The sequence below is a fragment of the Hirschia baltica ATCC 49814 genome (assembly GCF_000023785.1).
Lineage (GTDB): Bacteria > Pseudomonadota > Alphaproteobacteria > Caulobacterales > Hyphomonadaceae > Hirschia > Hirschia baltica.
In genome coordinates this window covers 1,785,858-1,901,200 of sequence record NC_012982.1, presented here as the reverse complement: position 1 = coordinate 1,901,200, position 115,343 = coordinate 1,785,858, and the positions used below count along the sequence as shown (strand labels likewise).

The following is a 115,343-nucleotide window of genomic DNA, read 5'->3' as shown; positions in this document are numbered from 1 at the left end:
GCAAATTCTGGATGATCGGTGACATTCGTTGTTGTGCTTATCTCGTTTTCGTGGCGTGCGATTAAAACACCATCTTTTGTCATAACTAGATCGGGTTCGATAAAGTCTGCCCCCATTTCAATAGCCAATTTATAAGATTCTAGGGTGTGCTCGGGGCGATATCCGCTAGCGCCTCTATGGGCTATGATGATTGGAAGGGGCTTTGCTTCAGATGATGCCATATCGCTTCGGTGCCTAGAAATTGTGTATTTATTGTCGATGCCGTACAGTGTTGGTGGTGTTTGCGTGTCTGATTGATGAGGGCTTTTTGTGTGCTGGCTGTCAATCTTTTGTGGACCTGATCTCAGCTAGATAAAATTGAGTGTTTTTCTGTCACGAGTTTTACCAGAAACTCGCTTACTGCCTGAATACGCGCAAGCGAATGTGCATCCTGATGTGTCGTGAGCCAGAATGATCGCGTAATGTTGATTTCATTTGGAAGGATACGGACAAGGTCTGGATGCTTCTCTGCCATGAAACGAGGGAGGATGGAAATTCCGGCACCGGAGCGCGTCATTTGTAATTGGGCGACAATGCTGGGACTGCAAAGACTGGGTTTTAAGTCTGGAAAAATTTCTTGATAATAATTCAACTCGTCTGAGTATAATAACTCATCCATATATCCGATAAGTGTGTGACCGCTGAGATCAGATTTAGATTTTATGTTGGAAAATTCATCCAGATATTTTTGTGTTGAGTACAGGGCCAGTTGATAATCGGTGAGCTTTCTGACTTTAAGTCGTCCTTTTTGGGGGCGTGTTAAAACGATAGCTAAATCAGCTTCCCTTTTGGATATGTTTGCATATCCAGGGATAGCGATAAGATCGAGCGCAATATTTGGATGTAGTTGTGTGAAGTTGGCGATTTCGGGTGCAATGAAATAAGTGCCTAAGCCCTCAGTGGTTGCTAATCGCACATGACCAGCAATTTGTTGCTCTGTCTGAGCGTAGGTCGCTATGCTTAAAATGGATTGTTCCATTGCTTCGGCTTGAGCCGCTATTTCCAGAGCTTCGGGGGTGAGAATATGACCTCGTCTTGTGCGTTCAAATAAAGTCAGACCAATTTCAGTTTCAAGCTTTTTAAGACGTCGACTAATGGTAGTGGCGTCTTGTCCGAGTTTTTGACTTGCCTCGGTTAGAATGGGGTATCTGCTAACAAGAAGTAAGAGCTTTAAATCATCCCAATTCATCAAAACTTCCTCACCTGCAAAAATGCAGGTTAAGTTGGTGTGTTTTGGGATTTATTGTCAATGGTCTTATGCGATGAGACTGGTGTCCCTATTTTACCGAAGAAAGCTTCTGATAGTCACCAGTCAAACGGCTGATCAACCGCGCAGAGAAATAACCCAAAGTGATTGGCATGGGTAAGATGAGCCAAATGCCGCTTAGGTTTAGAAATGAAAAGGAGGCTATCCATAATCCAAGCGTTGCCAATACAAAGATCCAATAAATGCGTTCGCTTCCTTTGGGCATTCTGGTTGCCAAATACCCACCCAATGCTCCCAGTGCAGCAAAAATAAATATTCCTAACATTGTTTCTTGAAGGATAACGCTGAAAAGCAAACCTATTATTGAGGCAGCGATGATGGGCAAATGCTTTGTCACTGGAATATCCTTTTATTCTTGTGCTTGCTTGGGAGTTTCAAGATAGGTGGAAATATCATTTGCGTTTTCAATTGGGCAGGGTGCGCCAGCACTTTCCCAGGTTTTAATAAATCTAGCTACTTCACGGCTTGAATAAGGTGCGGGTTGACGCCCAGGACCTGGGTTCCACCCCCAATGCACAAGTTCATCATGTTCTATATGCTTTGAAATTTCAGCTAAAGTGCGATTACCGTTTCTTTCTGGATCTTGAATTTGTTGGCAAATATAGCTTGAGCTCTTGCCAAACCATTCCATTTCAACTGGCGGCAATAACCAAACGTCACTCCCTGGTGGTGAATGTGGTTTGGTATCATTCCGGTGCTGATGGCATGTGGCACAGGGCGTGGTTGTTGCACCAGTGCGGTCTTTCCCTGCATTGATATACATTGCATGATACATGTTACCTCCTTTTGGGAGGTTGTATGCTTTTTCGTACGATGGCCCTGACCATTTTGGTCTGTTGTTTTCTCCAACATGACAATTGGCACAGCGTGGATGAGAGAAGACTTCGTATATTTGTGCCCAAACCTTCAAGCCGTCATTTTGCGTTTTTTCTTGTGCTAATGCGGCTAAGCTGGAAAACGCGACAATCATCATAATCGCAATAGATTTAATCATCGGGTTTGCCCTCTATATGAAGTCGATATGTTTGTTGAAGGGCATTTCGCGAATACGTTTTCCAGTCGCTGCAAAAATAGCGTTTGCTAAGGCAGGTGGTGCGACGGGCACTGTTGGCTCACCAATACCTTTGACAACTGGGCCATTTTCCAAACCCCTTACGATTATCTCAGGACATTGATGCATGCGCATGCCGGCATGCATGTGATAATTTGTTTGTTCGGCCATGCCGTCCCAATAGGTGATTTCAGCATTCATGGCGTGCCCAAGCCCCCAGACCACACCGCCCTTCACATGATTATCGAAATTTATTGGGTCTATGATTTTCCCAACATCAGCTGCAACAAAGACTTTGTCGATTTTTATACCGTCTGTAGTGTTAGTCACTTCAACAATTTGCGCCACGGGTACGCCAAAGGATTCGACGAAAGCGACGCCCCGTCCTTGATTTGGTGCCATTGGGCTTCCCCAATTTGACATGTCGGCGACCGCTTCGAGCACTTTGCGAGATACATCATGTTTTGTCATAATTATACGAGCTTCAAGCGGGTCTAAACCAGCTTCGTGGATGAGCTCATCTATGAAGCAATCAGCAAAGAAACCACCTGTTGCAGCGCCAACAGATCGCCACGAGCTTGTGGGTGCTAAGATGCCATCTGGCACTGCATATCCACGCATTCGATAGTTTGGAATATCATAAGTTAGGTTCCACATACCTGAAGCGATTTGGGAATCTGGGCCAGGAATAGGCATTCCCATTCTTTTGCTTTGAGATCTCACGGCTGAAACGGACGCACATGATAGATCGAGGGTTTCGATTTTACCGTTGGAAATTACACCCTTACCACGCGCCATTGCTATTTGGCGGGTGTAATCATGCAGCATATCTTCTTCGCGGGAATAGGTTAGTTTTACAGGTGTGCCGCGCATTTTATTTGCGATTTCGGCGGCTTGTAGAATGTTATCAAACTCTAAACGATGGCCAAAACTTCCTCCGCAATACTGATTGTGGATGTATACATTTTCTGGCTTGTGGCCGGTAATGCTTGCGACCATTTTTTCAACAGCGGCGGGTATTTGGTGGGATACCCAAATATCGGCGCGATCATCACTGACCTCTATGAGCGCGCCAAGAGGCTCTAGTGGTGCATGTGCTGCGTAGGGCGCTTTGTATTCTGCTTGGAAGACTGTTTCTGAATTAGCTATAGAAGCCTGCGTATTTCCGTCGTCTCGCCAAACTTTATCTAAGCGTTCGGGTGTAAAACTGGCTTCTAATTCTTTCCAATGTTCAGCTTGATTGGATGGATAAGGGGCTGGCCCCCATTCGCATCTTACGGCGTCGGCAGCTTGGAAAGCGCTCCACGTATTATCTGCAATGATCGCCACCCCGCCTTTGATCTCAAAGATGTCGATAACGCCGCGCATAATCTTTGCTTTTTGTGCGTCAAAGCTATGTAAAAGACCGCCTTTACGTGGATTGGTTTTAACCGTGGCGTGAACCATTGCATCTTTTTTTAGGTCTATTCCGTAATTTTGTTGGCCGGTGGATTTTGCAACAATATCCAGACGCTTCATCGGTTTTCCAATGAGCCGCCATTGCGATGCAGGACGTAATTGAACATTCGTGACTGGTTTTATGGAAGCAGCGGAGGTGGCTAGTTCAATATATTTAAGTTGAGTGCCATCAGGGAGAATGACGTTTCCGCTTTGGGTTTTGAGTTGCGATACGGGAATGCCGGTGGTTTTCGAAGCTGCTTTTTTAAGTGTTTCGCGAGCAATTGCGCCGGCTAATCTTAGTTTGTGGAAACTGTCAGATGTGGACGAGGAGCCGCCTGTTATTTGTTGTCCCATAAGTTTGAAAACTGAATTGCCAAAATCACCGAGTTTGTCTCTCACGAAGCTAGTGTCTGTGGCGAGAGCTGGGAAGAGCTCTGGACCCATTGCTGTATTATAATAGGCGGGACTTGTTGCGCCAAAGCTAGTTTCGAATTGGCCAAACTCTAAATCCATCTCTTCGGCCATCAATGCTGCTTGCATGGACACTGCGCCTTGACCGATATCAGGGTGGGGTGTGATGAGCGTGATTTTATCAGGAGATATTTTGATCCAAGGATTGAAGCTGGCTTCATCTGGTTCAATGTCATCCAATAGGGGATTATCGTGGGGTTTTTTGACCGCGTAATATCCAAATGCAATTCCGCCAGATATAGCCATCGACCCAGCCAAGAATGTACGACGCACTATTTTGGATGCTTTGCTCATATCAAGCACCATTTAGTTTGGCTGCGGCGGTTTTAATGGCCTCACGAATTCTTGGATATGTTCCGCAGCGACATAGGTTTGCGGACATCCCCTGATCGATTTGGTCATCCGTAGGGTTTGGAATGGATTCAAGTAGGCTCACGGCAGACATGATTTGGCCTGACTGGCAGTATCCACATTGCGCGACTTGATGATCAATCCAAGCCTGTTGCACGATATGCAAAGCATTAGGTGATCTTAAGCCTTCAATCGTTGTGATGTGGCTTCCATCGATTTGTCCGACAGGAATACTGCACGAGCGAACAGCCATCCCATCAATATGCACGGTGCAGGCACCACATTGAGCGATACCGCATCCGTATTTGGGGCCAGTAATATCTAATTCATCCCTCAATACCCAAAGCAATGGCATGTCGGGTTCGACTTCAAATTCGAAAGGTTCGCCATTTACTGTGAGCTTCATTGCGCGTCCCTCAATATGTTTCAATTTTAATAGTTGGTCTTATTGAAGGCGTTGTGTCAACCAAATCAGAACAATCATTCTAATTTTGAGCAAGTGAAATTGTCGTTGGAGTGGTGCTCCGATACTATCTCAATAGATTGGATCATCTGTGATTAAATCTATCTTGAAATAGAAAGGGTGCCCTTATCAATAGGAGCATCAAGATCAATAAATTAGGAGGTTTAATGGTGCCGTCGGGGAGAATTGAACTCCCGACCTCAGCCTTACCAAGGATGCGCTCTACCACTGAGCTACGACGGCAAATATCGCGAATGCAGCCAAAATAGCCGCAGCGAGGGATCCGCATAGCCGATCTAGTCATTGAAGAAAAGACCTAAGATGGCTATGAGGGTTCAATCATGACCGATAAAATTGAAAAACCGACAAAAAAATACCCTAAAGAAACGCGAGAAGAGCGGTTGTCAGCAGCATTGCGCGCTAACCTTCGACGTCGAAAAGCGGTAAAGAAGAAAAAAAAGAGTGTTCAAACTGATTCTCCGCCTACCTCGGAAAATCACGAAGAATAAAATTCCCAAACTGCGCCTTGTTTGCGCCTTTAATCTAGGCTTTCGTCCCCTATGGACAAATTAGTAATTACCGGAAATGGCCCCTTAAATGGTGAGATAGTCATCTCAGGAGCCAAAAATTCAGCGCTTAAACTAATGGCAGCATGTCTTTTGACTGATGAACCATTGGTTTTGTCTCGGATGCCAAATTTGGCGGATACGCGTTTTTTATCTGAATTATTGGCGTCATTAGGTGTCGAAGTGTATTGGCCCAAGGGCGAGAATACCTGTCATCTCAACGCTGCCACATTAAAAACTACGATCGCGCCTTATGAGCAGGTGCGTAAAATGCGTGCGAGTTTTAATGTTTTGGGGCCGCTTCTGGCGCGTGAGGGACATGCAACTGTGTCCTTGCCTGGTGGGTGTGCGATTGGTGCAAGACCGGTTGATTTACACTTAAAAGCTTTTGAGGCTATGGGCGCGGATCTCGTTATTGAACAAGGATATGTCAAGGCAGCGGCGATCCGCGGGCTTAAAGGCGCAGATATTGAACTTCCTTTCCCTTCAGTTGGTGCAACAGAGCATACTATGTTGGCGGCAACTTTGGCAAAAGGCACAACACGGATAAAAAACGCAGCGTGTGAACCGGAGATTCAAGATCTTGCTGCTTGTTTGAATGCAATGGGCGCAAATGTGTCTGGTGCAGGAACAAGCACGATTACAATTGAAGGCGTGGAAAAGCTTCATGGGCACAAGCACCTTGTTATGGCTGACCGTATCGAAGCGGGTACTTATGCCATGGCTGTGGCGGCTACAGGTGGTGATGTCTTATTGAAAGATGCTCCCGTAGAGGGGCTTGCGGCTATGATTGAGCACCTTGAGAAAGCGGGCGTTTCAGCAAAACCTGAAGCTGAAGGCTTGAGAATCAAACGCGGTGAAGGGCGGTTAAAGCCTGTAAATGTTGTGACGGCACCTCACCCCGGATTTCCGACAGATTTGCAAGCTCAGTTTATGGCTTTGATGAGCACTGCTGATGGGGTTTCTACCATTACAGAGAACATTTTTGAAAATCGTTTTATGCATGTACCGGAATTGTCGCGTTTAGGAGCAAAGATTCAGGTGAAGGGTAATGAAGCGGTTGTGACAGGTGTGGAGAAGCTAAAAGCTGCCCCTGTTATGGCAACTGATTTGCGTGCGTCTGTGTCATTGGTCATTGCTGGGCTGGTGGCAGATGGAGAAACGACTGTTAGTCGGGTTTACCATCTGGATAGAGGGTTTGAGCGACTTGAAGAAAAATTGGAAGCTTGTGGCGGTAAGGTTGTTCGGGCTGTAGAATAGATCACTTATCAAGACGGTCATAAACGTATTAAGAATCGTAGCCATTAGCTGAGCATATGAACGGGAAAGCACGATGAAAAAACCATCACCTCTTAGGTTATATGCCGAGGATGCTGAAGGTGTTGAAATCATTTCTTCCATCTCACAGGATGGGGTTGCAAAGGTGAGCGACCTGTCTTTTGAAAAGAAACTTCATCGCTTTTCTATTGAAATGAACCGCTTTAATTGGGAGTTGCCCAATTCAAAAAAGCCGTATTTTCGAACACGTTCATTGTTGGCTGTATATGGTGTTTTGAATGTGAGAGCGCGTAATCTACCTCAACAATCGTCTGATGCAGTCATTTCTTTGTTGGCAATTGTTTTTAAAGGTGAAGAAGAGCAACCAAATGGTGTCGTTAATTTGCAGTTTGCAAATAATGTTGAAATAGAGTTGGAAGTTGAATGTGTCGACTTATCTTTAATAGACTCTGATACCTCATGGCCGACATTGAAGAAGCCTAAACACAAGATTGCCGCTAAGAAAGCTAAGACATAATGGCTCGCCGATTTAATATACTAGAAAACGCTACAGATTTTGACGGTTTTAAAGCCTTCATGAAAGAACCACGCGGCGGCGGTTCTTTGGATGTATCTGTCGCGGCGAATATCGTTGAAGATGTAAAAAACAGAGGTGCAGTAGCCGTTGTTGAATACACAACTAAATTTGATAAATTGGATCTGAATGTTTCAACGCTAGCAAGTTCTCAAGTTGATTTGGAAGCACTTGCCTCAAAATGTCCTGAAAATGTGAAAGCAGCCATAAAGTTTGCTGCCAAACGTATCGAATACTATCATGCTCAACAGATGCCTTCAGATCACCGCTTTGTTGATGATGACGGCGTTGATATGGCGTGGCGTTGGGGGCCGATTGATGCAGTTGGCTTATACGTGCCTGGCGGGCGGGCAAGTTATCCCAGTTCAGTCTTGATGAATGCGATCCCAGCAAAAGTTGCTGGTGTGAAGCGCATGGTGATGGTTGCGCCTGCACCAGAGGGAAACTTAAATCCAGCCGTTGCGTATGCTGCGCTGACCGTTGGAATAACCGAATTTTATCCTATCGGCGGTGCTCAAGCAGTTGCGGCCCTAGCCTATGGCGCAGGTCCGCTTTTGCCGGTTGATAAGATTGTGGGTCCCGGAAATGCATTTGTTGCAGCAGCAAAAAGAATTGTGTTTGGAGACGTCGGTATTGATACAATCGCTGGTCCGTCAGAGATCACTGTCGTTGCTGATGGTAAAAACGATCCGGCTTGGATTGCAGCCGACCTTCTCTCTCAATGTGAGCATGATCCGGCTGCACAATCTATTTTGATTACATCGGATCAAGGTTTTGCCGAAAAGGTCGAAATTGCTGTAAAAGAGCAGTTGGAATCCCTTTCCACCCAAGCAACAGCAACAACAGCTTGGGAAAATCATGGTGCTATCGTAATCGCTCCAATGGATAGAGCGGCTCAGCTTGTTGATATTATTGCGCCGGAACATGTTGAGTTTGCAGTTGATGATCCTGAAGAGCTTGTTGATTCGGTACGTCATGCGGGTGCAATGTTTGTAGGCCGGTATGGTCCCGAGGCATTGGGAGATTATGTGACTGGCTCGAATCACGTATTGCCAACTTCTGGTGCTGCGCGGTTTTCTTCAGGGCTTTCATCCCTTGATTTCATGAAAAGAACATCGATTCAGCGGATAAGTGTTGAAGCTTTTGCTGCTTTGTCGGAAGCTGCTGAAACTTTAGCTATTGCTGAAGGCTTGCCGGCACACGCAAATTCTGTGTCTATTCGCAAGAATTGATAGCGAGCGAGATAATGGATGAAAAAAATAAAATAGCGTCTATTCACTTAGACGATGAAACTTTATCAGCTGCTGGCCCAGACGCAGAGCATGAGCGGCGGGTCGCTATTTTCGATTTGATTGAAAATAACTACTTCAAGGTTGAGGGTGTTGATCCTTCAGGTCCTTATGATGTCACTCTTTCCTTGATGGATCAAAAACTGGTGTTTGCCATTCGCAACCCTAGTGCAGAAGAAATGAAGTTTATTATGTCTTTGATGCCGTTTAAGCGGATTATCAAAGATTATTTTCAGATTTGCCAAAGTTATCATGATGCAATTCGTTCTTCATCACCATTGAGAATAGAGGCAATTGATATGGGACGACGCAGCCTTCATAATGAGGGGTCTGAGTTGTTATCCCAAAGACTTGAAGGCAAAGTTGTACTCGATTTTGATACATCTCGTCGTTTATTTACATTAATTTGCGCTTTGCACCAAAAGGGTGGTCCCGTGTAATGGCTAGTGATGCGGACATTCAGTCCGTTTTGTTTGTTTGTACTTACAATGCTGTGCGTTCGATTATGGCTGAAGCACTATTAAAAGGTATTTGTGGGCGTCAGAAATATGTTCAATCTGCGGGAGTTCATATGGGCGGTGAGCCTGATGTGTTTGTTATTGCTGCGATGAAAGAGGTTGGAATTGATGTTTCACATCATTCCCCTAGAGCATTATCAGACATGAATGAGGGTAGTTTTGATCTGATTATTGCGCTTTCAGAGGAAGCACATCTTTTTGCAATTGAAGAAACTCGCACAGAATCAGTGGACATTGAGTTCTGGCCGACATACGACGCTACTTCAACAACGGGTTCGCGAGACCGTAAAATGGAAGCGTATCGTGAAGTTAGGGATCAATTGCTAGCGAAGATTAAAGATAGATTCGCTAAATAGATGAATTTCTGATTATAAGACCCTAAATATAGAATGCGAATTAAACTGTAATTCGCGTAGCCGATCGAGGAGTATATGGCGAAAGAAGAATTATTGGAATTTTCCGGAACGATTGTGGAATTGCTACCGAATGCAACTTTCCGTGTGAAATTGGAAAACGACCACGAAATCATTGCCCACACTGCGGGTAAGATGCGTAAGAACCGTATTCGTGTCCTAACAGGCGACAAAGTGCTTGTGGAGATGACACCATATGACCTGACTAAAGGTCGTATAACTTACCGTTTTAAATAACATTCTGTGACGGACAATACGCCTGATATTCAGACGTCTAACCTGCCGCAAAGGCTTGTGCTCGCGAGTGCAAGTCCGCGGCGTCGTGACTTATTGAATCAGATTTGTATTCATCCAGATATTATTCAACCTGCTGATTTGGATGAAACTCCGTTGGAAGGTGAATTACCGCGTCCATTAGCAAAACGACTTGCACATGAAAAATGCAGGGAAGTTTTGGGAATGCTAAAGGAGCCAGCTTTTGTATTGGCCGCTGATACTGTCGTATCTGTGGGACGCAGAATACTACCCAAAACCGAAAATTTGGAAGAAGCTAAGGCTTGTCTTAAATTGCTTTCAGGGCGTACTCACCGTGTGTTTACCGGTTTGAGTATCGCATCACCTGATGGAAAACAGTCAACCAAAGTGATTGAAACGAGGGTTAGCTTTAAACGGTTATCGCAAACAGAGCAAAGCCGATATATAGAGAGCCTAGAATGGCAGGGTAAAGCTGGCGGCTATGCTATTCAGGGCCTTGCTGCTGCGTTTGTAATCAACGTATCAGGTTCATACTCATCAATTGTTGGGTTGCCGCTATATGAAACCAATTCTATGCTAGAGGGTATGGGATATATAACTAAACACGCAAAATAGGTGTGTTATTATGCCGGGGCCTGATAAGCTTAAAGTTAGCGAATATGTATGTGACCATATAGGCCTACGGGTACGCGTGCTGGCAGATATGCAAGGTAGGCTTGTACGGCTTCATTTAGACCCTTGGAGCACACGCAATAAACGCGCAGAGCTCGGGCAGATTTGGCGTGGGCGTGTGCTAAATAAAGAACCTGGCGCGCGCGGATGCCTTGTTGATATTGGTTTAAAACAACCGACCTTCCTTCAAATCAATAAAACTGCACCTCCCAATGGAGCGCTTGTAGATGTAAAAATAAAATCTGAAGCGAGATTTGAAAAAAGTGCAGTTTCTGTTCTTGATAACCGCGCAAGCAACATAAAACTTCAATCTTCAGACGTCGGATTTCTAATTGAGGCTGCTGAAGACCCGTTTTATATCGGCGTGGATGTAGCTGGGGTCATTGAGGGTGAGGAAGCAGCTGACATAGCACTTGAAGCTATAGATGAAGCTTTACAGACTAAATGTAACCTAATTGGCGGCGGATGCATTTATGTAGAGCCAACACGTGCTCTAATTTCCGTTGATGTTGATGCAGGAAATAGGATTAATAAAGGTAATAGGTCTCAATTTGCCGTCGAGACAAATTTGCTGGCAGCTGACGCTATAGCAAATAAGTTATCCCTATCTTCTCTAGCGGGTTTGGTTGTCATTGATTTTTTAAAAATGACTACAAAGGAGCATGCGATTCAAGTTCCGTCCGCTTTTGAGGGGGCGCTTTCAAAATACTTAGGACGTAAAAGTCAGCTGGCACGGCTTTCTCAATTTGGCATTTTGGAGGTGAATATAGCTCATACATTCTCTCCTATACCTCACATTGTAGCAAGCTTAGACAATGGGGAATGGTATGCTTTGAGGTTTCTTCGAGAGTTGGAACGCCAAGCCACTGGGAGCCGTGGGGCGTTTTTCCTTTGTAACGTATCTCAGCGTATTCATAGGTGGCTGCAAGCCTCTTCTATCGAATGGTCAAAGCGTTTGGTGGAGCGTATCGGGAAGAGATTCGAAATTGTAGAGGATGCGACACTCGAAAAGAGTGAATTTAAGATAGGGCCGCAGAAATGAGTCAGAAAATTTGTACTAACTGTGAAAGAAGTTTTGACACTAAAGGCTTTGAGCCATTTTGTTCGAAACGGTGTGCTGATGTGGACCTGCATCATTGGATGCAGGGTAGTTATGTCATCCCTGGGAGCGGATTGGATGTAGAGGAAAACGCACCTTCTTTCACTTCTTCACAGGATGATGAAAGATAATTGAAATTTACCGTAGACATACGATAATCACTTGATTATACATCGCGCTTCAACAACGTTGTTGGTGTTCGTGCCCGAGTAGCTCAGGGGTAGAGCAGAGGATTGAAAATCCTCGTGTCGGTGGTTCGATTCCGCCCTCGGGCACCATCACGTTGTTAAATAAGTGTCTTTTACCTGAAAATTGCTGCCTATTCAAAATTTGCCACACGGTATGAGTGGCAAACAAGAAAGAGTAATGTTTCCAAATTATAGTGGATTTTGGTTCTATCGACATGATTTGGATGTCACAATAAAAAAGGTGCACAATCTAAGATCGCGCACCTTTTAAATTTTGAGCCAATTTAAAAAAATTTATACTTTGGGCGATTCCGGTGCAGCTGCTGCTGGACGTGGAGCATCATTGAGGGGATCTTGGGAGTGGCGCACTTGGCCTTCAAAGATTGCGTTTGGCTCAATGGACAGAGATGCGTGAGTGATGTCGCCTTCTACTTTCGCACCTGTGCAAAGTTGAACTTTTTTGCCGCGCACTTGTCCTTTAACAGAACCGCGCACAATAACTGTTTCTGCGATAACTTCGCCTGATACAGCACCTGTATTACCAATAGTGAGGGAAGATGCGCGAATGTCGCCTTCAATGTTGCCATCAACTTGAACTTCGCCTTGCGATACAATGGATCCCTTCATCTTAACATCAGCACTGATGATAGAAGGTGCTGCTCTATTGGGGGATGAAGGAGCGCGTTTGGCTTGCTCCGGCACAGAAACTGACGGTGCTGTCGGCTTATTGCCAACTGGAGTCGTGTTATCTGGTGTTTTACCCTTGGTGAACATGTTTTCCGGCCCTTAGAAATTTAATTGGATCATACGTTTTACCACGGAAGTGTACTTCATAGTGAAGGTGTACTCCAGTAGATCTACCTGTTGTACCCATACCACCAACCTTTTGACCAAGTATGACGGAATCACCTTTTTTTACATTGATGCTGGCAAGATGTCCGTAACGAGTCATAAAACCAAACCCGTGATCAACCTCTACCGCGCGCCCATATCCGGCTTTTCTTCCGGCGAAAACAACTTTACCAGGAGCAGTCGCTGTTACAGGTGCATTTCTAAATGCGCCCATGTCTAATCCAGAGTGCCAAGCTAAACGACCCGTAAATGGATCTCGTCTTTTTCCGTAACCAGATGTTTCACGAAAAGACACACCGACCGGTGCACCTAAAGGCATTGCTAGAATTAGATCTTCGAAAAACTGAGCTTCAGCCAATCTTGTCTTTACTTCTCTCACACGAAGCGAAAAATCTTCACCTTCACTCTGAAGATCTACTGATGAAAAATTTGTCGGTTCGACTTCGTGAAGAGGGCCACCAGCAAATGTGTTGGACTGATCAACAACGCGACCAACGCCAACACCTGTTAGCCTCAACACACCGCGCATGCGCTCTGCGCGTTCTACGGCCCTGTCTTCAGCATCATCAAGGAAGGCGGCTTGTTCAGCCCGAAGACTATCTATTTGTGCTCTAAATCCGGCAACTTCTAAGCTGGCTGTGATACCTTTTGATGGACGTGATGTGCGTGCATCCGCTTCTTCAATTGTAGAATTTAAAAGAATTTTTCCGTCTGTACCGTTTAAAGCCAACTCTCCTTCATTGCTTTCATGTCCCTTTAGGGCACCTAGCAGAGTCTTTAAGGTAGCGTGTCGACGTTCAAATTCAGAGGTCGCATTCGTAAATGCTATTGTTTTTTCTTCCAGAAGAGAAAGGGCTGCTGCTTCGCGTGCTTGTGAAGCTTGGAGCCAGCGTTCAATTTTTGCTATTTTGCGTTCATCGGCGTTCGTTTGAAAAGTATTCGTCGGCCCTTGGAGGAGAGTGTTGACAGATGCAAATACGCACCAACCTGCCACAAGGGTCGCACCACCAGCAAACAACGCTTGCTGGAAGGGAGATACGGATACGTATCTTACTGAACCACCACTACGGTGATAAATTTGACGTTCAGGAAAAACCCGATCAAAAAGTGCTCTGGCTTGAGCTTTAACTTCATCCGCCATCAAAATTCGCCCATTTTGTAATCGTACTCTGCTCTACTGCTTCTTTTTTATTCGAAACCGTGCTCTTAAAGACACATATTATGAATAACTCACAAAGTGCAACAAGCGAAGCCTAATTATGCAAATAACAACGATAAAATACAATTAGACTGTTAAATTAGCTTAAATAGCTAAATTTTTCTTTGTTGCGCGTTAACTATCCAGCATGAAGCAAGTTTGGGGCCGGAAAGTGGCAAAAGTGGATATTTACAATATTATTGTCCGAACGGATTGTAAGACTGTCTCGACATGATCTTTCACTCTTACCTTCCGCCATATGTTTACAATATCACCATTTGTGTCAATTAAAAATGTGGACCTTTCAATGCCCATATAGGTTTTTCCATAATTTTTCTTTTCTTTCCATACGCCATATGATTCGCACACAATGCCATCTTCATCTGATCCTAGTTCAATAGTTAGATTATGTTTTGTGATGAAGTTTTCATGTTTTTTCAGAGAATCCTTCGAAATTCCAAGAATTTTGGTGTTTAATGATTCAAACTCAGCAAGTTTTTGTGAGAATTCTAATGCTTCTGTTGTGCATCCAGGTGTGTTGTCTTTGGGATAGAAAAACAGCACGAGATTTGATCCCTTAAAGCTTTCCTTGCTTAGAGTATGCCCAATGCTTGTTTTTATTTCAAAATCAGGAGCTGATAAACCTGATGATAATTCTTCGTTCATTGAAATATAACCTGTATAGTGATTGAAGTTGAGTCTTCCTTGATTAAGAAGATCAGTTGTTCTGGTTTGAGTATAGAGTACGGACATAAAGAATGTGGCGTTTAAAATGAAATTTTCTCTAAGAATGCTCTTTCTTGAATTTCTAGCGTTACTTGTAATTCTTACTCTCGTCGCGGCAGGGCTTTTGGCATGGCGTTTGACCAAAGGTCCATTGGATATGAATGTGTTTCGGCCTCAGGTCGAAGCAGCACTGACGAAGGCGCGTGGTGGTCAACGGGTAGATATTGAGACTTTGGCACTTGCATGGTCGCCTGATAAAAAGCGGATTGAAGCGACTATTGGAGGTATTACAACTTATACTTTTGATAATCAGGTTCATGCAAAAGCTGAAAAGGGAGCTGTTTGGTTTGACACAGCAACTTTAATTCAAGGCAAAATAAATATTGTAAAAATCAGGCTCGAAAACGGTTCATCAGCTCTACATCGGGACGTTTACGGAAACTGGAAAATAGTTCCACCTGAGATGGAGGTTTTTCCCGAAACTGAAAACAATCAACCAACTAAAGATGCAACTATTATTTGGGATTGGAGAAGATGGATTCCTCAATTCAGAGACCACGTTGAAACCCAATCTTTTCAGAGCGTTGAATTTTCCAATTTTAACCTGAGGCTTACAGATAGTATCACAGGGCTTAACTGGAAAACCGTTGGTGCGGAAGGTATTTGGTCAGCGGATGAAGATGGTCTGATGTTGGATGTATCGGGTGATCTGCAAGGCATTGATGCTCCAAATGCTGTACAACTTCGTTTTTTCTCAGATGCTGCAATAGAGAATTTTTCCGTTGAACTTGGTGTTGTCGGTGCTGACCCAGCAAAACTTGCTGCTTTTCTGACCGAAGAAAACTATGACCTCATTTATGAGGGGGTAGTGGATTTCAATATTGGTGCGACTGCAAACGAAAAAGATGGGCTACTTACGGCACAAGTGTCTGCGGCTGGCGAAAATGGAGTGGTGTTGTATAAGCAATCCCCCTATTCTTTAAATTCAATGAGTTTCGAGGCACTCTTTGATATTAAAGCCAGAGAAGTAAATCTTACTCAGTTGAATTTAAACACCCAAAAAGTTGAAGGTGGTTTTTCCGGAGTTGCAGATTTTTCTAGTCTGTTCAGCGGTAGCGAAGTCCACAAGTTTCCTTTCAAAATAGTCGCTGAAGATGTCTGGGTGGACTTTCAGCCCATGTTCTCTCAATCATGGGATATAAATGCATTTGAAGTGGATGGTGTACTAGATACCAGTATTCTATCGGTTGTAATTGACCGAATGAGTGGCTCAGTACCTGGGTTTTCAGGTGCTGGATCTGGACGCGTTTATCTCGAACCTGAGCTTCTTGTAGAAGAGGGCGATACCAAAAAGTCGTTTGGTCAACGAATAGGTGTTGAGGTCAAGGCGACGGGTGAAGGAAAAGCATCGCCGCAACAAATAATCTCATATTGGCCTGTTAAACTTGGTTCAGGAGCGCGTGATTGGGCAAAAAGAAATATTAAGGACGGTCGTGCGACCAAGCTTAATTTCTTCATGGATTTTCCTCCCGGTACAAACTCTAAGCCGATTGTACCCGACAAGGCGCTGACGCTTGATTTTCGAGTAGAAGATGCGGAAGTGAAATTTTTGGAAGATTTACCTCCCATAACGGAAGCTTCAGGTGTGGGAAGGCTCCGTGGAAATAGCATGAAAATCAACCTTGAAAGTGGGAAATTTGGAGATTGGCTTATTGATGAAGGGAGCGTTGATCTACCAGCGTTCCATCCTGCTGGCGCGATTTCTGAATATTCTGCAACAGGTCGAGGAAATCTGAAGGCTTTGATGGAGATACTTGAAGGATCTAGGTTAAATGTATGTTCTCGTTACGATTTAGCCTGTGATCAAATGAGGGGAGAGGGTGGTCTCGAAGTCAATATAAAACGGCCAATGAGTGAGAAAACGACCATTCAAGATATAGTGTTTGACGCGTCAGGTGGGTTTGTAGAAACGGAAATACCAGATTTGGTTTCCGGTTTTGGTTTAGTTAACACTGATTTGACTGTGAAGTTGGTAAACGAGTCTCTGGAAATCAAAGGTGCTGGCCGTTTCGGATCTGCTCCCGCTGAATTTACTTGGAAACAATTATTCAATGATGATGCTGACACCAGCTTGGTTGCGAACGCAGTCATAACCCCCGATCTTTTCAATTCATTAGGGTTAGCGGCACGCTCTATTATGCAGGGCGAAGCTGATTTGGAGTTGGAAGCATATGGGAAAGGTCGAGACTTCAACAGTATCGATATGCATGTGGATTTAACTGGGGCCGCAATTAATTTAGCAGAAATTGGCTGGCTGAAACCTCTATATGTACCTGCTTCTGGTGAAATTAGGTATGGTAAAGGGCCAAGTGGAGAAGCAGTCCTGACAGGAGACATTGAAGCTAAAGGACTGGAACTTGCTGGTGAACTGACGTTTGACGATGAAAATGGATTACAACGGGCTAATATCGAACGTATTTATTCTGAGAATCGACTTGATATGCGTGGGGATCTCAACCGTGCAACTAATGGTGATGTGCAGATCAATGTGTCAGGTCCGTTTCTTGATGCCAGCAGATGGATAGATGGTTTATCTGAGTTTGGCAAAGAAGGCCCAGGTCCTGGTGTCAACATTCTAGCCAATGTCTCGGTCGATAAATTAAAGTTGAGGGAAAACATAGAGTTACTAAATTCCAAAATCGTTTTGGATATGAATCCAGAGACGTTGGAGCGGGGGTTGGTTTCTGGAACTATTTCTCGGGGGAAAGGTGTTGAAGCAACGTTTGAGCGTGATGGTGGAGATATAGCATTTCAACTTCGATCAGATGATGCCGGATATATTTTGAAAACACTGTTCAAGACAGATTACCTCATTGGAGGAACGCTGAACATGAATGGTGTCTTTGGAAAAGAATTTGGGACTGCCGAAATGTTTATGAAGGATATTCGTTTAAAGGGAGCTCCAATTCTCGCACAAGTATTTGCATTGGCAAGTTTGAGAGGGCTTACAGATGTTCTCAATGGAGACGGTGTATTTTTCACTGAAGTAGAAGCACCTATCCGGATAAACAACGGTCAAATTGAACTTCCTGGTGTTAAGGCGTCTGGGCCCGCAATGGGGCTGACGACGAGAGGATGGTTAAATTTGGATAGTGGGGAACTGAACCTAGATGGAGTTGTGGTGCCGTCATTTGGCGTAAACTCGGCTTTGGGTGGTATTCCAATTATCGGTGATCTCTTTGTTTCAAGACAGGGAGAAGGTGTATTTGCTGTAACTTATTCTGTTCGGGGTGCTTTGGAGCGCGCGCGCGTTTCCATAAACCCGCTTTCAGCCGTTACACCGGGCTTTCTAAGACGAATAATGGAAAACCCAAGCACGATTCCAACACCTGATGCAGAGTAAAAAAAGCATTATAGAGTTGTTCTGATTAGTTTGAGTTCAGTTTGTGCTGAATTTGCCAAGTTTCACTCAATTTTTAAAGAGGGGGTAGAGATTCGTGTAAATCTCTGCCAGACAGCGGTTTCAAGCGCGAAATCATAATCATGATACAAAGTGTCTTCGCGCCCTTTCCCGTATGGAGAATATCTGTGAATCAAGAGTTTATGTATCGAATGAGATCAGAATGGTTTGGCAATATCCGTGGAGATTTGCTGTCTGGACTCGTTGTGGCGCTGGCTTTGATACCAGAAGCTATTGCATTTTCTTTGATTGCAGGCGTGGACCCTAAAATCGGACTATATGCATCATTTTCAATTGCAGTGTTAACGGCGTTCTTTGGTGGGCGCCCCGGCATGATTTCCGCAGCAACTGCTGCAACAGCGGTTTTAATGATCAATCTGGTCAAAGAATTTGGGCTAGATTACTTGTTAGCTGCAACAATTCTTGCAGGTATATTACAAGTGATAGCAGGGTATCTCAAACTTGGATATCTCATGCGTTTTGTATCTAAATCAGTGATGACTGGTTTTGTGAATGCACTCGCCATTTTGATCTTTTTAGCGCAAGTTCCTGAACTAAATCCATCTACATTTGGTGGTCAGATCCCTTACATCACATATGGAATGGTCGCTGCTGGATTGGGAATCATCTATTTATTTCCGTTATTAACAAAGGCTATTCCATCACCTCTAGTATGCATTGTTGTGCTGACGGTTTTGTCTTTATGGCTGGGTTGGGATGTACGAACGGTTGGAGACCTTGGTGAGCTGCCCTCAAGTTTGCCGAATTTTCTGATTCCCAACGTGCCATTTACGCTGGAAACTTTACAGATCATATTCCCATATTCTGCCGCTGTGGCTGCCGTTGGGTTGTTAGAATCTTTGATGACCCAGAATATTGTTGATGAATTGACCGATACGACAAGCGATCGAAAACAAGAATGTATTGGTCAAGGGATAGCCAATTTCTGCACTGGTTTTATTGGTGGGATGGCAGGATGCGCCATGATTGGTCAGTCAATGATCAATGTAAAATCAGGTGGACGTGGTCGGCTTTCTACATTTATCGCCGGTGTTTTTCTCCTAATTTTATGTGTCGTTTTGGGGGATATGGTAAGTAAAATTCCAATGCCCGCATTGGTAGCCATCATGATCATGGTGTCCATTGGTACTTTCTCATGGTCGTCTGTTAAAAGCTTGAAGACGCACCCCAGGAGCTCGAGCATTGTTATGCTGGCGACAGTGCTGACTGTGATTTCTACTCACAACCTCGCCATCGGTGTACTTGTTGGGGTGTTGCTATCGGGCGTGTTCTTTGCTTGGAAAATCGCTCAAATCTTCCGCGTATCATCAGAGTTGAGTGAAGATGGCCGTACGCGATTATACCGGATTGAAGGGCAATTATTCTTTGCTTCTGTCGAAGACTTTAATGCGTCGTTTGACTTTAAAGAGGCACTAGAAAAAGTCGTAATAGATGTCAGCGGCGCGCACATTTGGGATATTTCAAGCGTTGCTGCTGTGGATGCTGTTGTCTTGAAATTTAGACGAGAAGGTGCAGAAGTCGAACTGAAGGGATTGAATAAGGCAAGTGAAACCATCGTTGATAATCTTGCCATTCATGACAAGCCGGGTGCGATGGATCGTCTGCTAGATCACTAATATTGAAGAGGGCAAAGTCTAAAGCCCTTATGTTACGATAGTTGTTGAAGGGCTGGAACATATGAAGTTAGTCGCATTGATAGACGGTTCTGCATACTCGCAAAGTGTGTGTGATTACGCGGCATGGGCCACCCTTCGTTCTGAAGGCAAACTTGATCTTCTACATGTACTTGACGATCGTAATCATTCTAGTTCGACGTCAAACCTTTCCGGTAATATTGGATTAGGTGCACGGACATCTATTATGGAAGAATTAGCGGAGCTTGACGCGCAGCGCGCCAAAATTGCTCAAAAAAAGGGACGTGCTATTCTTGAAGATGCTGATACGCGAGTCGCTGCATTCGGGGTGGACAATGTTGAATCAAAATTGCGCAATGGCGACTTGATTGAAACGGTAACTACGTTCGAAAAAGATGCGGATCTAATCATTATCGGAAAACGAGGTGAAGCCGCTGATTTTGCTAAGATGCATTTGGGGTCTAATCTAGAGCGTGTCGTACGCGCAGCACAAAAACCTGTGATGGTTGCGTCTCGAAAATACCAAGAACCCCAAAAGCTTTTAATCGCTTATGACGGAGGAATTTCCTCAGAAAAAGCAATAGATGCAGTATCTACAAACGCGATGTATGCTGGATTATCTTGTCACCTAATATCTGTGACAAATACTGAAAAATCAGCATTGGCTGATAAATTAGAAGCGGCCAAGCAAAAACTGGAAAATGCAGGTTTTGCTGTTTCGGTTGAAATGAAGATAGGGCAACCAGCAACCGTCATTTCGCAAGTATGTGCAGATCAAGATTTTGATATGCTTATCATGGGTGCTTACGGTCATTCTCATATTCGTAGTTTAATAATCGGATCAACGACAACTGAGGTTATCCGTAAATGCCTAATACCGGTTGTTCTGTATAGATAACTGGAAATAAATCTTGCTTTTTGCTGGTAAGTTGATGCGGTCTAAATTTGCAGCTTGTTCACTTAAGTCTTGAATGGTCTCAATTGAAATATATAGGTATTTGAAATGATGGGGTGTTTGGATTGATGGCTATGGTTGATTGGGGATGGGATAATGCAAGGGCCCTTATAGGGATGATTGTAATTGTCGCGATTGCATGGCTTGTATCGGAAAAGCGTAGCGCCTTCCCATTAAAGACGGTGATAGGTGCAATAGGGCTTCAATTTATATTTGCCCTATTACTTTTTGGCCTCCCAAAGTTATTTGGAAAAAGCAGTGCGTTTGGAGATAGTGGTGAGCCCAATATTGTCATTCAACTATTGCAAGATGCGACCAAAGCCGGAACATCTTTCGTATATGGATATCTAGGTGACAACACGTCTTTTCCTGTATCTGACACAGGATTTGTTGCACCGATTTTTGTCTTTCAGATACTTCCCCTATTAATTGTCGTTGCATCCTTGTCAGCTATGCTTTGGCATTGGGGAATATTGAGAGCAATTACACGTGCTTTTGCGTATGTTTTTGCAAAGACAATGGGGTTGGGTGGTGCAACGAGCCTTGCCGTGTCCGCTAATATTTTTATGGGAATGACGGAAGCGCCTGTACTCGTGAAGCCTTATTTGAAAGGTATGAGTAGGTCTGAGATATTTATTCTCATGACGACAGGATTTGCTACCATAGCAGGTTCAGTTCTTGTCATTTATGTCAGCTTTTTAGAAGGTGTAATTGCAAATCCTTTGTCGCAATTATTGACAGCTTCTTTTATGGCAGCACCAGCAGCAGTTGCCATTGCACTTGTGATTGTTCCTGAAGAAACATCTTCTACCGATAGAGCTCATGAACCGGATTTTAAGTATCAATCAACAATGGACGCGTTTTCGCGAGGAGCCACAGATGGGCTTTCCATTGTGATGAACATCACCACGATGTTGATAGCAGCACTCGCTATATTGCATTTGGGAAACAGCCTTTTAGGCTTATTACCTATTCAGCCCAATGGCGAAGCGCTTTCGATTCAACGTGTCTTAGGTTGGGTGTTTTCACCACTAATGTGGTTGATCGGCGTGCCGTGGGAAGAAGCTCAAAAATCAGGTTCTCTTATGGGCATCAAAACTGTCCTCACTGAATTTATTGCTTTTGCAAACCTAGGTGAGACACCTGATGCTGAGTTGAGTGAACGATCTAGAATCATTACGGCTCATGCAATATGCGGATTTGCAAATTTTGGTTCTATTGGCATTCTGATTGGTGGTCTTGCCATAGTAGAACCTGATCGCAGGGATACTTTTCTAAGTTTGGCATGGAAGACATTACTGGCTGGAACGCTTGCAACTTGTATGTCGGGAGCTGTTGTCGGATTTCTTCCAGAAGCTTTATTTGTAAATTAGAAATGCCTTGTTTCAGGTAGAGATTCCATTTGCAGCGAGGTGTATGGCCCGTTAGTTGCAGTTGAGTGCTCTGAAATTGCTTGTTGTTTTAGTTCCTATTCTGTTAATTGGAATGACAAGGAATTTAACACGAAACGATTGCTGGAAAACTTTGTAAATGACCTATCGCTATTATTATATGTCCGTTGCTGTGCTTAGTTTAGGAGCTTGTGCAACGGTAGATCAGGCATCAAATCAGCAATTTGTTACGAACACGAATACCATACAATCTTTAGAGACACGCGCTGTAGACCTTTATTGTCAGGCTGATCCAAATGGCCGGTTGATGGGGCGTGGTGGTGCTGGAGGTATTGCACCTATTCACGGGCTAACTGCAGGTTCTTATGTCATAAGTACTATGATGATGGGGATGGGGCCTTTAATCGCGCTTGAAGACCGTGAAGCGCTGGAAAAGAAAGTTCAGCAAGTTCTTGATGATGAAACAGATGGTCGCAAACTTGACTGGAAGGCACCTTCCACCGGCCAAAAAGTTATTATGCGGCCGGGAAAAACAAAATCATCCTTTAGGCTTGTTTCAGTTCCCAGAGCCGATGAAGTGGGTAAAACACCAGAAAGTTTCCGAGTAGAGCAGGGTGAATTTATCACGACAAAATCAGCTGCTCTACGCCCATCTCCGACTTCTTCAAGCAATGTTCGTATTGATACAGTACCAGCAGGTGTGAGACTTCAGTTAATGGGCCGCGTTAGAGGTATGTATTCAGACGATTGGTATATGGTGGGAGCTGATGGACGATCTTATGGGTATATGGAACCTGCAGATTTGAGGCCGGCTATTGATAGTGATCCAGTAGATTTCTATCATCGTGTAACTGGTCCAACAATGCGAGACCCAATACCAGCGACTGTGACATGTCGAGAGCTTGCATATGAAACCGATATGGGAACGGAGACTATGCAAGCCTGTCGTAGTCCTGAAGGAAAATGGATAGCCGATCCACCTGAAGGAGACGCAGCAGCAAATAAAGCGTGTCAGCCAGTTAGCAGACCTTATCTTTTAAGATAAGGTTTACTCTAAAGATCAGAAGACCAACGCGCATATACAGCTGTTGGTAGGTCAAAGCCCCTGCCTTCTTCTGGAAGCGACATTTCTCCCCATTCAAGTCCACCTCCTAAACCAGACAATTGTGATGCTAAAGCTTGACCTACGGCAATGTAGGAAAGCCTCACCGCATAAATTGTAAGAATAACGAAGAGCGGGTCGGGTGCTAAAACCGATCGGATAAGGCCAAGCAATTCATCCAAGCCTTCATCTAGTTGCCAAACTTCCTTTTTAGGGCCACGTCCATATTTAGGTGGGTCTAGAATGATGCCGTCATATGTGCGGCCTCGACGTTCTTCGCGTTTCAGAAATTTAAGAGCATCATCACATATCCACCGGATTGTTTTGTTATTTAGATCGGATAATTCTTGGTTTTCTTTTCCGTAGCCGATAGATTTTGGAGATGCGTCAAGATGAACGACTTCAGCGCCGGCTTGAGCGCATGCCAGTGATGCTACACCCGTATATCCAAACAAGTTAAGTACACGAGTAGGACGGTTTGCATTGCGGATTTTTTCGACGGCCCAATTCCAGTGAACAGAATGCTCTGGAAATAGCCCCATATGTCTAAATGCAGCGCAACGTGCTTGTATTTGAAGACCTTTCCAATTCATTGGCCAACTTTCAGGTGGTTGCTTTCCCTTGAAAGACCATGCACCCTTGTCCTCATGATCTCCACCGCGAAAAATGCCATCAGCTTCCCATTCGTCTATAGGTCTTTGCGGAGGCCAAAGCGCTTGTGAATCAGGGCGATCAAAGGTGTAGTTTCCAAATTTCTCGAGTTTTCTGCCATGACCACAATCTAGAAGTTTATAATCTTTCCAGTCAGAAGCGCTAAGAAGTTTGAATTTACCATTAGGGGCTTTTTTATTATTGGTTGGCTCCGTCATATCCAGATCCTTTCCACACTTCATAGGTCATAATTGCAGTCGCTTGCGCGAGGTTCAAACTATCCGCTGCTCCTGCCATAGGTATTTTGATGAGAATATCGCAAGCGTTCTCGGCTGCTTCAGGAATGCCCGATTGTTCATTTCCCATCAGAATAACGGACTTGCTAGAATATTCAGCTTGGTCATGGCGCATTGTACCGTTCACTGATGCTGCTGCCATTTTTATGTTCGCTTTTCGGCGCCAATTATCAAATTCAGTGAAGCTCGCAAGAACAATATTGTTACTAAACAAAGCACCCATCGTTGCTCTAACACATTCAACGGAAAAAGGGTCGCAACATTGCTCCACAAGTATAACACCGTCGATACCAGCAGCATCTGCTGTACGGAGGATCGTACCCAAATTTCCTGGGTCGCGCGCCTCATACAGCGCGATAAAACGTTTTTTTCCTGATGTTTCTAGTGCTTCGAGCGTCGTCGTTTGTTGCTCAAATGCTGCAATAATTGTTTGAGGGTTGTCTTTGCGCGAAACAGCAGACAAAATTCTCGAGCTTGTTGTTAATGTTCGAGCACCAATTTCAGCACATTGGGAAATAACGTGCTGGATGTCTGGGCGATCAATCGTTTCCGAACCGACAAGCACGTATTTTGGTTTCCAACCAAATTTGAGTGCATCTACGATCAGTCGGGCACCTTCAGCAAGAAATAAACCGGTGTCGTTGCGGACTTTTTTCCTATCTAACCCTCTCAATAGCTTGATTGTTGGGTTAGACGTACTTGTAATATGCTCGTAAGGCGCGTGCGCCATCGATTTAACTCTCCTTCAGGATGAAAAACCTTCTAAAATTCGGTGAGTTAGAAGATAACATCTAGTTTGGTCGTGTAAATTTAGAAGTGTGTTGAACACAAATTTGCCGATAGTGCCATATTTTTATATTTTCAATCCTAAAAGAGGAGGGTCTGACATGAAAAAACGCGACTGGTGTAAACCTCTTCTCTGGGTAGGTTTAGCGCTTCTCACCTTCGCTGTTTTGGGTGCCCTAAATTTTGGTGATAAGTCTCCCAAAAAACTTAAAGAAAAATTACTTAGAGCAGCAGAGTTAAATTTAGAAACCAATGGAATTGAATGGGCCACGATTACAGCGAGCGGACAGGTTCTGTCCATTTCAGGAATTGCTCCGTCTGTGGAAGAAAAATCATCTGCTCTGAATGTTGTTAGATCGAGCACCGGTCAAGGTGGATTAATTTTGGGCGGAGTGACACGCATTGTCGATAATGCGACGATTGGTGAACTTATAAGACCATTTGTTTTGGCTGCTTCCGTGGAAGACAATGCACTTACGCTAAGTGGTCATGCGCCATCAACAGAAGCCATTGAGGAAATTATTGATAGTGCTTCGCAGCGATCATGGCAAAACATATCAAACACATTAAGTGTGGGTGTTGGTGTCGATGATGAAAGAAAATGGATTGATATGGTCAAACTAGGCTTGGCTCAATTAGATGGTCTGGAGCCGGGTAAAGTTGTTCTTTCAGATTCTCACATGGATATTAGCGGTGCAGCGTCCAGCAATGATAAAGTTGATCAAATATCATCTATTGTATCAAATCTGTCCTCTCCATTTAGCGCTACATCCAGTGTAACCGGCCCTTACCTATGGTTTGCAGAAAAGACAGCCAATCAAATCCGTTTATCAGGGTTGGCTCCCGACTTAGAATCTAAACGTGCGATTGTTTCTGCGGTTAGCGAAAATTTCGATGGTCCAATAATAGATGAAATGGGAATTGGCGGAGAATATGGTTGGGTACGAACAATATTGAAAGCACTCCCCCAGTTTACGCGCTTTAATAGCGGAATACTTTCCTATTCGAACGGCACTATTTTTGTAAAAGGCAACTCATCCGATAGCGTCTATTCCTTTTTAACTGATGATTTGGGGAATATCGGGGAGGCATTAGGCGTTCAATATGATGTTGATGTTGCTGAAGCTGACCTTGGCGAATTAGATGAATTAAATGGTTTGGAATTGCGTCAGAACGGAAATAATTTGTCGGATGTTTGTCAGGACGCATTTGCATTAATTATGGATGCAAATAGAATTTACTTTGAAACCGGACAAGCTACCATCTCAAGAGAGAGTGGTGACACTTTGGACAAACTCATTGCTGTAGCTAGGCGTTGTAACAATGTTGCTATCCGTGTTGAAGGCCATACTGATAATGTAGGTGGTCGTGAAGCGAATGTTAGATTGAGTGACAAACGCGCCCAAGCAGTTGCGGATTACCTTATTGGTCGTGGTTATCCAGATTATCGCTTATCTGCGATCGGTTATGGATCAGATAAACCCGCCGCAAATAATGAAACTCCGGAGGGGCGTGCTAGAAATCGCCGTATCGAGTTTATCGTAACAAGTGAGGAAAACCCTTAATGATCTGGCTAGTTACACAAATATTGGGTTGGATATTCCTAGGTGCGCTTGCAGGTGGACTTATTGGTTGGGCACTGCATTGTCGTAAATGTGCTCATGAAACCGAAGGATTGCGCAAAAGCTTAGAGAAGGCTTATGCGAATAATTATGTTGAGCCAGAAGAACTGAAAGTATCGGGTGGCATTGGGCATATACCGCCAAATGCAAAGTCATATGTGTCGGTCGCTGATGAGCGATATACTGATTTACTGACTCAGCTTTCAGCTGAGAAGGAAGAAGTTGCTGGTTTGAAAGCGAGGCTTTCGCTTGTTGGTGCAACCGGTAAACAGAGTTTTAGCCATAATTATACAGGTATGACTGCTTTTTCAGGAAGTCAGGATATTGCAGATAAAGATGGCGAAATAAAATGGCGTAATCGATATCTTGAAAGCCGTGTACGTTTTCTTGAAAGTAAAGTGTCAGACTTAGAAATCACTGCTTCCAATAGTGTTCTAGATTTAGAAGACGCCAACGCAAAACCTGTCCCGTCTGTGTCTGATTTGTTGATGGATGTTGAAGATCTTCCTCTCGATGTTTTAGCGGAAGAAAGTCTGACGTCTAATGTAAATTCGGTATCTGATGCGCCTACATCTATTGCCTCCGCAGAGGGGTTAAAGCGTAGCGAAATTTTTGCCAACAAAGACTTATCTGCAAACCATACATTGCTTAATGGTGTAAGTTCTTCTGAGGAGAGTGAAGCAATCGCTGAATATAAATCTGGATTGAGCGTTCAAGAACATGAGAAGGTCGCCAAGCATAGTGAAGAATTATCACTCGTTGAAGTCCAGTCTTTAATATGGCGGAACCGTTATTTGGAAGGCCGTGTTCAGTATTTAGAAGAAGACAAAAACGCTGTACAAGATGACAACTCCAGTTCGATGCTTACGAACGATATGGAGAACATTGATCCGATCTCACCGTTTATTGAATCATTGGACGGTGAGTCTGAGGTCGTGAGTAATAATCTTGAGATTCATAATGATGAAGATATTGAGCGATTAAGGTGGAGAACTCGATATCTAGAAGGACGGATCCGTTTTCTAGAGGAAGAAGCTGCTGACGCAGCTCTTGCGTTTGAGAAATCTAAAATTCATGAGTCACTGCAGCATTTTGACCCCATTCTTGAAAAAGAACGTACAAAAAAAGAGCGGGTTGATTGGAGAAATCAGTATTTAGAAGAAAAACTCGAAATACTCAGCGCTGCTCAAGTGAGCGAGAGCAGCGAGAAGCCATCTGCTGCTATACCGATAAAGGAAACCGAAGGGTTTGCTTTAAAGCATCGTGCAAAATGGCGTGAAATGTATCTTGAGGAAAGAATTAGCTATGCTCAAGAAAAACTAGCAGAAGAGAAATTGAAACAGCCTAAAGTTCGGGAATTGGTTACAGATTTGGGAATGGATCGGTTGCGCTGGCGATCAAGCTATCTAGAAACGCGCTTGGAAAATAGCAGTAAAAACTCTCAGCCATCAAAAGATGTTTCCGATACGAAAGTGGAGAGGATTGAGACAATCGTTGAAAAGACGGTTGTAAAGTCTGATGTTAAAGACCTAACAGAGTTAGCAAAACTTCGGTGGAGAGAGAGGTATCTCAAAGCATTGTTAGAAAGGCAGGTTGATAATCCTGTTCAATCAGACGAGATACAGGTTTCTGACGCTCCAGCCAACGAGTTTGAAGAAGCATATTTGAAAGAAATAGAAGCGGAGCTAAAACGCTTAGAATGGAGAAATCGTTTTCTTGGCGGTCGGGTAAAGTATCTTGAAGAGAACCTGTCTCACTCGAATGCAGAACTAGAAACCGTCCGATCCAATGCATCTAGTAAACAAGTAGAAGATGTGTATGGAGATGAGAGCGATACTGCGCGATTAAAATGGCGCAATAGCTATCTTATGGGGCGAATTGGATATCTAGAAGACAATACATCAAGTGAGCCGCAATCCTTTGTAAAATCCGTGCAAACCGATAAAAAGCCTGGAGATGAATTGGATAATCTTGAAGCATTATCTGAGCTCAAACAGAACCGGTCTGAAAGGCTTTCGCAGGATTCATCTACGCAAAAAGAGTCTGATGCCGAGAAGCAAAACAAAAACTTCTCTGAATTTTCGGCTTCCTACAAAAATGAATCAAGCAATTCGCGAAAAGCGAAATCACGAACAGGCACAGGTAAAAATGATGCTCCACAGCTAACTGCGGAAGCTTTTCAAACGAGTTTTAAGTCTTCTGAATACTTCGTCGAAGGCGATCAAACTACCGGAAGACCAGCTTATTTGACGAAACCTTTATTGGGTGAAGTTGACGATTTGCGTGAAATCGCAGGTGTCGGACCTAAAATTGAGCGCATTCTACATGATTTAGGTATTTATCATTTTTACCAAATTGCTGCGTGGACGCGCCGTGAGGTGGAATGGGTCGACAATTATTTGACCTTTAAAGGCCGGATTGATCGAGAAAATTGGATCGAGCAGTGTAAAATGCTTGCGCGAGGTGAGGCTACTGATGGGCAGCGAAAATATAGAGCTGGTAAACATATATAGATTTGTTTGAGTGCCTGCCAAAGCGCAATGACCATAGTTAGAAGATCAGCTTACTGTAAAAACGTTTTCAACAGAGTGTCGGATGCGAGACTGGCAGGCATTTCTCCATCAGCGACTTTCTGTATTATCGATGACATTTCTGCATTAACGACAGGATGTTGTTTGAATGCGTGCATTAAACCATCATTGATAAGAGAATTCATCCATCTTAATTGTTGCTCAGATCGCTTTTTGTCATGCGATCCAGAGCGTTCAGTTACAATTTTATGGTTTTCTATTGTCTTCCAGAGCGCTTTCAGTCCTGATCCGGTTTCTCCCGAAATGGTCGCCACGGGCGGTAACCAAGAAGGATCTGCTGGTGTCATTATGTGCAAAGCATTTTTATAGTGTCGGGCTGCTCTTAACGCTGCTTTTTCATCAATATCAGATTTATTGACTGCAATAATATCAGCGACTTCTAATACACCTTTTTTTATACCCTGAAGTTCATCTCCTGCATTGGGCAACATTAGGACGAGAAAAACATCGACCATATCTGCTACAACCGTTTCAGATTGTCCAACCCCCACTGTTTCTACTAGGATTATGTCATATCCAGCAGCTTCACATAACAATAGAGTTTCTCGGGTTTTGCGAGCGACACCTCCTAGAGTTTCGCCCGCTGGCGAAGGGCGAATAAAGGCTGACGGATCAACTGACAATTTATCCATTCTAGTCTTATCACCGAGAATGGAACCTCCTGATCGTCTTGAGGTTGGGTCTACGGCCAGAACTGCAACTTTATGTCCAAGGCTGGTAAGGTGGGATCCAAAATTATCAATGAAAGTAGATTTTCCAACCCCCGGCACTCCTGTAATACCAATTCGACGTGCCTTACCCGTGCGAATCATAACGTCAGCTAGCAGGTTGCGTGCTTGTTGTTGATGATCTTCTCTTTTTGATTCAACCCATGTTATCGCTCGTGCTAAACCAGCTCGAGAATAAAGGTCTTCTGGTGATATGTTTAAGCTTTTCAAAGTTAACGACCTGATTCGTCGATGTCTTGTACTGAATTTTCAAGAATGGATCTGGCATCATAGACTAGGTCTTCAGAATCTGTCGGAGACAATTCGTTTCCTGTAATGATCTCCAAACGGCTTTCAAATGACTTGCTTGGTGGCGTGAGATCAAAACCTATTCCAACACCTACACCGCTAAAGCCCCTGGAGCCGCCACCAGCTGACACACCAATTTGTGTGCCATTATTTTCTCTGCCACCAACTTGATAAGTTGATTTGGAAACCAGCCGAAACCAATCATGATTATTCTCAAGAGTAATTTCCGCTGCTCTTCTCAGCGCTAACTTCTCTACCGCTAGTGAGGGAGCGTCATTTGCGCCTGTAAAAACGACGCTAAACCGATTTGATTCAATTTTTTGATCTTGGTACCCGATGCCATTTTTACTCATGGGTGCGTACACCGTAGAGGGAGAAGCACAAGCAACGAGAACACAGGCAAATATACAGGTCGTGATTATACGGGGCATAAATTTCTCCATTCTCAGGACGGTAAAAATGCCCCGATACGTCTATTTGTAGGTGTTAGGTTGAGGGTGTTCATCCATATAGATATGCGTCTCGTTCACTAACATATTGGCAGCATCAACGGTATCAGCTTGAGAAACAGATAGTTTTAAATCTTCTTCTTCAAGTTTCCACAAATGATCCGCGACTTCCGATGGTTCTGCATCATTTAATAACAATCTAAGAATACCCGGAACAAGAGGATCATAAACATCAATTGATGTTGGGTCTTCATTGATATCCATTGGATCCCAATCCCTCCAAAGGACTTCACCTATGATCTGGGTGAGGCCTTTCAGCCAACGGTCCAGTTCCATATCTGCTTTAGGCATTGGGTCTCCGATTCTAGAAGTTCGTATTTAGGAGTTATGCTCCAATTGTGACCCTAGCTTGGCAATAAGTTCAATACATGATTCAGCAATTATTGTTCCTGGAGCGAAAATTGCTGCAGCACCAGCAGAATACAGCTCTTTATAATCTTGTGGAGGCACGACTCCGCCAACGACGATCATGATATCTTCACGCCCTTCATCAGTAAGTGCTTTTTTTAGTGCTGGTACGAGAGATAAATGTCCCGCAGCTAATGAAGATGCAGCGACAACATGCACATCGTTTTCCACGGCTTGTCTGGCGACTTCTTCGGGAGTTTGAAATAGGGGACCAATATCAACATCCCAGCCTAGGTCCGCCATGCCTGAAGCAACAACTTTTTGACCGCGATCATGACCGTCTTGACCCATTTTGGCGATGAGTATTCGAGGACGCCGTCCTTCGTTTTCTTCAAATTTATTAGCGCTTTCAAGTGCTAAGTTTACACGATCAGATTTTGCTTTCATGCCAGCAGCATATACCCCCTGAATAGAATTGATAACTGCTTTGTGTCTGCCAACGACGTTTTCAATCGCTAATGAGATTTCGCCAACTGTGGCATTAGCACGGGCAGCATTCACTGCTAGCTCTAACAAATTACCTTTACCAGAATTCATAGAGGCTGAAATTGAGGAAAGGGTTTCTTCAACTTTTGTGTTGTCGCGATTGGCTTTTAGTTTTGTTAATTTTTCTAATTGTAGCTTGTAAACACTAGCATTATCGACTTTTAAAACAGGGACGTCTTCGGATTCTTCAAGCTGATATTTATTGACTCCGATAACAGATTGCACACCAGAATCTATGCGTGCTTGTGTTCTTGCAGCGGATTCTTCTATTCGAATTTTGGGAAGACCCTTTTCGATGGCTTTAGCCATTCCACCCATTTCTTCAACTTCTTCAATATGTTGCCAAGCCTTTTCAGCGAGGTCGTGCGTTAGGCGTTCAACATAATATGACCCACCCCACATATCGATGGTTTGGCAGGTGCCTGCTTCTTGTTGAAGGAAAATTTGGGTGTTTCTAGCTATGCGGGCAGAAAAATCAGTGGGTAGAGCCAGTGCTTCATCTAGTGCATTTGTGTGTAAGGATTGTGTCTGTCCGTTGACTGCAGCCATAGCTTCTAGGCAGGTTCGTATAACATTATTGTTCACATCTTGTGCAGTCAGTGACCATCCAGAGGTTTGTGAGTGCGCGCGTAGTGATAAAGATTTGGGGTTTTTAGGTGAAAATTTGTTGATGAGCTTGGACCATAGGAGTCGACCCGCCCGCATTTTTGCAACTTCCATATAATAATTCATACCTATCGCCCAGAAGAAGGACAAGCGAGGTGCGAAGGCATCAACATCTAGACCGGCTTCAATACCAGCTTTGATGTATTCAACTCCATCAGCAAGCGTATATGCCAATTCAAGGTCAGCGCTCGCTCCGGCTTCTTGCATGTGATATCCTGAGATAGATATCGAATTGTATTTTGGCATTTTCTGAGATGTGTATGCAAAAATGTCTGAGATGATGCGCATTGAAGGGCTTGGTGGATAAATATAAGTATTACGCACCATGAATTCTTTTAGAATATCATTTTGGATTGTTCCCGAAAGCTTCTCAGGCGGCACACCTTGTTCTTCGGCAGCGACAATAAAGAGCGCGAGAATAGGCAGCACCGCTCCATTCATCGTCATGGATACAGACATTTTGTCTAAGGGTATGCCATCAAACAATGTTCTCATGTCGAGGATTGAATCAATAGCAACACCGGCCATACCTACATCGCCCGATACACGCGGATGATCACTATCATATCCGCGGTGTGTGGCGAGGTCGAAAGCAACAGAAAGACCTTTTTGCCCTGCCGCTAAATTTCGGCGATAGAAAGCATTTGATTCTTCAGCAGTAGAAAACCCTGCATATTGACGAATGGTCCAAGGACGTTGCGGATACATGGTCGGGTAGGGGCCGCGGCCAAAAGGTGCGATTCCAGGCCAATCATCAAGAAAGTCTAGGTGTTGGGTGTCTTTTGCGGTGTAAAGTGATTTTACCTTTACGTTTTCAGGTGTTTCCCAAATTGCGTCAGCCCCGTCACCAGCTGATCGTTTCCAGTTTTCAATCGTTTTATCGGTGACCTGCCCAGATTCTGGCTGATCCAAGTCTATCTTCGTAAAGTCTGGTGTAGAAATAGTCATTGTTCATCTCCAAAGGAGCGGCCTGAAATTGTTTGAGGTTTGTCCTTCATCAAATAAATTCGGCCTGTATCTGAGAATATTTAGATTAAAGAGCTAAGCCCAATTCAGAGTGGGCAAGCTCTAAGCTGGCAATGACATCAACACCGATGTGAATGAATTCATCTATGCCGGCTTCTTGCCATGAATCTTTGCTTTCCATGGGTGGTTTACCTGCGAGATATAATCGAGCGACGCCTGCTGCTCCGAGTTCTCTCGCTGTATCAGCCGCTTCTTGTAAATAGCGTTCATCGCTTCCACATAAGCATGCAAGGATACACCCAGATTTTTGAAATGCCTCTGCTAATTCTTCGGCTGTACCTGAATGATATTCGGCGACCAAGCCGCCAGCAGCAAAAAAGTTTGTCGCAAATGATGTGCGGGCTGTGTGTTCGGATAACGGGCCAAGAGCGGCGAGAAACACTTTGGGTTTGATGTTGTTTTTAGCCTCAAATTTCTCAGCGTAATCTCTCAAGTTTTCAAAAGGTTTGGCAAGACGCATAGGCCAGAAAGGATTTGTTTCTAAAACATTTTCGTTCGAATACGTCAGATCTTTAATCGTGAGGTTATTTTCACTTTCGGGTATAAGATCAGCCATTGAATAGGATTTAGGAGTTTTGCCAGTCGGTTGGGCTGCTTGGGATATTGTTGTTTCTACATCTGGCGTAATATAGGTGGCGGCAGTTTCTTGTAGTTGAGGGTAGTCTGAAACGCCAGTTATCTGAACTTTTCGATGAGCGACATCGATAAGTCTGTTTGATCTGATTTTGTTGACTTGCGGTTGGAATTTTCCATCTAATATAGATGAGAGATAACCACCTGATTTTTCAATCGACTGGAAAATTCCCCACGCTTTCAGAGAAAGCTCATCGGAAATTGATGCAATGCTCCATGCTCCACCAGACGGATCCATGACTTTGCCCAAAAATGATTCTTCTTGTGCTATGATTTGGGTATTTCTAGCGATGCGCCGCGCCTGAGGTGAAGGAAGTCCCAAAGCATCCGTAAATGTTCTAATTGTGACAATGTCAGCGCCGCCAACACCAGCTGCGAAACAGGCTGCAGTATTTCTTAAAATGTTGACCCAAGGGTCTCGGGCGGTCAACATTCTGCGTGAGGAGACAGCTTGTAAGCTCATCGAGAATTCGTTTTCGGCCACACCAAATTCTTGTGCGATTTTTGCCCACATTCTACGCGCGGCACGGATTTTTGCGATTTCTATTAGATAGTCTGAGCCAACAGCTACAGTGAAGTTGATGCTTGAAATGGCGGTCACCGCATCAACACCCGATTCCACAAGTAATCTTACATATTGAGTCCCGCTAGCAATTAACGACGCTAATTCCTGCGCTTCTGAACCGCCTGCTTCATGCACAGGACGCCCGTCTACTCTTAGAAAAGTGGAGCATTTAAAATCTTCTGCCAAAGACTGAACGCAATCAGTTAATTCCATTGTTAATTGCGCTAAATCGCCGTTCAAGTGACCTGAACGCGTCAGGCAACCAATTGGGTCATAGTTGAATGCGAGTTTTAATGAATTGGTATCGTCAGAATTTGCATGGGCAAATGCGGCAAGCATAGCAGCGGCAGCTTTACCGGATTCTATAGAAGCACCAGTGACTTCTAGTCCAATCGGTGCCCAATCGAGTTTCACTCCTTGAAGTGTTTTTTCAAAGTCAGATAGCGTTCTGATACATACACCACGCTCTCCTTCTTCGTCTATGCGAAGTTCAATAGAGCTAACGCCATGTTCAAGGTCGGCTAAAATGGATTGATTGGCATCAGCAGGAGAAGGATAGGAAATAATCTGACGAATGTCCCAAGGCAAAAATGGGTCTGAGGATGGTTTGCTGCCTCTGATAAAGGGGTATTGCCCTGGAAGCCCAGTCTTATCAGTTGAGGATTGCCAGTCCGTATCTCTATAAAGCGCTTTGATCGTTAAATCGTCATAGGTGCTAGTCCCTAAAGTATCGACGCTTCTGCCTTTTAAGGCCTTATCCAATAGTGCGAGCCATTCAGACTCATTTGTTCTGCCAAACTCGGATGAGAGTTGAAAAGTGTTAGTATCTGCCATCCCGCGATTTCCCGAATTTTGTTTATTTTTGTTGCACTACAGCATAAATCATATCGACCCGCTAGGGGCGTGACATTCAGTCACTATATCGTTGAGCGAACATAAAACAGGAATTCTAGTTGGCGATACCCCCTCTAGCTAGGTCGTTGATTAGACTTATGTCGGTAGGGTTGCCACTCAATCTGTGACGATAGACTTGTGTGTTTTCCAATATTCGTTGCACATAATTTCTAGTTTCAGAAAAAGGGATGCTTTCGATAAAATCTATTGGGTCAATTTCGTCTTTCCTTGGGTCACCATATTCTTCAATCCAGCGTTTGGGGCGGCTTGGTCCAGCATTATAGGCTGCTAATGCTAGAATATAGGATCCATTGAAATCTTCAATTAAATCATCAAGGTAACTTCTGCCGACCTTCAAATTGTAAATTGGATCATCAGTTAGCCAGCTTTGGCGGAATGGCAGGCCGATACTTCTGGCTGTTTGCCGCCCTGTTGCTGGCAGGAGTTGCATCATTCCTCTCGCATTCGCATGGCTGATAGCAGTTGGTGTTAACTCACTTTCTTGCCGAGACAATGCCATCACTAAAGCTGGTTCTGCTATGCCTGAGCCTGGGCTATCTGGGAGACTGATAACAGGAAAAGCCGCATTAGGAGCGATATGTCCATTTGCTAAACCAGCTTTACCATTTCTAATTCCAGCTCTTGGTTCGAGATAATGCACTGCAAGGTCTGATAACATCTCATGTTCTTGAGGTGTGGTGAGGGTATCGTCTACGAAAAAAGAAAAACGCTCAAATGATTGAAGTCGTCCCGACTCAGCCATTAACATTGCGGCTTTGATGACGGGCTTAGACTCAAATAATGTTCTTTGTTCAGTTGTTGCAGATTCTGGCAAGGCTAGCGTTAACTGGGCGTCACTTTTTCCGGCGTCCTTTAGTCTTTGAGCTGCCATCTGACCATAAAACACAAAATTGTAGTGGGCGGCTTGCTCATAACTTTGGATTGCCTCAGTTGTCTTATTTTGAGCGGTCAAAGCTTCGCCTCGCCAAAATAAACCTCGCGCCAAACTAATGGGTGAACCGACCCCTTTTGAGAGGGTGTCGAAATGTTCGTATGCGACTTCGGGCTTATTTAGGTATTTTAAGGCGACCCAGCCGGCATTAAATTCAGCTTCGGCAAAGCCTGTGCCTTCTGCCAAGCCGTGATGAGCGGCCATTTTATAAGCCTCATCCCAACGTTTTTCTTTGATCAATGTCCTCAGAAGGAGGCGGCGTTCATACCATATCTTTTCCCGACCAGTTATTGAGGTGAGGAATGGGTCAATTTCTAGTATGGCTTCTATTGCACCATCATAATTGTTTAAGCGCTTACGTCTCCATCTTGCGCGTTCATATAAGAGGCCAGGATCAGATTGATTGTTCTTTGGTACGGCGTTGATGAGGGAATCGACACCGCGAAGTCCCTCCATTAATCCAATTCTTGCCTGAATTAGTTTTTTTTCCGAAGATGAAAGTCTATTGATAAGGTTTTTCGCACTACTGCGTTGATTGCCCCACAAAAGCATATCGACACGTTTTGAGTGGTCTTCTTGTGTTAAGTCTTTGCCAAACTCTAACAAGATTTGACGTTCATCTGAACGCGAAAGTGAATGATGCCACCAGATATTTTTTATAGTGGCTAAAGCTTGTTTTGAGTTCGATTTTCGTTTGAGAAGGCGTGCATAGGTTAGCTTTCCTGTGCCGGTGACAGGAGGGTGAAGTTTGAACCATGCTGACAATTGTGTGTCACTAAAACCGGAATAACTTAGAATGCTTTCGGCCTGTTTTTTCATTTCAATCGTTTTGGGCCAGTCGGATAAGCGTTCTAATGCCAATTCAAGTTCGTCAAATGTCGGGTTTGCAGAGGAATTTGTCGTTAATTTCCATAACAGCAAATCACTTACAGTAAGGTCGGTAGTTTTTTTCTGGATATTTCTGACAATAGTCCAATTGCCTAAATCAGCTGCATCTAGCGCTCCTGTCAGGTCTTTGTAGACATTTTTCTCTACTATTTTGGAGCGAATTTCTTCCACAGGTTTTAGAGATGGAGCAGAAGGAATCGCATTTGCCATCGACGTGCCGACGGAAAATAGAATAAGAGCGAGGCAAAGAATTCGTTTCATGACTTGCAAAACCTGATTGTGGCGCGAATAACCACCTTAGTAATCGATAAACGTGAACGGTCAGTGAGCGTTTTAAATAAATATCTAAAATGTCTACTCGTATTGGAGGACACCATGTTTAAAGGGTCAATCCCAGCTCTTATTACACCTTTTCGCAATGGGAAGGTTGATGAACAAGCTTTTGAAAAATTGGTGATTCGACAAATCGACGCTGGAAGCCATGCCGTTGTACCGTGTGGAACGACTGGGGAAAGTGCGACTTTATCACATGACGAGCATCGTCGCGTCGTAGAATTATGTGTAGAAATTGTAGCAGGTCGAATTCCTGTCATAGCTGGTGCTGGCTCCAATTCAACGCAAGAAGCAATAGGTCTTGTTGCTCATGCGAAAGCTGTTGGCGCACATGCTGCGCTAACAGTGTGTCCATATTATAACCGACCATCACAACCAGGGTTGCGCGCTCATTTTTTAGCAATTGCTGATGCAGTTGAGCTTTCATTAGTCCTTTATAATGTTCCTGCGCGAACAGTGTCTGATTTGGAACCTGAAACTTTAGGTGAGTTATCTAAGCATCCCAATATTGTTGCATTAAAAGATGCCACAGGGGATTTGGGGCGTGTGGCGTGGCATGCGAATGTGTGTGAAGATGAATTTATTCTGTTAAGTGGAGATGATCCCAGCGCAATCGGTTTTAATGCGTTGGGCGGAGTTGGATGTATTTCAGTAACCGCCAACCTAGCACCCAAAGCATGTGCTGATTTGCAAAATGCAATAATGGCGGGAGATTATATAAAAGCACGTGAAATTAACGCAACGCTACAGAAACTACATCGTGCGATGTTCTTTGAACCAAGTCCTGCCCCTGTTAAATTTGCAATGGCTGAACTAGGTTTGTGTGATCCAGAAGTTAGAAGTCCTATTCTTGAAATTCAATCAGAACAGGTGAAGGAAGATATAAGGTCAGCCATGCGTGAAGCTGGTCTACTGTCCTAGAAGGTTATAATGGCAAAAAAGAAAAAACAGGATGGGGGCGGTCTGGTTGCAGAAAACCGTCAGTCTCGCCGAAATTATGAAGTTGTTGATACATTAGAAGCCGGCATTGCATTGGTTGGGACGGAAGTGAAATCCCTCCGTTTGGGGCGGGCAAATATATCGGAGAGTTATGCGAGGGATGAGCAGGGCGAACTGGTATTGGTGAACGCGACGATTCCAATTTACCCACCTGCTTCGCGTTTCAATCACGAGCCGCTTCGTATGCGGAAGCTGTTGCTGAAAAAGAAAGAGCTTGCGAAGTTGATGCAAGGGATAACAAGAGACGGTATGACAATCGTCCCTCTGAAATTGTATTTCAATGAACGCGGTATCGCAAAGCTATTATTGGGGTTGGCCAAGGGGCGCAAAAATCATGATAAACGCGATGTGGAGAAAAAGCGTGACTGGGATAAACAAAAGGCGCGATTGATGAGGGCGAAAGGCTAAATTCCTTGTAGGGCTTCAATTTGAAGCAAAATTCGATATTTTTATCTGGTCATTTTGACGCATCTTGTCTCGTTAGTTGTGATTCTAGTTTGAACGGCTAAAAAATGGGAGTGAACGTTCAAAATCAAATAAATTCTGAGCTTTAGCGAAAAAATTAATTGAGAATTGTTTGAAACCTTGGAATTGAAAATCGTTATCAACTAGCGTCAAAAATCTACAGTTTTCAACTGGCTAATCTTTCTTATGAGAAAGGCTAGTTTCCCTTACTGTAATTAGGCCAATGAATTCTCTGTGAGTGTTTTTGATAAATTATAATTAAGGTGCTTTTCGAGTAAGGTAACCTTTGCTAAAGCCATGAACGCTAATCGCCAGCTGACGCTATGACTATGTGCGGCAATATTGCCATATGAGTGCTTCATTTTTGACAAGAACGAAAATGTTGGGCTTTAGGTCCCTTGCATGTAATGCCAAAGCGTCTTAGGCCGATCCGCAAACTGCTAGGAATACGTAATGCAAGACGTTCAATCACTTGTTCTAAATTATTTACCAGTTGTTATTTTCTTCGCGCTTGGCCTTGCTCTTTGTTTGGCCTTTCTCGTTGCTTCAGCTGTGTTGTCGCCAAATAATCCGGACCCAGAAAAAAACTCAGCATACGAATGTGGTTTCAACCCGTTCGATGATGCGCGGATGAAATTTGATATTCGTTTTTATCTCGTGGCAATTTTGTTCATCATTTTTGATTTAGAAGTCGCATTCTTGTTTCCTTGGATTTTTCAGGTCGATGCAGGAAATATCGCTGCCTTCTGGTCTATGATGGTGTTTTTAGGCGTTTTGACGATTGGCTTCATATATGAGTGGAGTTCTGGCGCATTGGAGTGGGAATAAAATGAATAAGATGTCTACTCCAACAGTAAATAGCGCCCAGTCAGCTTCGGATGCTAGTGCTAAGATAAGAGGCGATGACCCTTTCTTTGCGGGCGTTTCTGATGAATTAGCCGATAAAGGTTTTGTTGTTGCGAAGCTCGATGATGCAATCTCTTGGGCGCGCACCGGATCACTAATGTTTATGAGTTTCGGTTTGGCGTGTTGTGCCGTCGAAATGATGCATGCCGCCAACCCTCGTTATGATATGGAGCGTTTTGGTATGGCTCCGCGCGGTACACCGCGCCAATCTGATCTGATGATCGTTGCTGGTACGCTTACAAACAAAATGGCACCGGCCATGCGAAAAGTGTACGACCAAATGGCAGAGCCACGTTATGTGATCTCTATGGGCTCATGTGCGAATGGTGGAGGATATTACCATTATTCTTATTCTGTTGTTCGCGGATGTGACCGCATTGTGCCGGTTGATGTGTATGTTCCTGGTTGTCCACCAACTGCAGAAGCTTTGATGTACGGTCTTTTGCAGCTTCAAAAGAAAATTCGACGCGAGGGGACTATCGACCGATGAGCTTGTCCTACATCAACGGTGAAACTCTCGATGAGTTGGTTAGCCATATTGAAACAGAGCAACCACATTCTGTAAAATCATGCGCTGTGGTGAATGATGAATTAGTCGTTTATGCTGTGCGTGATCAGATTATGTCACTTATGCGTTTTTTGCGAAGTGATTCTCAGTGTCGTTTTGAGACTTTGACTGATCTTTGCGCGGTTGATTACCCAGAGCGTGCTGAGCGTTTTGAGGTTGTGTATCACATGCTTTCCATGAGTTTGAACCAACGCATTCGTGTGAAGGTTTCAACGGATGAGGAAAGCCCTGTGCCAAGCCTTGTGGAACTGTTCCCTTGTGCAAATTGGAATGAACGTGAAGCATTCGACATGTATGGTGTATTGTTCTCCGGACACCCAGATTTGCGCCGTATATTAACGGATTATGGTTTTGAGGGACATCCTTTGCGGAAAGATTTCCCGCTAACTGGACATGTCGAAGTGCGGTATGACGAAGTTGAAAAACGCGTTGTTTATCAGCCTGTCAAACTTGTTCAAGAATATAGAAATTTTGATTTTATGTCACCGTGGGAAGGTATGCAAAGCGTGCTGCCGGGTGATGAAAAAGCAGATGGGGAAGAGGCTTAGATTATGGCTGACGGAACTTCATCATCACACGACCCAGACAGCCGTAAGTTTACAATAAACTTTGGCCCTCAACATCCAGCGGCACATGGTGTGCTTAGAATGGTGTTGGAGCTGGATGGAGAAATTGTAGAACGTGTTGATTCTCACATTGGTCTTTTGCACCGTGGGACTGAGAAATTAATCGAATACAAGACTTACCTTCAGGCGATGCCGTATTTTGATCGGTTAGATTATTGTGCGCCAATGAACCAAGAGCATGCATGGTGCCTCGCTATCGAGAAGCTTGCAGGTATTACAGTGCCGCGTCGTGCTTCATTTATTCGGGTCTTGTATTCTGAAATTGGTCGTCTTCAATCTCACTTGTTGAATGTAACCACTCAGGCGATGGATGTGGGTGCTTTGACACCGATCACTTGGGGATTTGAAGAGCGCGAAAAATTGATGGTATTTTATGAGCGTGCATCTGGAAGTCGTATGCACGCTGCATATTTCCGTCCAGGTGGTGTTCATCAAGATGTGCCACCGGAATTGTTGGAAGATATCTATGATTTCTGTGACCCATTCCTTAAAGTACTTGATGATATTGAAGGGCTTTTGACGGAAAGTCGTATTTTCAAACAGCGGAATGTGAACATAGGTCAGGTGTCCACGCAAACAGCATTAGACTGGGGATTCTCCGGAGTGATGGTGCGTGGTTCAGGCATGGCTTGGGATTTAAGAAGATCCCAGCCGTATGAAATCTATTCTGAATTGGATTTTGGAATTCCCGTTGGAAAACATGGCGATTGTTATGACCGCTATATCTGCCGCATGGATGAGATGCGTGAGTCCATTAAGATCATTAAACAATGTATCGATATGATTCCAATTGGTCCGGTTCTGCCTGAACGTTCAAAATATGCGCCTCCTCGTCGTGGTGAAATGAAGGCATCAATGGAAGCGTTGATCCACCATTTCAAGCTTTACACTGAGGGCTTTCATGTGCCTGAAGGCGAAGTTTATGCGACTGTAGAAGCGCCTAAAGGTGAGTTTGGCGTGTATCTTGTTTCGGATGGAAGTAATCGTCCTTATCGCGCAAAAATTAAAGCACCGGGCTATGCGCATTTGCAAGCTATGGATCACCTTTGTAAGGGGCATCAATTGGCGGATGCATCTGCAATTCTAGGTTCTCTGGATATTGTATTCGGAGAAATAGACCGATGAGTGCAGACCTAACGCCGGAACAGATCGTACAAGCGCAGCTTGAGGCATATAATGCTCAAGACGTTGAGAAATTTTGTGAATATTTTTCTGAAGATGTATTCGCAGCAGGGTATCTAGGAGATGTGATCTGCCAAGGTATTGAAGCTTGGAAACAGCGTCATGTTAAAATATTTGCAGAATTTCCAAACAATACAGCTAACTTGGTCCACAGAATTGTTTTAGGTGAAACTGTTATTGATCATGAAGATGTGAGCCGTGGAAATGGCGATGCTAATTTTCTGGTCGGTTGTATTTACACGATAAAAAATGCGCGCATCACACGCGTTGAATACGTCAAAGCGAGTTAGATAATGAGTAGTATTCGTCGATTTGACATTGAGGCAGGCGGAGAAAGCTTTGCTTTTAAAGCTGAGACAGAAGAAAAAATAGCATTCTGGTTATCTAAATATCCGGAAGAACGTAAACGTTCCGCTGTTATCCCAATGTTGTGGATGGCCCAAAAGGATAATAAAGGCTGGTTGTCAGAACCTGCTATGAGAGAAGTCGCTGACCGTTTGGGAATGGCATATATTCGCGTTTACGAAGTTGCGACTTTTTACACAATGTTTCGTATGCAGCCTGTTGGTGAATTTCACATACAAGTGTGTGGGACAACGCCGTGCATGTTACGCGGATCAGATGATTTGATGAAAGTATGCAAATCTAAGATCGGTGAAAAAGGTCATGTCGGTGCTAATGGAAAGTTGTCTTGGGAAGAAGTTGAATGCTTAGGAGCATGTGTGAATGCACCAATGGCACAGATCAACGACTATTATTATGAAGACTTAGACGAAGCGAGTATGACGTCTCTTCTTGATGATTTTGTTGCTGGGAAAAATCCTGCGCCAGGCACACGAGCAGACCGCAAGAACAGTGCGCCTGAAGGTGGACTTACTTCTTTGTTAGACGAAACCCTTTATGATGGTTCCATGGCCAAGCCTCTTACGGTTATTCCTGGTGCGCCTGTAGAAGCGGTCGTTGAAGTTGAGGCCGAGCAAGAAATTACTGAAGTAAAAGAAGAAGTTAAAGTCGAATTGGTTGCTGATGAAAAATCAGAAGAGACTGACGACAGTGAAACTACGGCTTCAGGTGAAGAAACAGCTAAGCCGACATTGGAAGACGTGAATCGTCCTGTTTCATTGGACGCGCCAAATGACGGTGTGAAAGATGACTTAAAGCGTATTTCAGGTGTCGGACCCAAAATTGAAGAGACTTTAAATTCACTGGGTGTGTTTCATTTTTCTCAAATTGCCGATTGGAACAGAGAAAATGTCGCATGGATAGATGCGTTTTTAAGCTTCAAAGGCCGAGTTGATCGCGAAGAGTGGATTTCTCAATCAAGATTGTTAGCGGCTGGTGGCGAGACTGATTTCTCAAAACGTAAAGCTGAAACTAAACCAAAGAAAGACTAAGGCGAATATGAACAACCAAGACCAAAAATCACAGATAAAAGCATTGCTGGTTCCAGCACTGCTCGAAACTCTGTGCATTGGTGCTGGTGTCGCTGCATGGCTTTCAACTGATAAAATTATATGGCTCGCTATAGGCGTAGTAGCAGGAACTGGATTTTCCATTCCTGCCATTATTACTTACGTGCGCGCAAACAAGGGGCAAAAGTAATGCTGCTCGATAAAGATCGCATTTTTACAAACCTGTATGGTCATCATGACTGGTCCCTTGAAGGGGCGAAGCAACGCGGCGCATGGAATTCAACTAAAGAGCTTATGCAATTTGGTCCTGAGTGGATTTGCGATCAAATAAAAGACTCAGGTCTTCGAGGGCGTGGCGGAGCTGGATTTCCAACAGGCCTGAAATGGACTTTCATGCCTAAAGAAGTGAAAGACCGCCCGCACTATCTAGTTGTCAATGCTGATGAATCTGAGCCAGGTACATGTAAAGACCGTGATATCATGCGTCACGACCCTCATCTTTTGATTGAAGGGTGTCTGATTGCTTCATACGCAATGCGGGCAAATACGTGTTATATCTATTTACGCGGTGAGTATATTTTCGAGCGAGAACGTCTGCAACAAGCAATTAATGAGGCCTATAAAGCTGGATTGATTGGTAAGAATGCGTGCGGGTCTGGTTGGGATTTCGATCTACATGTTCATCATGGTGCTGGTGCGTATATTTGTGGTGAAGAAACAGCATTGCTAGAAAGCCTTGAAGGTAAAAAAGGGCAGCCTCGTTTGAAGCCACCATTCCCAGCAAATGCTGGGCTTTATGGTGCGCCAACCACGGTGAATAATGTTGAATCTATTGCAGTTGCTCCGACTATTTTACGTCGCGGTGCTGGATGGTTTAAAAAGTTCGGACGTGACAATAACGCTGGTACAAAAGTGTTTGCGATTTCAGGTCATGTAAACCGTCCATGTAATGTTGAAGAAGAAATGTCTATTCCTTTAAAGACATTGCTAGAAACACATTGTGGCGGCGTTCGTGGCGGCTGGGAAAACCTTAAAGCGGTTATCCCAGGTGGTTCATCTGTGCCTATGATTCCCAAAGATATATGTGATGACGTCTTGATGGATTTTGATGCGCTGCGTGAAGTGCAATCTGGTCTGGGGACAGCGGCTGTAATCGTGATGGATCAGTCAACAGATGTTGTTCGTGCAATTGCTCGCTTGGCTTACTTTTATAAGCACGAGAGCTGTGGACAATGTACGCCTTGTCGTGAAGGAACAGGCTGGATGTGGCGTGTTTTGACTCGGATGGTGAAAGGTGAAGCTGAAGCTTCAGAGATAGATATGCTTCTAGATGTTTCTTACCAGATAGAAGGTCACACTATTTGTGCGCTAGGAGATGCGGCAGCTTGGCCAGTCCAAGGGCTTATTCGCCATTTCCGTTCCGAAATTGAAGAACGTATTTCCAGTTATCGTATTGGTCGTCCGCATGTGCCGGGCGCTAACATTGCAGCAGCGGAGTAGTTTGAATGTCTGATACTGCTAAAGTTGTTGTCGACGGCGTAGAAGTCGAAGTTCCGCGTAATTATTCACTTCTTCAAGCTTGTGAGGAAGCGGGTGCGGAAATTCCCCGTTTTTGTTACCATGAACGTCTTTCCATAGCTGGTAATTGCCGGATGTGTTTGGTTGATTGGGTGGGGGCACCTAAGCCGATCGCTTCATGTGCTCAGGCTGTGGGTGATATGCGTCCTGATCGCGACGGTTCGCCGCCTAAAATTTCTACAAAATCTGAGCGTGCAATAAAGGCGCGTAACGGTGTGATGGAATTTTTGTTGATCAACCACCCTCTCGATTGTCCAATTTGCGATCAAGGTGGGGAATGTGATCTGCAAGATCAGGCGATGGGTTTTGGTCGTGCGGCAAGTCGCTATCAAGAGCCCAAACGAGCTGTTGACGACAAATATATGGGACCGTTGGTTAGTACGGTGATGACGCGGTGTATACAATGTACGCGGTGTGTACGTTTTGCTGCTGAGGTTGCTGGAGTTGAAGAAATTGGTCTTATCAGCCGTGGTGAAGACGCACAAATCACGACTTACCTAGAGGCGTCGCTTGAGTCGGAGCTGTCAGGTAACGTTATTGATCTTTGTCCAGTCGGCGCGCTGACGTCTAAACCTTATTCTTTCAACGCACGTCCATGGGAATTGCGTAAGACAGAATCAATAGATGTTATGGATGCAATGGGAGCAGCTATTCGTGTCGATGCACGTGGTTCTGCTGTTTTGCGCGTCATGCCGCGTATAAATGAAGAAATCAATGAAGAGTGGATTTCTGATAAGACACGTTTCGCGATTGATGGTCTTGGGCGTCAACGCTTAGATAAGCCTTATATCCGTAAAAATGGTAAGCTGGCTCCAGCCTCTTGGGATGAAGCTTTAGAGGTTGTCGCAAGCAAGCTTAAAGGTGACGCGTCTAAGATTGCTGCAATTGCTGGCGATCTAGCCTGTGTTGAAGGTATGAAAGCTGCTCTTGATTTGCTGCGATCAATCGGTGTGAAATCAACTGATTGTCGTCAAGATGGTGCTAAATTGGCGCTTGATAATGAGGGCAACAAACTGCCGCGTGAAAGTTATCTTTTCAATTCTTCCATTATGGGGATTGATGAGGCTGATGCCGTATTAATTATTGGTGCAAACCCTCGCAAAGAAGCTGCGGTTCTAAACGCAAGAATACGCAAAAACTGGTTACACCGTGATATGCCGGTTGCCTTAATCGGTGAAGCTGTTGATCTCTCCTATGAATACACTCATTTGGGTAATGGATCAGAGACACTCAAAGGAATTAAGTCTGGCGACGGCGTGTTTGAAGCCTTGAAGGCAGCGAAGCGCCCAATGATTATTGTTGGACAAAGCGCGCTAGCTAGAGAAGATGGTTCTGCTGTATTAGCTTTGGCATCTCAACTCGCAGCGGATGTTGGTTGCTTTACAGCGAAGACAGAAAACGAACCTGCTTGGAATGGCTTTAATGTTCTTCACAATGCCGCTGCTCGTGTTGGTGGTCTAGATCTTGGTTTCTTGCCAATAGATGGCGGATTGGATCTCGCTGGTATTTTAGCGGGTGCTCAAGATGGCAGTATTGAAACGATTATTTCACTCGGTGCTGACGAAATCGTTGGGGATTCATTTGGCAAGACATTCGTAGTTTATGTCGGCACGCATGGTGATGAAGGTGCGCATCGTGCAGATGTCATCTTGCCGTCTGCTACCTACACTGAAAAATCTGCAACTTATGTAAACACTGAAGGACGTGTTCAGCGCACTCAGAGAGCTGTTGGTCTTAAAGGTGAATCACGTGAGGATTGGTCAATCTTCCGCGCGTTGTCTGCAAAATTAGATAAACCATTGCCTTATGATAGCCTGACAGCACTCCGCGCTGATTTGAACGAGACGTTGCCAGTTTTCAAAGGGATGGATTATGCCCCCCTTACGACAGAAGAAAGTGTTGCGCCGCCTTACGGTAAAGCTGGAGAAGTTGCCGATGCAAGTTTTGCCGCTGCTATTGGCGCATTTCACCTGACAAACTCTATCGCACGGGCGTCTAAAACCATGGCCGAATGTGCCGAGCTTGCTGCGCAATCAGTTGCAACAGCTGCAGAATAGGAAAAGAATATGGAACTCTTTCTGCAATGGACGAATAACAATCCTTGGTTAGCGGTGGCATTGGCCGCAGCGCAAGTTTTGGCATTTATGGTCGTATTGCTGCTGGCAATTGCGATGCTTTTGTGGATGGACCGCAAAGTGCTTGCCGCGTCTATGCTGAGAAAAGGTCCAAACGTAGTTGGTCCTTTTGGTTTGCTTCAGTCGTTTGCTGATTTTGGAAAGTTTCTTTTAAAAGAAATTATTATTCCTGCCGGTGCGAACAAAACTGTCTTTATTCTCGCGCCTATTATTTCAACTGTAACAGCTTTGATGGCTTGGGCCGTTATTCCTGTTGCGCCGGGTTGGGTGAATGCTGACCTAAATGTTGGAGTGATCTATCTGTTCGCCATGTCATCTCTTGGTGTTTATGGGATCATCATGGGCGGGTGGGCGTCTAACTCGAAATATCCATTTCTTGGTGCACTTCGATCAGCCGCTCAGATGGTTTCTTATGAAGTGTCTATAGGATTTGTGATTGTCACAGTGTTGATGTTGGCTGGTTCAATGAATCTTTCCACTATCGTCGCAGCTCAATCAGGTGGTTTCTGGAACTGGAACATCTTTGGAGGAGGTCATCTTCCAATGTTGGTGATTATGTTCCCAATGTTTGTGATCTTCTTTGTATCCGCACTTGCGGAAACCAACCGTGCTCCATTTGATCTTCCAGAAGCTGAGTCAGAATTGGTGGCTGGGTATCAGGTTGAATATTCCTCGACACCATTTTTGCTTTATTACCTCGCTGAGCAGGTAGCTATCGTGTTGATGTGCGCGTTGATGACTGTTCTGTTTTTGGGTGGATGGCATTTGCCATTTTTGTCTTTACCTGATGCAATGCCTTCTTGGCTGTCTAGCGGCATTTACTGCATTGCATTTATGGTCAAAATCACATTCTTGTTTTTCCTATTTGCTATCGTTCGGGCAATTGTTCCACGCTACAGATATGACCAGTTGATGCGCCTTGGTTGGAAAATATTCCTCCCAACATCACTTATCGCCGTAATCGCAGTTTCTGCTTACGTGGTTTTCGTTAAAAACGGCGCAGTCGCGTAGTTCAGAAAGGATAGATTTCAATGTCTCGAATATCCCAAGCTATTAAAGGCGCAATGCTTTCTGATATCGTGTCAGCTCTTGGACTCGCTCTTCGCTATATGTTTACGCGAAAAGCAACGGTGAATTATCCATTTGAAAAAGGACCGTTGAGTCCGCGTTTTCGTGGTGAACATGCATTGCGTCGTTACGCTAATGGTGAAGAGCGTTGTATTGCATGTAAATTATGTGAAGCGGTGTGCCCTGCTCAAGCGATTACTATTGAAGCTGAGCCGCGTTCTGATGGATCACGTAGGACGACTCGTTACGATATTGATATGACGAAATGTATCTATTGTGGATTTTGCCAAGAGGCTTGTCCCGTTGATGCAATTGTGGAGGGACCTAATTTTGAGTTCTCCACAGAAACTCGAGAAGAATTGTTTTACGACAAGGATCGTTTGCTTTCTAACGGTGACCGTTGGGAAAGACAGATCGCTAAGAATTTAGAACTGGATGCTCGTTACCGTTAGGTGTGAGTGAAACTATGAACCGCTAGGCAACTAGCTGATTGGCAACTGATATTAGTTGCTGAAGCAAGAAGAAAGACGAGGCGGGCGCGTGCAGCTGATCGCTTTTTATATACTCTCAACAGTCGTTCTCATTTCGGCTATATCTGTCATTGCATCACGCAATCCTGTTCATTCAGTATTGTGGTTGATCCTATCGTTTTTTACGGCGGCAGGTTTGCTTGTTCTGATCGGTGCTGAATTCCTGGCTATGCTACTCATCGTTGTCTATGTCGGGGCGGTGGCAGTTCTGTTCTTGTTCGTTGTTATGATGTTGGACGTCGATTTTGCTGAAATGCGAAAAGGCTTTGCAGATTATTTTGTCGTTGGTGGATTGGTTGCACTAGCACTGCTCGCAGAAATCGGAGTTGTTGCAGCGTCTGCAAACTCTGTTGAAGGGCGTAATTTCGATCCTTCACCAGGCGCTGATACGAATGCAGAAGCGCTCTCAAATGTCTTGTACACAGATTATTTACTTCTCTTTCAAATGGCAGGGATTGTCCTTCTGGTTGCGATGATTGGAGCGATTGTTCTGACTTTGCGTCATAGACCTGATGTGAAACGCCAGAAAGTAGAAGAGCAAACAGCACGTCGTCGCGAAGAAGCGGTAGAACTAATTAAAGTCAATCCAGGTCAGGGTATTAATGTTCACCCTGAACAGGATTAGTAGGAGGCTCAAATGGACCTAACATTAGGACACTTTCTGGCCTTATCGGCAGCTCTATTCACCATTGGTGTTTTTGGGATATTCGTAAACCGGAAGAATATCATTGTCATCTTGATGGCAATCGAACTCATCCTGTTGTCTGTTAACATAAATCTGGCAGCGTTTTCTGTTTTTAACGGAACTATCACTGGTCAGGTATTCGCCATGCTCGTCTTGACGGTTGCAGCAGCGGAGGCCGCCGTAGGTTTGGCTATCCTCGTTGTTTACTTCCGTAACCGCGGCCAAATTGCCGTGGATGACGTGAACATGATGCGCGGTTGAGCGGGTAAGGAGACCGGGGCATGAGCTGGCAAACATTTGCTGCAGTAGTTGTTGTTTTTGCACCACTTATTGGTGCGATTATTGGTGGAGCCGTGAATTTATTCACGCCTCTCAATGACGCTTTCACGAAATTAGCAACCGCAGATGATGGTGCGCACGGGCATGACGATCATGATGATCATCACGGTCACGCATCTATTCCTGCAAATCGAGCAAAACTCGATAAATTAGCGATGATAGTCACAACTGGCTTAGTTGTGATGGCTGCACTATGTGCGGCATCATTGTTCTTCGCGCAGTTTTTTGCTGCGAGTTCAGGTGTTGCTGATACTCAATCAGTGTTGATTGCACGTTGGATTGATGTGGGTGCGATGCAGGCTAATTGGGCTATTCGTATCGACACAATGTCGATTGTGATGATGTTTGTTGTAACAAGCGTATCCTCGCTGGTTCACATATATTCATGGGGATATATGTCCCACGATATGGGCCGCGCTCGTTTCTTCACATATCTATCATTGTTCACCTTCATGATGCTGATGTTGATTACAGCCGACAATTTTCTCCAACTATTCTTTGGTTGGGAAGGTGTGGGACTGGCTTCATATCTTTTGATCGGGTTTTGGTATCACAAGCCTTCAGCAAATGCTGCGTCAATAAAAGCTTTTGTTACAAACCGTGTTGGTGATGTTGGGTTCGCTTTGGGGATTATGACTGTATTCTTGGTGTTTGGAACCGTTGAATTCGCACCTGTTTTTGAAGCCATAAAAACAAACGCAACAGTTACTCCATTTGCATTTGGTGAAGCAGGTCACGCTCAAGATGTGGTTATCTCTGTTCTAGGCGTAACTGCTCCTGCGATGGAAATTATTGGTGTGCTTCTCTTTATTGGGGCAATGGGTAAATCAGCTCAGCTGCTTCTTCACGTTTGGTTGCCTGATGCGATGGAAGGGCCGACACCTGTTTCCGCTTTGATCCACGCTGCAACAATGGTGACGGCTGGTGTTGTTCTAGTTGTCCTTTGTTCTCCGATATATGAATTCACAACATATGCGTCGGCAATGATTACTTTCATTGGTGCAGCCACTGCAATTTTTGCAGCGACCGTTGCGCTTATGCAGAATGATATCAAACGCGTTATTGCGTATTCAACCTGTTCTCAGCTTGGGTACATGTTCTTTGCGGCAGGTGTGGGCGCTTATGATGCTGCAATGTTCCACCTTTTCACACACGCATTCTTTAAAGCCATGTTGTTCTTGACTGCTGGTGCCGTCATTCATGGATTGGCTGATGAACAAGATATGCGCAAAATGGGTGGTCTGCGCGCCAAAATGCCAATTGCTTGGTTGATGATGTTGATTGGAACATTGGCAATTACTGGGGTTGGTATTCCGGGAACACACATTGGTTTTGCTGGGTTCTTCTCTAAAGATGCTATCTTGGAAGAAGCATTCCTATCGGGCGGTATGTATGCACAATTTGCTTTCTGGGCAGGTATAGTTGCAGCACTCCTAACAAGTTTCTATTCATGGCGCCTCATGATCATGACGTTCCACGGAAAAACACGTGCGAATAAACATGATTTCGATCACGCTCATGACGCGCCACTTGTAATGGGAATGCCTCTTTATCTACTCGCAGGGGGAGCAGTCTTAGCTGGTGTGGTATTCTACAGCGCGTTTATTGGAGACTTAACTAAGGTCAACAAAGACTTCTGGGGAAGTTCTATCTATAAAGCAGAGATTGCGGAAACGTCACACGACGGTGAAGATGGTCATGCTCCTGTTACAGAACATGTTGTTGCGGCCAATTCTCATGGTGAAGAAAACCACGGTGATGATCATGCTGAGGCGTCTGGTCACGCTGCTGCAGACGCAGACCATGGGGACGGTCATCACGGTATCCACCCTCCAACATGGGTCCTATGGGCACCATTCTGTGCTTGGATGTCTGGTCTAGTGTTAGCAATAATCTTCTATGGATTTGTGCCGCACATTCCAAGATCAATGGGTGAGCGTTCAGGGCCAATGCACGCATTCTTGTCTAACAAATGGTATTTTGATGAGATTTACGACTTTGTGTTCGTAAAGGGGTCTAAAGCTTTGGGAGACTTTTTCTGGAAAATCATTGATATGAAAATCATTGATGGACTGGGACCGAATGGAATTTCGAACTTAACAAAAGCTAGTGCCGGTGGACTTTCTCGTCTTCACACTGGTTACCTTTATCATTACGCATTCATCATTCTCATAGCAGCAGTGGTGTTTGGTGCAGTGGCCTTATCTGGCCAATCAGGAGCGAACTGATGGCATCATTTCCCATCCTTTCAATGATCACATTCTTACCCCTCGTCGGGGCGTTGATCATTTTATTGACGCGAGCAGCTGTCGGAGAGCAATCTCGCGAAACAGTTCGTCTCGCTGCACTTGTGGTGACACTTGCAACATTCGTGTTGTCATTGTGGGCAATGTCTGAGTTCAACCCTTCTGCACCAGGATATCAACTCATTGAAGATGTGTCTTGGTTTGGGCAGATTTCATACAAGCTCGGCGTAGATGGAATGTCTATGCTGCTTATTTTGCTGACAACATTCTTGATGCCGATATGTGTTCTAGCTAGCTGGAATAACATCAAGATTAGATTTGCAGAATATATGATTGCTTTCCTCGTTCTAGAGACGCTTATGTTAGGTGTTTTCTGTGCGATGGATCTCGTGCTGTTTTACATCTTCTTTGAAGGTGGATTGATACCGATGTTTATCATCATTGGTATCTGGGGTGGCGCAAATCGCTTGTATGCTGCGTTTAAATTCTTCCTCTACACATTGCTTGGATCGTTAGCGCTGTTGGCTGCTTTGATCTACATATACGTAACTGTAGGAACAACAGATATTCCAACGTTGCAACAACACGCCTTTGCACCGGAAGTGCAAACTTGGTTATGGTTAGCTTTCTTTGCTTCATTTGCAGTTAAGTTACCGATGTTCCCAGTGCATACTTGGTTACCTGACGCGCACGTGCAAGCACCAACAGCTGGATCTGTTATTCTAGCTGGTGTGCTCTTGAAAATGGGTGGTTATGGGATGCTTCGCTTCTCTTTACCGATGTTCCCAGATGCATCAGTGCTTTTCCAACCATTGGTTTTCACGTTGTCTGTTATTGCCGTTATATACGCGTCGCTTGTTGCATTCCGTCAGACAGATATGAAAAAGCTCATTGCTTATTCTTCCGTCGCTCACATGGGGCTTGTGACTCTTGGTATATTTGCTTTCAATGAAGAAGGTATCCAAGGTGCGATTTTCCAGATGTTTTCACACGGTCTGATATCTAGCGCGCTCTTCTTGTGTGTTGGTGTTGTATATGATCGTCTGCACACTCGAGATATCGCCGCATATGGTGGTCTCGTTCATAGAATGCCGATTTATGCAGCCTTGTTTATGTTCTTTACAATGGCGAATGTTGGTTTGCCGGGAACATCAGGATTTATCGGTGAAATCGTGTCTATGGTGGGTGGATTTAAAGCTAACCCTTGGGCGGCTGCTGGTGCAGCTATTGGTATGATTTTGTCGGCTGTTTACATGCTTACATTGTTTAGAGCGACTGTGTTTGGCGTTATTAAAAACCCTGAACTCGAGAAACCAGAAATAGCCTATGATGTCACATTTATCGAAGGAGCCATATTGGCGATCCTTGCGATTGGTACACTGCTTCTAGGTGTGTTCCCATCATTGGTCTTCGACATTTCAGAAACATCAGCTGTCGAAATTCTAAGTTTAATGAGCAAATAGGTAGAGGTGTAAAATGGATATTCTAAACGACATTTCCATAGCAGCGCCTGAAGCGTTGCTCATTGGGGTCGCACTTATAGGTGTTTTGCTCGGTGCAACTTTCAAACAATCCTTCAATGGATTGTCGAGATTGCTCGGTGCTCTTGCTTTAGCTGGTGCTGCATTTCTTGCTGCTAGCCAGTCTGCGGTAGATGCAAGTACAGCGTTTAATGGGCTTTATAAAGTCACACCATTTATCGCGATTGCCAAAGCTGTATCTTATGGTGTTGGTGCGATCGCTCTGCTCGTTGCAGGTGGATATTTGCATCGCGAGAACATGAATAAGTTTGAGTATACTCTACTTGTTATGTTCGGTAGTGCCGGTATGGGCGTTATGCTTTCAGCCAATAATTTGATGACGCTTTATATGGGGATAGAAACACTTTCTCTGTCTTCCTATGTGTTAGCTGCGTTTAACAGAGATAGTCGTCGATCCGCTGAAGCTGGCTTGAAGTATTTTGTATTGGGTGCACTTGCATCTGGATTACTGCTTTTTGGTTGTTCCTTGGTTTATGGTTACACGGGATTTGCAAGTTTCGAACAAATCGCGGCAGCAGACCAAAGCATAGGGCTGACATTCGGGCTTGTACTTATCTTGATGGCGCTTTCCTTCAAGGCATCCGCTGCTCCATTCCATGTTTGGACGCCAGATGTTTATGAAGGTGCTCCAACACCGGTCGTAACCTTCTTCTCGACAGCTCCAAAATTGGCAACTGTTGCAGTGTTGGCAAATATCATGTTCACCGTATTTGGTGTGTATGAAGAGTCATGGATGCTGATTATTGCGATTGTTTCTGCGATTTCAATGCTGGTTGGTGCTTTTGGCGGACTTGCTCAAAACAACATTAAACGCTTGCTTGCATATTCTTCTATCGCAAATGTTGGTTATGCTCTGATGGGGGTTGCTGCTGGCGAGGTGAATGGTGCGGCATCTGTTCTCACATACATGACTATTTATGTCATCACGACATTGGGTATGTTTGGGATAGTGCTTGCTATGCGTCGCCGGGACGGACAAGTGGAAGAAATTTCAGACCTGAATGGATTATCGACATCTCGTCCTGGTTTAGCAGTAGCAATGACAGTGCTTGTGTTTTCCGTTGCAGGTATTCCTCCAATGGCGGGTTTCCTAGGCAAATGGGTTGTGTTTGAAGCAGCTCTTAAATCAGAGCTCTATTGGTTGGTTGCTGTGGGTGTTATTGGGTCGGTTGTATCTCTTGGATATTATCTTCGTCTCATCTGGGCTATGTGGGCCAAAACATCCGACGAAGAAGCTCTGGAACCTGCCGATGGTATGGTGTCCGTGTCTATTTATGGTGCGACTATTCTAGCTTTCCCTGTTCTCGTTATCTGGATTGGATGGATGACCGGAATTATAGGAACTGCTGCGGCTGCTGGATAATGACCAAACTTATTGAATCTGCGCTGGCGCATGCGTGGCCGGTTCAATGGTATGACGAGTTAGATAGTACAAATGCTGAAGCCAAACGGCGTGCATCAACAGGTGAGTTTGGACCGTGTTGGATTGCTGCTAGAAAACAAATAAATGGCAAGGGGCGGCTAGGTCGCCCTTGGCAAGCCCCTGAAGGAAATCTGTCGGCAACAGCATTGTTTCCATTTGATGGTAGCTTCGATCAAATATCAAAATTGAGCTTTCTGGCGGGTTTAGCTATTTATGATGCAGCGCTTCTTGAGGGGGTGCCAGCAAGTAAATTACAGCTAAAATGGCCCAATGATGTTCGGTGTGAGCGTCACAAATTTTCAGGTGTTCTTATAGAAACCGGTCAGGTCTCAAAAGATTTGAGCTGGGTCGCATTGGGAGTTGGCGTTAATATTTTAAGAGCGCCAGAGATAGATCAACCAACGGTTTGCTTGAAGGATTTATCGGCAAATGCGATTGTGAATGCAGATAATTTCCTTGATAGTCTAAAGGTGACCTTTGGTAACCGCTTGCATTCACTTATAAAGTTTGGTTTTGAACCTATAAGACAAGATTGGTTGGCCAATGCTGAAGGTTATAATCATTCAATTTCAGTAAAAGACTCTCAATCAACCATGACTGGTATTATGCGTGGGATTAATGAAACGGGCGCATTAATGCTGGAGATGGGAGATGGAACAATCAAATTGGTAACAACAGGTGATGTAAATTTGGTTGGATAATCTCTCATCAAAATATCGCATATTTTAACAATTGGTACATCAAAATGCTACTTGCAGTAGATACGGGGAATACAAACACACTTTTTGCAATACACGATGGCAAAGAGTGGCGCGCGCAATGGCGAAGTGCAACTGACTCAACAAAAACAGCAGATGATTATGCTGTATGGTTGACGCAGCTTATGCATTTGGGCGGATTGAAAATAGAAGATATTGATGCATGCATAATTTCTTCTGTTGTGCCTCAAGGTTTGTTCAATATGAGAAACCTTGCACGTCGCTATTTGAATGTAGAGCCATTTGTTATTGGCGAAAATGTCGAAATGGATGTTGCCGTTAAAATTCCCAAACCATCTGAGGTTGGGGCAGACCGTCTCGTAAATGCGGTGGGTGCATTAGAGGTGTATGACGGCCCGATGATTGTTATAGATTCAGGAACGGCGACGACTTTTGATATCGTTGGTGCTGATGGTGGTTTTGAAGGCGGCATTATTGCACCCGGAATAAATTTATCCATGCGTGCCCTGCATGATGCATCAGCAAAATTACCAAGGGTTGCTATACAACCTCCCGCATCCGGAAAAATTATTGGGACTGACACTGTCAGTGCTATGCAATCAGGCGTGTTCTGGGGATATATGGCGCTCATAGATGGGCTAGTCACACGTATTAAAGAAGAGTATGGAACCAATATGACAACCGTTGCTACGGGAGGCGTTGCATCTCTTTTTGAAGGTGCAGCATCAACCATTGATCATTTCGATCCAGACCTAACCATTCGCGGTCTACTGGTTTTATATCAGCGCAACAAAGATATCGCGCGTAAAAAGTAAAAAATATGACTCAAGATGAATTACTGTTTCTGCCAGTAGGCGGATGCCGAGAAATCGGTATGAATCTAAATGCTTATGCTATTGGCTCCGGGGCTAACCGGAAGTGGTTGATCGTAGATGTTGGTGTCACATTCGGTGGCCCAGAAACGCCGGGTATAGATTTGATCATGCCTGACACTGAGTTTCTTGAAACCATCCGAGAGCAGATCGTTGGGATCGTACTCACACACGCGCATGAGGATCATATTGGTGCTATTGCGCACCTTTGGCCGCGTTTACGTGCACCGCTTTATGCTACCCCTTTTACAGCGTATCTCATCAAGGAAAAATTGCGAGAAAAGCAATTGGATAAAGAAGTTCCATTAAATATTGTTCCTTTGGGAGATAAGCGTTCAATAGGTCCTTTTGACATTGAATATGTAACGCTCACACATTCTATTCCAGAGCCTAACGGTGTAGTGATTAGAACACCTGCAGGCGTGATTTTTCATACTGGCGACTGGAAGATTGATCCAAATCCAATGCTTGGCAAAGGTTTCGATGAGGAGCGGATAAAAGAGCTAGGTGAAGAAGGCATTCTTGCCATCGTATGTGATTCAACAAACGTTTTTGAAGAAGGCGAATCTGGATCTGAAGAAACTGTCCGTGAAAACTTAATTAAAGTTGTTGGCGAACAAACTGGAAAAGTGGCAATTACGACATTTGCTTCCAATGTGGCTCGCTTGGAGAGTTGTTGTATTGCTGCAATGGAAAATGAACGGTCAGTTTGTTTGGTCGGGCGTTCCATGTTCCGAATTACGGACGCGGCAAAAGAAGTTGGTTTGCTCAAAGATGTTCATTTTGTTGAGGCGAGTGATGCCCAGCATCTTGCTCCTGAAAATGTACTTTATCTTTGTACAGGATCACAAGGTGAGCCAAGAGCTGCTTTATCAAAGATAGCGACTGGAAGTCACCCGAGTGTAAAAATGGGTGAAGGAGATACTGTTATGTTCTCTTCTCGGGTCATTCCGGGTAATGAACGTGGAATCTTTGATCTTCAAAATGCACTGGCTGAAAACGGCGTAAAGATCATCACTGATCGTCAAGAGCATATACATGTTTCCGGTCACCCATGTCGTGACGAATTGCGACGTATGTATTCATGGGCAAAACCTAAAATTTCAGTGCCTGTGCACGGAGAACGTCGTCACATTATCGAACATGCGCGTTACGCTCTATCTATGCAGGTTCCTGAAGCAATCACGCCAAATAATGGTGATCTAATTTGCTTAGCACCTGGGCCGGCGCGAGTGGTTGATGAAGTTCCAACAGGGCGATTATTCTTAGACGGAAATAGACTTACACCAGAGCATTCAGGCGGAATGCAGGAAAGACGGCGCATGTCTTGGTCTGGTCATCTAAGTGTTAGTATCGCGATAGATGAAAAAGGTGTGATTAAGGATGGCCCTTATGTGACGGCTAGAGGTTTTTCTGAGCTTGATGGCCGTGTTGTCGATGAGTCGCTTGATCAATTAGATGAAGCAGCTGAAACGGCAATGGATAAGGTTTCCCGTAAAGATATCGATGACGATGATAAAGTGGAGCGCGCGCTTTTGCGCAGTGTACGCAAATCTGCAGAGGGGTTATTTGGGAAAAGACCACTCGTCGATATATCTATTCTTCGAGTGTAGATAATTATAAAAATACGCACGGGAGAATAAATTGAAAATTGGTCCTTTAAACCATGTCGGGGTTGCTGTTCCAAATTTGGAAGAGGCGATGGAGACCTATCGCACGCTCTATGGCGCGACAGAATTTGTGCAACCATTTGAAATGGAGGCGCAAGGCGTTCGCGTCGCGTTTGTAAATCTACCCAATTCTCAGATAGAGTTGATTGAACCATTGGGCGAAAAATCTCCTATTCGGAATTTTTTGGAGAAAAACCCTAAAGGTGGTCAACATCACGTATGTTTTGAAGTCGATAGCGTGACTCAAGCTATTGAGGACGCAAAAGCAGCGGGTGCTTCAATTATCGGGCAACCGCGTATAGGTGCCCATGGAACGCCAATGATTTTTATCCACCCGAAAAACTCAAACGGTGTCCTTATCGAATTAATGGAACCAGCTAGCCACTAATTATTGAGATAGTAAGAGAGGAAATGAATATGGGAATGATCGAGATTGGCATTGTTTGGTTTATCTCATCATGGATTGTGTTCTTTCCTCTCATTTCTCGAGGAACAGTCACACAAGAAGAGAATGGTGAAGTAGTCGCTGGATCTGAAGCATCGGCTCCAATAGATCATCAATTACCCAAAAAAGCTGTTATTGCGATTGCTGGTGGCGCGTTGTTTACGTTTGTGTTTTGGCTTGGCATGGTTTCGGGGCTGTTCGCTGACCTTATCGAATTTATAGATTACACAGACAGATAAGTCTCCGATAGATCGACTTGGGGCGTATTATTGGTTGCGTAGGACGAGCAGGCCGTTTATCCAGAAAAATGATTATTACTCTAAAGGAGTCGACCAGGTATGCGGTTGTCTAAATTTTTCCTGCCCGTTCTAAAAGAGACACCTGCAGAAGCGAAGATTATTTCTCACCAGCTAATGCTGCGCGCTGGAATGGTGAAACAAACCGGTTCTGGGATTTATACATGGCTTCCTCTGGGACTCCGTGTACTGAAGAAAATTGAGAATATCGTTCGCGAAGAACAAAATCGTGCTGGTGCGATTGAGCTTTTAATGCCGACCATACAACCAGCTGACCTTTGGAAAGAAAGCGGTCGCTATGATGCGTATGGCAAGGAAATGCTGCGCATTACCGATAGGCATGACCGAGAAATGTTGTTTGGCCCAACGAATGAAGAAGTCATAACTGATATCTTTCGTTCTTATGTGAAATCTTACAAACAATTGCCGCTGAATCTCTATCATATTCAATGGAAATTTCGTGACGAAATTCGACCACGTTTTGGGGTGATGCGTGGGCGCGAATTTTTGATGAAAGACGCCTATTCATTTGACGTAAATGAAGTAGAAGCGCGAAAAAGCTATTACAAAATGTTTTGTGCCTATCTAAACACATTTTCTAGAATGGGACTGAAAGCCGTGCCTATGCGTGCGGATACTGGCCCTATCGGTGGGGATCTATCTCACGAATTTATCATTCTAGCTGAAACAGGCGAGAGTGAAGTCTTTTGTGATGCTGAATTAGTAAATATGCCTCCGCCTGGACTGGATCTGGACTTCGACAGTGATTTGCTGGGTGAATTTGAAAAGCGCACGCAATATTATGCAGCAACAGAAGAAATGCATGATCAAACTAAGTTTGAGTCAGAAGTACCAGAGGAGCGACGTGTTTCTGCACGTGGTATAGAGGTTGGTCATATCTTCAATTTTGGCACGAAGTATTCTGAGCCTATGAAGGCAAAGGTTATGACACCAGAAGGTAAGGAAGCGCCCGTTCATATGGGTTCTTATGGCGTTGGGGTGTCTCGTCTGCTCGGTGCTATTATTGAAGCTTGTCATGATGACAAAGGCGTAATTTGGCCTGAAGAGGTTGCTCCTTTCAAGTCTGCGGTAGTTAATCTTCGGCAGGGTGATGAGGCTTGCGATAAGGCATGTGAAGATGTTTATGCGAAACTTCGGGCTACTGGATTAGATCCAATGTATGATGACCGTGATGATCGTCCGGGCGCAAAACTTTCAACTCTCGAGCTGATTGGTATTCCAAAAGCTATCGTTATTGGGCCGCGTGGTCTTAAAAATGGCGTAGTTGAAGTTAAAGACCGCATAAGCGGCGTGACGGAAGAAATGAGTCTCGACGCTGCATTGAATAAACTAACAGCGAGTGCCTAAAACGGATGTCAAACGGATCTCAAACTGCTTCCGAGTTATCTGTTCGCGTTGATGGCTTGGATGAGCACGCAAAAGGCACACAGCCCTTTGGTCCGTTTGAACGGATGCTTGCATTCCGGTACATTCGGGCAAAGCGTGAGCATGGCGGTTTAGCGCTGATTTCTGTTGTTTCTACAGTCGGTGTTACATTGGCCGTATTTGCGCTTATCACTATCATGTCGATCATGAATGGATTTCGGCTAGAATTGCTTTCAAAAGTCGTTGGTTTTGAGCCGCACGTGTATGTAAATGCAGTCGAAATGCCAACCGCAGATGCTGACGATCTAGGTAGACGTATCAGTGAATTAGATGGCGTAGTGAATGTTGCGCCTGTGATTGAAGAAATGGTCTTGGCGGATTCCGGTGGGCGCAAAGAAGGGGTATCCGTAAAAGGCCTTCGACCACATGATTTAGAAGCCATAGATTTAATCGTTTCTCATATCAGTGAGGGTGACCTCAGCCAATTTGGCGTGGAAGGAACGCGTTCAGATACAATTGTAATTGGAGAAGGATTGGCGCGCTCTATGGGAGCTGTGGTTGGATCTAGGATAAAATTATTATCTCCCAATGGGCCAAGTACTGTTATGGGGCAGGTGCCTCGCTCAAAAGTCTATACCGTTACTGCAATTTATAATGTCGGAAATGAAAAATACGATCGGTATACAGTGATAATGCCTATGGCTCATGCGCGGTTGTTTTTTTCCAAAGGTGACAGCTATCAGTATCTAGGTGTTCGAATTGAAGACCCTGACCAAGCAGAAAACCTAGTAAGGAGCTTGCGTGAAAAAGGGATCACCAATCGGTATGCTAGAGATTGGAAATCGTTGAACGCACAATTAGTTGGTGCGTTGGTGGTAGAACGAAATGTCATGCGATTGATTATGATGATCGTCGTCATGATTACGGCCCTGAACATTATCACAGGGGTTCTTATGCTTGTTAAGAATAAAGCTAGAGATATCGCAATTTTAAGAACGATAGGAGCAACACGAGGCGGCGTTGTTAGAATATTCTTGATGAGTGGGTCGATACTTGGCGGCGTTGGTGTTGGTGTTGGTTTAATATTGGGTGTCATGTTTGTGTTGAACATCGCACCGATACAGCACGGTGTTGAATTTGTATGTGGATGTGAGATTTTTCCAAAATCAGTTTATCAATTGAACGCTATACCAGCGAAACTGCAGTGGTCAGAAGTTGCCATTGTGACAGGCTGGGCATTTCTAATGACAGTTTTGACAACTTTGATACCATCTATGTGGGCATCACGCCTTGATCCTGTTGAGGCATTGAGAAACCAATGAGCATAACACCAATCTCTCAACGAAAACCTATAATGCGCCTAGTTGATGTCTGTAGGACTTATTCAACGGGGGAAGGTGCACTAGAAGTCTTGAAGGGCGCAAATTTAGAGTTGCGACCTGGCGAAATGGTGGGGTTGGTTGGTCCATCTGGATCGGGTAAGTCGACATTATTACACACGGCTGGGCTCTTGGAATCACCCGATTCTGGATTGGTCGAGATTGATGATGTGGATGCTGCACGTATGAGTGAAAGAGAGCGTACACTCACTCGGCGTAAAAAACTTGGTTTCGTTTATCAATTTCATCATCTTCTTCCTGAGCTGAACGCGATAGATAACGTCGCAGCTCCTTTGATGATTGATGGTGTGAATAGGAAAATAGCACGAGAGCGCGCGAGTAAACTCTTGCAAGCTATGGGTTTATCAGAACGTGAGCGGCATCAACCGGGTCAATTGTCTGGTGGCGAGCAGCAACGTGTCGCGATTGCAAGATCATTAGCAAATCAGCCGCGCGTTTTGATTGCTGATGAACCAACGGGAAATTTAGATCCGATGACAACTACGGCAGTATTTCAAAGCCTTTTTGATACTGCCAGAACTGAACAAGTAGCGGTTCTCGTTGCAACGCATAATCTAGAATTGACGACTTATATGGATCGCGTTTTGACCTTAAAAGATGGTCAACTTACCGATGCGGATATCTAACAATTCATTTCGATAAGTTGATTGAAGGCTTACGAAAAATATAAACACCTTCACTATGCTGATTGATTAGACGGAGCTGCAATAAAATGTCTGAAACTACTAAGATTGCTAGTTTGGATAAGCCCCGTTTTGTGCATCTTCGGGTGAGATCGGCATTGTCGCTTCTTGGTTCAATGATCACGATAAAGAAGCTCTGCAAATGGACATTTGAAAACGGTTTTCCGGCTGTTGCGATCACCGATGACAATAACATGTTTGGTGCTTTGGAGTTGTCAGAAACTTTAGCGCCAATGGGTGTGCAACCCATTATTGCAATAACACTGCATATTTATGACAGAATAAACCCTGCTGCTGAACCAACTGAATTAGCATTATTTGCCCAGAATGAAGCTGGGTATAAAAATATGATGATCCTAACGACTAAGGGATTTTTGGAATCGCCTAGTGGCGGCACGGGCGTATATCTCGATGATGTCCTTGAGCACAGTGAGGGTTTAATTTGTACAACAGGTGGCGGAAATGGTGAAGTTACCCAACTTTGCGCAGCTGGTGATGAAGAAGGTGCGCGTGAGTATTTACTTAAATTAAATGAAGCTTTTCCAAACCGATTATATGTTGAACTGCAGCGTCACGGACGTTTGACTGAAGATAAAGCAGAAGAATTATTGGTAGATTTGGCTTATGAGCTTGATTTGCCATTAGTGGCGACGAATGAGGCGCGTTTCATCAAAAGAGCGCAGCACAAAGCGCATGATGCATTGCTATGTATTGCAGGCTCTACATATGTTTCAGTGCAGGATCGGCCCAAAGCGTCTCCCGAGCAATATATGAAAACGGAAGAAGAGATGATTAATCTCTTTTCCGACCTGCCAGAAGCAATTGAAAATACTTGCGAGATTGCGCGCCGCTGTTCTTATCGCCCCGCTTGGCGAAAACCTATTCTACCCAATTTTACAGGTGATGATGGAGACGAAGGAGAAGAGTTGGACCGTCAAGCGCGAGAAGGCCTTAAAATGCGGCTTTCATCGGGTATTTTATATGAAGAAGAGCAGGTCTATTGGGATAGGTTGGACTTTGAGCTGAACATAATTCGGCAAATGGGTTTTCCTGGATATTTCTTGATCGTTTCTGATTTTATTAAATGGGCAAAAGAGCATGATATTCCGGTTGGCCCTGGTCGTGGTTCTGGTGCCGGTTCCCTTGTCGCTTGGGTATTGACGATCACTGATTTGGATCCACTGCGATTTGGGCTGCTTTTCGAACGTTTTTTGAACCCTGAACGTGTGTCTATGCCCGATTTCGATGTCGATTTCTGTCAAGATCGGCGACATGAGGTGATTGAATATACCAAACGAAAATATGGTGCGGATCGTGTGGCGATGATCATCACTTATGGTACATTGCAAGCAAAAGCGGTTATTCGCGATGTGGGCCGTGTACATCAATTGCCGTTTGGTCAAGTTGATAAACTTTCAAAGCTTATTCCTTTTAATCCTGCAAACCCTCCTACGCTTCAAGAAGCGATTGATGGAGAGCCGAAATTCAAGCAAGAAATGCGGGAAAATGAAGATGTTCGCAATCTTGTAGAAACAGCTTTAGAGCTTGAGGGATTGTACAGGAATGCTGGAACGCACGCCGCTGGTGTTGTGATCGGTGACCGACCACTTGTAGAGTTATCGCCGCTCTATAAGGATCCAAAATCAGATATTCCTGCGACACAATTCAATATGAAGTGGGCTGAACACAACGGATTGGTTAAATTTGACTTTCTTGGTCTAAAAACTCTGACCGTTATTCAAAGAGCACTTAAATTTGTGATTTCAGAAGGCAAACAGCTCACAGAAAAATGGCACACTTTTGATGACGAAGAGGCTTATAAATTGCTCTCTTCAGGTGAAACACTTGGCGTATTTCAGCTTGAATCAACAGGTATGCGGGATACGCTTCGCAAGGTGAAGCCGGACTGTATAGAAGATATTATCGCGCTTATTTCGCTTTATAGACCGGGCCCGATGAAAAACATCGACACCTATGTTGCGCGTAAAGAAGGTCGTGAAGAAATAGATTATCTCCATGATGACTTGAAACCTGTTCTAGAAGAAACATACGGGGTTATTGTGTATCAGGAGCAAGTTATGCGCATTGCGCAAATACTTGCGGGGTATTCATTGGGTGAGGCTGACCTTTTGCGTCGCGCCATGGGTAAGAAAAAACCTGAAGAGATGCTGAAACAGAAGGTGCGGTTTTTGGAAGGTGCTGCGAAGAAAGACGTATCCAAAGAACGAGCGGAATTCATTTTTGAATTGGTGAATGAGTTTGCTGGGTATGGTTTCAACAAATCTCACGCTGCTGCCTATGCTGTAATCGCTTATCAAACGGCTTACCTGAAAGCTAAACACCCTGTCGAGTTTTTGGCTGGATCAATGAGTCTCGACCTAACAAATACCGAAAAACTGGCTGCTTTCTTTCAGGAAACCAAACGTTTAAAAATTCCAGTCGTTACGCCAGATATTACCTTGTGTAACGCTGATTTTGATGTGCGAGACCAAAAGATTTACTATGCGTTAGGAGCAGTTAAGGGCGTTGGTAAAGAAGCGATGCTGGATGTTGAGCGCGCTAGAAATGAAAAGCCATTCGAAGATTTGTTTGACTTTGCTGAACGTGTTGATCCGCGTCAAATCAATAAGCGCGTCTATCAAGCACTCTCTAAATGTGGAGGTTTCGACCAATTAGAGAAGAACAGAGCTAAAGCTTTTGAAGCGTCCGAAATGCTTGCAGCAATGTCTAACGCGGCCAATAGGGATAGAAACTCAAATCAAAATAGCCTTTTTGGTGATGAACCTCCGATGAGACCAAAACTACCTAAAGCTGCACCGTGGAGTTCAGAGAAGATTTTGGACTATGAACTTTCAAGTGTTGGATTCTACCTTTCTGGTCACCCTCTCGATGATATTCTTGAAGGGCCGGCTAGGGAAAGAATTGTTTTATCTTCTCAAATGATGGAGTTAGGCAGGGAACGTGCAGCACTTGAAATGATAGGAGTTGTCAAAGTACGCGTTGAAAAGCCTTCTATGAGTGGAGGTGGGAAATTTGCTTATATCACTTTATCAGATCCATCTGGGGAGTATGAGTTATTTGTTGCCCCTGAAACATTGGCCGAGACTCGAGATTATTTTGAAGTAGGAAGTCGGGTCAACGTTCACGTCAAAGTGCGCCGAAAAGATGATGAGTTGCGTTTCTCTGTTGATGGTGCGCGCCCACTCGACAAAGCTGCACTCGGAGCACCAGCAAAATTATGCGTGAGAGTAGGTGACCTAGCGAGTATGGAGCAACTTGCACATGTCGCTGTTCAGTTGAGAGAAGTGTCTTCTCAAACTATAGGGATAATTCAAGTTGAAATTCCTTTAGAAGATCAACGGTTAATCACGCTTGAGTTGGATGGGCATTATCCCATGGATTATGCTGCTATGTCAGCTTTGAAATCAGTTGTCGGAGTGGAGAGAGTCACGCCCGTGGCCGCATAATCTAAGATGATTTTGTCTGGTGGGTTGTCAGCGCTGGAAAAATGAGTATAAGCGCGCTTTATTCCGACACGTGGGTTATTTTCCGGTGCTGAATCGTTCAGCCAACCCGCGGCGGCTAACCGGATAGGAAAATTGATATGGCACTACCTGAATTTACTATGCGTCAGCTATTAGAAGCTGGTGTACACTTTGGTCACCAAAAACACCGCTGGAATCCTAAAATGGATCGCTACATTTTTGGTGCGCGTTCTGGGATTCACATCCTTGACCTTTCACAAACAGTTCCCCTTCTTCACCAAGCTTTGGTTCAAGTGCGCGATACTGTCGCTAAAGGTGGACGTGTTCTTTTTGTTGGAACAAAACGTCAAGCTTCAGAAGCTGTTGCAGAAGCAGCTGAGCGTTCAGCTCAGTACTTCATGAACGATCGTTGGCTTGGTGGAACTTTGACAAACTGGTCGACTGTTTCAAACTCTATTAAACGTCTACGTGAATTAGATGACTTGTTGTCACAAGGTGACGGTACTGGTCTTACTAAAAAAGAACTTTTGAAGCTTACTCGTGAGCAAGAAAAACTTCAGCGCGTTCTTGGTGGAATTCGTAACATGGGTGGTCTTCCATCAATCATGTTCGTAATCGACACAAACAAAGAATCTATTGCTGTTAAAGAAGCTCGTAAGCTTGGTATTCCAGTTGTTGCAATCGTGGATACAAATTGTGACCCTGATGAAGTGGATTTCCCGATCCCAGGTAACGATGACGCGACACGTGCAATCCAGCTTTACACTAACTTGTTTGCTGATGCTGTTCTCGATGGACTAGCAGAATCTTCAATGGAACTAGGTGTGGACTTGGGTGAAGCAGAAGACATTTCTGAAGTCGCTCTTGAATCTATCGCTGTTGAAGTTGCAGCTGCAGAAGCAAGTGCTGAAGTTGCTGTTGAAGAAACTGCTGAAACAGAAGAAACAACAGAAACAAAAACACCTTCTGAAGGTGCTTAAGTTAAAGCTTTTAAATCCACCACTCATATATCCTGAGAGAGGTAACTGAACATGGCCGCAATTACAGCTGCACTCGTAAAAGACCTGCGTGAGAAAACCGGCGCAGGAATGATGGACTGTAAAAAAGCACTTACCGAAAATGACGGTGATGTTGATGCTGCGATCGATTGGCTTCGTGCCAAAGGTCTTTCTAAAGCAGCGAAGAAAGAAGGTCGTGTAGCGGCTGATGGTCTCGTTGGTGTGGCAGTTGAAGGCACTGTAGGTGCTGTTGTTGAGGTTAACGCCGAAACAGATTTCGTTGCTCGCAACGAAACTTTCCAAGAAGCAGTTGCGGGTATTGCAAAAGCCGCAATAGCTGTGAATGGCGATGTTGAAGCACTTGCTGCTTCAGCTGCTGTTGACGGTGGAGAAGGTTCTATTGCAGATCAATTGAAGCGGATGGTCGCAAAGATTGGTGAAAATATGAGCCTTCGTCGTTCAGCGAGTGTGACTGTCGATAAAGGTGCGGTAGCATCTTACATTCACTCGGCTACAGCTGACGGACTTGGAAAAATCGGTGTTGTTGTCGGTCTCGAATCTGAAGGCAACACTGATGTGTTGCTTGAAGTTGGCCGTAAAGTAGCAATGCACATTGCTGCAACAAACCCGCTAGCTGCTGTAAAAGAAGAGTTGGATCCTGTCGCTGTTGAGCGTGAGCGTCAAGTTCTAACTGAACAAGCTCGCGAATCAGGCAAACCTGAAGCAGTGATCGAAAAAATGATCGAAGGTCGTATCCGTAAATTTTACCAAGAAGTTGTATTGGTGGAGCAGACTTTCGTGATGGACCCAGACTTGACTGTTGGTCAATTCATCGAGAACGCTGGAAAAGAAGCTGGAGCACCTGTTGCTCTAAAAGGCTTTGCAATGTTGCGTCTTGGTGAAGGTATCGAGAAAAAAGAAGAAGACTTTGCTGCTGAAGTTGCCGCTGCAACTGGACAATAAAGTTCATTTTCGAACTTGAATAGAAGCGGAGGTAGGCGATAAGTGTCTATCTCCGTTTTTTTTGATGGGTCTTATTAGCTAAGGGCAGGCAAAACATTATGGCATCTCAACTTCAATCACCAAAATACAAACGAGTACTTCTCAAGATTTCAGGTGAGGTTCTGGCCGGAAAAATTGAACCTGACAAAGAAAAGTTCGGGATAGATATGGCTGCCTGTTTTCCTATAGCCGAGGAAATTAAGGAAGCCATCGCTGCTGGGACTGAAGTTTGTCTTGTTATCGGTGGTGGAAACATTTTTAGAGGACTTAAAGGTGTTGGGCAGGGCATGGAACGTGCACAAGCTGATTCTATGGGGATGCTGGCGACGGTGATGAATGCGCTTGCTATGCAAGGAGCACTTGAAGAGATTGGTGTGCCTGCGAGGGTGCAAAGCGCCGTTGAAATGCCAAAAATTTGTGAGCCCTTTATTCGCCGTAGAGCTATCCGTCATATGGAAAAAGGTCGCGTGGTAATTTTTGCTGCTGGCACCGGAAATCCATTCTTTACGACAGATACCGGAGCTGCATTGCGTGCTGCTGAAATGGGGTGTGACGCTATGCTGAAGGGAACTCAGGTTGATGGAGTTTATACCGCTGATCCAAAACTAGACCCTGAAGCAACTCGTTTTGATCACTTAGGTTATATGGAGGTGTTGAATAAAGACCTTCGTGTTATGGATGCAACGGCTGTAAGTTTAATGAAAGAGAATCACATACCGATTGTTGTGTTTTCTATTCACAATAAAGGATCGCTTGCTGAGGTTCTGGCTGGAAATGGTATTTGTACTGTTATCGAAAATTGAGTAGGGCCAACTGCAGGATAAAAGGAAAAGATTATGTCTATTGATATGAAAGACTTAGAACGCCGTATGGAAGGTGCTGTTGCATCACTGAAAACTGAATTTTCAGGTTTGCGCACAGGACGCGCATCAGTGAACCTTTTGGATACTGTAATGGTTCAAGCGTATGGCGCATCAACTCCTTTGGCTCAAGTGGCTTCTATCTCTGTTCCTGAGCCGCGTATGCTTGCTGTGAACGTATGGGACAAAACAGTTGTCGGAGCAGCTGACAAAGCAATTCGCGAAGCAGGTTTAGGATTAAACCCTGTCATGGATGGTCAAAACCTTCGCATTCCTATTCCGCCATTAAATGAAGAGCGTCGTGCAGAGTTAGCTAAATTAGCTGGAAAATATGCAGAATCAGCACGTGTTGCCATTCGGAATGTGCGCCGTGATGGAATGGATATTTTGAAAAAAATGGAGAAGGATGGCGAAATCTCCAAAGATGAGCAAAAATCACTTGAGGATGACGTGCAGAAATTGACTGATAAAATAATTTCTTCCGTTGATGCTAGTGTGAAATCAAAAGAAGAAGAGATTATGCAGGTATAAACTGTTGTCATCTATCGCTTCAACAACACCTATTGCCCAGCATTCTAAAGTTGGTGACGAAGGACATGCGCCTAAACATGTTGCCGTAATTATGGATGGTAATGGGCGATGGGCGCAAGCTAGGGGGTTGCCTCGTATAGCTGGCCATAAAGAGGGCGTTGAAGCGCTTAGAAAGACTGTGGATGCCTGTAAGGCGCTTGCAATTGAACATCTGACGGTTTTTTCATTTTCAACAGAAAACTGGCGCAGGCCCAAAGCTGAGGTTGATGCTTTGTTTGCGCTTTTAAAATTGTTTGTAAAAAAAGATCTAAATCGCCTTCATAAAGAAGGTGTTAGAGTTCGGATATTTGGATCGTTAGACGGCTTACCTGCAGATATTCTAAAGTTAATTGACGAATGTGAATCTAAAACAGCACAAAATAAAGTGTTTAACGTCAATATCGCTTTTAATTATGGCGGTAGAGCTGAAATAGTGGAAGCGGCCCAAAAGATAGCTGCAGATGTTCAAGCTGGGCGACTTTCCCCAGAAAGTATAGATGAGTCCATTATGCAGCAGCATATGTGGTCGTCTGACCTTCCTGATGTGGATTTACTCATCAGAACGAGCGGTGAACTAAGAATTAGTAATTTCCTATTGTGGGGAATCGCCTATTCAGAGTTGATGTTCTTAGATATATTGTGGCCAGATTTTGGCAAAGTTGATATGGAGCGGGCAATAGATGTCTTCAAAAATCGTAACCGACGATTTGGCGGAGTCGAGCCTTCCAAAGTCATCGAAAGCTAATTTAGAGAATGAATTAAATCCAACATCTTCTCCAGCTGCTGAGGGTGTTTCTCACCCAAATACGTCTGTAAGTGCTAACTTTATCAAGCGTATAGTTGCTACGCTCGTTCTTGCTCCCGTTTGTGTCCTAGCTGTAGTTCAAGGCGGAGTCGTATTTAAAGTGCTCACCGCCATTTGTGCAATTATCGCAGCTTGCGAGTGGGCATTTATGGTGGGCAAGGGACAAGTAAAATGGAAAACATATAGTCTCTGTGGTATGTTTAGTTTTGCGGGTTTGACGGCGATATATGCTGGAGGTATCGGGCTGGCCGTCGTTTCGATGGTTTCTATTGTGTCCGCAATTGTAATTTATTTACTTGGAAGATTGTATAAATTACATCCCTTATCTCTCATGTTTGGGGCGGTTTACGTTACTTTTCCCTTTGGTGCATTTGTTTATTTACGTGAATTGTCGACCAACACGCAATTTATGATGTTTGCTATTTTCGCAATAGTTTGGGGAACAGATACCGCCGGATATTTGGCTGGAAAAGCGTATGGAGGTCCATTATTAGCTCCTAAAAATAGTCCGAATAAAACATGGACCGGAGCGATAGGTGGAGTGATTTATGCGGCTCTTGCGGGTGCAGCTGCAGCCAACCTCACTCAATCTTCTATGATAATGTGGCTGTTTTGGGCAATTTTCTTATCTATTGCCGCGCAACAAGGTGATCTCATCGAATCGATGTTTAAACGGAAGTTTGGGATCAAAGATATGTCAAACATCATTCCTGGACATGGTGGCTTATTAGACCGATTGGACGGCCTGATGGCTGCTGTATCGATTGCTGCGATAATGAATCTGTTTTTTCCCGATATTATGCTTAGTTTATTGGGGGATTGAGGGTGTCAGAACAGGTCAAAGTTTCATTGCTGGGTGCCACTGGTTCCATTGGTAGTTCTACTATTTCGATTTTAAAGCAAAATTGTGCGGACATGCCTGAGTTTAAAGTTGTTTCTCTAACAGCTCAGAATAGTGTTCAAGAATTAGCAAAATTAGCCATTGAAACTAATGCAGAATTTGCTGCAATTGGAAATGAAAATAAATATCAAGAATTGAAAGATTTGTTGGCCGGTACTGGTATTGAATGTGCCTCAGGTGAAACTGGATTGGTCGACGCTGCCGCTAGACAATGTGATACATTGGTTTCTGCCATAACGGGGGCGGCCGCTTTAAGGCCAACTCTTGAGGGGATCAAACAAGGTGCAAAAATAGCTCTTGCAAACAAAGAAAGTATTGTTTGCGCAGGAGTGTTATTCTTGAGTGAAGCTAAAAAATATAATGCAACATTGCTGCCCGTTGATTCGGAACATAATGCTATATTTCAAGTTCTTGATAATCACAAAAGAGTAGAAAAACTGATTTTAACCGCATCCGGAGGCCCGTTTAGAACATCTACTATTGATGAAATGCGAGAAGCTACTCCTGAACAGGCTATTTCCCATCCGAACTGGTCAATGGGTGCTAAAATTTCAGTAGATAGTGCAACGATGATGAATAAGTCTCTGGAGTTGATAGAGGCATCTTATCTTTTTAATACACCTGAAGAAAAGATTGATGTATTAATCCACCCCCAGTCCATAGTACATAGTTTGGTTTCATATGATGATGGTTCCGTTCTGGCACAACTTGGTATGCCGGATATGCGAACGCCTATTTCTTATGCTTTGGCATGGCCTAATCGAATGCCGGTGCCAGGATTAGAAAGACTGGATTTAGGTAGAATCGGTAGCTTGAGTTTCGAAACACCAGATGATGCAAGGTTTCCAGCGGTCTCATTGGCTCGTAAAGCTTTAACCCTAGGAGCTTGGGCACCAAATGTAATTAACGCTGTCAACGAAATCGCAGTAGATGCTTTTTTGAATAATGTTATTGGTTTTATGGATATAACGCGTACAACTGAAAAATTGCTAGATCGGTTTGCATCTGATGAATTCGGAGCTATGACTGACCCTAACAGTTTTGATGATGTGTTCGAGTTAGATGGTCTGGCAAGAAAACTTGCGCTTGAAGCGATTAAGGCATAGCACCTGCATGTTACGGGCTAACCTAAGTAGAATTTTAGAGGACCATTTTTAAATATGGACGTTCTAGTAAGCCAGTTCCTTAATCTGTTTTCAATTGTTTCCTCTGTCGTTCCGTTCATCATTATGATTGGCGTCGTTGTAACTATACACGAGCTTGGACATTATTATGCCGGCCGCGCTTTTGGGGCGGCTGTTGAATCTTTTGCATTTGGTTTTGGAAAATCTATTTTTGAAGTTTCAGACAAGAGAAATACGCGTTGGCGATTAAATTGGTTGCCGCTTGGAGGGTTTGTCAAATTCGTTGGTGAACAAGAAGGCGATAATTCTATTTCTGACAATCCAAAAAAGCCCAAAGGACGATATTACAAAGACTTGGCTGCTTGGCAAAGAGTCATTGTCTCCATGGCTGGACCAGTAGCGAATTTTATATTGGCTATCTTAATTTATGCGGTTATTTTTAGCCAAGGTAAGCCTTTGTATGGCGATGTTACTGTCGAGAATGTTCTGGAAAATAGTGCAGCGTATGAGGCTGGTGTATTGGATGGAGATATTATCGTTGCAGCTGACGACAGAGCAGTTTCTAGTGCGGGAGATGTCATTGAAGCGGTCGCGTATAGTGCTGACGAACCTGTAAAACTCTCGCTTCTTCGTAATGGTGAAGAAATTGATTTAATCGTCATTCCACGTCGAGAGATGTTCATTAATGAACGCCTAGGAATAGAAGATGAAATCGGCCGTATCGGTGTAAGTATGTCGTCTAAGTTGATCGCTATTGAAGACGTGTCTACATTCGAAGCAGTTAGCTTAGGTGCTGACCAAACGGCGAATGTCATCAGGAAAACATTAAAAGTCTTAAACCGCCTTATTTTCGGCAAAGATAACTTTGACAAGATGAGAGGCCCATTGGGAATGGGAGATATTGCTGATCGCGTTGTCGACAGCAATATGAAACGAACAGATATTGGATTTAAAGAAAGGCTGAGCGGTACATTCTGGCAAATGCTTGAATTGATTGCGATGTTCTCAGTAAGTATTGGTTTTTTCAACCTGTTGCCGATTCCAATGTTGGATGGCTATTCTGCGTTGTTGGGTCTTTACGAAACAGTTGTTGGATCAGAAGTTTCTCTGAAGTTTCAGGAATATCTTCTGCGTGGGGGGCTTGCGGTAGTCGGGGTTTTCTTTATCGCTGTTACTTGGAATGATATTAGGCGGCTTGGGCTGCTTGATGTTTTTAGCGGCCTGTTGTCATAAGAGTATGATTAAGGCAAGGCAGGGCGTTTTGAGACGTGTAGAGGATACTAACATGCGATCTTTGTTCGCGAGTGCACTGGCACTGACGACTTCAGCTGGTGCTTATTTTGCAGTTGCAGAACTGAGTGGATCGGCCTTAGTGCACGCTCAATCTGTTAACCAAGAAGCAATTTCGCATATAGTTGTCGAAGGCAATCAAAGAATTGAAACCAGAACTATTCTCTCATACTTACTTGTAGAGCCTGGAGATAATTTTGACTCCGAACGTCTGGATTTGTCACTGAAAACGCTTTTTGCAACGCAATTGTTTGCAGATGTGCTTTTTGAAAAGAATGGTAGCGAACTTGTTGTTCGCGTCAGTGAAAATCCAATCATCAATCAGGTGATATTTGAGGGCAATAGCTCCATTCGCGATGATAAACTGACTGAAGAAACAGAAGCTGCGCCGCGTGAAGTGTTTACACAAGCGAGAGTTCAGCAAGATGTACAAAAAATTCTAGAAGCTTACCGGCGAGCAGGTCGTTTTGCAGCATCGGTTACTCCAACATATAAGCCTTTAGCGCAGAACCGTGTGGATCTTATATTTGAGATAACCGAAGGTCCCAAAACGGGTGTGAAATCAATTAACTTTATCGGTAATGAAGTTTTTAAAGATAGTAAGCTGCGTTCGGAAGTTGTGACACGTCAGTCTAGATGGTGGCGGGTCTTTGAATCAAACGATAACTTTGATCCAGATCGTATGGAATATGACAGAGAGCTTCTACGTCAGTTTTATACAAATGAAGGGTATGCTGATTTCCGCGTAACATCTTCTATTGCGGAGTTAACGCCGGATCAAAAAGATTTTTATATGACCTTCACCATAGATGAAGGTCCCCTGTATAATTTCGGTGAAATTAGTGTTGAAACAACGCTTGAAAAATTATCAACAGTAAGATTGAAGGCTATTGTCCCGACAAGAGAAGGTAATCTTTATAAAGCAGACCTTATCGAGGATGCGGTTGAAGCAATTACTTTTGCAGCTGGTAGTGCAGGATATGCATCTGTGGATGTTAAACCTCAAATAGACAGAGATCCTGAAACTCAAAAGGTAAATGTTACTTTTGTCGTCGATGAAGGGCCGCGTGTTTATGTTGAACGCTTGGATATTGTTGGGAACACGCAAACACTAGACCATGTTGTTAGAAGAGAACTTCTATTGGCAGAAGGTGATGCTTTCAACCGGATTCTTTTAGATCAATCTCGAAACCGCATCAGAAGTCTGGGTTTCTTTAAAGACGTAGAGATCACTGAAGAGCCAGGTTCAGCTCCTGATAAAACGATTGTGAAAGTCGCAGTCCAAGAACAGCCCACTGGAGAATTAGCGTTCTCAGTTGGGTATTCTTCAGCAGATGCTTTTCTAGTCTCTGTATCTGCAACACAGCGGAACTTCCGCGGCCGTGGACAGTCTGTTACTGCGAATATTCAATCGTCACAATATCAAGAAAATTACGAATTCCGTTTCACAGAGCCAAGGTTTCAGGACAGAAATATGGCTGCAGGTTTTGACCTTTATGCGAACAAAACCAACTATTTAAATATTGCGAATTACTCAAATAGCGTGATTGGAGCAGGGCTTCGCGTTGGCTTTCCTTTGGGAAATAGAACGCAATTGGGACTCAGATATAATTTAAGACAAGATGACCTCCAATTAGCTCAGACCAATAGTGATGGCACAAGATCAACCATCGAAAGTCGTGAGCAATGTCTACTCACCAACAGCATTAGTATATGTGACCAATTAGGAGAGCAGTTAACGTCTTCTGTTGGATATTCATTGGTTCGAGACCACCGGAATGACCCTATCGACCCGACAGGTGGATATAGAATAACTTGGCAACAAGATTTTGCTGGTCTTGGTGGAGATGTTAATTACGTTAAGCAAGAGTTGAATGCATCGACGTATAAGGGCATTGCGCCCGGGTTTACACTTACTGCAGGCGTCAAGGCAGGATATATTGATGGTTGGAATGATGATTCCATTCGCGTAAATAATAGGTTTTACAAGGGTGGAAATACATTCCGTGGATTTGATACTGCAGGATTGGGCCCACGCCAGACCAATGTCGTTTCTGATCTCGTCGTAGAAAATTATGCTGGCGCTCCAGCAGATTCTGATGGTCAATTGATTTACTATTCAGGTATCAGTAGCTCAACTGGGCTGCCGGTTGGAACTTTCGTAAATACAGGTAATCTCTCAGAAGCGGTCTTGAACGAAAATGGCGTTCTGGTTGCAGCCGTAGAAGGTGATGGAGGAGAGCGTGCATACGGGTCGTTATCTACAGATGGAAATGGCGTTACTGTTGAGCCTCAGATTCGTGCGCTTGGTACGGCTCTAGGTGGTAAAGCGTATGCTATTGGAACTGTAGAGCTATCTATTCCTATTCCTTTTGCTCCGGAAGAAATGGGAATTGGTGCAGCACTATTTACTGAATTTGGAAGCGTTGGATTATTGGATGATATAGCTAAAACTGGCTCCAATCCGACTGTTGAAACATTTGGTTCAACCGGTTTTGCTTTAAGCGAAACTAGTATAGATGACACCTTTGGTCTGCGTGCAAGTGCGGGTCTGAGCGTGTTTTGGGATTCACCATTTGGTCCCATAAGATTTGACTTCTCAGAAATACTTGCGAGTGAAGAATATGACCGGACGGAAAGCTTCCGGTTTAGTACACGGACCCAATTCTAGGAAAAACAGAACATGTCCCTAAAAAAACTAATTGTAGCGTTTTCAACTTTGTTTTTGCTTTCTCCTGCAGTTATGCAAGCTACAGCTCAAACAAACGTTATTGTGATTGATCAAGCAAAGATTATGACACAATCTAAAGCTGGTAAGGATGTCACTAAAAAGCTCAACAACATTGCTGAGCAAATCAATAAAGAGCTGAAGCCAAGTGCCGATTCTCTGCAAGCTGAAGGACAATCCCTTCAAACGACTCTGGCACCATTGAATCAAAATGCGATTGCGCAAGATAAAGCTCTAGTTACGCGCATTCAAAATTTTGAAAAACGCAGAGTAGAACTTCAAAAAACACAACAAAAACGTGCAGCTGAGCTAGAACTAACGAGACGTGATGCTTGGCAAAAGTTTTTTGTTGCGCTTGAACCTGCTCTGCAGGCCGCTATCACTGAAACGAGCGCAGATATTGTAATCGACAGATCTTCTACAATACACACTGGAGAAGGTGTGGATCAAACAGACTTGATTATCTCAAAGCTTGATGCATCAACACCTACTATTTCAGTAACTAAACAATCTCTTCCAGTTCCAAAGAACTAATTACTAGGAATATTTGAAGTGATTGATGAGCGATTTTATTTCCTGCAGCCTAAACCTAGCTTAAGTCAGCTTGCGGTTGCAGGGAAAGCAGAAATATACACGCAAGTTTCCAGTGCAGTTTCTGTAAATTCGTTTGAAAACGCAAGTAATGGTGATCTTACCTTTATTGAAAATATTAAGGGTGCTGATTTAACGGATGTCAAAGCTTCTGTGTGTATTACTTCTCGGGAAATTGCAGAACAATTACCTGAAAATATTTCAATAATTGTAAGTGATAGACCTCGGTGGAGTTTTGGACAGGCTTCCAAATTAATTGCATCACCAAGGCAATTTCAATCAAATACACCATCTATTTCAGATAGTTCTACTGTCGAGGAGGGGGTAATTCTCGGTCCAAATGTTGTGATCGGGGATGATGTCTCTATTGGAGCTGGTACGGTTATTGCTCCTGGTACAGTTATATGGCCTGGTGTGAAAATTGGAAAAAACTGTTCAATTGGATCAAATGTCACTATAAAAACTTCGTTGATCGGGAATAATGTCACCTTGTCCTCAGGTGTTGTTTTGGGGGAATCGGGTTTTGGCCTCTCTATAGGCGCTAATGGTGCAGATGACAGCCCTCATTTCGGACGCGTTATTGTGCAAGACTGGGCATCTATTGGGTGCAATTCGTGTGTTGATTGTGGTGTTTTTGGTGACACAATTATTGGTGAACGTGCGAAAATAGACAATTTGTGTCACATCTCCCATAATGTCGTGATCGAAGCCCATTCTGTTTTAGCTGCGTTTTGCGGTATAGCTGGGTCGACAATTGTTGGTAGTGGTACGCAAATGGGCGGTGCTTGTAGCATTGCTGATCATTTGAAAATTGGCCGACAGGTTAAATTGGCTGGAAATTCGGGCTTAATGTCAGATATTCCTGATGGAGAAACATGGGGTGGATATCCTGCTAAACCAATTAAATCTTGGTTTAGAGAAACTGTTTGGCTTTCTAAACAAGTGACAAGCCGCAAGATTGAAAAATAGACGTAATACGCATTTCCAAACTATAAAACTAGGATTATCGGTAATGGCTGTTTCCATACACCCTAACGCATTTATTGAAGATGGTGCTGAGCTCGGTGAAAATGTCAAAATCGGACCAGGATGTGTCATCGGTCCGAATGTACAGATTGGTGATAACAGTGAGTTATATAGTCAGGTCGTCATAGCAGGACATACGATTTTAGGTGCAAATGCAAAGATATACCCCTTCGCTGCTTTGGGGCACCCACCTCAAGACTTTAAATATCGCGGAGAAGACACCAAGCTGATCATTGGAAATGATGTTACTGTCAGGGAACATGTAACTATGCACCTAGGTACGGTTGTCGGGCGCGGAGAAACTCGTGTTGGCAATAACGGATATTTCATGGTTGGTTCACACATTGGCCATGATTGTATTGTCGGCAATAATGTTACATTTGCAAACAATGCAACTCTGGGCGGTCAGGTGACAGTTGGTGATCATGTGATCATGGGTGGTCTCTCAGCAGTTCACCAATTTTGCCGTGTCGGAAAACATGCATTCATTGGTGGAGGCGCACCGGTTACCGGAGATGTTATTCCATACGGAATGGTCGATAATCACGGAAAACTTGCAGGGCTGAACCTTGTTGGTTTAAAGCGTCGTGGTTTTGATCGGAAACAAATTAATGATCTTCGTACGGCGTACAGGTTGTTTTTTGCTTCTGAAGGTACATTTCAAGAGCGTATCGATGATGCTGCTCGGATGTATGAACAGCAAGAACTTGTGATGGAGATGGTCAGTTTTATAAGAGACGGTGCTGATCGCCATTTATGTCTTCCCAAGTAAGAAACCATAATGTCCAAATCTAAATTAGGTATCATTGCGGGTAGCGGGGATTTACCTGAAACTTTGGCTAAGCATGCCCAAAAAGAAGGTCGGAGTGTTTTTATTGTAGGCATTGCGGGTTTTGTTGAACCTGAACTTCTAGAGCAATTTGCGCATAAGGTGATCTCTGTTGGTGAAGTTGGAAAACAACTTTCTGCTTTAAAATCGGAAAATGTAAACGAAGTCTGTTTCGCTGGAATTGTAAAACGTCCTAATTTCAAAAATCTAAAACTAGATGCCAAAGGCATGATGATTCTGCCTAAGGTATTAAAAGCGGCATCACAGGGTGATGATGCCCTGTTAAGAGTATTGGTAAAAACCATTGAACGTGAAGGTTTCAAAGTTGTTGGTGCTGATGATGTTCTAACTTCACTTGTTGCACCGATTGGTTCTTTGGGTAAGCACTCTCCTAGTTCTGCTGATTTTGCTGATATAAAAAAAGCTGCTCAGATAGCTGCTGAAATAGGGCGTTTGGATATTGGACAGGGCGCTATCGTTTGCGACGGACTTGTTCTAGCAGTAGAGGCGCAGGAGGGCACAGATTTAATGCTCCAACGCTGTGCAGCGTTACCAGATAACCTTAGAGGGTCGACTAAAGTTCCTCGGGGTGTGCTTGTTAAGCGCCCTAAACCTGTTCAAGAACGCCGTGTAGATCTTCCAACAATAGGTATACGAACGCTAGAAGGTGCTAAACGTGCGTGCCTTTCAGGAATTGCTTATGAAGCCAATTCAGCATTACTGCTGAATATGGATGAACTGATAGCGTATGCTGATAATAATGGCCTTTGGATTTATGGATTCGAAGACACGAATCTCGAGACTGAAAGATAAATAAAATGCGCCTTTACTTCGTTGCTGCTGAACCTTCTGGAGACGTGTTAGCGGCTGAAGTGATGCGGGAAATTCTGTTGCTAAATAAAGATGTTGAGTTCCTCGGTGTAGGTGGTTCACATATGCGGGCTTTAGGAATTGAAAGCTTGTTTGACCCTCAAGAGTTAGCAGTGTTTGGTCTACTCGAAGGTATAAAAGCTTTTAAAACTGTTAAAGCAAGGGTTGAAGATACGGCGTTAGATATTGTCAAACATAATCCAGATGCGATCATTCTTGTGGATTCCTGGGGGTTTATGTGGCGTGTCGCTCAGCGTGCAAAAGAATTAGGTTATGAAGGTAAGCGAATTAAATTAATTGGTCCTCAAGTTTGGGCAACTCGGCCTGGAAGAGCGAAAACGCTCGCTAAAAACGTCGATCATTTGCTTTGTATTCATGATTTTGAAGTGCCATTTTACCAACCATTTGGACTGGATACGACGGTAATAGGCAATCCAGCTCTTGAACGGGATCAAAATGGTTTTGGTGAAGAGTTTCGAGCTGCAAAGAAGATTTCAGAAGATAAGCAAGTCATTCTCCTTTTGTTAGGAAGCCGTAACTCAGAAATCGTGACAGTCGCGCCTATTCTGCAGAGGGCCGCTGAAGAGATTTGTGAAAACGATGCGAACCGAATGGTCATATGTGTCGTAGCCGATAGTGTAAGAGAGAAAGTAGAAGCGTGGAGTAAAGATTGGACGTTTCCATTTTTTATTTCATCCGATGAGGCTGAAAAATCTGATGCATTTGCATCAGCTGACATTGCTTTAGCTTGTTCAGGCACAGTTACGACAGAAGTGGCGCTTCAAGGTGTGCCACTCGTCATTGGTTATAAAATTGGATGGGTAACTTGGCTCATCGCTAGATTATTTTTGATGAAATCAAAATTCATTACACTTTTAAATGTCGCAGCAGACCGAGAAGTTGCTCCAGAGTTTATTCAAACACGTTTTACCGTCCGCAATTTGAAGAATGCTGTTGAACGATTATTGAGCAACACGGATTTAAGACAAAAACAGATTCTTGAACAAAACTTAGCTTTGGAGAAAATGGGTCGAGGTGGAGAAGGTGCCTCTAAAATTTCGGCGAAGAAAATTTTAGAATTAGCGAAATAGACTTCTAAATTGTTTTAGACATATAAATAAAAAAGGCCTGACATGTAATTGTCAGGCCTTTTTTTGTTTTGCTTAGATTAAACGATTTAGCGTTTGTTTACCGGCACGTAATCGCGGACTGGAGCACCAGTATAGATTTGGCGAGGACGTCCAATGCGTTGAGTCGGGTCTTCGATCATTTCTTGCCATTGAGCGACCCAACCAACTGTACGGGCCAATGCAAATAGCACTGTGAACATTTCTGTTGGGAAGCCCATCGCTTTCAAAGTGATACCTGAATAGAAGTCGATGTTCGGGTATAGTTTTTTCTCTACGAAATATGGGTCTTCGAGTGCGATACGCTCAAGTTCGATAGCCACTTGTAGAAGAGGGTCGTTGTGAGCACCAACGGCCTCTAGAACCTCGTGACATGTTTTCTGCATCATTTTAGCGCGAGGGTCGTAGTTTTTGTAAACTCGGTGCCCAAAGCCCATCAAACGGAATGGGTCTGATTTGTCTTTAGCGCGCGCAATGTATTCAGGAATACGATCTACAGAACCAATTTCTTGTAGCATGTTCAATGCTGCTTCGTTTGCTCCACCGTGTGATGGGCCCCAAAGACAAGCAACACCTGCAGCCATACAAGCGAATGGATTAGCACCAGAAGAACCAGCTAGACGAACTGTAGATGTTGAAGCGTTTTGTTCGTGGTCGGCGTGTAGGATGAATATGCGGTCCATAGCACGCGCCATTACATCCTGAACTTGATAGTCTTCTGCAGGGACTGCAAAACACATGCGTAGGAAGTTTGCTGCATAACCAAGGTCATTTCTAGGAGAGATGAATGGTTGACCGATTGAGTATTTGTGAGCACGGGCTGCAATCGTCGGCATTTTTGCGATCAAACGGTGAGCAGAAATCAAACGGTGTTTTGGATCATTGATGTCTAGTGAATCGTGATAGAAAGCAGAAAGCGCACCAATCGCTCCAGTTACAATCGCCATCGGGTGAGCATCTCTGCGGAACCCTTCAAAGAAGCGATCAAACTGTGTGTGGATCATCGTGTGGTTTGTAATTGTGTGCTTGTATTCTGTTAGTTCTGCTTCTGTCGGAAGTTCACCATTTAATAGAAGATAACACACTTCAAGGAAATCTGATTTCTCAGCGAGTTGATCAATAGGGTAACCTCTGTGCAGAAGAATACCTTTTTCACCATCAATAAAAGTGATTTGGCTTTCACAGCTACCTGTTGAGGTAAATCCAGGATCGAGTGTGAAACGCCCTGTTTGTTTGTTCAACGTTGAGATGTCTATTACATCCGGGCCGAGAGTACCTGAGTATATAGGCAATTCCGCAGTTTTTCCAGCAACGTTTAGAGTCGCGGTACCATTTGGTTTTACTTTATTTTCCATATTATATCAGCCCCTTATGTTTTAAGTTTTGTGGTCAGTGACGGGAGGAGTCATGCACTAACCTTATTAAGTTGATCATCAATTCGACTAAGCGATTCATCCCGCCCAAGCCATTCCAACACTAAACCAAGATCTGGTGCTGGTGAGCCGCCGGTTAAAGCTGCTCGTAATGTCGGTCCAATCATTCCCATGCCGACCTCTTCGTCAGCACAGAAATCTGTAATTGCAGCTGTTAAAGCCAAGTTGTTCCATTCTGATAAGTCTTTAAACCGAATAGTTAGCTTTGATAAGCGCTCCATAGCATCTAGAGACATCTTTTTCTTCAATTTGCCAGTTATTTCTATCGGTCTAAGGTCTAATAGAAAGTTAGTTTGCATTTCTAACTCTTCAATAGTCGCAGCGCGATTTTTAATTTCTGACATTGAAGTCTTAATACGCGATTTCACTACTTGGGACAATTGATCGAAACCGTCGCGGCTAAATAGCAGATCGCACAAGCGATTATCATCAGCTTGGGCCATGTAATGAGCATTTACAGACTTCATTTTTTCGAAATCTAAGCGCCCCGGAGCTTTTCCTAGACCTGCTGTATTAAACCATTCTATGGCTTTATCTTGAGGGATGATCTCATCATCTCCATGTGACCAACCAAGACGAAGAAGATAGTTATTCATACCCTCTGGTAGGTATCCCATATCTCGATAAGCTTCGACGCCTAACGCACCGTGCCTTTTGGATAGTTTTTTTCCATCGGGACCGTGAATAAGAGGAACATGCGCGTATTTGGGCAAATCCCAGCCCATAGCCTGATAAATAGGAATTTGTCGGTAAGTATTACCAAGATGATCATCACCGCGAATAACTTGGGTGACTCCCATATCGTGATCATCCACAACGACGGCGATCATGTAGGTTGGTGTCCCATCTGTGCGAAGCAAAATAAGATCATCTATTTGACCTGCTGATACACCGACATGACCTTGGACATCATCAGTAAATTCGATGCGACCTTCATCTGGTGCACGCAAGCGGACAACATAGGACGCGTTAGGGTCTGTAGGTGTTTTGCCATCTCTATAAGGGGAGCGATAAGGCGCGAGAAGCTTATCAGCTTCTGCACGAAGGTTCGAAGCGAGGTCTTCATTGCCTTCCTTTGCTGCTATTTTAGCATCTGCGCGTTTGGCTTCACCTTGTTCGCGACGCTCGGCAAGTTCCTCTTGGCTCGTATAACACTTAAAAGCAGTGCCTTTGGAAATCATCTCTTCAACAACTTCGCGGTGACGATCAGCGCGCTGAAATTGAAAGGTTGGTTCTTCGTCGGGTGTAATGCCTAACCAATCTAAACCCTCAAAAATCGCCTGAACGGCGTTTTGGGTTGACCTCTCCCTGTCTGTATCTTCAATACGCAGTAGGAATTTGCCGTTGTTGGCTTTGGCATAGAGCCAATTGAACAATGCTGTGCGAGCACCACCAATGTGTAGATATCCGGTCGGCGAGGGGGCAAAGCGGGTGATTACCGTCATAAGAACTTTCAAAAAAACGTTTATATGTAGCAAACCTATTGGCTTGATATCGCCTCAGGTATTTACGCTCTTGAAGAACACATCAGAACCTATTTGGGCAAGTCTTGTGGCTCCAAAACTTCTAAATTTTGTTATTTAGAGGATTAAAAATGAAGTTCTTTGAGCATTTTAGTGAGCAGCATGCGTTAAGAATATCACTTTTATATCCACTCTGTCTCATGTCAGGAATCGCTGTTTATTTAGAGCTAGATCACGAACCTTCATGGCGGTTCGTCATTTTTTGCTCAATTGGTGTGGTTTTTGTCCTCAAAGTTTCAGTTTTATTTGGTAAGCATTTTATCAATCTTTTGCTATTTTTTGCATTGTGGTTTCTAGCTGGTGTTACTGTTATTAAAGCGCGAACATCAATCGTTAGCGCGCCTAAAATTGAATACAATATCGGTCCGGTAACGGTCGAGGGAGAGCTGGTTCAAATTGAAAATGGGGCAAAGGGAAATCGATTAAGAATACGAGTTGGTGCGATTTCTAATTTGCCCAAAAGAGATACGCCCGAATTTGTTCGCGTCACACAGAAATTTGAGACAAATTTGTGGCCTGGACGATCTGTCAGCTGTTATGTGTTTTTGTCTCCACCACCAAAACCTTTGATCGCCGGTGATTATAATTTCAATCGACAGGCATTTTTTGAAAAATTGGGAGGTGTTGGTTTTGTTCTTGGACGTTGTAAACCGATAAATACGTCAAGTGTCGAAGAGCGGGACTTAATCGCACGTATAGCGATCCGCGTGGATGCGATTAGACGATCAATATCTGTATATATTCACGATTTATTGGGCCATGTGTCTGGTGGAATGGCAACTGCTATGATTACGGGCGAGCGTAGTTTTCTTAGCCTTGAAGACCAAGATACTTTGCGCTCAGTTGGGCTCGCGCACCTATTAGCTATATCAGGCTTGCACATGGGGTTAGCTGCCGGTGTGTTTTTCGCATTGTTTCGGTTTATTATACCATGGTTTGAATTTGCAGCATTGCGAATACCTGCTCAGAAATTATCAGCTTTAGCCGCGATCATTGGTTCATCGACCTATTTGTTTCTTTCAGGGGCTTCGGTAGCCACTCAGCGGGCTTATATCATGGCGATGGTGGCCCTCATTGCGGTCCTTATTGATCGTCCAGCATTCTCGGTGAGGAGTTTGGCAGTGGCAATGGTGGTTGTGATATGCATTCAGCCTGAAACCGTCGTTAGCCCCGGGTTTCAAATGTCATTTGCCGCGACAGCAGCGCTAATCGCGTTGTATGAAAATTGGCCAATTCAAAAATCTAATAATTTAGTTGGACGGTTTTGGGGGTGGTTAATCGCCGTTTTTGGTACATCAGTCACCGCTTCCATCGCGACAGCTCCATTTGCTGCTTTTCATTTCGGGCGCATCGCACCGCTAAGTATATTATCGAACCTAGTCGTCATGCCCATCATCTCGCTTTGGGCAGCTCCATCAGCAGCGTTTGCGATGATTTTAACTCCATTTGGCTGGCAAGAGCCAATGCTTCACAGTTTTGGCGTGTCCCTAGAGGTTGTTTTAAAGATATCGCGCTTTTTTCAAGAGCATTCACCAGATGGAAACCTAGCTTCATTTCAGGTTCCAACATTTATTCTGTTGATAGCAAGCGGATTGCTCATCATTCTTTTGAAAAAGTATTACAAAATTATTGGAGCATTTTGCCTCATATTAGCTCTCGCTTCTGTTTATTGGCAGAGAAACCCGATAATTTATGTGGATAAAGACTTAATTATATATGCGAAAGAGGCCTCACATTGGATTAGAATACTGCCTGAAAACATGAAAAAATCAGGTTTAGTTCCGTTAAAACTCAAAGACGAAATGCTCGAAGAACCAATATTTTTAAAAAATAATGTGCCAGTAAATGTTAGCAATGATGACTATCGTATCGAAGTGACCGAGCATAAGTGCGGCGTATATCCAGAAGAGGAAGCACCGTTCTTTCTTCGAGTTCATGCAAGCAAAGAGGAAATATGCTTACCCATTTCAACTTCATATATTCAAAAAGGGATAAGCGTGACCAAGCGTAGGGAAAATTTTTATATAAAATATTTCCCTAGTCAAAATCGCCCTTGGAACTAAAAGTTATTGCAGCAATGATCTTAATGGTACTGACGCACGAGTGCGACTAGCTTTCCTTGTACGCGAACTTTGTCCGGTCCGAAAATCCTTGTCTCGTATGCTGGATTAGCAGCTTCCAAGGCAATTGAGCCATTGCGTTTTCGAATTCTTTTTAAAGTCGCTTCTTCCTCGTTAACGAGAGCGACAACGATTTCTCCAGAAATAGCAGTGTCACCTTTTTTCAAAATGACGATGTCACCATCAAGAATACCTGCTTCGATCATGGAATCCCCTTGGACTTCCAACGCGAAATGCTGATCAGAATTCATCCCAAGAGTAGGTGCTGTAATTCTATCAGTTTCATTCTGAATCGCAGCGATCGGAACACCAGCAGCGATACGACCAAGAACTGGAATTGTATCATTAGCTACGTTTTTAGACGATACACCATCTCTGCTGACGATAGCTGGTTTGAAACTGGAACGTCCCAGAGGGGGCGCGGAAGGTGTAGCACTTTCGGGAAGTTTTAAGACTTCTATTGCGCGTGCACGGTGGGGAAGACGTCTTAAAAAACCACGCTCTTCCAGAGCAGTAATTAGCCTATGAATGCCTGATTTGGAGGCAAGGTCCAACGCTGATTTCATTTCATCAAATGAGGGCGATACCCCCGTTTCTTTTATACGTTGATGAATGAACAAAAGAAGTTCGCGTTGTTTGTTCGTAAGCATGTGATACCACCGATCCAAATTTTCGAGTCACGATAAGTTCTACATGTGTTCTCTGTTTGGGTCAATGCTGGAACAAAACTCTTTACTTTATATCGCGAAGTTCTCGAACACTTTTAACTATGTCTTCTGATTTCATGAGACTTTCTCCAATCAAAAAACCACGTGCTCCTGTTTTACGGAGACGATGTATATCTTCCGTGGTTTTAATTCCACTTTCTGAAATCAGTAATTTGTCTGTTGGCACCATGGAAGATAAACGTTCCGTCGTCTCTAATTCAGTCACCATTCTCTTAAGGTCACGGTTATTGACCCCAACGAGTGGAGAGGGAAGTGACAGGGCTTGTTCTAATTCAGCCTCATTATGTGCCTCTAATAATATAGACATACCTAGGTCTTCAGCACATTGATGCAGACTCAAAGCGTGCTCTTTATCTAAAACAGACATGATCAGAAGAATAGCGTCAGCACCTGCTGCACGGGCTTCTAATATTTGAATTTCATCAATCATAAAATCTTTGCGAAGGACTGGGATTGATACAGCATCTCTAACAGCAATCATATCTTCGAGGGAACCGCCAAAACTTGGGCCATCCGTGAGTACGGAAATGCAAGCAGCGCCGCCATCAACATATGATTGAGCCGCTAAAATTGGGTTTTTTAGCGTGTTTATATTGCCTGCAGATGGGCTCTTTCGCTTTATCTCGCATATCAGAGCATTTTCGTCAGTTTTGGCAATGGACAACATCTGTTGTGCAAAACCTCTAGGAGGCGTCCGTCGCAGGGCATCTGAGTGAAGAGTACTTGCTGATAGTTTGATCTTTAAAGATGCTACTTCTTCTCGTTTGTAGTCAATAATTTTATCGAGTGCGGTCTTCATCTAACTATCTTTATTCGAGTATTTAATAAGCGCTTTTAGAGTGTCTAAAGCTCGACCTGAATCTATAGATTCCAGTGCCATTTCTACACCTTCTTTATGAGTATTCGCTTTTTGAGAAACGTACAATGCAGCTCCCGCATTCATCGCGACGACATTTCTAAAAGCAAATTTTTCGCCCTCTAATAGTCTTCTAATAGCATCAGCATTTTCTAGGCTATTACCGCCTTTTAATTCTTCAAATGATGAAATTTTCAAACCAACATCATCTGGATGAATTGAAAAGGGTGTGATTGTTGTTGGGGTAATTTCGATAGCGTGGGTGGTTCCAGTTATAGAAATTTCGTCAAGTCCATCCTCACCATGTACAATCCATGCTTTCTTTGTGCCTAAGCGTTGTAGCACTTGGGCGAGGGGATTAAGCCACTCTTTACTGAACACACCAAGCACTTGATATTTTGCATTTGCCGGATTTGTTAAGGGGCCCAAAACATTAAAAATAGTTCTGGTTGAAAGTGCTTGGCGAACAGGCGCGACATGACGCATGGCAGTATGGTGTTGCCGCGCAAACATAAAACCAACACGCGCATGCTTTAAACATTCATCGAACTGCTCTGGGGAAATATCTAGACGTACGCCCAAGGTCTCTAAAACATCGGCAGAGCCTGTTTTGGGTGGTGTGGATCTATTACCATGTTTAGCAACACGGCCACCAGCGCCTGCAGTCACTATAGCTGAAGCAGTAGATGTGTTTAGGGTTTTAAATGGTAGGCCGCCAGTTCCGCATGTATCAACAACATCATCTGGTGCGCGGACTTTGGTTGAATGCTCGCGCATAACTGATGCTGCTGCATGAATGTCATCAACACTTTCACCTTTTATTCTAAGCCCAACAAGGAAAGCTGAAATTAGAATTGGGTCGACATTACCGCTTAGGATTTCATCAAAGGACTGTTTTATCAAATCCTGTGATGGAGCCTGACGATCCACAAGTTGGGAGACAGTCAGTTTGACGACTTCGCTCATTTTGCTTCGTGCCTATCGCGTGAGATTTAAAAAATTACTCAAAAGAGTGTGGCCGTGTTCTGAGCCTATGGATTCAGGGTGGAATTGAACACCATACAAAGGACGTGTGGCATGGGAAAGTGCCATGATTTCTCCATCGTCCGTCTCTGCTTCGATTTTCAAAACATTTGGCAAGGCTTCACGTTTTACGGCGAGTGAGTGGTATCTAACGGCTCCAAACATCTTCGGGATGCCTTTAAACATACTTCCACCAGCATGTGTGACCGCCGATGTCTTACCGTGGAGAATAGTTTTAGCTGAAATAACTTTTCCGCCAAAGGCCTCTCCAATTGCTTGGTGGCCAAGGCAAACACCAAAAATCGGGAGATCGTCAGGAGCTGTTTGAAGGAGCTCTATACAAACACCAGCATCTTGAGGTGTTTTGGGGCCTGGAGACAGAATTACGCCATCTGGACGTTTGTCTAAAAGTTCTTGTACTGAAAATTTATCATTGCGGACGACGTCTGTCTTCCCACCTAATTCTTCAAGATAGTGCACTAGATTCCACGTAAAACTATCGTAATTATCTATCACTAAAATATTGGGTTTAGACCGTGAAAGAGAACCTCTGATCATTTGTTGCCTCCTTCATAACGGGCAGCATCTTCAGCAGCTCTAAAAAGTGCACTTGCCTTGTGAACTGTTTCTTGGAATTCTTTGTCTGGATCACTGTCGAGAACGACACCACCCCCCGCTTGCACGTGTAGTTTTTTATCTTTGATGACTGCAGTTCTCAATGCAATACACATATCCATATTGCCATCAGACCCAAAATATCCAATACCGCCGCCATAAACGCCGCGCTTGTTGGACTCCAGCTCATTGATGATTTCCATAGCCCGTATTTTTGGGGCCCCAGATACGGTGCCAGCAGGAAATCCCGCCATTAAAGCAGACACTGCATCTTCGCCATCACGTAATTTACCTTCAACATTTGAAACAATGTGCATCACATGAGAATAACGCTCAATAATGAATTGTTCTGTTACCTCGACACTACCGTATTGAGCAACTCTGCCAACATCATTACGCCCAAGATCAAGAAGCATCAAATGCTCTGCAAGTTCTTTTGGGTCCGCGAGTAATGTCTTTTCGTTTGAAATGTCTTCTTCTGGCGTTTTCCCACGAGGAAGTGTGCCGGCAATCGGTCTTATCGAGACTGTATCATTGCGAAGTCGAACCAAAATTTCAGGGCTAGATCCAATGACTTGAAAATCGCCTAGATTGACGAAAAACAGGAAAGGGGAAGGGTTTAACCGTCTAAGAGCTCTATACAATGCAAAAGGTGAGACATCAAAATCGGTTGAGAAACGCTGACTTGGAACGACCTGGAAGATGTCTCCAGCTCGGATATAGTCTTGTGCCTTTTTAACGATTTCTGAATAACGAGATGGTGTAGTGTTTGAAGAGAACTCAATCGGTTCGATCTCACGGTCTACCGGTCTGTGCACGCCCAATGGCGCATCTAGAAGTGTTTCTATCTCATCTAATAAAGCGTCAGCAGTTTTTTCGTCCTCGGTAATTGGGGTCGCGAGAATAATTTCTTGTTTAACCGAATCAAAGATAAGGATGACAGCGGGGCGCATTAAGACTGCTTCAGGCACCTGTAAGGAATCTTCTGGAGCTGTTGGAAGAGTTTCGACATACCGGATCATATCATACCCCAAATAGCCAAAAGCACCGGCGATCATTGGTGGTAAATCTTCACTTTCATCAATATCGACTTCACATAAATTTATGAAGCGCCTCACATCCTGCATTGGATCTGTTGATCTATGCAGGACATTCTCAAAAGTGTTGGTGTCTGATGTGAGAGCGACTCCGTCCTCAACTTTCCACCACAAATTTGGTCTCGTTCCGATAAAAGAATAGCGACCTCTTTGTTCACCGCCTAGAACTGATTCAAACAAAAACGTTCCGGCATTGTTTGGGTCCAGCTTGAGCATGGCAGATACTGGCGTTTCAATATCGTCCAAACGTCGACGAATTTTCAGCTTCACTAGTGAAGAAGGCTTATTGGCTGTTCGGGTCATTGGGGACTGGCCATGGATTGGATATATTCTGACACTGCATTATTATTAACTTCAATTTTGGCGTCTTCCATGACCGCTTCTACAAATGCTCTTTGAATGTCAGCTTCTAGGCTCTCTGACACAGCTCTTTTGCCTGAAGAGGCGAGCGTTTCCAACATTTCAGGCTCTAAATTAGAGACATTTTCAAGATGAAGGACTGTTTTCGAGCCATCCTGTTCTGACGCAACTACATAATCACCCGCTTTCGCACCAAGCAGTTGATAGGCCATAGAGCGCGTGACGCCTTCTGGAGCTTCCCGACGATTGAGATTCTGTTCAGGCTTTACATAGTCTAGGCCTAATTCAGATGCTGCTTCTGAAAGATCATCAAGTGCCTTAGCACGATCTAGAAGGTCGTTTGCTAGTTTTTCAGAAGCTTGAGACGCTTGGTATATTTTATAGCTTTCTGTGGCCAATGATTTAACATCAGCAAGTTCAGGTATGAAACCTTCCTCAACGGTATCTAGGCGAATGACATAAATGCCGTTGTTTGCATCATCTAAGATTTCACTCATTTCGTCTTCAAAATCTAGGCTTTGTATAGTTTCCATAGCATCTGGACGAAACACAATACCGCCCAATAAATGACCCTCTTCTGTACGTCCTTGTGCATCAATGGCACTATATTTCATGAGAGGAACACCTAATGCGTCAGCTGCTTCTTCTAGGTTAAAACCTCCGCCGACGAAATCAAACATTTCTTCTTGTTTGCGTTCAAATATCTGCTCTGCTGCTACTGTAGCTAGCTCGGTAAAAATCTGGTCAGAAACTGTTTCGAATGGTTTAGGAGTCCCTGGATAGATGGTGTCGACATATGCTCCAGTCCAATTTCCTTCTCCAAGTTCGAATACGCCAAAATGTGTATCTTCTGGAACAATGAAGGCTGTTTTAGCATATTCTTCGTCGGAAATTTGATCTCTTGTTACAATTTTCGTCGTGACTACTAAATCTGGCAGGCTAGAAAGAACGGTTTCAACATCACCACCAGCACCTATTTCATCAACAGCTTGCTGAACGAGACGTCGGTCACTGGAACTAAATTCTTTTATCTCCCTAGACTCAGGTGACGAAAATTCTTTAATTCTCAGATCGTATTCATCTTTTAATACTGTTTCCGGAATTTCTACGCTGCCTATAAAATCAATTGGCGAAATAGAAAGAATAGATAGTGCTTTTCGCTTTGGTTGAGTGAAAGCAGTTTTGTTTTCTTCATAAAATGCAGCGACTTCTTCATCAGTAGGAAGTATTCCTTCATCTGAAACGTCATTGGGAATTTTCACATAAGAAAATTCTCGTTGTTCAGATTGCGACGTTATCCATACCTTACCAAGAGCATCGGGTGTGTTTACACCAGTTGAAACTGCATCGGCGATATACTCTCTCGTGAAGCTTTCTTTTAAGTTTGTCTCCAACTGACGAACGCTTAACCCTTGCAATCTAGCGAAATCTTTAAATGAAGCATCATCAAATTCACCGGTCACAGCATTTTTAAAACGAGGAGCATTCACAACCATGTCTGTTACAGCATACCGACTTGCAGATATTTTTTCTTTATCAGCAAAGGCCAATAAAGCTGTTTCACTAGCGACGGATTGAAGAATCTGTTGGATTACTCCAGCTTTGGCGGCTTCTTGACGAGAAATAGTTCGTCCTTCAGATTCTCTAACGCTACGCAGATAGGTATCAATACGATTGTCTATATCTCTTTTAACGATGAATCGATCACCTGCGCTGATCATTCCTCTAGGTTCAGAAGAGGAAAACATGTCGGGCAACCCCATTCCGGCTAGTCCAACGATAAGTAAACCGATCACGACCAACATTAGTTTTGACCGTACCATACGGCGGACGATAGACAGCATAAGGATGATCTCCCAAAATAGTGCGCACAAATAAATTCAATCGTGCATGAGTCTTGCAGCAGTTCAATCTGCTTGCTAGGCGAGCTATGCGTCTAACGCAAGATACGAAATGATAAAGCCACAAAAGTGGCGTTTGACTAAGTGCCAAAAAGAGCACTGTCATACAATGGGACAACTAGAATGAGCAATGCAAAACCCCTCTTTGTAGGGAATTGGAAAATGAACGGTTTTAGGGCGAACCTTACAGAAATTTTGAATGTAGAGGAAAGTATAGCAAAAACACCTTTTCATGGGGATGTGGTCATCTGTCCTCCCGCAACTCTAGCAGCGTTAGCGGTGGACGCTTTAAAGAAAAGTGTCATTCAAATCGGAGGTCAGGATTGCCACGCAGAAGAAGCGGGTGCCTTTACCGGTGATATTAGTGCAGAAAAATGGAAAGACCTTGGGGCCGGCTATGTTATCGTTGGTCACTCCGAAAGGCGCGCTTATTATCAGGAAGATAATAAAGCTGTAAAAGCTAAATCTAAAGCTGTTCTAAGAGCGGGGCTTGTTCCAATTATCTGCATTGGCGAAAGTCTGGAAGAACGAAAAGCGGGTAAAACACTTGAGATTATTTCCGCCCAAATAGATGGTTGCATACCTGACGAAGCTCAAAGTGCTCCTATTGCTGTAGGATATGAACCAGTATGGGCGATTGGCAGTGGCCTAACACCTACACTTGAAGAAATTTCCGAAGCTCACAAAGTGATTCGCGAAGCATTACATAAGAAAATTGGTGACAAAGCAGACCTAACCCCTATCGTTTATGGGGGCTCATTAAAGCCTTCTAACGCTAAGGAAATACTGGCTATCCTAGGAGTAGACGGTGGTCTGGTAGGAGGCGCGAGTTTAAAAGCAGTAGATTTCCTTGAGATAATTCGAGCCTGCGACCAGTAAATTTGAGGTGAATTAGAGGTGTGCGGCTTGATTATTTCATCAATCGCACATCTTTTTTGTTAAATTCGACTTACTAGGGCTTGGCGTAGCGCTCTGAAAATGCTTTTCAGTGCGTTTGGATTCATAGATTAGGTTCTCCGACCATTATGGAAAATGCTTTACTCGCCCTCAGCTTGCTTTCTTGCATAGCTTTAATTGTAACTGTGTTGCTGCAGCGTTCTGAAGGTGGAGCGCTTGGTATGGGCGGCGGCGGAGGTGGCGGTCTAGTATCTGGGCGCGGAGCTGCTGATACGCTTGTTCGTGCGACCATGATACTAGCAGCTATATTTTTCATCACGAGTTTAGCACTCACCCGAATTAATTATGAGCACTCCAAAGATAATTCGGATGTTACACGTACTTTGGAAGAAACAGGTGGCTCTCTTCTTGATGATGTTCTTGGTGAAACATCTTCAACAGAAGGAACAACGACAAATCCAACCGATTTGATATCTGAAGCGCTTTCAGAAGAATCAGACACAGTTCCTACAGAAAGCGAATTGTCTGATTCCTCGGAAGATGTATCAGATGGTACAGATAATACTGCAAACCCTTCGACCTCTTCTGAAAACCAATAGTCAAACCTTGACGCGCGCCGCGATTCGGCGCGTCTATAGTTTCCCGTCATGACAAGATATATTTTCATTACCGGCGGCGTTGTTTCTTCTCTAGGGAAAGGCATCGCTTCGGCCGCTTTAGGTGCGTTGCTGCAAGCGCGTGGCTATAAAGTTCGACTCCGTAAATTAGACCCTTATTTAAATGTCGACCCAGGTACGATGTCTCCCTATCAGCATGGAGAAGTGTTCGTCACTGACGATGGTGCTGAAACGGATCTTGACCTTGGTCATTATGAGCGTTTTACCGGCGTCTCAGCACGGCAAAGCGATAACATTACGACGGGAAGGATTTACCAGACAATTATCGACAAAGAACGTCGCGGTGATTATCTGGGTGCGACGGTCCAAGTTATTCCACATGTGACCAATGCAATTAAAGATTTTGTTCTTTCTGATGCTGGTGACGTTGATTTCGTTCTCTGTGAAATAGGGGGAACGGTTGGTGATATTGAAGGGCTTCCATTCTTTGAAGCTATTCGCCAATTAAACCAAGAATTAGAGCCGCTTCAAGCTGTCTTCGTTCACCTAACATTGTTGCCTTATATCTCTACTGCAGGTGAGATGAAAACGAAGCCGACGCAGCACTCTGTTAAAGAACTTCGCTCCATAGGTATTCAACCTCATATCCTTTTGTGTCGGTCTGAACGAGCGATTCCAGAAGGTGAGCGTCGCAAAATCGGCCTATTTTGTAATGTGAAACAAGATAGTGTTATCGAAGCTTTGGACTCTCAGCACATATATGAAGTACCTTTAGATTATCATCAACGTGGACTTGATAAAGAAGTCTTGCGTCATTTTGGAATTACCAATGCGCCAGATCCTGATTTGACGCGATGGAAAAATATATCTGCCGCACTTCGAGCGCCTGACGGCGGTGTTGAAGTTGCGGTTGTTGGAAAATATGTCTCTCTTCCAGACGCATATAAATCTCTTATCGAAGCTTTGCACCATGGTGGTCTAGCAAACCAAGTGCGCGTTAAGATCAAATGGGTATCATCTGAGCTGTTTGATAGTGAAGATTCAGATATCGAATCTGAGTTGGATGGTGCACACGCCATTATGTTGCCCGGTGGCTTTGGTGAACGCGGCGCTATGGGCAAGATGCGCGCTGCTAAATACGCACGAGAAAAACGGATTCCTTGTTTTGGTATTTGTTATGGAATGCAAATGGCAGTTGTGGAAGCAGCCAGAAATCTTGCGAATATCGAAGGGGCAGGGACTTCGGAATTTGGTGCGCCTTCTGAAAAAATCGTTGGTTTGATGGAAGAATGGACACGCGGAAACCAAAAAGAGACACGTACTGAGACTACAGACCTCGGTGGAACATTACGGTTGGGTACATACCCAGCTGTTTTGAAAAAAGGTTCACGCGTTGCAGAAATTTATGGTGCTGAGCATATCGAAGAACGCCATCGCCATCGTTATGAAGTTAACGTCAAATACAAAGAGAAACTTGAAGAATCAGGAATGTTGTTTTCAGGCATGTCGCCAGACGGAAAGCTTCCTGAAATAGTCGAGATACCGAACCACCCTTGGTATATTGGTGTTCAGTATCATCCTGAGCTAAAATCTCGACCTTTTGAGCCTCATCCACTGTTTTCTTCTTTCATTGGAGCGGCAAAAGTTCAAAGTCGACTTGTTTAACCCGTAACTAGGGCTTGCATTACGAAGTTTATCATCGTAATAAGCCCGCTGATTTGGGTAGCCTTGTGCTACCTTTTCCTATTTTTTGAGGCTAGAAATATGGCTGTTCCTAAGCGGAAAACCACGCCTTCTAAACGCGGTATGCGTCGTGCACACGACCGTTTAGATGGTGCAACTTACATTGAAGACAAAGATTCAGGTGAACTTCGTCGTCCACACCACATTGACCTTAAATCAGGCATGTATCGTGGTAAGCAGGTTCTGGAACCTAAAGAAGACTAATGCCGTTTTAGGGGTCGCTCTTTAGCGCTCCGGCAGCGCTAGTTCTTAGTCAGGCGGTCCCAAGCTTTTTCTCAAATGAGTCGAGGGGACTGCCATGACTGAAATCGTAGATATTTTTGCACGTGAAATTTTGGATAGCCGGGGAAATCCGACTATTGAAGTTGATGTAACACTTGACGATGGCTCGCTAGGTCGCGCAGCCGTACCATCAGGTGCATCTACAGGGGCATATGAAGCGCATGAGCTACGTGACGGTGATAAGTCCCGTTATGGCGGCAAGGGTGTGCTTAAGGCTGTTGAGGCCGTTAATACTGAAATCTACGAAGAACTTATCGGTTTGGATGCTGAAGATCAGCGTCGCTTAGACCAAGCCATGATAGATTTAGATGGAACCGAAACAAAGTCTCGTTTGGGTGCTAATGCTATTCTTGGTGTGTCTATGGCTGCAGCGAAAGCTGCTGCAAATGCTTCAGCTTTGCCACTATACCGTTACATTGGTGGTGCAAATGCACACGTGCTTCCAACCCCTATGATGAATATTATCAATGGTGGTGAACACGCAGATAACGCCATTGATGTTCAAGAATTTATGATCATGCCTGTTGGTGCGCCTTCTTTCTCCGAAGCGCTTCGTATGGGGACTGAGGTCTTTCACAGCTTGAAAAAATCTTTGTCAGATGCAGGACTAAGTACTTCTGTTGGTGATGAAGGTGGTTTTGCACCCAACATAGCTTCGACTGAAGAAGCTATTTCTTTTATCATGAAGTCTATCGAGAATGCTGGATACCGCCCAGGCGAAGATTGTGCACTAGCGTTAGATGCAGCGTCTACCGAATTCTACAAAGACGGAAAATATGTTCTTGCTGGAGAAGGCAAGTCTCTTTCTTCGGATGAAATGGCGCAATACCTCACAGATCTCGTCAATAAATACCCTATTATATCTATTGAAGATGGTATGGCTGAAGATGATTGGGATGGATGGAAAACACTTACAGACCTTGTTGGCGCGAAATGTCAGCTCGTTGGAGACGATTTGTTTGTAACCAACTCCAAACGCTTGGCTAAAGGTATCGAATTAGGTGCTGCAAACTCTATTCTAGTTAAAGTAAACCAAATTGGTACGCTTACAGAAACAATGGAAGCGGTTAATTTGGCAACAAGTCGTGGCTTTACCTCAGTCATGTCTCACCGTTCAGGTGAGACAGAGGATGCAACGATTGCTGATCTGGCTGTGGCCATGAATTGTGGGCAGATTAAAACTGGTTCTTTGGCGCGATCTGACCGTTTGGCTAAATACAACCAACTTCTCCGCATTGAAGAAGAGCTAGATGAACAAGGCGTTTACCTTGGTCGTTCGTCGATTCGGATCTAGGAAGAATTGCTAAGTTGAAAAAAAGAACGCTCAAAACTTAATTGGTTTGAGCGTTTTTTATTCTGCGCTGCAATAAAAATTGATAAACCTGACATTAAGCTGGTTTGACTATCAAAATAAGAATTGGTTAGAGGAAATTGATCTTTGAATGCGTAGTTTACTAGCAACTTTTGTCTTAAGCCTCGTTCTTTTCTACTTGGCTTATAATGCCCTCGCTGGTGATCAAGGGTTGGCGAAATGGACGAACTTGCAGAAACGAGAAAAAGAATTAATCCTTGAGCTAGAGGTGATTCAGGGCGAAAAAGATGTGGTATATGAAAAAATCCATCGACTTAGACCTGAAACTTTAGACTTAGACTATATTGAAGAAATAGCGCGTAAAAAACTCGCCTATGCTAGAGAAGATGAAGTTATTTTAAACGTCAAAGAATAGGTGCATTGGTCAATTCAATTGATCTAAATTGATCGAAAATCACAATATGGTGCGATGCAGCACCAATAATGCATAGCAGCTCTGACTGGACGGGGTGCTATTCAAGTCAGTAGTCTGAACAAAATGTCATGGAGGTTCGCTTGGTCGCCGCTAACGCTACATCACCCAAAAAGGGTAAAACGAATCCGAAGTCAGCTCCTTCAAACGAAGAGATGCTAAAATACTATCGGGATATGCTATTAATTCGTCGCTTTGAAGAGAAAGCTGGCCAATTATATGGTATGGGTCTTATTGCTGGTTTCTGCCATCTCTATATCGGTCAAGAAGCCGTTGTAGTCGGTGTCCAAAGTGCTTTGATCGAAGGCGATCAGGTTATAACTGGATACCGAGACCACGGTCATATGCTGGCATGTGATATGGAAGCGGACGGTGTAATGGCCGAACTTACCGGTCGTGAGGGTGGATACTCTCGCGGTAAAGGTGGTTCCATGCACATGTTCTCCAAAGAGAAAAATTTCTATGGTGGTCATGGTATTGTGGGGGCTCAGGTCTCTCTTGGTACAGGATTGGCTTTTGCCAATCAGTACAAAAAGAATGGCAATGTTTCTGTTTCTTATTTCGGTGACGGTGCTGCGAACCAAGGCCAAGTGTATGAGTCATTCAACATGGCCTCACTTTGGAAGCTTCCAGCGCTATATGTGATTGAGAATAACCAATATGCTATGGGAACTGCGGTTTCCAGAGCATCAGCAGAACAGGAATTGTACAAACGCGGTATTTCGTTTGATATTCCGGGTGAAGCTGTTGATGGAATGGATGTTTTAAAAGTTCGCGAAGCTGCTCTGAAGGCAATCGAACACATTCGTTCTGGTAAAGGGCCTTACATTCTTGAGATGAAGACTTACCGCTATCGCGGTCACTCTATGTCTGACCCCGCCAAATACCGTAAACGTGAAGAAGTTGACGATATTCGGTCGCATCATGACCCTATTGAAGGGCTTAAGAAGCAGCTTATCGAATCTAAGATCGCCTCTGAAGAAGATCTTAAAGTTATAGACAAAGAAGTTCGTGTCATCGTGAACAAAAGTGCTGACTTTGCACAAACTAGCCCAGAGCCGGACCCGTCCGAACTTTGGACAGATGTATTGCGGGAGGTGTAAGTTACATGTCAGTAGAAATTCTTATGCCAGCTCTTTCACCGACTATGGAAGAGGGCACATTATCAAAATGGCTAAAATCTGAAGGCGATAAAGTCGCTCCCGGTGATATCCTAGCAGAAATAGAAACAGACAAAGCAACTATGGAAGTTGAAGCTGTGGACGAAGGCACAATTGCTAAAATCCTCGTAGCTGAAGGTTCTGAAGGCGTTAAGGTCAACGCTGTGATTGCAATGCTTGCCGAAGATGGTGAAGACCTTGCCGCAGTTGCTTCAGCCGGTCCTTCTGCTTCATCAGCCTCTAAAGAAGTAACTGAGAATCCTGAGCCTGCAGAAGTTAATGTTGGACACAACATGCCACCAGCAGATGACATGTTGTCAGATCCAGATATTCCAGACGGAACGGAATTCAAAACAACAACAGTACGTGATGCGCTTCGCGATGCGATGGCAGAAGAAATGCGCCGTGACGAAACTGTTTTTGTAATGGGTGAAGAAGTTGCTCAATATCAAGGTGCTTACAAAGTTACGCGTGAACTTCTTCAAGAGTTTGGTGATCGTCGTGTCGTAGATACACCAATCACAGAACATGGTTTCGCTGGATTAGGTGTGGGGGCTGCATATGCTGACCTTAAACCGATTGTGGAATTCATGACGTTTAACTTTGCGATGCAGGCCATCGACCACATTATCAACTCTGCTGCTAAGACATTGTACATGTCAGGTGGTCAAATGGGTTGTTCGATCGTGTTTCGCGGTCCAAATGGAGCAGCTTCTCGCGTGGGTGCACAGCACTCTCACGATTATGCGACGTGGTATGGAAATGTGCCGGGTCTAAAAGTTATAGCGCCTTATGACGCTGCTGATGCAAAAGGTCTACTTAAAGCAGCTATACGTGATCCAAACCCTGTTGTATTTTTGGAGCATGAACTTCTCTATGGTGAAAGCTTTGAAGTTCCTGACATGGAGGATTTTGTTCTACCAATCGGTAAAGCTAAAGTCCGTCGAGAGGGAACAGATGTAACACTAGTCGCTTTGTCTAGAATGGTTGGCTACGCGTTAGAAGCGGCTGAAATTCTAGCCCAAGAAGGTATTAGTGCGGAAGTTGTTGACCTGCGTACTGTGCGTCCTCTCGATAAAGCTACTGTTATTGAAAGTGTGAAGAAAACAAATCGAGTTGTTGCCTGTGAAGAGGGCTGGGGAACATACGGTATTGGTGCAGAGATTTCTGCGATTTGTGTCGATGAAGCATTTGATTACCTTGATGCTCCGCCGGCACGGGTTCACCAAAAAGATGTTCCATTACCATATGCTGGTAACTTGGAAAAATTATCCTTGCCGAACACGAATGACATCGTGGAAGCAGCTAAAAAGGTCTGCTACTCTAAATAACTTTAGAGGATGCACGGTAATAAAAATGAAAAGGTTCGCGCAGCAGTTTAGCTGCGCTGCCTGACCATAAGGGAACTGCCTAGATGCCAATAAACATCACAATGCCAGCTCTATCGCCGACGATGGAAGAAGGTACTCTTGCAAAATGGCTTGTCAAACCGGGCGATGCTGTTGGGCCGGGCGATGTTATCGCCGAAATTGAAACTGATAAAGCAACAATGGAAGTAGAAGCTGTTGACGAGGGGCGTGTAGCAGTCATTCTTGTCGATGAAGGCTCTGAAGGCGTCAAAGTTAACTCAGTTATTGCTGTGTTGGCTGAAGAGGGGGAAGATGCAGAGTCAATCAAAGGGCCAGCTGAAACTTCACCTCCAACATCTGCAGTAGCCTCCAAAGAGGCACCTGTCGAAAAGACTTCAGCGCCGGAAAAAACGCCTCCGCAATCATCGCCAGCTCCTACGACTTCTTCGGCAGCTCCATCAAAAAATGGAGATCGTATTTTCGCATCACCATTGGCAAAAAGAATCGCTGCTGAGAAAGGCATAGATCTTTCTACAGTTTCAGGATCAGGGCCTCGTGGACGTATCATTCGCTCTGATGTTGAAAATGCTAAACCTAGCGCAGGGAAAGCGGTAGCTAGTGCAGTTTCACCTGATGGCTTAATCTTGCCGCAAATTTTAGATGATCGCGTATATGCACCTGAAAGCTATGAATTAAAACCGTTAGATGGAATGGCAAAAGTCGTCGCCAAGCGTTTGACAGAAAGCTTTATGCAGATCCCGCACTTCCCGTTGAATGTTGATATTCAGTTGGACAAATTGCTGTCAGCACGAAAATCGATCAATGATTCAGCGCCTGAGGGCGTTAAAATTTCAGTCAATGACTTTTTAATCAAAGCATCAGCTTTAGCTTTGATGGACGAACCTGATTGTAACGCAAGTTATACAGATAACGGGTTTGCGTATCACAAATCAGCGAATATTTCTGTGGCTGTAGCTATTGATGGCGGCTTGATAACACCGGTTATCAAGGATGCGCAATCTAAAGGATTGGCAACGATTTCTGCTGAAATGAAAGATTTGGCAAAACGTGCGCGTGAGAGAAAATTAGCCCCTCAAGAATATATGGGTGGTACGTTCTCTATTTCAAACTTGGGTATGTTTGGAATTAAGTCATTTTCTTCAATCATCAATCCACCTGAAGGCATGATTATGTCTGTAGGATCTGGAGAAAAACGTCCAGTGGTTGGCAAAGACGGTCAATTAACAACAGCAACTGTGATGACAGTAACATTGACTTGTGATCACCGTGTTGTTGGCGGAGCAGAGGGTGCCAAATGGCTGCAAGCCTTCAAACGTTATGTAGAAAGCCCAGAATCTATGCTGCTGTAACGTAGTGTAGATTTAGTGGTACTATTAAACATAAAGGAGCGAGCCCGTGGCGGACGCAAAAAACCAGTTTGACCTTATAGTAGTTGGTTCCGGCCCTGGAGGATATGCCACAGCTATCCGTGCATCTCAATTAGGTATGAAAACTGCCATTATTGAGCGTGCTGAGTTAGGTGGTATTTGTCTAAACTGGGGATGTATCCCGACGAAAGCCTTGCTTAGAACATCAGAAGTTTTCCATATGATGGAAAATGCTGAAGCATACGGACTAGGTAAAGTTAAGCCTGTTGCACATATTGAAAAAATTGTGGAACGTTCTCGTGGCGTTTCCAAACAAATGGCTGGTGGTGTTGCTTTTCTCATGAAGAAAAACAAGATTACAGTTATTGAAGGAACAGCCAGTTTGAAGGCTGGAAAGCCTGCTCCACATGTTATCGTGAAAGATGGTAAGGGTGCGGGAACCTATACTTCTAAACATGTTATTATGGCGACAGGTGCACGTGCACGAGCGATACCTCAGGCTGGGCTGGTCCCTGATGGAGACCGGATTTGGTCATATCGTGAAGCGCTTGTACCAAAAGAAATTCCAAAGAAACTTCTTGTGATTGGTTCAGGAGCAATCGGTATAGAATTCGCTAGCTTTTATAACACTTTAGGGTCTGAAACGACTGTCATAGAAGCGCTAGATCGTATTCTTCCCGTCGAGGATGCTGACATTTCTAACTTTGTAGATAAACAGCTCACAAAGCAGGGAATGAAGCTTGTGAAATCAGCTCAAGTTCAAGGGCTGGAAAAAGGCAAAAATAGCGTTACGGCATCTGTGAAACTTAAAGATGGTAAAATTGAAAAGATAACAGCAGATGTTGTTATCGTTGCCGTTGGTATAGTTGGAAACGTTGAAAATACTGGGCTTGAGGAAGTTGGTGCAAAAATTGACCGCACACACGTCACAGTAGACGGATTTGGCAGAACAGGTGTGCCAGGTCTATATGCAATTGGTGACCTGACAGGTCCACCTTGGCTTGCACACAAAGCAACTCATGAAGGTGTTGTTTGTGTAGAAAAAATTGCTGGTAAAAATCCGCATGAATTCAAAACAGACAATATAGCTGGTTGTACCTACTGCCACCCGCAAGTTGCTTCTGTGGGACTGACTGAGGCTGCTGCTAAAGAAAAAGGGCACAAAGTCAAAGTTGGCCGTTTCCCGTTTATTGGTAATGGTAAAGCAGTCGCACTTGGAGAGCCTGAAGGCATTATCAAAACAGTGTTTGATGAAAAAACAGGTGAACTGCTCGGTGCACATATGGCAGGTGCTGAAGTGACTGAGCTCATTCAAGGATTTGTAATTGCGCGCCAAGGAGAGTTGACTGAAGCAGAGATTATGGAAACGATTTTTCCACATCCAACACTTTCAGAGATGATGCACGAAAGTACATTGGATGCTTATGATCGAGCTCTTCATATCTAAGGTACTCTAGAATTTTTCTCAAAAAGGCGGTCAATAATTTGGCCGCCTTTTTTATGCGGTTTTAATTAAACAGTATATTTGAATACAATGAGCGAAACCTATGGATTTCACGATAAAATCCAGCTGAATACTTGTTTTAAATGTCATTGACTTTCATTTTGGCATTAATATGAGCTCTTCGAATGTTATTTAAACTACTGTTATTCATAACAAATACGTGAATGTCGACTAAAGTCGCTCTTATGTTCTCCCTCTCTTAAGTGGATCATTTTTAATGCGGCAATATAGCCGACTAAGAAAAGACCTTTAGGGGAGGCATATGACAAATCAATCTTCTTCATCTGGACCGACACCAGAACAGGCGAAAGCATATTGGGCGGCAAATGTTCGTTTAATGAGTGTGCTGTTGGCTGTTTGGTTTTTGGTTTCCTATGGCTGTGGAATACTTTTCAGAGACGCTCTGGACACAGTAAGTTTAGGTGGTGCGCCACTTGGTTTCTGGTTTGCTCAAAATGGATCAATCTATGTATTTTTAGCGTTGATCATCATTTATGCGCGTCAAATGGCTGCGCTTGAGCGAAAATTCAACATAAAGGGGTAGATTATGGATCAACAGATGTGGACCTACTTCTTCGTTGTCACAACTTTCGGACTGTATATCGCGATTGCGGTATGGTCTCGTGCCGGTTCAACTGACGAATTTTACATTGCAGACCATGGCGTGCATCCGGTTGTAAACGGTATGGCTACAGCAGCTGATTGGATGTCAGCAGCGTCATTTCTTTCTATGGCTGGACTAATCGCATTTCTTGGCTATGGCGGCTCAGTTTATCTAATGGGATGGACAGGCGGATATGTATTGCTGGCGTTATTGCTAGCACCTTACCTAAGGGAGTTTGGGAAATTTACCGTTCCCGACTTTGTCGGAGACCGTTTCTATTCACCAGTTGCTAGGGTAATAGCGGTCGTTTGTGCGATTTTCGTTTCATTCACTTATATTGCAGGTCAAATGAAAGGCGTTGGAGTCGCTTTCTCTGGATTTCTGGGCGTTCCCTTTGAATGGGGAATTGTGATTGGTATGGTGATAGTCTTCTTCTATGCTGTTTTAGGCGGTATGAAGGGAATAACATACACTCAAGTTGCTCAATATTGTGTACTTATTTTCGCCTACACGGTGCCAGCAGTGTTTATGTCTATGATTGTGACCGGCAATCCAATACCTCAGTTAGGTTTTATCTCTAACATCAAAGGTGAAGACATTGCGATGCTAGCAAAACTCAATGCAGTTCTCGTGGATTTGGGTTTTGCAGAATATACAACAACTAATAAAAGTATGATTGATGTGTTCTGTATTACAGGTGCACTGATGTTTGGTACCGCAGGGCTACCACATGTGATCATTCGTTTCTTTACGGTGCCCAAAGCTTCAGATGCGCGTCTCTCTGCTGGTTGGGCGTTATTCTTTATCGCATTATTATATACAACAGCGCCCGCTGTTGGCGCACTCGGTCGTATGAATTTCATAGATCAAGTGAACGAAAGCACGTATGTATCTGCTGAAGACTATGAAACAGGGGCAGCAGAGATTGCTGCAACAGGTGCTACACCAACACCAAAATGGTTTAACTCTTGGGAGAAAACTGGACTACTCGGTTTCCAAGATAAAAATGGTGACGGTGTTATTCAATACCGAGCTGGTGATGCAAATGAAGTTGAACCGTTGAATAGGGACATATTTGTTCTTGCAAACCCTGAGATTGCACAACTACCAGGTTGGGTAATCGGTCTTGTTGTTGCTGGGGGGCTTGCTGCTGCTCTTTCAACTGCAGCTGGATTGTTGATGGTTATTTCTTCATCAGTCAGCCACGACCTTATGAAACGAACTTTAAAACCAGATATGGATGACAAAACAGAGTTATTTGTTGCTCGAGCTGCTGCTTCTGGTGCAGTGGTTGCTGCTGGTTTACTAGGTGTGTTCTCCGCGCAATTGGGCTTTGTTGCTCAAGTTGTGGCTTTTGCTTTCGGGCTCGCCGCTGCATCCTTATTTCCAATTATATTCCTTGGGATATTCTGGAAACGTTTCAATAAAGAAGGTGCTATCACCACGATGGTCTTCGGGTTAGTCTCAACATTTGGATACATTTACGCATTCAAATTTGGCGGGCTTTCTCCTGAACTGTACTTTTTAGGTATTTCCCCAGAAGGTATTGGTTTTTTCATAATGTGGATAGCGATGGTACTTGGAGTCGTGGTTAGTTTAGCTACACCTGAACCACCTCAAGATATTCAAGACCTTGTTGAGGACATACGTGTTCCTGGAATGCGATCTTCTCATGGTATTGCAGACGCTGGGATGGCTCCAGCTGAATAGACAAGCTAAAGTGTAGAAAAACACAGAAGGGCAATCTTTAATTAGGTTGCCCTTTTTACTGAAGTTTTTTTGATTAGACCTTAGAAGATCTTGCCATTGTTGAGCATGACAGTTCAGATAGGTTCTGGAGAATGGAGCCTTTATGCCTGTTTGGTTAATCTTCTTTGTAATGACATTATATATTTCAGGTCTATTTTTTATGGCTTGGAAGGGAGAGCAATATGCGAAACAGGCAGGCGCAGGGTGGCGACGGCATCCACTTATTTATTCATTAGCTTTAGGGGTTTACTGCACGTCTTGGACCTTCTTTGGCGCTGTAGGTTCTGCCGCCATTAATGGATGGTATTTTCTTCCGATATATATCGGACCGATTTTACTATATCTGTTTTGGCCAAGTATCTTACAGCGCATTGCAGATGTTTCTAAACGAGAAAGTATCAACTCTCTTTCTGATTTTTTAGCATCAAGATATGGTAGAAGCCGATTATTGGCAGCCATAGCTACAGCAACTCTGACAGTGGTTTCTTTGCCATATATTGCGCTGCAATTAAAATCTGTAGGCATGAGCTTTCAAGCGATTACAATTGGTCACACGGATCATTCAGCAACACCGGCGGATCAGACTGTATTAGTTGCAGCTTTAGGCTTAGCTGTTTTTGCGGTACTTTTTGGCGCACGGTATGAAGATGCGACGAAGCCCAATTACGGCTTAATGAATGTATTAGCTTTTGAAGCAATCGTGAAATTAGTTGCACTTATTGCGGTAGCAATATTAGGGATCGTTACTCTATCCGGATTGTCTGATTTTGAGCTCTCCGACTATGCGACAAAGTTTGACACACAAAATATACAGTTCAATTTTTTGTCTACAACATTGCTATCAATGGCAGCAATGGTTTGCTTGCCAAGACAGTTTCATGTGGCAATCATTGAGCGACGTTCTAACAATGAGATGAAATTATCTCGGATCGTGCTTCCACTTTATCTTTTGCTGACAAGTCTTGTCGTTATTCCGATAACCATAGCTGGTTTGCACTTGCTGCCGTCTAATACTCCAACAGACTTATTTGTTGTTCTTCTCCCTCAGGCAGCGCAACTCCCATGGTTGACTATACTGGTTTTTATTGGAGGTTTTTCCGCAGCTACTGGTATGGTTGTTGTAGCCGCTATCGCATTATCTACAATGATAACAAACGATTTGATCGTTCCAGTTATGTTGAGACTAAAAACATTTGACCCTGCTGACCAGAACATTGGATCAAAACTTCTCAACATAAGACGGACTACTATTTTAGGCTTACTGTTGTTTGGTTATTTGTTTTATCAGGCATTTGGAGACCGCAATGCTTTGATGGAGATAGGGTTACTTTCTTTTGCAGGAGCAGCACAATTATTTCCAGCTTTAATCGGAGCTGTCTATTGGCGTAAAGCCCACAGAAATGGAGCCATGGCAGGAATTTTAGCTGGCTGTGTGTTGTGGGCCTATACATTGGTTCTACCTGCTGTATTTGGGCCTGAATGGATGATGGGGAGTATTTTGCCACCCTCTAATTTCTTCGGGATTGGTACTGTAGATAGTCTTAGTCACGGTGTTCTTTGGAGCTTATCAATCAATACATTGCTATTTGTCATTCTATCGTTGAGGGCCAAAGAACGGCTGCGAGATAGAGTGCAAGCAAATGTATTTCGAGAAAAAGGCTTAGAATCTGGTCACGGCAAGCCTGTCTCGTACACAGTAAAAGGCGTAAGTGTTGGTGATTTGCAGGCGTTAGCGTCTAGGTTCCTGAAACCATCTGCAGTTTCATCTGCTTTTGCTTCCTACGCTGAAGAAATAGGGGTCGATACTAATCCATCAGTAGAAGCAGATTGGCGGCTCGTGCAGCGCACTGAAAGGTTGCTTTCAAGCGCGTTAGGTTCATCTTCGGCGAGAGTTGTGTTGGGTTCTGCCATAACACGGTCAGACGTAACTTTAGATGATTTATTGTCTATTTTGGATGAGAAAAGTCACGCTAAGCGTTTTGACCGCCATCTTTTGCAAGCGACACTTGAGAACATATCTCTAGGCGTTTCCGTGGTTGACGGTGAACAAAAGCTGGTTGCTTGGAATTCAGCCTATATAAAAATGTTCGATCTGCCTGAAGAGTTGGTTCGTGTGGGAAGGCCAATTGCAGATATTATCAAATGGACAACTAAAAATGGAACAGCAGCAACGGATGAAAAAGATGCACTAGTCTCCATAAGATTAGCGCATATTAAAGAGGGACGCCCCCACACTTTTGAAAGGCAACGGCCTGACGGGACCATAATTAAAACGATAGGTAATCCCATGCCTGGAGGTGGATATGTTAGCACCTTTACAGATGTTAGCGAAGACAAAGCAATAGAAAGACGATTGAGAGAAGCAAAAGAAAATCTTGAAATCAGAGTTGTGGAAAGAACTTCGGAATTAGAAAATCTTACGCAAGAATTAGATGGAGCAAGAAGAGAAGCAGAAGGTGCTAATGCGTCTAAAACTAGGTTCTTGGCCGCCGCAAGTCATGATTTACTTCAACCTTTAAATGCGGCTCGTCTATTTACAGGGGCATTGCAAAGCAATCTACAAGGAACGAACCCTGATGCACTAAGACTTGTCGGTAAGATAGACCAAGCAATCCAATCTTCTGATCAATTGTTGCGAGGTCTACTTGATATCTCAAAACTCGACCATGGAGTAAGAGACGCTAATTATACGTCTCTTTCGCTCGGGGCTCTTTTCTCTGATATTGGTGACGAAGCAGACCCTATCGCGAAAGCAGCGGGTCTACGGTTTAAGTTGGTTCCCACCACGTTGGGAGCATTTGCTGATGAAGATTTCTTAAAATCAATAGTTCGGAACTTCGTTTCCAATGCTCTACGATATACTCGATCCGGTGGTGTACTCGTCGGTGCACGCAGGCGAGGAGGAAAGATCAGAATTGAAGTATGGGATACTGGTGTTGGCATCCCAACAAGCAAACAGCATCTTATTTTTGAAGAATTTCAAAGATTAGAAGAAGCTGATCGAAATGGAATTCGAGGCGCTGGATTAGGGTTGGCCATTGCAAATAGAATGGCTGGACTTATGGGAGCGAGCGTTGGATTACGTTCATGGGAAAATAAAGGATCGGTGTTTTTTGTTGATTTGCTGGAATCTCAATCAGTTAGCAAAAAGATTAAACAAGTTCAAAAAGAGCATAAAAGCCTTTACAGCCTAAAAGGTGTGAAAGTGCTTTGCGTAGACGATGAACCGACAATATTGGATGGTATGGAAGCACTTCTGTTATCTTGGGGCTGTATTCCATTTCGAGCGAAATCTGGAGATGAGGCTGTTAGAATTGCATCTTCCGAACATTTGGATTTTGCTTTTTTAGACTATCATCTATTAGGTGGTGAAACCGGTTTCGACGTGAGAGAAAAAATACTATCCGTATGCAATTACTCATTACCAGCGGCATTGCTGACTGCCGATAAATCTGAGTATGCATTAAGTCGGGCGAAGAAGGAGGGGTTGGCTGTTTTTACTAAGCCCGTTTCTCCCAGGGATTTACAAGCATATTTAGCGGGGATCCCCATTGCTGCTGAATAACGACTATTTAGATTGCCACAACAGCTTGTAAAGACAGTAATGCTTGTGTCCGGCTAGCTACACCTAATTTTCTAAATATAGCTGTCATATGTGCTTTTACTGTAGCTTCCGAAATTCCCATTTCATAAGCTATTTGCTTATTCAAAAGTCCACTCTTTAGACCAGACAAGACACGACGTTGCGCTGGTGTCAAACTAGCTAACCTACTTGCTATTTCGCTTGCTGGAGAAGGTTCGATTGCTTGTTGAAATTCCGGTGGTGTCCAATTTTCACCTGATAGCAAATCGGAGATAGCTCCCTTAAGAGAATTCATGTCGAGACTTTTAGGGATGTACCCAACAGCTCCGAGAGCCATGGCTCTTTCAATAATTTCTCGATCTTCAGTCGCAGTAACAATTGCTACGCGCTGTGAAGGCACCTGAGCCTGAAGGGTAATCAGACTCTCCAAACCTGTTGTATCTTTTAAATTGAGGTCCAACAAGACAAGGTCTGGCAAACTGCTTTTTAAGCATTCACAAGCTTCTAAAACTGATCCTGCAAAATATGTTGAACGGATGTTAGGGTTTAAACTTGCAGCAGCAGCTAAGGCATCTCGAAAGAGCGGATGATCATCTACAATAAGTAGACTCGATGATCTTTTGATTTCCAACTCATGTTCATCGTCGCCCATTTTTTCCTCCACAATGCAATAACGTCTACCTCCCAAAATACCCCTTTTAAAATACGGAGAATCTTCGTCGCGGCGCGTTTTGTATTTATTATCTTTCTTTCATTATGACAGAGTTTTTAGATTATTCTAGCAGGTCAGACCTTAGTCGGACACGACCAATGGATATCTAGCGGATTGGACGCCGCCTTTAGATACTGCCGAGATAAAAACTATACTGGGGAGAAACAAGATGAAGAAAACAGTACTCAAAAACTTAATGCTTTCAGCGTCGATATTGGCGTTTGCACCATCAGCAATTGCAGATGCACCTGGTGATATAGAATCACGAATTGCAGAACTTGAGGCTATGGTAAATGAACTTAAAGCAGAACTTACCAATCAAAAGGCATCAACCGATGAAGAAATTGTTCGATTAAAAGTGCGTGAACAATCAAACAGTGCGCCCGAATTAGACCCAAGTCAGCCTTCAATAACGTGGGGTGGAATCATAGATGTTGATGCACACGTTACGGACTTTTCAGATGGTGACATTGCAGGATCGTCTATTGCGCGTGATTTCTACATCCCTTCTGCAACTCCAGTTGGTGGGATAGGAGAAGATCCTTCCACAGACTTTACAGCCAAGTCGTCCCGCTTTTATGTAACAGCAAACAAACAGGTTAATGGCCATAAAATTGGTGGTCGGTTAGAAATGGATTTCCTAGGTTCAGCTCAGGGAAATGAGGCCGTGTCTAACTCTTATTCACCGAGACTTCGTCGCGCATTTGTCTCCTATGACAATTGGTTGTTGGGACAGGAGTGGTCTACATTTCAAAACACATCTGCTATTCCAGAGTCTGCGAGTTTCTTAGTTCTTGGCGACGGTATGATATTTATACGTCAGCCACAAATCCGATATACCAAAGGCAATTTTCAGTTTGCCGTGGAAAATCCTAACACGAATACAAACTTAGCTGGGCTTGCAGATGATAGTTTAATTCCAGACCTAATCGCTCGCTATAATCTAACCGGTGATTTTGGAAACGTTTCAATCTCAGGGATCGGTCGACAATTGAAAGCTGAACTTGGAGCTCTAAATGAAGAGACAACTGGATATGGTCTTTCAATAGCCGGAAAAGTCAATGTAGGTGAAAAGAACGATATTCGCTTTTCTATTAGTGGCGGTGAAGGCATTGGTCGTTACATGGGCTTAGCTATAGCAAAGAGTGCGGACCTTACTTTAGATGGAAGCTTTGAAGCAATTCCATCTTACGGCGGATATCTAGCTTATCGCCACGTTTTAGGCGATAATAACAGGCTGAATATTGGTGCCGGTGGAATTACTATTGAAAACCTTGATTCAGCCTCAGATGCTATGACCAAACAAGCCCTTAGCGGATACATAGCCTATATGTGGGATATAGCTCCTAAAGTTACGCTTGGAGCTGAATTTATGCACGCTGTTAGAGAAAATGAGGGCGGTGATGAAGGTGATATGAACCGTTTTACTTTTTCAACAAAGTACGCCTTTTGATATATAAATAAGAATACGAAGAAAATGGACGGATAGGCGTTATGTCAAACCAAGATAAAATATTTCCTGTACCTGATGACTTTGCTAAGAATGCATTGATTGATGATACGCTATATCAAAAAATGTATCAGGCTTCCATCGATGATCCTGATGCTTTTTGGGGTGAACATGGCAAGCGCCTATCATGGTCCAAACAATACACAAAAGTCAAAGATGTATCTTGGAGCAAAGAAAACCTTCATGTGAATTGGTTTTCTGATGGTGAATTGAACGTATCTTATAACTGTATTGACCGTCATCTCAAAGATAAAGCCGACCAAATCGCTATTATTTGGGAAGGAGATGACCCGAATAAATCCGAAAATATCACTTTTGCACAATTGCATCGGCGCGTATGCCGGTTTGCAAATGTTCTAAAAAGTATGGGCGTTCAGAAGGGTGATCGAGTAACTATTTACCTTCCTATGATTCCCGAAGCTGCATACGCCATGCTAGCTTGTGCTCGAATTGGTGCCATACATTCAATCGTTTTTGCGGGTTTTTCTGCTGAAGCGCTTGCTGGAAGAATTAACGACTGTCGAAGTTCTGTTATCATCACTGCCGATGAAGGGCTTCGAGGCTCGAAGTCTGTTCCGCTAAAGAAGAATGTAGATGAAGCTGTAAAGCATGCACTCGGGGTAGACAAAATACTCGTCGTTGAGAACACAGGTAATCCGGTCTCTATGAAAGGAGGACGTGATATTTGGTGGCATGAAGCAGCAACTGGTGTTGATGAATTCTGTGAACCTGTAGCGATGAAAGCTGAAGACCCATTATTTATTCTTTATACTTCAGGTTCTACTGGCCAACCAAAAGGAGTTTTGCACACAACAGGAGGGTATCTTGTTTGGGCTTCAATGACTCATGAATACGTTTTTGACTACAAACCCGGAGACATTTACTGGTGTACGGCAGACGTTGGTTGGGTAACTGGCCATAGTTATATCGTTTACGGTCCTCTTGCTAATGCAGCAACAACTCTCATGTTCGAAGGTGTGCCGACTTATCCAGATGCTTCACGGTTCTGGAACGTTGTTGATAAACACAAAGTCAATATTTTCTATACCGCACCAACGGCTATACGAGCGTTGATGGGGCAAGGCGAAGATTTCGTTAAAAAGACATCCCGCAAATCCTTGCGCCTCTTGGGCTCAGTAGGGGAACCGATTAATCCTGAAGCTTGGGAGTGGTATTACAAAGTAGTCGGTGACAGCCGTTGTCCGATTGTTGACACGTGGTGGCAAACAGAAACGGGCGGAATTATGATTTCTCCATTGCCAGGTGCAACTCCACTAAAACCAGGATCTGCCACTCGCCCATTTTTTGGAATTAAACCTGAACTCGTTGATTCCGAGGGTGTTGTTCTGGAGGGTGCAACGGAAGGAAATCTTGTGATTTCCGATTCTTGGCCGGGACAGATGAGAACAGTTTACGGCGATCATCAAAGGTTTAAAGATACATACTTTTCGGCATACCCGGGGAAATATTTCACTGGTGACGGATGTCGAAGAGATGAGGATGGCTATTACTGGATTACAGGCCGCGTTGATGATGTAATCAACGTTTCAGGTCACCGTATGGGAACGGCGGAAGTGGAGAGTGCACTTGTTGCACACGACTTAGTGTCAGAAGCAGCCGTTGTAGGTTACCCTCATGATGTTAAAGGCCAAGGAATATACGCTTATGTCACGTTGAGCGCAGGAAACGATGGCACGCCGGAATTAGCAAAAGATTTAGTCAATTGGGTCAGAGCGGAGATCGGTCCAATTGCTTCTCCAGATAAAATCCAATTTGCTCCAGGACTTCCAAAGACGAGATCGGGAAAAATCATGAGGCGTATTCTTCGTAAAATTGCAGAAGATGAATTCTCAAACTTAGGAGACACCTCTACTTTGGCCGACCCTGAGGTTGTGGATGATCTAATTGAGAACAGACAGAACAAGAAATAAGATTTTTCTACCCTGTTTTCTTGGCATCACAAAAGCACGAGCAAGATCAATGACGTTTGAGAGCATAGTAAAAATGCTCCAAACGTCATTGATTTATCCAAAAATCGAATTGTCACAGAGGCTTGTCTTCAGAATTTAGAATACGTTCTGCAGCACCATCTGGGTCTTCATATTGCCCTGAGCGAAGAGACCACGCAAAAGCGATTAATCCTAAAAATCCCATAAATAGAGCTGCGGGTATCAAATAAATCAACATACTCATGGGTCTTATTTTACTCGCTTTGCTTGTGTTAGATTTAGACGCAGTGCATTTAAGGTAACAATTAAAGATGACCCTGACATAGCAATGGCAGCGACCAAAGGTGTAACAAAGCCAAATACAGCTATAGGAATTGCAACCAAATTATATAATGCAGCGAACCCGAAATTCTCAAGCATGCGAGAGCGCGATCTACGTGCGATGTCAATTATGTCCGCTATAACTAGAACGTCATCACCAGAAAATACGCCATCGCTTGCGGCGCGGCTAACATCTGCGGCACCGCCTGGTGTTAAAGAGGCATGCGCATTAGCTAAAGCACCTGCATCATTTAATCCATCGCCAATCATTAGAACTTTTCTGCCTTCTGATTGTAATGTTGCAATTCGTTCTGCTTTCTCTAAAGGCGAAATTGATCCACTATACAATTCAATATTTGATTTTCGAGCAAAAGCGGCAACTTTGTTGTGGACATCACCAGACAGTAATTCAACTTTAAATCCGCGTTCATCTAATTCAGTTGCAATGCAGTCTGCTCCCAACACTGATGTCTCATCAAATTCAAACGCGACAGGCTCATCGTCGTCGTACTGAAAATACAAGGAAGGAATATCCTTAGAAGAGGAGGCAACTCCAGTCACCCATTTTAAAGACCCTAATTTCGCGTTCTTTCCATCAATAACACCTTGAATTCCACAGCCTGAAATTTCTTCAATATTGGAAGCAATCTCTCCTGGGCCTGCTAAACAGGCCAATGCCCTAGAATATGGATGTCTGCTTCCTCTTGCTAGTCTGGCTGCCAATTCCAAGTGATTGAGATCGATATTATTATCTTTTAGGGATGCATCGGGTTTTGTTAATGTACCTGTCTTGTCGAAAATGACATAATCACAAGCAGCAATTCTTTCTAAAGCGTCACCTGATTTTAAGTACACATTTTTTTTGAAAAGCTTTCCAACAGCAACGACTTGTACGACGGGGGCCGCGAGTGCTAGCGCGCAAGGGCAGGTGATAATTAGTACAGAAATAGCTATGAAAATTGCTGTTTTAAAGTCACCGTTGTAAAGCATCCAACCAAGAAACGCAGCAGCAGAAACAGTATGAACGACTGGTACATATAGTTTCGCTGCCTTATCCGCAATTTGGCGGTATGTTGAACGTTGTTGTTCACCGATTTCCAGTAATTTGGATACCTCAGCTAACATCGAATTTTCAGCTGAAGATTTTACGCGTGCTACGATACTTGAGGTTAAATTTATCGTTCCTGCGTATATGGTTTGACCAATTTGCGATATTATAGGTGTACTTTCGCCAGATACCATATGATTATCCAGCTCACTGCAACCTGATATAAGCACAGCATCAACAGCGAATCGCTCTCCTGCGGCAACCTGTATGATATCATCCGGTATCAATGTAGAAGCTTTGACAGATTCAGCACCACCGTCAGCATTTATGCGAGTTACTGAGCCTGTTTGCATCAAGGCAAGATCTCGTGCTGCTGATTGGGCTTCTCTTTGCAGCTTAGCATCCAAAAATCGCCCTATAAGAAGGAAGAATAACAACATTACTGCTGCATCAAAATATGTGTGATTGCCGTGGTGAATAGTTTCATAAAGGCTCATGCAGACTGCTAGTAA

The 115,343-nt window shown here is 43.9% G+C and carries 102 protein-coding genes and 2 tRNA genes (2 of these 104 cut by a window edge); 75 read left to right on the top strand and 29 right to left on the bottom strand.

Annotation, left to right across the window (positions count from 1 at the left end):
* The 7 genes from HBAL_RS08910 to HBAL_RS08880 all read right to left on the bottom strand — a co-directional run.
* On the bottom strand, positions 1-221 hold the start of the coding sequence (locus HBAL_RS08910; protein WP_015827616.1) for a glycerophosphodiester phosphodiesterase family protein. It extends 835 nt beyond the left edge of the window; the window shows 221 of its 1,056 coding nt (coding positions 1-221); it begins with the start codon at positions 219-221; its stop codon lies off the left edge, out of view.
* A 122-nt stretch (positions 222-343) separates the two neighbouring features.
* A complete protein-coding gene (locus tag HBAL_RS08905) occupies positions 344-1,228 on the bottom strand; it encodes a LysR family transcriptional regulator (protein ID WP_015827615.1) in 885 nt (294 codons plus the stop codon).
* 88 nt (positions 1,229-1,316) lie between these two features.
* Positions 1,317-1,643, bottom strand: a complete 327-nt coding sequence (locus HBAL_RS08900; protein ID WP_015827614.1) for a hypothetical protein — start codon at positions 1,641-1,643, stop codon at positions 1,317-1,319.
* Positions 1,644-1,655: 12 nt separating this feature from the next.
* Positions 1,656-2,300, bottom strand: coding sequence for a hypothetical protein (locus tag HBAL_RS08895; protein WP_015827613.1), 645 nt, complete (start codon positions 2,298-2,300; stop codon positions 1,656-1,658).
* 12 nt (positions 2,301-2,312) lie between these two features.
* Entirely contained in the window at positions 2,313-4,562 is a 2,250-nt protein-coding gene (locus tag HBAL_RS08890; RefSeq protein WP_015827612.1) for a xanthine dehydrogenase family protein molybdopterin-binding subunit, read from the bottom strand.
* A gap of 1 nt (position 4,563) precedes the next feature.
* Positions 4,564-5,025 carry a (2Fe-2S)-binding protein gene (locus HBAL_RS08885; protein ID WP_015827611.1) on the bottom strand — a complete coding sequence of 154 codons (462 nt, stop codon included), beginning with the start codon at positions 5,023-5,025 and terminating at the stop codon, positions 4,564-4,566.
* Positions 5,026-5,250: 225 nt separating this feature from the next.
* Positions 5,251-5,325 (bottom strand) — tRNA-Thr (locus HBAL_RS08880).
* A gap of 98 nt (positions 5,326-5,423) precedes the next feature.
* On the opposite strand from HBAL_RS08880, the gene HBAL_RS16830 reads away from it, so the two are divergent.
* The 11 genes from HBAL_RS16830 (at position 5,424) to HBAL_RS08835 (ending at position 12,024) form a co-directional block, all read left to right on the top strand.
* On the top strand, positions 5,424-5,591 hold the full coding sequence (locus HBAL_RS16830; protein ID WP_015827610.1) for a hypothetical protein: 168 nt from the start codon (positions 5,424-5,426) through the stop codon (positions 5,589-5,591).
* Between the two features lie 51 nt (positions 5,592-5,642).
* Positions 5,643-6,908 (top strand): UDP-N-acetylglucosamine 1-carboxyvinyltransferase, encoded by a 1,266-nt coding sequence (gene murA / locus HBAL_RS08875; RefSeq protein WP_015827609.1) that lies wholly within the window; start codon positions 5,643-5,645, stop codon positions 6,906-6,908.
* A 73-nt stretch (positions 6,909-6,981) separates the two neighbouring features.
* Positions 6,982-7,443: a DUF2948 family protein gene (locus tag HBAL_RS08870; protein WP_015827608.1), complete on the top strand. Its 462-nt coding sequence runs from the start codon at positions 6,982-6,984 to the stop codon at positions 7,441-7,443.
* Complete coding sequence (gene hisD / locus HBAL_RS08865) at positions 7,443-8,732, top strand: histidinol dehydrogenase (protein ID WP_015827607.1); 1,290 nt, start codon at positions 7,443-7,445, stop codon at positions 8,730-8,732. Before HBAL_RS08870 ends, hisD begins: the two co-directional genes overlap by 1 nt.
* Before the next feature lie 14 nt (positions 8,733-8,746).
* Positions 8,747-9,229 (top strand): UPF0262 family protein, encoded by a 483-nt coding sequence (locus HBAL_RS08860; protein WP_015827606.1) that lies wholly within the window; start codon positions 8,747-8,749, stop codon positions 9,227-9,229.
* Positions 9,229-9,663, top strand: coding sequence for a protein-tyrosine-phosphatase (locus HBAL_RS08855; protein ID WP_015827605.1), 435 nt, complete (start codon positions 9,229-9,231; stop codon positions 9,661-9,663). The genes HBAL_RS08860 and HBAL_RS08855 overlap by 1 nt, the downstream gene beginning before the upstream one ends.
* Positions 9,664-9,738: 75 nt before the next feature.
* On the top strand, positions 9,739-9,957 hold the full coding sequence (infA, locus tag HBAL_RS08850) for a translation initiation factor IF-1 (protein WP_015827604.1): 219 nt from the start codon (positions 9,739-9,741) through the stop codon (positions 9,955-9,957).
* A gap of 6 nt (positions 9,958-9,963) precedes the next feature.
* Positions 9,964-10,590: a Maf family nucleotide pyrophosphatase gene (locus tag HBAL_RS08845; RefSeq protein WP_015827603.1), complete on the top strand. Its 627-nt coding sequence runs from the start codon at positions 9,964-9,966 to the stop codon at positions 10,588-10,590.
* A gap of 10 nt (positions 10,591-10,600) precedes the next feature.
* A complete protein-coding gene (locus tag HBAL_RS08840) occupies positions 10,601-11,689 on the top strand; it encodes a ribonuclease E/G (RefSeq protein ID WP_015827602.1) in 1,089 nt (362 codons plus the stop codon).
* Positions 11,686-11,877 (top strand): DNA gyrase inhibitor YacG, encoded by a 192-nt coding sequence (locus HBAL_RS16600; RefSeq protein WP_015827601.1) that lies wholly within the window; start codon positions 11,686-11,688, stop codon positions 11,875-11,877. Before HBAL_RS08840 ends, HBAL_RS16600 begins: the two co-directional genes overlap by 4 nt.
* A gap of 72 nt (positions 11,878-11,949) precedes the next feature.
* A tRNA-Phe gene (locus tag HBAL_RS08835) sits at positions 11,950-12,024 on the top strand.
* 204 nt (positions 12,025-12,228) lie between these two features.
* Here HBAL_RS08835 and HBAL_RS08830 read toward each other — a convergent pair.
* From HBAL_RS08830 to bcp, 3 genes are all read right to left on the bottom strand, one after another.
* Complete coding sequence (locus tag HBAL_RS08830; RefSeq protein WP_015827600.1) at positions 12,229-12,708, bottom strand: bactofilin family protein; 480 nt, start codon at positions 12,706-12,708, stop codon at positions 12,229-12,231.
* Positions 12,692-13,927: a M23 family metallopeptidase gene (locus tag HBAL_RS08825; protein ID WP_015827599.1), complete on the bottom strand. Its 1,236-nt coding sequence runs from the start codon at positions 13,925-13,927 to the stop codon at positions 12,692-12,694. The genes HBAL_RS08830 and HBAL_RS08825 overlap by 17 nt, the downstream gene beginning before the upstream one ends.
* A 246-nt stretch (positions 13,928-14,173) precedes the next feature.
* Complete coding sequence (gene bcp, locus HBAL_RS08820) at positions 14,174-14,650, bottom strand: thioredoxin-dependent thiol peroxidase (protein ID WP_015827598.1); 477 nt, start codon at positions 14,648-14,650, stop codon at positions 14,174-14,176.
* Between the two features lie 106 nt (positions 14,651-14,756).
* Between bcp and HBAL_RS08815 the strand changes: the two genes are divergently transcribed.
* The 5 genes from HBAL_RS08815 to HBAL_RS08795 all read left to right on the top strand — a co-directional run bounded on the left by HBAL_RS08815 (position 14,757) and on the right by HBAL_RS08795 (position 23,216).
* Complete coding sequence (locus tag HBAL_RS08815) at positions 14,757-18,113, top strand: DUF3971 domain-containing protein (RefSeq protein ID WP_233356658.1); 3,357 nt, start codon at positions 14,757-14,759, stop codon at positions 18,111-18,113.
* Positions 18,114-18,313: 200 nt separating this feature from the next.
* Positions 18,314-19,807, top strand: coding sequence for a SulP family inorganic anion transporter (locus HBAL_RS08810; RefSeq protein WP_041301505.1), 1,494 nt, complete (start codon positions 18,314-18,316; stop codon positions 19,805-19,807).
* Positions 19,808-19,868: 61 nt separating this feature from the next.
* Positions 19,869-20,723, top strand: coding sequence for a universal stress protein (locus HBAL_RS08805; RefSeq protein WP_015827595.1), 855 nt, complete (start codon positions 19,869-19,871; stop codon positions 20,721-20,723).
* Positions 20,724-20,848: 125 nt separating this feature from the next.
* A complete protein-coding gene (locus tag HBAL_RS08800) occupies positions 20,849-22,153 on the top strand; it encodes a NupC/NupG family nucleoside CNT transporter (protein ID WP_233356657.1) in 1,305 nt (434 codons plus the stop codon).
* Positions 22,154-22,310: 157 nt separating this feature from the next.
* Positions 22,311-23,216 (top strand): hypothetical protein, encoded by a 906-nt coding sequence (locus HBAL_RS08795; RefSeq protein WP_015827593.1) that lies wholly within the window; start codon positions 22,311-22,313, stop codon positions 23,214-23,216.
* 8 nt (positions 23,217-23,224) lie between these two features.
* On the opposite strand, the gene HBAL_RS08790 is transcribed toward HBAL_RS08795, so the two are convergent.
* Positions 23,225-24,142 carry a class I SAM-dependent methyltransferase gene (locus HBAL_RS08790; protein WP_015827592.1) on the bottom strand — a complete coding sequence of 306 codons (918 nt, stop codon included), beginning with the start codon at positions 24,140-24,142 and terminating at the stop codon, positions 23,225-23,227.
* Positions 24,123-24,950: a TrmH family RNA methyltransferase gene (locus HBAL_RS08785; protein WP_015827591.1), complete on the bottom strand. Its 828-nt coding sequence runs from the start codon at positions 24,948-24,950 to the stop codon at positions 24,123-24,125. The genes HBAL_RS08790 and HBAL_RS08785 overlap by 20 nt, the downstream gene beginning before the upstream one ends.
* 157 nt (positions 24,951-25,107) lie before the next feature.
* On the opposite strand from HBAL_RS08785, the gene HBAL_RS08780 reads away from it, so the two are divergent.
* Both HBAL_RS08780 and HBAL_RS16330 read left to right on the top strand, forming a co-directional pair.
* Positions 25,108-26,571: an OmpA family protein gene (locus HBAL_RS08780; protein WP_015827590.1), complete on the top strand. Its 1,464-nt coding sequence runs from the start codon at positions 25,108-25,110 to the stop codon at positions 26,569-26,571.
* On the top strand, positions 26,571-29,141 hold the full coding sequence (locus tag HBAL_RS16330) for a hypothetical protein (RefSeq protein ID WP_015827589.1): 2,571 nt from the start codon (positions 26,571-26,573) through the stop codon (positions 29,139-29,141). Before HBAL_RS08780 ends, HBAL_RS16330 begins: the two co-directional genes overlap by 1 nt.
* 50 nt (positions 29,142-29,191) lie before the next feature.
* Here the strand turns inward: HBAL_RS16330 and meaB are convergent, their stop codons facing one another.
* The 6 genes from meaB to HBAL_RS08745 form a co-directional block, all read right to left on the bottom strand.
* Positions 29,192-30,157 carry a methylmalonyl Co-A mutase-associated GTPase MeaB gene (meaB, locus tag HBAL_RS08770; RefSeq protein ID WP_015827588.1) on the bottom strand — a complete coding sequence of 322 codons (966 nt, stop codon included), beginning with the start codon at positions 30,155-30,157 and terminating at the stop codon, positions 29,192-29,194.
* A gap of 2 nt (positions 30,158-30,159) precedes the next feature.
* Complete coding sequence (locus HBAL_RS08765) at positions 30,160-30,666, bottom strand: CC0125/CC1285 family lipoprotein (protein WP_015827587.1); 507 nt, start codon at positions 30,664-30,666, stop codon at positions 30,160-30,162.
* A gap of 42 nt (positions 30,667-30,708) precedes the next feature.
* Positions 30,709-31,035: a hypothetical protein gene (locus tag HBAL_RS08760; protein WP_015827586.1), complete on the bottom strand. Its 327-nt coding sequence runs from the start codon at positions 31,033-31,035 to the stop codon at positions 30,709-30,711.
* Positions 31,036-31,062: 27 nt separating this feature from the next.
* Positions 31,063-33,252, bottom strand: coding sequence for a methylmalonyl-CoA mutase (gene scpA, locus HBAL_RS08755; protein WP_015827585.1), 2,190 nt, complete (start codon positions 33,250-33,252; stop codon positions 31,063-31,065).
* Positions 33,253-33,337: 85 nt separating this feature from the next.
* Entirely contained in the window at positions 33,338-35,362 is a 2,025-nt protein-coding gene (locus HBAL_RS08750) for a methylmalonyl-CoA mutase family protein (protein WP_015827584.1), read from the bottom strand.
* Between the two features lie 115 nt (positions 35,363-35,477).
* Positions 35,478-37,523, bottom strand: coding sequence for a lytic transglycosylase domain-containing protein (locus HBAL_RS08745; RefSeq protein WP_015827583.1), 2,046 nt, complete (start codon positions 37,521-37,523; stop codon positions 35,478-35,480).
* Positions 37,524-37,637: 114 nt separating this feature from the next.
* Here HBAL_RS08745 and dapA point away from each other — a divergent pair, with 114 nt between their 5' ends.
* From dapA to lpxB, 41 genes are all read left to right on the top strand, one after another.
* The gene (gene dapA / locus HBAL_RS08740) at positions 37,638-38,516 is read left to right on the top strand and encodes a 4-hydroxy-tetrahydrodipicolinate synthase (RefSeq protein WP_015827582.1); all 879 of its coding nucleotides are present in this window, start codon (positions 37,638-37,640) and stop codon (positions 38,514-38,516) included.
* 9 nt (positions 38,517-38,525) lie between these two features.
* Positions 38,526-39,002 (top strand): SsrA-binding protein SmpB, encoded by a 477-nt coding sequence (gene smpB, locus HBAL_RS08735; RefSeq protein ID WP_015827581.1) that lies wholly within the window; start codon positions 38,526-38,528, stop codon positions 39,000-39,002.
* A gap of 510 nt (positions 39,003-39,512) precedes the next feature.
* The gene (locus HBAL_RS08730; protein WP_015827580.1) at positions 39,513-39,887 is read left to right on the top strand and encodes an NADH-quinone oxidoreductase subunit A; all 375 of its coding nucleotides are present in this window, start codon (positions 39,513-39,515) and stop codon (positions 39,885-39,887) included.
* A gap of 10 nt (positions 39,888-39,897) precedes the next feature.
* Positions 39,898-40,455, top strand: a complete 558-nt coding sequence (locus HBAL_RS08725) for a NuoB/complex I 20 kDa subunit family protein (RefSeq protein ID WP_049763201.1) — start codon at positions 39,898-39,900, stop codon at positions 40,453-40,455.
* Positions 40,452-41,081, top strand: a complete 630-nt coding sequence (locus HBAL_RS08720; RefSeq protein ID WP_015827578.1) for an NADH-quinone oxidoreductase subunit C — start codon at positions 40,452-40,454, stop codon at positions 41,079-41,081. Before HBAL_RS08725 ends, HBAL_RS08720 begins: the two co-directional genes overlap by 4 nt.
* 3 nt (positions 41,082-41,084) lie before the next feature.
* The gene (locus tag HBAL_RS08715; RefSeq protein WP_015827577.1) at positions 41,085-42,284 is read left to right on the top strand and encodes an NADH-quinone oxidoreductase subunit D; all 1,200 of its coding nucleotides are present in this window, start codon (positions 41,085-41,087) and stop codon (positions 42,282-42,284) included.
* The gene (locus HBAL_RS08710) at positions 42,281-42,631 is read left to right on the top strand and encodes a nuclear transport factor 2 family protein (protein ID WP_015827576.1); all 351 of its coding nucleotides are present in this window, start codon (positions 42,281-42,283) and stop codon (positions 42,629-42,631) included. The genes HBAL_RS08715 and HBAL_RS08710 overlap by 4 nt, the downstream gene beginning before the upstream one ends.
* Before the next feature lie 3 nt (positions 42,632-42,634).
* Entirely contained in the window at positions 42,635-43,735 is a 1,101-nt protein-coding gene (nuoE, locus tag HBAL_RS08705) for an NADH-quinone oxidoreductase subunit NuoE (RefSeq protein WP_015827575.1), read from the top strand.
* 7 nt (positions 43,736-43,742) lie between these two features.
* Positions 43,743-43,943, top strand: a complete 201-nt coding sequence (locus HBAL_RS08700; RefSeq protein ID WP_015827574.1) for a hypothetical protein — start codon at positions 43,743-43,745, stop codon at positions 43,941-43,943.
* Positions 43,943-45,253, top strand: coding sequence for an NADH-quinone oxidoreductase subunit NuoF (gene nuoF / locus HBAL_RS08695; RefSeq protein WP_015827573.1), 1,311 nt, complete (start codon positions 43,943-43,945; stop codon positions 45,251-45,253). The genes HBAL_RS08700 and nuoF overlap by 1 nt, the downstream gene beginning before the upstream one ends.
* Before the next feature lie 5 nt (positions 45,254-45,258).
* On the top strand, positions 45,259-47,388 hold the full coding sequence (gene nuoG / locus HBAL_RS08690; RefSeq protein WP_015827572.1) for an NADH-quinone oxidoreductase subunit NuoG: 2,130 nt from the start codon (positions 45,259-45,261) through the stop codon (positions 47,386-47,388).
* 9 nt (positions 47,389-47,397) lie between these two features.
* Complete coding sequence (nuoH, locus tag HBAL_RS08685) at positions 47,398-48,477, top strand: NADH-quinone oxidoreductase subunit NuoH (RefSeq protein WP_015827571.1); 1,080 nt, start codon at positions 47,398-47,400, stop codon at positions 48,475-48,477.
* 20 nt (positions 48,478-48,497) lie between these two features.
* Entirely contained in the window at positions 48,498-48,986 is a 489-nt protein-coding gene (gene nuoI, locus HBAL_RS08680; protein ID WP_015827570.1) for an NADH-quinone oxidoreductase subunit NuoI, read from the top strand.
* A gap of 88 nt (positions 48,987-49,074) precedes the next feature.
* A complete protein-coding gene (locus HBAL_RS08675; RefSeq protein ID WP_015827569.1) occupies positions 49,075-49,689 on the top strand; it encodes an NADH-quinone oxidoreductase subunit J in 615 nt (204 codons plus the stop codon).
* A 12-nt stretch (positions 49,690-49,701) separates the two neighbouring features.
* Positions 49,702-50,010 carry an NADH-quinone oxidoreductase subunit NuoK gene (gene nuoK / locus HBAL_RS08670; RefSeq protein WP_015827568.1) on the top strand — a complete coding sequence of 103 codons (309 nt, stop codon included), beginning with the start codon at positions 49,702-49,704 and terminating at the stop codon, positions 50,008-50,010.
* 20 nt (positions 50,011-50,030) lie between these two features.
* Entirely contained in the window at positions 50,031-52,316 is a 2,286-nt protein-coding gene (nuoL, locus tag HBAL_RS08665; RefSeq protein ID WP_015827567.1) for an NADH-quinone oxidoreductase subunit L, read from the top strand.
* Positions 52,316-53,797 (top strand): NADH-quinone oxidoreductase subunit M, encoded by a 1,482-nt coding sequence (locus HBAL_RS08660; protein ID WP_015827566.1) that lies wholly within the window; start codon positions 52,316-52,318, stop codon positions 53,795-53,797. The genes nuoL and HBAL_RS08660 overlap by 1 nt, the downstream gene beginning before the upstream one ends.
* Before the next feature lie 13 nt (positions 53,798-53,810).
* Positions 53,811-55,238 (top strand): NADH-quinone oxidoreductase subunit N, encoded by a 1,428-nt coding sequence (locus HBAL_RS08655; RefSeq protein WP_015827565.1) that lies wholly within the window; start codon positions 53,811-53,813, stop codon positions 55,236-55,238.
* Entirely contained in the window at positions 55,238-55,999 is a 762-nt protein-coding gene (locus HBAL_RS08650; protein ID WP_015827564.1) for a biotin--[acetyl-CoA-carboxylase] ligase, read from the top strand. Before HBAL_RS08655 ends, HBAL_RS08650 begins: the two co-directional genes overlap by 1 nt.
* A gap of 44 nt (positions 56,000-56,043) precedes the next feature.
* On the top strand, positions 56,044-56,832 hold the full coding sequence (locus HBAL_RS08645; RefSeq protein ID WP_015827563.1) for a type III pantothenate kinase: 789 nt from the start codon (positions 56,044-56,046) through the stop codon (positions 56,830-56,832).
* A 5-nt stretch (positions 56,833-56,837) separates the two neighbouring features.
* Positions 56,838-58,502 carry a ribonuclease J gene (locus HBAL_RS08640; protein ID WP_015827562.1) on the top strand — a complete coding sequence of 555 codons (1,665 nt, stop codon included), beginning with the start codon at positions 56,838-56,840 and terminating at the stop codon, positions 58,500-58,502.
* A gap of 31 nt (positions 58,503-58,533) precedes the next feature.
* Positions 58,534-58,947, top strand: a complete 414-nt coding sequence (gene mce / locus HBAL_RS08635) for a methylmalonyl-CoA epimerase (RefSeq protein WP_015827561.1) — start codon at positions 58,534-58,536, stop codon at positions 58,945-58,947.
* A 29-nt stretch (positions 58,948-58,976) separates the two neighbouring features.
* A complete protein-coding gene (locus tag HBAL_RS08630) occupies positions 58,977-59,243 on the top strand; it encodes a DUF1467 family protein (RefSeq protein WP_015827560.1) in 267 nt (88 codons plus the stop codon).
* 99 nt (positions 59,244-59,342) lie between these two features.
* Positions 59,343-60,668, top strand: a complete 1,326-nt coding sequence (proS, locus tag HBAL_RS08625; protein ID WP_015827559.1) for a proline--tRNA ligase — start codon at positions 59,343-59,345, stop codon at positions 60,666-60,668.
* Positions 60,669-60,673: 5 nt separating this feature from the next.
* On the top strand, positions 60,674-62,008 hold the full coding sequence (locus tag HBAL_RS08620) for a lipoprotein-releasing ABC transporter permease subunit (protein ID WP_015827558.1): 1,335 nt from the start codon (positions 60,674-60,676) through the stop codon (positions 62,006-62,008).
* Positions 62,005-62,712, top strand: coding sequence for an ABC transporter ATP-binding protein (locus HBAL_RS08615; protein WP_015827557.1), 708 nt, complete (start codon positions 62,005-62,007; stop codon positions 62,710-62,712). The genes HBAL_RS08620 and HBAL_RS08615 overlap by 4 nt, the downstream gene beginning before the upstream one ends.
* A 104-nt stretch (positions 62,713-62,816) precedes the next feature.
* Positions 62,817-66,236: a DNA polymerase III subunit alpha gene (dnaE, locus tag HBAL_RS08610; RefSeq protein ID WP_041302158.1), complete on the top strand. Its 3,420-nt coding sequence runs from the start codon at positions 62,817-62,819 to the stop codon at positions 66,234-66,236.
* Between the two features lie 137 nt (positions 66,237-66,373).
* Positions 66,374-67,234, top strand: coding sequence for a 30S ribosomal protein S2 (gene rpsB / locus HBAL_RS08605; RefSeq protein ID WP_015827555.1), 861 nt, complete (start codon positions 66,374-66,376; stop codon positions 67,232-67,234).
* Between the two features lie 51 nt (positions 67,235-67,285).
* Entirely contained in the window at positions 67,286-68,215 is a 930-nt protein-coding gene (gene tsf, locus HBAL_RS08600) for a translation elongation factor Ts (protein WP_015827554.1), read from the top strand.
* A gap of 98 nt (positions 68,216-68,313) precedes the next feature.
* The gene (pyrH, locus tag HBAL_RS08595; RefSeq protein WP_015827553.1) at positions 68,314-69,057 is read left to right on the top strand and encodes a UMP kinase; all 744 of its coding nucleotides are present in this window, start codon (positions 68,314-68,316) and stop codon (positions 69,055-69,057) included.
* Between the two features lie 33 nt (positions 69,058-69,090).
* Positions 69,091-69,645 (top strand): ribosome recycling factor, encoded by a 555-nt coding sequence (frr, locus tag HBAL_RS08590; protein ID WP_015827552.1) that lies wholly within the window; start codon positions 69,091-69,093, stop codon positions 69,643-69,645.
* 4 nt (positions 69,646-69,649) lie between these two features.
* Positions 69,650-70,429, top strand: coding sequence for an isoprenyl transferase (locus tag HBAL_RS08585; protein ID WP_015827551.1), 780 nt, complete (start codon positions 69,650-69,652; stop codon positions 70,427-70,429).
* A complete protein-coding gene (locus HBAL_RS08580) occupies positions 70,365-71,312 on the top strand; it encodes a phosphatidate cytidylyltransferase (protein ID WP_041301500.1) in 948 nt (315 codons plus the stop codon). Before HBAL_RS08585 ends, HBAL_RS08580 begins: the two co-directional genes overlap by 65 nt.
* Before the next feature lie 2 nt (positions 71,313-71,314).
* Positions 71,315-72,496 carry a 1-deoxy-D-xylulose-5-phosphate reductoisomerase gene (dxr, locus tag HBAL_RS08575; protein WP_015827549.1) on the top strand — a complete coding sequence of 394 codons (1,182 nt, stop codon included), beginning with the start codon at positions 71,315-71,317 and terminating at the stop codon, positions 72,494-72,496.
* Positions 72,497-72,550: 54 nt separating this feature from the next.
* Positions 72,551-73,747 carry a M50 family metallopeptidase gene (locus HBAL_RS08570; RefSeq protein WP_015827548.1) on the top strand — a complete coding sequence of 399 codons (1,197 nt, stop codon included), beginning with the start codon at positions 72,551-72,553 and terminating at the stop codon, positions 73,745-73,747.
* 52 nt (positions 73,748-73,799) lie between these two features.
* On the top strand, positions 73,800-76,475 hold the full coding sequence (bamA, locus tag HBAL_RS08565; protein ID WP_015827547.1) for an outer membrane protein assembly factor BamA: 2,676 nt from the start codon (positions 73,800-73,802) through the stop codon (positions 76,473-76,475).
* Positions 76,476-76,487: 12 nt separating this feature from the next.
* Positions 76,488-77,066: an OmpH family outer membrane protein gene (locus HBAL_RS08560; RefSeq protein ID WP_015827546.1), complete on the top strand. Its 579-nt coding sequence runs from the start codon at positions 76,488-76,490 to the stop codon at positions 77,064-77,066.
* Positions 77,067-77,084: 18 nt separating this feature from the next.
* The gene (gene lpxD, locus HBAL_RS08555; protein WP_015827545.1) at positions 77,085-78,092 is read left to right on the top strand and encodes a UDP-3-O-(3-hydroxymyristoyl)glucosamine N-acyltransferase; all 1,008 of its coding nucleotides are present in this window, start codon (positions 77,085-77,087) and stop codon (positions 78,090-78,092) included.
* 43 nt (positions 78,093-78,135) lie between these two features.
* Positions 78,136-78,921: an acyl-ACP--UDP-N-acetylglucosamine O-acyltransferase gene (gene lpxA / locus HBAL_RS08550; protein WP_015827544.1), complete on the top strand. Its 786-nt coding sequence runs from the start codon at positions 78,136-78,138 to the stop codon at positions 78,919-78,921.
* Positions 78,922-78,930: 9 nt separating this feature from the next.
* Positions 78,931-79,791: an LpxI family protein gene (locus HBAL_RS08545; RefSeq protein ID WP_015827543.1), complete on the top strand. Its 861-nt coding sequence runs from the start codon at positions 78,931-78,933 to the stop codon at positions 79,789-79,791.
* Between the two features lie 5 nt (positions 79,792-79,796).
* Positions 79,797-80,939: a lipid-A-disaccharide synthase gene (gene lpxB, locus HBAL_RS08540; protein ID WP_015827542.1), complete on the top strand. Its 1,143-nt coding sequence runs from the start codon at positions 79,797-79,799 to the stop codon at positions 80,937-80,939.
* Between the two features lie 86 nt (positions 80,940-81,025).
* Here the strand turns inward: lpxB and gltA are convergent, their stop codons facing one another.
* Both gltA and gltX read right to left on the bottom strand, forming a co-directional pair.
* Positions 81,026-82,330 carry a citrate synthase gene (gltA, locus tag HBAL_RS08535; protein ID WP_015827541.1) on the bottom strand — a complete coding sequence of 435 codons (1,305 nt, stop codon included), beginning with the start codon at positions 82,328-82,330 and terminating at the stop codon, positions 81,026-81,028.
* Positions 82,331-82,380: 50 nt separating this feature from the next.
* Positions 82,381-83,853: a glutamate--tRNA ligase gene (gene gltX / locus HBAL_RS08530; protein WP_015827540.1), complete on the bottom strand. Its 1,473-nt coding sequence runs from the start codon at positions 83,851-83,853 to the stop codon at positions 82,381-82,383.
* A gap of 149 nt (positions 83,854-84,002) precedes the next feature.
* On the opposite strand from gltX, the gene HBAL_RS16325 reads away from it, so the two are divergent.
* On the top strand, positions 84,003-85,994 hold the full coding sequence (locus HBAL_RS16325) for a ComEC/Rec2 family competence protein (RefSeq protein WP_015827539.1): 1,992 nt from the start codon (positions 84,003-84,005) through the stop codon (positions 85,992-85,994).
* Positions 85,995-86,014: 20 nt separating this feature from the next.
* Here the strand turns inward: HBAL_RS16325 and lexA are convergent, their stop codons facing one another.
* The 6 genes from lexA to HBAL_RS08495 form a co-directional block, all read right to left on the bottom strand.
* Positions 86,015-86,701: a transcriptional repressor LexA gene (gene lexA / locus HBAL_RS08520; RefSeq protein WP_015827538.1), complete on the bottom strand. Its 687-nt coding sequence runs from the start codon at positions 86,699-86,701 to the stop codon at positions 86,015-86,017.
* Between the two features lie 82 nt (positions 86,702-86,783).
* On the bottom strand, positions 86,784-87,578 hold the full coding sequence (gene trpC / locus HBAL_RS08515; RefSeq protein WP_015827537.1) for an indole-3-glycerol phosphate synthase TrpC: 795 nt from the start codon (positions 87,576-87,578) through the stop codon (positions 86,784-86,786).
* Positions 87,579-88,601: an anthranilate phosphoribosyltransferase gene (trpD, locus tag HBAL_RS08510; protein ID WP_015827536.1), complete on the bottom strand. Its 1,023-nt coding sequence runs from the start codon at positions 88,599-88,601 to the stop codon at positions 87,579-87,581. It lies immediately after the preceding gene.
* Positions 88,602-88,613: 12 nt separating this feature from the next.
* Positions 88,614-89,216, bottom strand: a complete 603-nt coding sequence (locus tag HBAL_RS08505) for an anthranilate synthase component II (protein WP_015827535.1) — start codon at positions 89,214-89,216, stop codon at positions 88,614-88,616.
* A complete protein-coding gene (gene trpE, locus HBAL_RS08500; RefSeq protein ID WP_015827534.1) occupies positions 89,213-90,673 on the bottom strand; it encodes an anthranilate synthase component I in 1,461 nt (486 codons plus the stop codon). Before trpE ends, HBAL_RS08505 begins: the two co-directional genes overlap by 4 nt.
* Positions 90,670-92,574, bottom strand: coding sequence for a peptidylprolyl isomerase (locus tag HBAL_RS08495; RefSeq protein ID WP_015827533.1), 1,905 nt, complete (start codon positions 92,572-92,574; stop codon positions 90,670-90,672). Before HBAL_RS08495 ends, trpE begins: the two co-directional genes overlap by 4 nt.
* A 180-nt stretch (positions 92,575-92,754) precedes the next feature.
* Here HBAL_RS08495 and tpiA point away from each other — a divergent pair, with 180 nt between their 5' ends.
* From tpiA to HBAL_RS08430, 13 genes are all read left to right on the top strand, one after another.
* Entirely contained in the window at positions 92,755-93,510 is a 756-nt protein-coding gene (gene tpiA, locus HBAL_RS08490) for a triose-phosphate isomerase (protein WP_015827532.1), read from the top strand.
* A 146-nt stretch (positions 93,511-93,656) separates the two neighbouring features.
* The gene (gene secG / locus HBAL_RS08485) at positions 93,657-94,127 is read left to right on the top strand and encodes a preprotein translocase subunit SecG (protein WP_015827531.1); all 471 of its coding nucleotides are present in this window, start codon (positions 93,657-93,659) and stop codon (positions 94,125-94,127) included.
* Positions 94,128-94,175: 48 nt separating this feature from the next.
* The gene (locus tag HBAL_RS08480; RefSeq protein ID WP_015827530.1) at positions 94,176-95,810 is read left to right on the top strand and encodes a CTP synthase; all 1,635 of its coding nucleotides are present in this window, start codon (positions 94,176-94,178) and stop codon (positions 95,808-95,810) included.
* Positions 95,811-95,909: 99 nt separating this feature from the next.
* Complete coding sequence (rpmF, locus tag HBAL_RS08475; protein ID WP_015827529.1) at positions 95,910-96,092, top strand: 50S ribosomal protein L32; 183 nt, start codon at positions 95,910-95,912, stop codon at positions 96,090-96,092.
* 94 nt (positions 96,093-96,186) lie between these two features.
* Positions 96,187-97,464, top strand: a complete 1,278-nt coding sequence (gene eno, locus HBAL_RS08470; protein ID WP_015827528.1) for a phosphopyruvate hydratase — start codon at positions 96,187-96,189, stop codon at positions 97,462-97,464.
* Positions 97,465-97,612: 148 nt separating this feature from the next.
* The gene (locus HBAL_RS08465) at positions 97,613-97,897 is read left to right on the top strand and encodes an FtsB family cell division protein (protein ID WP_015827527.1); all 285 of its coding nucleotides are present in this window, start codon (positions 97,613-97,615) and stop codon (positions 97,895-97,897) included.
* A gap of 212 nt (positions 97,898-98,109) precedes the next feature.
* A complete protein-coding gene (gene pdhA / locus HBAL_RS08460) occupies positions 98,110-99,057 on the top strand; it encodes a pyruvate dehydrogenase (acetyl-transferring) E1 component subunit alpha (RefSeq protein ID WP_407635710.1) in 948 nt (315 codons plus the stop codon).
* Positions 99,058-99,062: 5 nt separating this feature from the next.
* On the top strand, positions 99,063-100,445 hold the full coding sequence (locus HBAL_RS08455) for a pyruvate dehydrogenase complex E1 component subunit beta (protein WP_015827525.1): 1,383 nt from the start codon (positions 99,063-99,065) through the stop codon (positions 100,443-100,445).
* Between the two features lie 83 nt (positions 100,446-100,528).
* On the top strand, positions 100,529-101,833 hold the full coding sequence (locus tag HBAL_RS08450; RefSeq protein ID WP_015827524.1) for a pyruvate dehydrogenase complex dihydrolipoamide acetyltransferase: 1,305 nt from the start codon (positions 100,529-100,531) through the stop codon (positions 101,831-101,833).
* A 46-nt stretch (positions 101,834-101,879) separates the two neighbouring features.
* On the top strand, positions 101,880-103,298 hold the full coding sequence (lpdA, locus tag HBAL_RS08445; protein ID WP_015827523.1) for a dihydrolipoyl dehydrogenase: 1,419 nt from the start codon (positions 101,880-101,882) through the stop codon (positions 103,296-103,298).
* Between the two features lie 319 nt (positions 103,299-103,617).
* Entirely contained in the window at positions 103,618-103,899 is a 282-nt protein-coding gene (locus HBAL_RS08440; protein WP_015827522.1) for a DUF4212 domain-containing protein, read from the top strand.
* A 3-nt stretch (positions 103,900-103,902) separates the two neighbouring features.
* The gene (locus HBAL_RS08435) at positions 103,903-105,669 is read left to right on the top strand and encodes a sodium:solute symporter family protein (RefSeq protein ID WP_015827521.1); all 1,767 of its coding nucleotides are present in this window, start codon (positions 103,903-103,905) and stop codon (positions 105,667-105,669) included.
* A gap of 142 nt (positions 105,670-105,811) precedes the next feature.
* The gene (locus HBAL_RS08430; protein ID WP_015827520.1) at positions 105,812-109,273 is read left to right on the top strand and encodes a PAS domain-containing hybrid sensor histidine kinase/response regulator; all 3,462 of its coding nucleotides are present in this window, start codon (positions 105,812-105,814) and stop codon (positions 109,271-109,273) included.
* Between the two features lie 7 nt (positions 109,274-109,280).
* Here the strand turns inward: HBAL_RS08430 and HBAL_RS08425 are convergent, their stop codons facing one another.
* The gene (locus tag HBAL_RS08425) at positions 109,281-109,943 is read right to left on the bottom strand and encodes a response regulator (RefSeq protein WP_015827519.1); all 663 of its coding nucleotides are present in this window, start codon (positions 109,941-109,943) and stop codon (positions 109,281-109,283) included.
* 229 nt (positions 109,944-110,172) lie between these two features.
* Here HBAL_RS08425 and HBAL_RS08420 point away from each other — a divergent pair, with 229 nt between their 5' ends.
* Both HBAL_RS08420 and acs read left to right on the top strand, forming a co-directional pair.
* Positions 110,173-111,456, top strand: a complete 1,284-nt coding sequence (locus HBAL_RS08420; RefSeq protein WP_015827518.1) for a DcaP family trimeric outer membrane transporter — start codon at positions 110,173-110,175, stop codon at positions 111,454-111,456.
* A gap of 41 nt (positions 111,457-111,497) precedes the next feature.
* A complete protein-coding gene (acs, locus tag HBAL_RS08415; protein WP_015827517.1) occupies positions 111,498-113,444 on the top strand; it encodes an acetate--CoA ligase in 1,947 nt (648 codons plus the stop codon).
* Between the two features lie 112 nt (positions 113,445-113,556).
* Here acs and ccoS read toward each other — a convergent pair whose 3' ends face one another.
* A complete protein-coding gene (ccoS, locus tag HBAL_RS08410; RefSeq protein WP_015827516.1) occupies positions 113,557-113,706 on the bottom strand; it encodes a cbb3-type cytochrome oxidase assembly protein CcoS in 150 nt (49 codons plus the stop codon).
* A 5-nt stretch (positions 113,707-113,711) separates the two neighbouring features.
* On the bottom strand, positions 113,712-115,343 hold the 3' portion of the coding sequence (locus HBAL_RS08405; protein ID WP_015827515.1) for a heavy metal translocating P-type ATPase. 627 nt of this gene lie beyond the right edge of the window; 1,632 of the gene's 2,259 nt are visible here — the last part of the coding sequence; its start codon lies beyond the right edge, outside the window — the gene reads right to left on this strand; its stop codon occupies positions 113,712-113,714.

What these genes read in the sequence shown, in the direction of transcription:
- HBAL_RS08440 (WP_015827522.1), top strand. Translation starts at nt 103,618, where the DNA reads ATGACAAATCAATCTTCTTCATCTGGACCGACACCAGAACAGGCGAAA.
- HBAL_RS08780 (WP_015827590.1), top strand. Translation starts at nt 25,108, where the DNA reads ATGAAAAAACGCGACTGGTGTAAACCTCTTCTCTGGGTAGGTTTAGCG.
- smpB (WP_015827581.1), top strand. Translation starts at nt 38,526, where the DNA reads ATGGCAAAAAAGAAAAAACAGGATGGGGGCGGTCTGGTTGCAGAAAAC.
- nuoK (WP_015827568.1), top strand. Translation starts at nt 49,702, where the DNA reads ATGGACCTAACATTAGGACACTTTCTGGCCTTATCGGCAGCTCTATTC.
- frr (WP_015827552.1), top strand. Translation starts at nt 69,091, where the DNA reads ATGTCTATTGATATGAAAGACTTAGAACGCCGTATGGAAGGTGCTGTT.
- proS (WP_015827559.1), top strand. Translation starts at nt 59,343, where the DNA reads ATGCGGTTGTCTAAATTTTTCCTGCCCGTTCTAAAAGAGACACCTGCA.
- HBAL_RS08815 (WP_233356658.1), top strand. Translation starts at nt 14,757, where the DNA reads ATGAAATTTTCTCTAAGAATGCTCTTTCTTGAATTTCTAGCGTTACTT.
- nuoI (WP_015827570.1), top strand. Translation starts at nt 48,498, where the DNA reads ATGTCTCGAATATCCCAAGCTATTAAAGGCGCAATGCTTTCTGATATC.
- HBAL_RS16600 (WP_015827601.1), top strand. Translation starts at nt 11,686, where the DNA reads ATGAGTCAGAAAATTTGTACTAACTGTGAAAGAAGTTTTGACACTAAA.
- HBAL_RS08710 (WP_015827576.1), top strand. Translation starts at nt 42,281, where the DNA reads ATGAGTGCAGACCTAACGCCGGAACAGATCGTACAAGCGCAGCTTGAG.
- HBAL_RS08750 (WP_015827584.1), bottom strand. Translation starts at nt 35,362, where the DNA reads ATGGCAGATACTAACACTTTTCAACTCTCATCCGAGTTTGGCAGAACA.
- lpxA (WP_015827544.1), top strand. Translation starts at nt 78,136, where the DNA reads ATGGCTGTTTCCATACACCCTAACGCATTTATTGAAGATGGTGCTGAG.
- nuoG (WP_015827572.1), top strand. Translation starts at nt 45,259, where the DNA reads ATGTCTGATACTGCTAAAGTTGTTGTCGACGGCGTAGAAGTCGAAGTT.
- HBAL_RS08420 (WP_015827518.1), top strand. Translation starts at nt 110,173, where the DNA reads ATGAAGAAAACAGTACTCAAAAACTTAATGCTTTCAGCGTCGATATTG.
- HBAL_RS08640 (WP_015827562.1), top strand. Translation starts at nt 56,838, where the DNA reads ATGACTCAAGATGAATTACTGTTTCTGCCAGTAGGCGGATGCCGAGAA.
- HBAL_RS08885 (WP_015827611.1), bottom strand. Translation starts at nt 5,025, where the DNA reads ATGAAGCTCACAGTAAATGGCGAACCTTTCGAATTTGAAGTCGAACCC.
- tpiA (WP_015827532.1), top strand. Translation starts at nt 92,755, where the DNA reads ATGAGCAATGCAAAACCCCTCTTTGTAGGGAATTGGAAAATGAACGGT.
- HBAL_RS08455 (WP_015827525.1), top strand. Translation starts at nt 99,063, where the DNA reads ATGTCAGTAGAAATTCTTATGCCAGCTCTTTCACCGACTATGGAAGAG.
- gltX (WP_015827540.1), bottom strand. Translation starts at nt 83,853, where the DNA reads ATGACGGTAATCACCCGCTTTGCCCCCTCGCCGACCGGATATCTACAC.
- HBAL_RS08715 (WP_015827577.1), top strand. Translation starts at nt 41,085, where the DNA reads ATGGCTGACGGAACTTCATCATCACACGACCCAGACAGCCGTAAGTTT.
- HBAL_RS08830 (WP_015827600.1), bottom strand. Translation starts at nt 12,708, where the DNA reads ATGTTCACCAAGGGTAAAACACCAGATAACACGACTCCAGTTGGCAAT.
- HBAL_RS08800 (WP_233356657.1), top strand. Translation starts at nt 20,849, where the DNA reads ATGGCTATGGTTGATTGGGGATGGGATAATGCAAGGGCCCTTATAGGG.
- HBAL_RS08805 (WP_015827595.1), top strand. Translation starts at nt 19,869, where the DNA reads ATGAAGTTAGTCGCATTGATAGACGGTTCTGCATACTCGCAAAGTGTG.
- HBAL_RS08465 (WP_015827527.1), top strand. Translation starts at nt 97,613, where the DNA reads ATGCGTAGTTTACTAGCAACTTTTGTCTTAAGCCTCGTTCTTTTCTAC.
- HBAL_RS08765 (WP_015827587.1), bottom strand. Translation starts at nt 30,666, where the DNA reads ATGCCCCGTATAATCACGACCTGTATATTTGCCTGTGTTCTCGTTGCT.
- HBAL_RS08840 (WP_015827602.1), top strand. Translation starts at nt 10,601, where the DNA reads ATGCCGGGGCCTGATAAGCTTAAAGTTAGCGAATATGTATGTGACCAT.
- HBAL_RS08480 (WP_015827530.1), top strand. Translation starts at nt 94,176, where the DNA reads ATGACAAGATATATTTTCATTACCGGCGGCGTTGTTTCTTCTCTAGGG.
- hisD (WP_015827607.1), top strand. Translation starts at nt 7,443, where the DNA reads ATGGCTCGCCGATTTAATATACTAGAAAACGCTACAGATTTTGACGGT.
- HBAL_RS08655 (WP_015827565.1), top strand. Translation starts at nt 53,811, where the DNA reads ATGGATATTCTAAACGACATTTCCATAGCAGCGCCTGAAGCGTTGCTC.
- HBAL_RS08860 (WP_015827606.1), top strand. Translation starts at nt 8,747, where the DNA reads ATGGATGAAAAAAATAAAATAGCGTCTATTCACTTAGACGATGAAACT.
- HBAL_RS08825 (WP_015827599.1), bottom strand. Translation starts at nt 13,927, where the DNA reads ATGGCGGATGAAGTTAAAGCTCAAGCCAGAGCACTTTTTGATCGGGTT.
- HBAL_RS16830 (WP_015827610.1), top strand. Translation starts at nt 5,424, where the DNA reads ATGACCGATAAAATTGAAAAACCGACAAAAAAATACCCTAAAGAAACG.
- gltA (WP_015827541.1), bottom strand. Translation starts at nt 82,330, where the DNA reads ATGGAAAATAAAGTAAAACCAAATGGTACCGCGACTCTAAACGTTGCT.
- nuoF (WP_015827573.1), top strand. Translation starts at nt 43,943, where the DNA reads ATGCTGCTCGATAAAGATCGCATTTTTACAAACCTGTATGGTCATCAT.
- scpA (WP_015827585.1), bottom strand. Translation starts at nt 33,252, where the DNA reads ATGACTATTTCTACACCAGACTTTACGAAGATAGACTTGGATCAGCCA.
- HBAL_RS08810 (WP_041301505.1), top strand. Translation starts at nt 18,314, where the DNA reads ATGTATCGAATGAGATCAGAATGGTTTGGCAATATCCGTGGAGATTTG.
- infA (WP_015827604.1), top strand. Translation starts at nt 9,739, where the DNA reads ATGGCGAAAGAAGAATTATTGGAATTTTCCGGAACGATTGTGGAATTG.
- nuoL (WP_015827567.1), top strand. Translation starts at nt 50,031, where the DNA reads ATGAGCTGGCAAACATTTGCTGCAGTAGTTGTTGTTTTTGCACCACTT.
- HBAL_RS08870 (WP_015827608.1), top strand. Translation starts at nt 6,982, where the DNA reads ATGAAAAAACCATCACCTCTTAGGTTATATGCCGAGGATGCTGAAGGT.
- HBAL_RS08580 (WP_041301500.1), top strand. Translation starts at nt 70,365, where the DNA reads ATGTCTTCAAAAATCGTAACCGACGATTTGGCGGAGTCGAGCCTTCCA.
- HBAL_RS08790 (WP_015827592.1), bottom strand. Translation starts at nt 24,142, where the DNA reads ATGACGGAGCCAACCAATAATAAAAAAGCCCCTAATGGTAAATTCAAA.
- HBAL_RS16330 (WP_015827589.1), top strand. Translation starts at nt 26,571, where the DNA reads ATGATCTGGCTAGTTACACAAATATTGGGTTGGATATTCCTAGGTGCG.
- nuoH (WP_015827571.1), top strand. Translation starts at nt 47,398, where the DNA reads ATGGAACTCTTTCTGCAATGGACGAATAACAATCCTTGGTTAGCGGTG.
- eno (WP_015827528.1), top strand. Translation starts at nt 96,187, where the DNA reads ATGACTGAAATCGTAGATATTTTTGCACGTGAAATTTTGGATAGCCGG.
- pyrH (WP_015827553.1), top strand. Translation starts at nt 68,314, where the DNA reads ATGGCATCTCAACTTCAATCACCAAAATACAAACGAGTACTTCTCAAG.
- trpE (WP_015827534.1), bottom strand. Translation starts at nt 90,673, where the DNA reads ATGACCCGAACAGCCAATAAGCCTTCTTCACTAGTGAAGCTGAAAATT.
- HBAL_RS08720 (WP_015827578.1), top strand. Translation starts at nt 40,452, where the DNA reads ATGAGCTTGTCCTACATCAACGGTGAAACTCTCGATGAGTTGGTTAGC.
- tsf (WP_015827554.1), top strand. Translation starts at nt 67,286, where the DNA reads ATGGCCGCAATTACAGCTGCACTCGTAAAAGACCTGCGTGAGAAAACC.
- HBAL_RS08615 (WP_015827557.1), top strand. Translation starts at nt 62,005, where the DNA reads ATGAGCATAACACCAATCTCTCAACGAAAACCTATAATGCGCCTAGTT.
- HBAL_RS08430 (WP_015827520.1), top strand. Translation starts at nt 105,812, where the DNA reads ATGCCTGTTTGGTTAATCTTCTTTGTAATGACATTATATATTTCAGGT.
- HBAL_RS08425 (WP_015827519.1), bottom strand. Translation starts at nt 109,943, where the DNA reads ATGGGCGACGATGAACATGAGTTGGAAATCAAAAGATCATCGAGTCTA.
- HBAL_RS08795 (WP_015827593.1), top strand. Translation starts at nt 22,311, where the DNA reads ATGACCTATCGCTATTATTATATGTCCGTTGCTGTGCTTAGTTTAGGA.
- HBAL_RS08890 (WP_015827612.1), bottom strand. Translation starts at nt 4,562, where the DNA reads ATGAGCAAAGCATCCAAAATAGTGCGTCGTACATTCTTGGCTGGGTCG.
- HBAL_RS08855 (WP_015827605.1), top strand. Translation starts at nt 9,229, where the DNA reads ATGGCTAGTGATGCGGACATTCAGTCCGTTTTGTTTGTTTGTACTTAC.
- HBAL_RS08620 (WP_015827558.1), top strand. Translation starts at nt 60,674, where the DNA reads ATGTCAAACGGATCTCAAACTGCTTCCGAGTTATCTGTTCGCGTTGAT.
- HBAL_RS08660 (WP_015827566.1), top strand. Translation starts at nt 52,316, where the DNA reads ATGGCATCATTTCCCATCCTTTCAATGATCACATTCTTACCCCTCGTC.
- lexA (WP_015827538.1), bottom strand. Translation starts at nt 86,701, where the DNA reads ATGCTTACGAACAAACAACGCGAACTTCTTTTGTTCATTCATCAACGT.
- HBAL_RS08570 (WP_015827548.1), top strand. Translation starts at nt 72,551, where the DNA reads ATGGACGTTCTAGTAAGCCAGTTCCTTAATCTGTTTTCAATTGTTTCC.
- HBAL_RS08560 (WP_015827546.1), top strand. Translation starts at nt 76,488, where the DNA reads ATGTCCCTAAAAAAACTAATTGTAGCGTTTTCAACTTTGTTTTTGCTT.
- HBAL_RS08905 (WP_015827615.1), bottom strand. Translation starts at nt 1,228, where the DNA reads ATGAATTGGGATGATTTAAAGCTCTTACTTCTTGTTAGCAGATACCCC.
- acs (WP_015827517.1), top strand. Translation starts at nt 111,498, where the DNA reads ATGTCAAACCAAGATAAAATATTTCCTGTACCTGATGACTTTGCTAAG.
- secG (WP_015827531.1), top strand. Translation starts at nt 93,657, where the DNA reads ATGGAAAATGCTTTACTCGCCCTCAGCTTGCTTTCTTGCATAGCTTTA.
- HBAL_RS08645 (WP_015827563.1), top strand. Translation starts at nt 56,044, where the DNA reads ATGCTACTTGCAGTAGATACGGGGAATACAAACACACTTTTTGCAATA.
- trpD (WP_015827536.1), bottom strand. Translation starts at nt 88,601, where the DNA reads ATGAGCGAAGTCGTCAAACTGACTGTCTCCCAACTTGTGGATCGTCAG.
- murA (WP_015827609.1), top strand. Translation starts at nt 5,643, where the DNA reads ATGGACAAATTAGTAATTACCGGAAATGGCCCCTTAAATGGTGAGATA.
- HBAL_RS08745 (WP_015827583.1), bottom strand. Translation starts at nt 37,523, where the DNA reads ATGAAACGAATTCTTTGCCTCGCTCTTATTCTATTTTCCGTCGGCACG.
- lpxB (WP_015827542.1), top strand. Translation starts at nt 79,797, where the DNA reads ATGCGCCTTTACTTCGTTGCTGCTGAACCTTCTGGAGACGTGTTAGCG.
- HBAL_RS08760 (WP_015827586.1), bottom strand. Translation starts at nt 31,035, where the DNA reads ATGCCTAAAGCAGATATGGAACTGGACCGTTGGCTGAAAGGCCTCACC.
- HBAL_RS08495 (WP_015827533.1), bottom strand. Translation starts at nt 92,574, where the DNA reads ATGCTGTCTATCGTCCGCCGTATGGTACGGTCAAAACTAATGTTGGTC.
- trpC (WP_015827537.1), bottom strand. Translation starts at nt 87,578, where the DNA reads ATGAAGACCGCACTCGATAAAATTATTGACTACAAACGAGAAGAAGTA.
- ccoS (WP_015827516.1), bottom strand. Translation starts at nt 113,706, where the DNA reads ATGAGTATGTTGATTTATTTGATACCCGCAGCTCTATTTATGGGATTT.
- rpmF (WP_015827529.1), top strand. Translation starts at nt 95,910, where the DNA reads ATGGCTGTTCCTAAGCGGAAAACCACGCCTTCTAAACGCGGTATGCGT.
- nuoE (WP_015827575.1), top strand. Translation starts at nt 42,635, where the DNA reads ATGAGTAGTATTCGTCGATTTGACATTGAGGCAGGCGGAGAAAGCTTT.
- HBAL_RS08435 (WP_015827521.1), top strand. Translation starts at nt 103,903, where the DNA reads ATGGATCAACAGATGTGGACCTACTTCTTCGTTGTCACAACTTTCGGA.
- bcp (WP_015827598.1), bottom strand. Translation starts at nt 14,650, where the DNA reads ATGAACGAAGAATTATCATCAGGTTTATCAGCTCCTGATTTTGAAATA.
- HBAL_RS08895 (WP_015827613.1), bottom strand. Translation starts at nt 2,300, where the DNA reads ATGATTAAATCTATTGCGATTATGATGATTGTCGCGTTTTCCAGCTTA.
- bamA (WP_015827547.1), top strand. Translation starts at nt 73,800, where the DNA reads ATGCGATCTTTGTTCGCGAGTGCACTGGCACTGACGACTTCAGCTGGT.
- HBAL_RS08725 (WP_049763201.1), top strand. Translation starts at nt 39,898, where the DNA reads ATGTCTACTCCAACAGTAAATAGCGCCCAGTCAGCTTCGGATGCTAGT.
- dapA (WP_015827582.1), top strand. Translation starts at nt 37,638, where the DNA reads ATGTTTAAAGGGTCAATCCCAGCTCTTATTACACCTTTTCGCAATGGG.
- HBAL_RS08630 (WP_015827560.1), top strand. Translation starts at nt 58,977, where the DNA reads ATGGGAATGATCGAGATTGGCATTGTTTGGTTTATCTCATCATGGATT.
- HBAL_RS08650 (WP_015827564.1), top strand. Translation starts at nt 55,238, where the DNA reads ATGACCAAACTTATTGAATCTGCGCTGGCGCATGCGTGGCCGGTTCAA.
- HBAL_RS08730 (WP_015827580.1), top strand. Translation starts at nt 39,513, where the DNA reads ATGCAAGACGTTCAATCACTTGTTCTAAATTATTTACCAGTTGTTATT.
- HBAL_RS08785 (WP_015827591.1), bottom strand. Translation starts at nt 24,950, where the DNA reads ATGGCGCACGCGCCTTACGAGCATATTACAAGTACGTCTAACCCAACA.
- HBAL_RS08700 (WP_015827574.1), top strand. Translation starts at nt 43,743, where the DNA reads ATGAACAACCAAGACCAAAAATCACAGATAAAAGCATTGCTGGTTCCA.
- HBAL_RS08545 (WP_015827543.1), top strand. Translation starts at nt 78,931, where the DNA reads ATGTCCAAATCTAAATTAGGTATCATTGCGGGTAGCGGGGATTTACCT.
- HBAL_RS08505 (WP_015827535.1), bottom strand. Translation starts at nt 89,216, where the DNA reads ATGATCAGAGGTTCTCTTTCACGGTCTAAACCCAATATTTTAGTGATA.
- pdhA (WP_407635710.1), top strand. Translation starts at nt 98,110, where the DNA reads ATGCTAAAATACTATCGGGATATGCTATTAATTCGTCGCTTTGAAGAG.
- rpsB (WP_015827555.1), top strand. Translation starts at nt 66,374, where the DNA reads ATGGCACTACCTGAATTTACTATGCGTCAGCTATTAGAAGCTGGTGTA.
- HBAL_RS08450 (WP_015827524.1), top strand. Translation starts at nt 100,529, where the DNA reads ATGCCAATAAACATCACAATGCCAGCTCTATCGCCGACGATGGAAGAA.
- HBAL_RS16325 (WP_015827539.1), top strand. Translation starts at nt 84,003, where the DNA reads ATGAAGTTCTTTGAGCATTTTAGTGAGCAGCATGCGTTAAGAATATCA.